This window comes from Caulobacter sp. GW821-FHT11E10, assembly GCF_058808375.1.
Map to the genome: position 1 here is coordinate 225,146 of NZ_JBXARP010000005.1, position 115,343 is coordinate 340,488.

Consider the following 115,343-nt stretch of genomic DNA (forward strand, 5'->3'; position numbering starts at 1 on the left):
GCCGATCGCTCGTTCGACCTGAAGGCCAGGGCCGACGGAACAACCAGCCGGGCCGCCTTCAAGGTCGTGGCGCGATCGGGGACCACGACGCCACTGCAGGCCGACGGCGCCTGGACGCCGGAAGGGGGCTCCGCGAAGGGGCGGCTGGACCTTGAGGCCTCGCAGCTCACGCAGCGCCTCGCCGACATGTTCGGGCCCGAAGCCAATTTCACGATCGACGGCAAGAAGGCGACCAAGGATGGGCTCTCGGCCTTGAACCTGGAGGTTCGAGCCCAGAACCTCGCCTTGCAGGGACGTGGCCTCGCCGACCTCGCGAAGAAACGAACCGGCTCCAACGGCATCGCCTTCACCGCCCAGATCGGCGCGTTGAGGCGGATCGTCTCGATCCCGCAGATGGGGCGCGGCCTGATCGACGGCGTTTTCCGGTTGGAGGAGGGTGGCTTCTCGCTCGAAGGAAACGCCGACGTCGCCGACCTGGAACTGCTGGGCTACCACCTGAAGCACGCCAGGGGACCGGCCAGGGTCCGCTGGGCCAAGGGCGAGCTGGAGATCAAGGCGCAGGCTACCTCCTCGGGCGGCGGCGGGACGGGCCTGCTGGCCGTGCTGGGCGCGGGCCCCAAGGCGACCTTCGAAGGCGCGCGGATCAAGGGGGGGCGGTTCCTGATCCGCTCGGCCCGCATCGATGCGCCGAACCTGATCGTCACCGGCAAGGGCGAGCGCGGCGTGCTGGGCGGGCTCTCGTTCGACGGCGAGATGAAGGTCGCCAGCCTGGGACCTGTGCGTCCCGGCGCCAAGGGCTCGGTAGCGGCGAAATGGTCAGCCTCCAGCTTCGCCGGCCGGCCCTGGAGCTTCACGGTCGACAGTCGCGCGGCGGGCTTCGCCACCGGCTATGCCGAGATCGATCGCCTGCTGGGCTCGACGCCTCGCCTGGAAGGCAAGGCGGGCTGGAACGACGGCGTGCTGACCGTCGCCGACGCCAAGCTCGATGGGGCGAACGCCAGCCTGAGGTCTTCAGGCAAGATGGTCGCCGAGGGTCTGGGCCTGGACTTCAAGTTGGATTGGACCGCCGCCGGTCCGTTCCGCGCCGGCCCCCTCGAGATCGCCGGCAAGGCGACGGGCGACGGCCATGTCGGCGGAACCCTCGCGGCGCCTAAGGCCGAGCTGAAGGCCGATTTCGACTCTATCGACCTGCCGCGCCTGCCGCTGACCAAGGCCCACCTGACCCTGAATTTCGCGCGCGGCCCCAACGCCACCGACGGCGCCGCAGCTTTGCAAGCTGACAGCGCCTATGGTCCCGCGCGCGGCCGAACCGTCTTCCGCTTCTCGCCAGGCGGGATCGAGCTCACCGAATTGGACATCGACGCCGGCGGCGCGAAAGCCCAGGGCGCGATGAGCCTGCGCAACGGCCTGCCGGCGACCGCTGACCTGGCAGTCGCCATCGGGCCCGGCGCATTCCTGCCCCGGGGCCAGGTGAAGGGCTCGGCCAAGCTGGTCGATGCGCCGGGCGGGGGCGTGGCCAACGCCACGCTCGACCTGACGGCCGAGGACGTCGCCAGCGGCGCTTGGAAGGTGCGCTCGGCCCGGATCCGCGCCGACGGCCCGCTGTCGCGCCTGCCCTTGGCCATCGACGCGCGCGGCGAGGCGCCCGGCGGTCGCTGGCGCTTGAACGGCTCTGGCGACCTGGCCCAGACCGGCAAACTCTACGACCTGACCCTGAACGCCGCCGGTCGCCTGGGCCGTACGGAGGTCAAGACCCGCGAGGCCGCGAAGATCCGCTTCGGCGACGGCCCGACCCAGGCTCGGTTGCGCCTGGCCATCGACCAGGGACGCGCGGATATCGACGCCGATTTCGGCGGCGCGACCGCCATGCTGAAGGCGCAGCTGACCGGCGTGACCCTGACCGCCTTCGATCCGGACCTGGACGGCGATATCGACGGCGCGTTCAACCTTCATGGCCAGGGCGAAACCCTGGGCGGCGACTTCACCATGCGCCTGTCCAACGCCCGAGAGCGCGGCGCCAAGGTCGAGCAGTCGATGGACGCCAAGATCCACGGCGACCTGACCGACAACCAGCTGACCATCGTCGCCGACGGCGACAACCGCCAGGGCCTGAAGGCCGAGGCCAATCTCGTGCTGCCGGTCGAGGCCTCGGCGCGGCCATTGCGCCTGATGGTCAACAAGAAGCGCCCGGTGCAGGGGCGCTTCATGGCCCAGGGCGAGATCAAGCCGCTGTGGGATCTGTTGCTGGGGCCCGAGCGGTCGCTGTCCGGCAAGATCGACCTGCAGGGATCGCTCGGCGGCACCCTGGCCGATCCGCGCCTGGTCGGTCGCGCGGGCCTGGACAGCGGCGGCTTCGAGGACGGCCAGAGCGGCCTGCGCCTGCGCAACGTCACCCTGCGCGCGGCCCTCTCGGACAACGCCATCGACGTCAGCCAGGCCACCGGCGAGGACGGGCAGGGCGGTTCGATCTCGGGCGCGGGACGGATCAGCCTCGCGCGCGACGGCGTCGGTAGTTTCAAGCTCGATCTGAAGGGCTTCCGCCTGATCGACAACGATCTGGCCTCGGCCGTGGCGACGGGGCAGACCAGCATCAACCGTTCGGCAGACGGCAAGATCAAGCTGACCGGCGCGGTGACCATCGACCGCGCGGACGTCTCGGCCCAGAGCAAGACGCCGATCGGGGTCGTGGCCATGGATGTGATCGAGCGCAATCGACCTCAGGATTTCGATCAGGGCCTGGAGCGGCGGCCGACCACCGGCGGCATGATCCTGGACCTGGACCTGAAGGCCGCTCGCCGAGTGTTCGTGCGCGGACGTGGCCTGGATGTCGAACTGTCGCTGGACGCCCATGTCGGCGGCACCTCATTGGCCCCGGCCTTGAGCGGCGTGGCCCGCGTGGTGCGCGGCGAGTACGACTTCGCCGGCAAGCGTTTCGAGTTCGACGACGATGGCGTGGTTTATCTGTCGAGCCAGCTGGACCGCATCCGTCTTGACCTGTCGGCCACCCGCGAGGACGCCGCCCTGACCGCCGTGGTCCGGATCCAGGGCACGGCCGCCAAGCCGGAGATCACCCTGACCTCCAAGCCCGAATTGCCCAGCGATGAGGTGCTCAGCCAGGTTCTGTTCGGCTCGTCCGCGGCTCAGCTGTCGCCGATCGAGGCCGCTCAACTGGCTTCGGCCCTGGCCTCGCTGGCGGGCGGCGGCGGGTTCGACGTGATCGGCAACCTGCGCAGCTTCGCGCGCCTCGACCGCTTGGCGTTCGCGGAAGGCGCCACCGGCATGACGGTGTCGGGCGGCAAATACGTGACTGACGACGTCTATGTCGAGATCATCGGCGGTGGCCGCGAAGGCCCGGCGGCGCAGGTCGAGTGGAGGATTCGCCGGACCTTGTCCCTGGTCTCCCGGATCGGTGGGCAAAACGACGCCAAGCTTTCGGTTCGGTGGCGAAAGGACTATTGAGAAGGCAAGGCTGTTGCGTGGGTGACCGGTTACCTCGACGGAGGTGAGCACGATTTACCCGCGGCCCTTGGTTATCATGACTGAGGGAGGACCAGCCTTTCATGCGTCTCAATTCAGAAGAACGCGCGGTTCTGGATCACATCGCGCGCGACGGCGGTCTCATCGTCGATCGCGCCGTGGACTGGTGCGCGGTGAACTCCGGCAGCCGGCACGTCGCCGGCCTGGAGCGTCAGAGGCAAATTCTGCGCGATGCGGCCGCACGCCTGCCGGCCGCGCCGATCGACGTGCCGCTTTCGCCCTCGCGCGAGATCAGCGCCGACGGTCGCGAGACCGAATTCCATCATCCGCCGTCCCTGGCCGTCGTCGTGCGGCCCGAAGCGCCGATCCAGGTCGTGCTGACCGGCCACTACGACACCGTCTATCCCGAGACGAGCCCGTTCCAGGTCGTCCGCACGCGGCCCGACGGCGCGCTGCACGGCCCCGGCATCGCCGACATGAAGGGCGGCATCTCGGTCATGCTCGCCGCGCTGGAAGCGTTCGAGCGGCACGCTGGTGCGGCCAATCTCGGCTACCGCGTGCTGCTGTCGCCCGACGAGGAGATCGGCTCGATCGCCTCGGGTCCGGCGCTGGCCGACTTCGCCAGACAAGGACACATCGGACTCACCTACGAGCCCGCCCTTGCTGACGGAGCCTTGGCCTCGGCGCGCAAGGGCTCGGGCAATTTTCACATCGTCATCCATGGCCGCGCCGCCCACGCGGGCCGTGACTTCGCCGCCGGTCGCAACGCGGTGATTGGCGCGGCCCGGATGGCCGAGAAGCTGCACGCCCTGAACGGCCAGCGCGACGGCGTCACCGTCAATGTCGCCCGCATCGACGGCGGCGCGCCGCTGAACATGGTGCCGGACGTGGCGGTGGTCCGTTTCAACGTCCGGTTTCCCGAGGCCGAGGCCGCCGCCTGGTTCCAGGCCGAGGTCGCCCGCATCGTCGGCGAGGTCGAGGACGACCTACACGCCCACCTCCATGGCCTGATCACCCGCGGCGCCAAGCCGTTCAACGCCGCTCAACAGCAGCTGTTCGGGGCGGTGAAGGCGGTCGGCGCGCTGCTGGGCCAGGACATTGCCTGGAAGCCCTCCGGCGGGGTCTGCGAGGGCAACAATCTGTTCGCCTCGGGCCTGCCCAATGTCGACACCCTGGGCGTGCGCGGCGGTGATATCCACAGCGAGGCCGAACACGCCTGGCCCGAAAGCTTCGTCGAGCGCGCCCAGCTCTCGGCCCTGATCCTGATGAAATTGGCCAACGGCGAGATCGACGCCAGGGCGATCCGTGCGGCGATGCCGTCCCTTGGGGGGAGTAACTGAATGCTCGTCGTCCGTCCCGCCGGCTCCGCCGACTTCGACGCCCTGATGGAGCTGGCCGTCCTGTCTGGGCGCGGCTTCACCAGCCTGCCTGAGGACGAGCCGACCCTGCGGTCGCGCCTGGCCTTGTCCGAAGCCAGCTTCCAGGCGGGCGTCGCGGCGCCGGAGGCTTGGTACACCTTGATGCTGGAGGATCTGGACGACGGCGAGGTGATCGGTGTGGCGGGGGTCAAGGCAGGGGTGGGGTTGAAGCGGCCGCACTTCTCGTTCCGCGTCGTGACCCTGGCCCAGTCATCGCCGACCCTGGAGAAGCGGTTCGACCATCGCGCCCTGGTGCTGGTCAATGAATGCGCCGGCTGGTCGGAGGTCGGCTCGCTGTTCCTGCGGCCCGAGCGGCGCAAGGGTGGGGCGGGGCGCCTGCTGGCCCAGTCGCGCTACATGCTGATCGGCCTCGAGCCGCAGCGCTTCGCCGAGATGGTGCTGGCCGAGCTGCGCGGCTGGTTCGACGAAGATGGCAGCTGCCCGTTCTGGGACCATGTCGCCGAGAAGTTCTTCCGCCTGGGCTTCGACGAGGCCGACATGATGAGCGCCTCGACCGACGGCCAGTTCATCCTCGACCTGGCGCCGCGTCATCCGATCTATGCCGAGTTGCTGCCCAAGGAGGCGCGCGAGGTCCTGGGCCGCGTCCATCGCGAAGGCGAGGCGGCGCGGGCCATGCTGGAGGCCGAGGGCTTCCGCTATGAGGGCCTGATCGACATCTTCGACGCCGGCCCCACGGTCGCGGCGCGTCGCGACGAGATCAAGACCGTTCGCGAGGCGCGTCGCCTGCGCCTGAGGCTCGGCGAGGATGCGTTCGGTGAAGAGGCGCTGATCTCCACCGGCGCGATCGGTGGATTCCGAGCCGTTCGGGCGCCCGTGCTGATCGATGGCGAGGCGGCGATCCTGAGCCGGGAGGCGGCCGAGGCGCTGCGGCTTTCGGATGGCGACATGGTGCGGGTGAAGGCATGAGCGACGGTCTCTACATCGACGGCAAATGGCGTTCGGGCCGAGGCGCGGAGCTGGTCTCGATCGACCCGGCCACCGGCGAGGTGGTCTGGCGCGAGGCGGCCGCCAGCGAGGCCGACGTCGCCGAGGCGGTGACCGCCGCCCGCAAGGCTTTCCCAGCCTGGGCGGACCGGCCCCGCGAAGAGCGGATCGCGATCCTGCGCCGCTACAAGGACATTCTGGTCGAGCGCACCGCCGCCTTCGCCGAAGCCCTGAGCCGCGAGACGGGCAAGGCGCTGTGGGAGACCAAGGCCGAGCTCGGCTCCATGGCCGGCAAGGTCGACCTGTCGATCAAGGCCTATGACGAGCGGACCGGGGTCACCGAGAACGCCATGCCATTCGGCCGCGCCGTGCTGCGTCATCGGGCTCATGGTGTCATGGCGGTGCTGGGGCCGTTCAACTTCCCTGGCCACCTGCCCAACGGCCATATCGTCCCGGCCCTGCTGGCGGGCGACACCGTCGTCTTCAAACCCTCGGAGGAGACGCCTCTGGCCGGCCAATGGATGGTCGAGGCGCTGGAGGCGGCCGGCGTACCGGCGGGCGTCGTCAATTTGGTCCAGGGGGGCCGCGAGGCCGGACAGGCTCTTATCTCTCAGGAGATTGATGGCCTGCTGTTCACCGGCTCCGCCGCTGCCGGGACCTTCTTCCGCCGCCACTTCGCCGACCGGCCCGACGTGATCCTGGCCCTGGAGTTGGGCGGCAACAATCCGCTGATCGTTTGGGACGCCGGCGAGCCCGAGGCTGTCGCGGCCCTGGTCGTTCAGTCGGCCTTCATCACCACCGGTCAGCGCTGCTCGTGCGCCAGGCGGCTGATCGTGCCGGATGACGCGGCCGGTCGCGCGGTGATCGAGGCGACGGCGGCCTTGGCCGACCGGCTGTCGATCGGTCCTTGGAACGGCGAGCTCGAGGCCTTCATGGGGCCGCTGATCTCGGCCCGCGCCGCGAACGCCGCGCGCGCCGCGGCCGCGACCATGGGCGGGGAGCGCATCCGGTCGCTGGGCTCGGTCGAGGGCTTGAGCGAAGCCTTCGTGACGCCGGGCCTAGTCGATGTCACCGGCGTCGACACCCCCGACGAGGAGTTGTTCGCGCCGTGGCTGCAGGTGCGCCGTGTCGCCAGTTTCGACGACGCGCTGAAGGCCGCCAATGCCACGCGCTATGGCCTTTCGGCGGGGCTTATCTCCAACGAGTCAAAGCGTTGGGAGCCGTTCTTGAACCGCATTCGCGCCGGCGTCGTGAACTGGAACCGACCCACCACGGGCGCGGCCGGTTCGATGCCGTTCGGCGGCCTTGGCGCGTCGGGCAATCACCGGCCCAGCGCCTACTACGCCGCCGACTACTGCGCCTATCCGGTGGCCAGTTTCGAAGCCGAGGCGGTGGCGGATACGCTCAAGGATATCAAGGGGCTGCGCGGATGAGCTTCGCCATCGAGGCCAATTGCGACGGCCTGGTCGGGCCGACCCACAGCTATGTCGGCCTCTCGCCGGGCAACTTGGCTAGCCAGAAGAACGCCGGCGAGGTGTCCAACCCGCGTGGCGCCGCCTTGGAGGGCCTCTCCAAGATGCGCCGGCTGGCGGACTGGGGCGTGCCTCAGTTCGTGCTGCCGCCGCATGAGCGGCCCGCCGTAGACCTATTGAAGCAGCTTGGTTTTTCGGGTTCGGAAGCCGCAGTGATCGAGCAGGCTTGGAAGGCCGCGCCGGCCCTGGCGGCGGCCGCCTGTTCCGCCTCGCCGATGTGGGCGGCCAACGCCGCCACGGTGACGCCGAGCGCGGACGCCGCTGATGGCCGGGTCCATTTCACGCCAGCCAACCTGCTAACCAACCTGCATCGCAGTCTCGAGGGACCGCAGACCACCCGGACGCTGCGACGCCTGTTTCGGGACGAAACCCGCTTCGCCGTCCACGACCCTCTGCCGGCGCAGCCTCACTTCGCCGACGAGGGCGCGGCCAATCACGTGCGGCTCTGCGCCGAGCACGGCGCGCCAGGGGTCAATCTGTTCGTCTGGGGGCGCGAGGCCTGGGAGCGCTGGGACGGCAAGTTCCCGGCCAGGCAGACGCGGGAAGCCTTCGAGGCGATCGAACGCCGTCACGGCGCCGCGCGCGCGGTGTTCCCGCGGCAGGGCAAGGCCGCCATCGACGGCGGGGCTTTCCACAACGATGTTGTCTGCGTCGGCACGCGTGAATGCCTGTTCTTCCACGAACGCGCCTTCGAGGATCGCGCCGGGATGGAGCGTGCGGTTCGCACCGTCGCCGGGGGGCTGTTCGAGCCGGTCTTCGTCGAGATCTCGGAAGCCGACCTGCCGATGGCTGATCTGGTCTCCAGCTACCTCTTCAATTCGCAACTTCTGGTGATCCCGGGCGAGGACCGGCTGGTCCTGCTGGCTCCGGCCGAAACGCGCGACAACCCACGGGCTCATGCGGTGGCCGAGGGGCTCGCCAGCTCGAACGGTCCGATTGGACGGGTCGAGTATGTCGACGTCCGGCAAAGCATGCGCAACGGCGGCGGTCCGGCCTGCCTGCGTCTGCGGGTGGTGCTGACCGACGATGAGCTCGCGGCGACGAACCCAGCGCAGCGGTTCGATGCGCGCCTGCACGAACGCCTGACCGACTGGATCACCCGTCACTATCGCGACCGTCTGGCGCCGGCCGACCTGGCCGACCCAAATCTTTTGACCGAAAGCCGGGAGGCGCTGGACGAACTGACCGGCATCCTCGACCTTGGCGGAGACTTCTATCCGTTCCAGAGGGCCGTTTGAGCTTCACGATCCGCTCCGCCACCCCCGCTGACCGCGACGCCATCGTCGCCGTGCACAAGACCGCAGCTGGCGTCACGCCCGGCGCCTTGGCGCGCGCCCCTGAGGAGGTGACGCCGGCCTATGCCGACTACGCCATCGCCAGCGACATCTGCTTTCTGGCGGTCGAGCCCGACGGGTTCGTGTGCGGTGAGATCCACGCAAGGCGCGAGACGATCGCCCTGTTCGCTCACGTGCTGGGCGGCCTGACCGTCGCGGTGCATCCGGGGCGCCAGGGGCGGGGAGTCGGCTCCGCGCTGTTCGAGGCCCTGTTCGCAAAGGCGCGCGTCATGGATCCGCCGATCCTGCGGATCGAATTGGCGGCCGGCGGTGGAAACCCCGGCGCGGTGCGGCTCTACGAGCGGCTGGGCTTCCAGCACGAGGGCCGTCAGGTGGCGCGGGGACGGTTGCCCGATGGCCGGTTCGAGGACGATATCCTGATGGGGATGCTGCTCTAGCCTTTCAGCGCCGCCAGCGCTTCCGGGAAGCGGCGGGACAGCGGAACCTCCAGCGCGCCCAGTTCGATCGCGTAATCGCCCGAGCCCTCAGGTTTCAGGCCTGTCACCCGGGCCTTGTTGACCAGCCAGGACTTGTGGCTGCGGACGAAGCCGTGGCCCGAGAGGCTGTCCTGGAGCGCCGTCAGGGACGAACGCATCAGCGGCCGGCGTTCGTCGGCCAGAACGAATTCGACATAGTTGCCGGCCGAGCGCACGGCCAGGATATCGGCGACGAGGACGCGAAGCAGGCGCGCGCCGTCCTGGATGTCGAAGGTTGCGGGCGGCGCGGGAGCGGGCGCCCCGACGGGCTTCTGGGCGCTGCGTCGCAACGCCAGCCAATAGATGATCGAGGCCAGGCCGTAGGCCATCATGTCCTTGCGGAACTCGTACGGGAACTCGGTCGACAGCGGACCGAACTCGTACCGCTCGTGCAACAGCAGGGCGTAGGCCGCCTTGCGCAACGCCACGAAGCCCGAGACATGCAGGGTCGAGTAGATGAAGACCGCCACGAGGTGGGCGGGCAGGGCGACCCACCAGCGGGGACGCGCGCGGATTATCCACAGCGCCATGCCGGCCGGCACCAGGAAGATGGCGAGGGTGACCAGAGCGCTGCTCGCTTCCCAGATCGAGGGCGGCAGGACGCCAAGTTCCGGCGCGTCGTGCTGGATGGTGAGGACGTTCACGAAGGCGATCGAGCCGATCAAGCCCGCGCCCAGCAGCCATGCGCGGCCCAGCCATAAGCGCTCCTCGCCGGTCATCCCGAAAAGCCCGCCGGTAGTCCCTGATGATTTTCCGGTCGTCCCAGGCAACGGCCGCTGATCCCCTGACGCTTGGCCGGTCGGCGCGGTGCGGGGCAGGTCTCCAGCATCGCTTTTCAAGCCGGACGCCTTCATGACCACGACCGCCTTACCCCTCGATCGGCGCTATGACCTCGACTGGATTCGGGTCGGCGCATTCTTCCTGCTGATCCTCTACCACACCGGAATGTTCTACGTGCCCTGGGATTGGCATGTGAAGACGCCCCACATCGTGGAGGGCTTGATGCCCTTCATGTTGATGACCAACCCGTGGCGGCTCACCTTGCTCTTCCTGGTCTCCGGCGCGGCGACGCGGTTCATGGCCGACAAGACGCCGGTCGGAAAGCTGACCGGCGCGCGGATCGCTCGTCTGCTGCCGCCGCTGCTGTTCGCCATGTTCGTGATCGTGCCGCCGCAGTCGTACTACGAGATCGTCGAGTACCTCGCCAAGCATCCGGGCGCGCCTGTCGGTGTGGAGAACTTCTGGATCCGCTACGTCACGGGCTCAGGTCACTGGTGCGAGGGCGGCGAATGCCTGATCACCCCGACCTGGAACCACATGTGGTTCGTGGCCTACCTGCTGTTCTACACCCTGGTCCTGGCCAGTCTGCTGCTGGTCTGGAAGAAGCTCGGCGCGCATCTGCAGGCCGGCGCCGAGCGGCTGCTGAAGGGCGTCGGTCTCTTCGCCTGGCCGGTGCTGTTCCTGGCCATGCTGCGCGCCACCCTGTACGCCAAGTACGGCGAGACCCACGCCCTGGTCGGCGATCACTATGTCCACGCCGTCTCGTTCAGCGCCTTTCTGCTGGGCTTCGGCCTGGCCAAGTCGGAGACCCTGCGCGACCGACTGATCGCCGTGCGCTGGCCGGCCCTGGTCCTGGCCGTCGCCGCCTGGGCGGCATGGTCGGTCTATGTCTGGACCTATCGCAGCGATACGGCCGTTCCGCCGGAGCCGCTGAAACTGGTCATGCGTTTCGTATTCGCGACCGACACCTGGTGCGCCATCGTCGCCATCCTGGGCTTTGGGGCCAAGCACCTGAGCCGCAAGGGCGGACCGGTCCTGCGCTACCTGACCCTCGGCGTCTTCCCGTTTTATCTGGTGCACCAGACCCTGATCGTGGTCATGGCCCATCACCTAGCCAAGCTGGGCCTGCCGCAGGGGCTGGAAGGTGCGATCCTGGTCGCGGCAACCTTCGCTGGCTGCTTCGCGACCTACGAGATCGTGCGGCGCATTCCGGGCGTGCGGATCCTGTTCGGCCTGAAGGGTCAGCCGGCCGAGAAGGCCGCCAGCCGTCCGCCGGCCTTCGCATAGGCCTGGGTTCCGCGCGTGATGACGGTGTCGCCGGGGATGATCTCGGCGACACCGATGTCGCTTGCGCCGGCCAATTGCGCGTAGAGGGCGCCGAAGTCGCGCAGCGTGACCTCCTGCAGGGTCTTGATCGAGTCGATCACGAAATAGACCTGTTGGAAGTCATCGATCCGGTAGAGCGTCCGCATCACGCGTTCCAGATCGAAGCCGATGCGGTTGGGCGAGGGATCGTCGAGGGCGAAGATCGACTCGGCGCGCGACGAGACGATGCCCGCCCCGTAGATGCGCAGGCCCGCGGGCGTGTTCATCAGGCCGAACTCCACCGTGTACCAGTAAAGGCGAGCAAGGTTGGCGAGACGGCCCAGGCCCATGGCCCGCTGGCCGCCCTGGCCATAGGCCTGCATGTAGTCGGCAAAGGTGGGATCGGTCAGCATCGGCACGTGGCCAAAGACATCGTGGAAGATGTCCGGCTCCTGCAGATAGTCCAGCTCGTGCGGCTTGCGGATGAACTGGCCAGCGGGGAATCGGCGATTGGCCAGGTGGTCGAAGAACACGTCGTCGGGCACCAGTCCCGGTACGGCGACGACGGTCCAGCCGGTCAGGCGCTGGAGTTCCTCGTTGATGCGCTTGAAGTCGGGGATGCCCGTCCGGTGCAGGTCCAGCGAGTCGAGGCCGCGCAGGAACTCGTCGCAGGCGCGGCCATGCAGCATGTCGGCCTGGCGTTCGTACAGGGTGATCCAGACGTCGTGCTCGGCCTGGGAATAGGTTTCCCAGCCTTGATCGATCGTCCAGTCGGGGCGCGCGCCTGGGGGCGGTCCGTTGCTAAAGCCATCTCCGCTCATGCAACGACGCTACGCCCCGATTTTGGCAAAAGCTGTTCGGAGTTTGCGCCAAATCGGCGGATCGGCGGACAGATGTTCTGTCTAGTGCGAAATCCGGGGGCGAAGCTTGTACAGGCCGTGATCGAAGGACTCGAAGATCACCGCAGTCTGCGGATGGCCGATCGGCTCGCCGGTGTCGTCCGGCAGCAGGTTCTGCTCGGAGACATAGGCCACGTAGCTGTTGTCCTCGTTCTCGGCCAGCAGGTGGTAGAACGGCTGGTCCTTGGTCGGCCGGATGTCCTCCGGGATCGACTCCCACCACTCCTCGGTATTGGCAAACACGGGGTCGACGTCGAACACCACGCCCCGGAACGGGAAGATGCGGTGCCGGACGACCTGGCCGATCGCGAATTTGGCGAGTCGAGAGTTCATGGCGTTAACGATAGCAGGCGCACCTGACTGAATCCTGAACGTAGAACTCAGACTGCGGATGACAAGCCGGCGCCTTTCGGCCAGCGAGCGACATGCTATGGTCGACTCGAAGTGAGGCGCCGCAGCGTTCGCGGCGCCTGCGAGACAGGTGGTTTGAACCATGTCGGAGGCGCCGCGCGCGCCCGGCGCCCCGCAAGGGCGGCGCCGGCGGTCGCTGGACGAGTCGCCGTGTTACGCGGCGCTCGATCTCGGGACCAACAACTGCCGCCTGTTGGTGGCTACGCCCACGCCACGCGGTTTCCGCGTCGTCGAGGCCTATTCCCGCATCGTGCGCCTGGGTGAAGGCCTGTCGCAAAGCGGCATGCTCTCCGACGCGGCCATGGAGCGCTCGCTGGCGGCGCTGCGGGTCTGCGCCGAGAAGATTCGTCGCCGCAAGGCGATCCGGGTGAAGGCCGTGGCGACCCAGGCCTGTCGGGGTGCGACCAATGGTCCGGACTTCGTGCGCCGGGTCCACGAGGAGACCGGGCTCAAGCTGCAGATCATCAGTCCGCGCGAGGAAGCTCAACTGTCGGTGGCGGGCTGCATGAGCCTGTTCGACCGTGAGCAGGACGCGGCCCTGGTGGTCGATGTCGGCGGCGGCTCGACCGAGCTGTCGTGGGTCGATCTCAAGGGCGGGGGCCTCGACGCCAAGCCGCGCCAGTTCGCGGCCTGGAAGCTGCCGATCAAGGCGTGGCTGTCGATCCCGGTCGGCGTCGTCACCTTGGCCGAGCGCTTCCCCGAGGGCGAGCGGGCCGAGGAGGCCTGGTTCCGGGCCATGGTCGATGACGTCAAGGCGCGCATCGAGGCCTTTCCGCACGCGGAGCCCATGCGGGAGATCTTCGCCGAGGGCAGGGCGCATCTGATTGGCACGTCCGGCGCGATCACCAGCCTGGCCGGGCTGCACCTGGGCCTGCCGCGCTACGACCGCAACGTCGTCGACGGCCTCTGGATGAACCGGACCGACTGTGACGCCGCCTCCGAGCGCTTGCAGAGCCTGACCGCCGCCGAGCGGGCCCTGGAGCCATGCATCGGCGCCGATCGGGCCGATCTGGTTCTGGCCGGCGCGGCCATCCTGCAGGCCGTGCAGGAGCTTTGGCCCTGTTCGCGCGTGCGTGTCGCCGACAGAGGGCTTAGAGAGGGACTCCTGATGTCCCTGATGTCCGACCAGCAGAAGCGCCCGCGACGGCGCCGTCGCGGCGGCGCCTCCAAGAAGTCTGAAGCCGCATGAGCGACGAAGAACCGCCCCGCAAGCGTATGGTCAAGCCGCCGGCCGGGGGCACCGAAGCCGGTCGCGCCAAGCCCGCGCGCCTGAAGACCGCCTATGGCCGCACGCCCAGCCAGCAGGCCTGGCTGGAGCGCCAGATCAACGACCCGTTCTCGGCCAAGGCTCGTGCGCTCGGCTATCGCAGCCGCGCGGCCTTCAAGATCAGCGAGATCGACGAGAAGTACCGCTTCTTCAAGAAGGGCGCGAAGGTCATCGACCTGGGCTGCGCGCCGGGTGGCTGGCTGCAGATCGCCGTCGAGCGCGGCGTGACCGACCTGGTGGGCGTCGACCTGCTGCCGGTGGATCCGGTCGCGCCGGCCCACATTCTGGAGATGGATTTCACGTCGGACGACTGCCCGCCCAAGCTGCTCGAGTTGCTGGGCGGCGCGCCGGACCTGGTGATGTCCGACATGGCGCCCAACACGGTGGGCCACCGCGAGACGGACCACCTGCGGATCGTCGGCCTGATCGAGATCGGCGCCGAGTTCGCCATCGACGTGCTGAAGCCCGGTGGCGCCTTCGTCGCCAAGGCCTTCCAGGGCGGCGAGACCGCCGAGGTGATCGGCAAGCTCAAGCGCCACTTCGACAAGGTTCAGCACTTCAAGCCCAAGGCCAGCCGCGCCGACAGTTCGGAAGTCTTCCTGGTCGCGACCGGGTTCAAGGGGCGATAACAGCGCCGCCGCTTGAGCGCGGCGGTGGTCGTCGGACCGGAACTTCCTTAGTCTTCGCCTATGTCTGATCAAAAACGCTCGGAGATGGATTGGGAGGACGTGCGCGTCTTCCTGGCGGTGGCCAAGACCGGTTCGCTGTCCGGCGCGGCGCGCGCCTTGGGCGTCAACCAGGCCACGATCTCCCGTCGGTTGGCCCGCCTGGAGGGCGAACTCGGCAGTCTGACCGAGAAGCGCCCCAGCGGCTATGTCCTTACCCCCGCCGGTCGCGCGGCGGTGGCCGAGGCCGAGGCGATGGATCAGGCGGCGATCGCTCTGCGACGCGGCGCGGACGGTGGCGAGGCGATCGCCGGCCAGGTGCGGATCAGCACGCTACCCAGCTTTGCCGTGCACCGGTTGGCCGAGCCCTTGGCGCGGCTGGCGATCCAGCATCCGCGGCTGCGTGTGGAGCTCCTGGGCGACGATCGCAGCGTCAGCGTCACCCGCGGCGACGCCGACATCGCCGTGCGTTTCGGCAAGCCGCCGGCGACGGGCGACATGCTGCTCCGCAAGCTGGGAACGATCCGACACGACCTGTACGCCGAGCGAAGCTACTTGGCGGCGACACCACCGGAGGCCTGGACCTTCGTCGGCTTCAGCGAGGATCTCGAGGCGATCGCGCCGGCGGTGCGGCTCTCGGAACTGGCGGCGGGGCGGCCCATCACCGTGCGTTCCAATGCACTCGGCGCGCAGCGCGAGGCGGCGGCGGTCGGCGCCGGCGTGGTTTTGTTGCCCGCCTATGTCGCCGAGCGCGATCCACGGCTGGAAATCGTTCCGGGTGGGGAGGGGGCCTGGGAACAGCCCGCCTGGCTGCTGCTGCGCCGCGATGTCGACCGTATCGCGCGGCTTCGTTTGACGGCCGACGTCGTGATCGACGCTTTTCCTGGCTAGTTGCCGCGAATGAGGTCTTCCGTTTAGCGGCCCCCTCGGATATATCCGCGCCGCAAAATGGAGACTCCGATGGAGATTCGCGAAGGGCTCACCTTCGACGACGTTTTGCTCGAACCCGGCCCGTCCGACGTCATGCCTACCCAGGTGACGACCGAGACTCGGTTCACGCGTGAAATCAGTCTGAACATTCCGCTTGTGTCCGCGGCCATGGACACGGTGACCGAAAGCCGCCTCGCCATCGCCATGGCGCAGGCCGGTGGCCTGGGCATCCTGCACCGCAACCTCACCAACGAGGAGCAGGCGGATCAGGTCCGCGAGGTCAAGCGCTACGAAAGCGGCATGGTCATCAATCCGCTGACCGTCCACCCCGACACCACCCTGGCCGAGATCCGCGAGATCACGGCCCGCCGCAAGATCTCGGGTTTCCCCGTGGTGGAACGCGGCACCGGCAAGCTGGTCGGCATCGTCACCAACCGCGACATGCGCTTCGAGGGCGACGCCAACGTCCCGGCCTCGGCGATCATGACCCGCGAGAACCTAATCACCGTCGCCGAAGGCGTCGACCAGGCCGAGGCTCGTGAGCTTCTCCGCAAGCACAAGATCGAACGCCTGATCGTCGTCGATGACGCCTATCGCGCCGTCGGCCTGATCACGGTCAAGGACATCGAGAAGGCCCAGGCTCACCCCCTGGCCGCCAAGGACGACAAGGGCCGCCTGCTGGTCGGCGCGGCCTCGACCGTCGGCGACGCCGGTTTCGAGCGTTCGATGGGCCTGGTGGACGCCGGTGTCGACGTCGTCGTCATCGACACCGCCCACGGCCACTCCAGCCAGGTCGCGCAAGCGGTCTCGCGCCTGAAGCGCGAAGCCAACCGCGTCCAGATCGTGGCCGGTAACATCGCCACCTACGACGCCGCTCGCGCTCTGATCGACGCCGGCGCCGACGCGGTGAAGGTGGGCATCGGTCCGGGTTCGATCTGCACCACCCGCATCGTCGCGGGCGTGGGCGTGCCGCAGCTGACCGCGATCATGGAAGCCGTTCGGGCGGGTCGCGAGAGCAGCGTGCCGGTCATCGCCGACGGTGGCATCAAGTACTCGGGCGACCTGGCCAAGGCCATCGCGGCTGGGGCCTCGACCGCCATGATGGGCTCGATGTTCGCCGGCACTGAAGAGGCGCCAGGCGAGGTGTTCCTGTACCAGGGGCGCTCGTACAAGAGCTATCGCGGCATGGGCTCGGTGGGCGCCATGGCCCGTGGCTCGGCCGACCGCTATTTCCAGAAGGACATCACCGACAGCTTCAAGCTGGTGCCGGAAGGCATCGAGGGCCAGACCCCGTTCAAGGGTCCGATCGCGCCGGTGCTGCACCAGCTGGTCGGCGGTCTTCGCGCGGCCATGGGCTATGTCGGCGCGCCGACCATCCCCGAGCTGCAGAAGCGCGCCAAGTTCGTCCGGATCACGGGCGCGGGCCTGCGTGAAAGCCACGTCCACGACGTGATGATCACGCGCGAAGCTCCCAACTATCCGAGCGCGGTCTAGCCGATGCGGATGGCCTTCGAGCTGCAGATGGTGGCGGTGGCGGTGATCATTGGGATCATTCACCTCCTGTGGGCGGCCGCGGCCGCCCAGCCCCAACGTGGCTTGAAGTGGAATACCGGCCCCCGCGACGAGCCTGTCGTTCTGACCGGCGTGGCTGGTCGGCTCGATCGGGCCTTCGCCAACTTCCGCGAGACGTTCCCGTTCTTCGCGGCGCTCGTGGTGATCGACTATCTGGGTGGCCGGCTCGGTGAGCCGACGGCCTATGGCGCGGCGATCTATGTGGTCGCTCGCGCCCTCTACATCCCCCTCTATGCCTTCGGCGTGCCCTATGTGCGCAGCTTGACCTGGGTCGCCTCGATGGTCGGGATCTTGATGCTGCTCGCGGCCCTGGTGGTCTGATGCGCGACGGTGGACGGGTTTCAGCGGCGATCGAGGTTCTGACCGAGATCGAGACGCGGCATTTTCCGGTCAAGATGGCGCTGAAGCGCTGGGGCGAGGCCGCGCGCTACGCTGGCTCTAAGGATCGGGCCTTCGTCTCGGGCCTGGTGCTGGACGCTCTGCGCCGCAAGCGGTCGCTGGGCTGGATGATGGGCGACACCGCCCCGCGTGGCGTTGTGCTGGGCGTACTGGCTTTCGTCTGGACGTGGACGCCGGACCGTATCGCCGAGGCGGCTTCGGAAGAACACGGCTTCGGCGCCTTGACCGACGTCGAGCGCGAGCGTCTGGCCAATCCGGTCTCACTGGACGACGCGCCGGTCCCGGTGATCGGCGACTATCCCGACTGGCTGGAAGAGCGCCTGGCCCGCGCCCTGGGCGCCGACCAAGCCGTCGAGATGCGCGCGTTGTCGGAACGGGCCCCGGTCGACCTCCGCGTCAACACCCTGAAGACCGACGCCGAGCGCGCCGCCAAGGCCCTGGCCCCGATTCATGCCGCGCCGGCCGGCGTCCTGCCCAACGCTTTCCGTATTCCCGCGCCCGCCGCCGCCGACCGCACGCCGTCGGTGGAAGCCGTGCCGGCCTTCTCCAAGGGCTGGTTCGAGGTGCAGGACCTTGGCTCCCAGATCGCCGCCGCCGTGGCCGGCGAGATCAAGGGCAAGCAGGTGCTGGACTTCTGCGCCGGCGGGGGCGGCAAGACGCTGGCCCTGGCCGCCGCCATGGGCAATACCGGCCAGATCTTCGCCCACGACAGCGACGCTCGCCGCCTGGCCGACACCATCCGGCGCGGCCAGAGGGCAGGGGTCCGCAACCTGCAGATCCGCTCGCCGATCGAGGCGACGCCGCTCAAGGGCCTGGAAGGCAAGATCGACGTCGTCTTCGTCGACGCCCCCTGCACCGGCTCAGGAACCTGGCGCCGCCACCCTGATGCGAAATGGCGTTTGTCGCCCGACCAGCTGGCGAAGCGCCAGATCGAGCAGGACAGTGTGCTGGAGGACGCCTCGACCTTCGTGAAGGCCGGCGGTCGCATGGTCTATGTGACCTGTTCGCTGCTGGTCGACGAGAACGAGGACCGCGTCGCCGGTTTCCTCGATCGCCACCCCGAGTTTTCCGTGAAGCCGATCGCCTTGCCGGGCGTCGAGCACGTCACGCCCGAAGGCTATCTGCGCCTGACCCCGCACCGCGCCGGGACGGACGGCTTCTTCGCCGCCGTGCTGGAGCGCGCCTCCTACACGCCCTGACCGAACTAACGACCGCTGGAGACCCGCCGATGACCACCGAAACCCACCACCAGCGCGTCCTGATCGTCGACTTCGGCAGCCAGGTGACCCAGCTGATCGCGCGCCGGGTGCGCGAGGCGGGCGTCTATTGCGAGATCCACCCGTTCGACAAGGCGGAAGCTCTCGTCGACGACTACAAGCCCTCGGCCATCATCCTGTCGGGTGGTCCGGCCAGCGTGCTGGAGGCCGACAGCCCCCGCATAGGCCGCAAGCTGTTTGATCTGGGCGTGCCGATGCTGGCCATCTGCTACGGCCAGCAGCTGCTGTGCGACGTCCTGGGCGGAAAGGTTGAGGGCGGTCACGCCGGCGAGTTCGGCCGCGCCGAGCTGACCATCGGCAAGCAGAGCCCGCTGTTCCAGGGCCTGGCCGGCGTCGGCGAGCTGGAAACCGTCTGGATGAGCCACGGCGACCGCGTCACCGCCATCCCCGAAGGCTTCGAGGTCGTCGCCACCTCGACCGGCGCGCCGTTCGCGGCCATCGCCAATGATGCGAAGAAGATCTACGCCGTCCAGTTCCACCCCGAGGTGGTCCACACGGTCAACGGCTCGAAGATCTACAAGAACTTCCTGGCCCTGGCCGGCCTGAAGGGCGACTGGACCATGGCGGCCTTCCGCCAGGAGATGGTCCAGAAGATCCGCGACCAGGTCGGGACCGGCAAGGTGATCTGCGGCCTGTCGGGCGGCGTCGACAGCTCGGTCGCCGCCGTCCTGATCCACGAGGCGATCGGCGACCAGCTGACCTGCGTGTTCGTCGACACCGGCCTTCTGCGCAAGAACGAGGCTGATCAGGTCGTCACCCTGTTCCGCGACCACTACAACATCCCCCTGGTCCACGTGGACGCTGGCGACATGTTCCTGGGCGAGCTGGCCGGCGTCAGCGACCCGGAGACCAAGCGCAAGACCATCGGCCGCCTGTTCATCGAGGTCTTCGACAAGGAGGCCGCCAAGATCGACGGCGCGTCGTTCCTGGCCCAGGGCACGCTGTATCCCGACGTCGTCGAGAGCGTCTCGGCCCGCGGCGGCCCCTCGGCGGTGATCAAGAGCCACCACAATGTCGGCGGCTTGCCGGACTATATGAAGCTGAAACTGGTCGAGCCGCTGCGCGAGCTCTTCAAGGACGAGGTCCGCGCCCTGGGCGTCGAGCTGGGCCTGGCCCCGGCCTTCGTCGGCCGCCACCCGTTCCCCGGTCCCGGCCTGGCCATCCGCATTCCGGGCGAGATCACGCCCGAGAAGGTCAAGGTCCTGCAGGACGCCGACGCCATCTATCTGGAAGAAATCCGCAATGCCGGCCTCTACGACCAGATCTGGCAGGCCTTCGCCGTGCTGCTGCCGGTCAAGACCGTCGGCGTCATGGGCGACGCTCGCACCTATGAGAACGTCCTAGCCCTGCGCGCGGTCACCTCGACCGACGGCATGACCGCCGACTTTTTCGAGTTCCCCTGGCCCATCCTCGGCAAGACCGCCACGCGGATCATCAATGAAGTCCGGGGCGTCAACCGGGTCGTCTATGACGTGACGTCCAAGCCGCCCGGCACGATCGAGTGGGAGTGAGGCGGGTTTAGGAGGCGCGATAAAGCACGCAACCCGCCTCAGAGCGTCCCGCCATGTCCGATCTTCCGCCGCCGGTGAGCCCAGACATCGAGGTCGTTGTCGTTCATCCACCTCGCCTGGCGCCGCTGGGCGGCGAGGGGGTCTTTAGTGCGGTGCGTATCGGCCCCGATAGCCTCAGGCAGGAGGCGCGGCTCGATGACGCTCTGAAGGCCTTGCCGGGAGTGTCGCTGTTCCGACGCACGGGAAGCGGGGCGGCCAATCCCACCACTCAGGGCCTGTCGCTGCGGGCGATCGCGCCCTCGGGGGCCGGGCGCGCCTTGGTGACCCTGGACGGTGAGCCGCAGAACGATCCGTTCGGTGGTTGGGTGATCTGGAGCGCTCTGCCGTCAGAAAGTCTCGAAGGCGCGACGATCGTGCGCGGCGCCGGCGCGGGTCCCTATGGCGCGGGCGCCCTGACCGGCGTGGTGGCGCTGCGGGAGCGAGAGACGCCGGACGGCCTGGCCGTAGCGGAGGTTTCGGCCGGGCAGCGCGGGAGCTATCGCGGCGTGGTGTTGGCCGGCGGAGCCGGCGTCCTGGCCAGCCTCTCGGCTTCGCGGACCGATGGCTACTACGCCGTGCGCGGCGCACGACGCGGGCGCGCCGATACCCGGCTGAGTCTCGATGACGCCGCCGCTTCGATGCGGGTGCAGCGCCAGCTTGGCCAGGTACAGGCCGCGTTGAGGGTTTCGGGCTACCAGGTCCACCAACAGGCGGGGCTGCTGGGCGCTCGCTCCAACGCTAAGGGGCTTGCCGCGAGCCTGACCCTGGCCAAGCCCGCGGCTCAGGGCGTCGGCGGGTGGCGGCTGCAAGGCTGGGTTCGCCGCAGCGATCTGGAGAACAGCTCGGTGGCCGTGGCCGCTGGCCGCGTGGCGACCACCCCGGCGAGCGAGCAGTACGACACGCCGGCCACCGGTTACGGCCTCAACGCCGCGCTGCAGGGGCGCCGGGGCCCGCTGGCCTGGGAGGTTGGGGCTGACCTGCGCCTGGCGGACGGGACCGAGCACGAGCGCTTCCGGTTCATGGGCGGGACCTTCACCCGAGACCGCGCGGCGGGCGGCAAGACGCTGGTGGCGGGGGCCTATGCCGAGGCGGTGTTCGACAAGGGGCCTTGGCTGGCCACCGGCGGCTTGCGGCTTGATCGCTCGCGGGCCTTTGACGCCCTGCGCCGCGAGCGGGATATCGGCACGGGCGGCCTGACCCTGGACCAGGCCTTCGCCAGCCGATCCGACACCACGCCGACGGGCCGACTTGGCCTGCGCCGGGCGCTAAGCCCCACGCTCTATTGGCGCAGCGCGGCCTATGCCGGGTTTCGGCCGCCCACGCTGAACGAACTGCATCGGCCGTTCCGGGTCGGCAACGACATCACCGAGGCCAATCCGGCGTTGAAGCCCGAAACCCTGCAGGGCCTGGAAGGCGGCCTTGACGGCGAGGGAACGGTCCGCTGGTCGGCCGGGCTGTTCTACAACCAGCTGACGGATCCGATCACCAACGTCACCATCGGCGTCGGACCTGGGAGTTTCCCCGTGGCCGGCTTCGTGCCCGCTGGCGGGACGCTGCGCCAGCGCCAGAACGCCGGGAAAATCAAAGCCTGGGGGCTGGAGGCCGAAGCATCCGGCCAGGTGGGGTCGCGCCTCGAATGGCGCGCGGCGGCGGCCTATACCGAGGCGCAAGTCGAGGGCGGCTCCGCCGCGCCCCAGCTCACCGGACTGCGGCCGGCTCAGACTCCCAGATGGACGCTGACCGGCGGCGCTCGCTTCAGACCCGCCGACGTCTTCAGCCTCTCGGCCGATCTGCGTTACGAAAGCGCGCGCTGGGAGGATGATCTCAACAGCCGCAAGCTCGCGGCGGGGCTGCAAGTCGATGGCCGGGCGACCTGGCGTCTGCGCCGCCAGGCCGAGATCTACCTGGCGGTCGAGAACGCCGCCGACGGCAAACTCGAGGTCGGCAAGACCGCCGACGACGTCGCCAGCTACTCGGCGCCGCGAACCTTGCGTGTTGGATTGACCATCCACCGTTAGCAGGGTCGCTAGGCCGTTCTCACCCCAGCCGGAAGCCGGGGTGGAAACGGTGGGCGGCTTCCTTCCATTCAAGCCGCCACATCTGGCCGCCAGCCGTTTTCCAGCAGGTCCAGCGCCATCAGGTGGGCCACCTCCAGGGTCAGGCCTTCCAGGGCGTCCACCAGCTCCAACCGCCGGTCCTGCGCCGGGGTATGGGCGTAGAGCGCGCAGATGGCGTGCAGTCGGCCGCGAATGTTCGGCGCCTCGAAGCTCGAGCCCAGCAGGCTGAACTCGGACGGGGGTGCGCCATTCTGGCAGGGCGGGCGACGATAGGACGACGTAGGCATTTCTGGAGCTTCCTTTCTGGAAACGGGGTCATTCTGAGGTAGAGGGGGTGTTCCTAGGTCGAAGAGTCAGGCCACCAGGGCGGCGTCCCGGCAGCGCAGACCGTTCATCCGTACGTCCGCCTGGCCCAGACGCACGCCGACCAGACCGGTCAGGCTGTTCAGCACGTCGTCCAGCGGCGCGGCGAGGGGAGAGAGCAGGGCGGCGACCGCGCTGGTCAGGGTCGATTCCCCCAGGCCCACTCCCAAGCCGAGGATGTTGGCCTTCAGGGTGACGTCGCCTAGCAGGGTCGAGACCGTGGCCTTGGCCAGGTCGGTGGTCGAGACGGTCTTGACCGCGCCACCGCGCACCTCGGCCTGGCTGAAGCGCACCGTCTGCCAGGCCTGGCCGCCGATCGACACCGAGGACTTGCCGGTGACGCTGAACAGCGGCGCCTTGGCGAAGGTGGCCGTGGCGGGAGTTAGGGCGGTCCTGAAGTCGTCCAGGTCCCCGGTGTCGATCTCGCCGATCGCGAGTTTCCCAAGGCCCGGCCGCACGTCCAAGGTCGCTTCGCCGGTGGCGCAGGCCATATCTTTGAGCTTGGCCTCGCCGGAAGCGGCCTCGACCAGGACGGGCAGCTTGACCTGGGCGGCCGACAGCAGGCCCGAGCCGCCGATCTTGGCTTCCAGATAGAGACGGGTCTGGGCGGTGCGGACGATGACGTCGCGGCTGTCGGTGATGGTCATCCAGGGCGCGTTGTTCGGCGGCTCGCCGATGGCGAGCCAGGCGGTTAGGCCCGCGACGCCGGGAACGGCCGTCCCGAGGTCCAGCTCGACCTGACGCGCGCCGTTCGACAGTTCCAGCACCGCCTTGGACAGGCTCATAGCGTCCAGGCTCACCTTAGCCCCGCTACCGCCGGTCACGCGGCTCTGGGCGCTGTAGGGGCCGACGTCGAACATCCGGCGAAGGTCGGCCGGCGTGCGGTTGGCGGCCGCCGTGGCCAGGGTCTGGGCCGCTGTCGAGGCCCGGGTCTGGCCGTTGTCGGCGAGGACGCGCGACAGGGCCTTCAACGCCTTGCCGGTGGTGAGGTTGGCGTCGAGCACGTCGTTGTAGGACGCGCCAGTCAGGTTCAGTTCGGTCTTCACGGCATCGAGGTAGCTGAACAGTTCGACGTCGGCGTCGGCCAGGGCGTCGTAGTCCATCACCGACAGGCTGACCTTCGACCCGGTCAGGCCGGAGAGCAAGGCGTTGGCGATGCCCCCGTCCAGGGCGGCCAGGCGCGTACCGATCGAGAAGCTGGCGAGGTCGGCGCGGGCGGCCGTGGCCTGGCGCTTGATGGTCAGGGTCGGCTTGCCGGTCAGGATCTGGCCGAAATAGAGCGGCGTCTCGCTGGAGAGGCGCACCCGCACGGCGTTGGGATCGCTGGCCCCCATCTGGAAGCGCGCCGAGGCGGCCAGGGCGCGATCTCCGGCATAGGCGCCCTTGTCGATCGTCACGGTCAGCGGGCCGGTCCAGCCGTTGTCACGCGCGGTGGCCAGGGCGGCGGCCTGGGCGTTGTCGAGGTCGCGCGCGGCGGCCATGGCGGCCAGGTCTGCAGTGCCCTGCAGGCGGCGGGTCTGAACGAACACCGAGCCGAGATCGACGGCGAGGGCGCAAATGCCGAACAGGGCGAACAGGCCGACCGCGCCCATCAGGCCGACGCCGCCGTCCTCGTTCGAGGCGAAATCGCGATGGGTCATGATCAATAGCCCCCCAGGCGCACGGTGGCTTGGCGCAGCACCGTCTTGGGCGGGGCAGGGATCAGGCCCGAGAAGGCCGTGAAGGTGGCGCCCGTCGTGTCATAGCTGACCGACACGGTCAGGCGGTCGGTATGGGCTTCGACGGTCATGGTCGCGGCGGCCGGGCGCAGGCTGGCGTAGTCGGTGACTTCGTTAGTCAGGGTCGTCCGGGCTAAGGACTCGCGCTCGGCGTTGTCCAGCCCCGCCAGGGCGGCGCGGGCCGAGTCATTGGCCAGCTGTTGCACCGCGTGGGCGGTCCAGAGGTATTGCCCCCAGACCATGGTCCCGATCATCAGGATCAGGAAGACCGGACCCAAGATCGCGAACTCCACCGCCACCGCGCCGCTTTCGGCCCCGCGGGCCGGGTGACGCCTTTTGCGTTCCGACATGCGACTTCTCCTCTTCTGGAAGAGCAGTGTGCGACGGCGCAGCTTTTGATTGGTAAGGGACGCGATCAGCGGATTACACGCGATTCATGCGACATCCTGCCACACGGCTCCATGCGCGCCTTGGGTGTTTTGGCGGTTGCGGCGCAACAATAACGCGACTATCGCATAGTCGCGGGAACACGGTTTCCGTCGGTTAGTCGACACTTTTACGCGTTTTACGGAATGGCGAGAGGTCGTCTTGAAGACACAGGTTCCAGAACCCCAATCGGTCACGGCCGGCGAGATCAGCCGCAACTTCGGGCACTGGCAGGACCGGGCGCTGGAAGCGCCAGTCATTGTCACCCACCACGGTCGCCCGCGTGTCGCGGTGGTCTCGGCGGCCCACTTTTACAATCTTTCGGGCGACATCACCGGCCGCCGGGTCGAGGGGCGGTCCGAAACCGCGCTTGCGGCGTTGCGCGAGGCGATGAGCGAGGCCTTCGTCGCCTTCGACGAGACGCTTAGGGTCGTTCAGGTCAACCACCCCTTCGAAGCGCTGGCGGGTCTCTGCGGTGGTCAGCTGGATGGCCTGGGCTGGAGTGAGCTTTTTCCCGCGCCTTGCCAGGCCCTGATCGGCGAGCATCTGCTGCGCGCCCTGAAGGCGGGCGAGATCACCGAATTCGAGGCCAACGCCTCGCCCAGCGGCGACCGGCGCTGCAGCATGAAGGCGTTTCCCTATCCGGGCGGGGTGGGGCTGCTGCTGCTGAACCGCAGCGAGGAGCGCGACCTGCGGCGACGTTTCGAGACGGCCAATGCGTTCCGGACCGCGACCTCCAACCTGCACGATGTGGGCGCGGCGCGGCTCAACATCCGTGGCGTCTTCGCCGAGCTGGACGAGCGGTTCGCGACCATGACCGGCTTCAAGGTCGAGGAATTGCTCGACTATCGCCTGACCGATGTCATTCGCCCTGCCGAGCGCCACGCCCTGGCGGCGCGGATCGAGACCGTACTGAGGACCAATGAGCCGGCGTCGGTCGGGGCGACCCTGCTGGTCAAGAACGGCGGCGAGCGGGAGATCGAGCTTAGTCTGGCGCCGTTGCTGGAAGAGGGGGCGCCCATGGGCCTGATCGTGGCGGCGCGGGTCGTCTGATTTTCACGCCCTAGACACGTTCAGGCCCGCGTTTGCCCAGGGGCGGTGGTTGTCGGCGGCGCCATTGACCACGCCGCCGCCCAGGGACCTGTTTGAGCCGAGCACGTGACCCGTATCCGCCGGGTCTCAATTGAGTGGCCCCCGTCGTGGCGCCGCTATCCAGACATAGAAGGTCGGCAGCACCAGCAGGGTCAGCACCGTCGAGGTCAGGAGGCCGCCGACCACCACCGTGGCCAAGGGCTTCTGGACCTCGGCCCCCGGACCTATAGCCAGGGCCATCGGTATGAAGCCCAGGATCGCTACAAGCGCCGTGGTCAGCACCGCCCGCAGGCGGCCGACCGTGCCGCCGATCACGGCGGCGGCGATGTCTGTCTCGCTGGCGACCCTCTGCCTTATGCTCTGCATCAGGACGAGCCCGTTCAGGGTGGCCACGCCGGAGACGGCGATGAAGCCGACCGCCGCCGATATCGAGAACGGCATCCCCCGTAGCAGCAGCGCCAGGGCGCCGCCGACCAGGGCCAGGGGCACGCACGCAAAGACCAGCGCCGCCTCTGTCGCCGAACCCAGGGCCAGGAACAGCAGGATGGCGATGACCAGGAACACCGCGGGCACGATGATCGCCAGCCGGGCGCTGGCCCGTTCGAGGTTCTCGAACTGGCCGCCCCAGGTGAGCCAGGAGCCTGGCGTCGGCCTGACCTCGCGGGCCACCGCGGCTTGAGCGTCGGCGACGAAGCCGCCCAAGTCGCGGCCCCGGACATTGGCCTGGACCACGATCCGTCGCTTGCCGTTCTCGCGACTGACCTGGTTGGGCCCCTCGGCGGTGTCGAAGCGGGCGATGCTGGACAGCGGGATGGCTGTTGGGCCGCCGCCGCCGTCGCTTTCCGAGACGACAGGCAACTGCCCCATGGCGGCCGGGTCGGTGCGACGGACATCGTCCAGGCGTACGACCACGTCGAAACGGCGGTCGCCTTCCAGGATATGGCCGGCCTCGCGCCCGCCCAGGCCGATCTCCAGGGCGTCGGCCGCGTCGCTGGCATGGACGCCGAGCGCGGCGGCGGCCGTTCGGTCGACGCTGGCGGTGATGGTAGGCTGGCCCGAGATCTGCTCGACCTTGACGTCGGCCGCGCCGGGGACCCCGCGCAAGGTCGCGGCCACCTGGTCGGCCGTCCGGCTCATGGCCGCGAAGTCGTCGCCATGGACCTTCACCGCCACATCGGAGCGAACGCCGGCGATCAGCTCGTTGAAGCGCATCTGGATCGGCTGGGTGAACTCGTAGGCGTTGCCGATCAGCTTGCCGAGATCGCTCTCCATCCGCTCGACCAGCTTGGCCTTTGGCAGGTTCGGATCCGGCCAGTCCTTGCGGGGCTTCAAGATCACGAAGGTGTCCGAGGCGCTGGGCGGCATCGGATCCGAGGCGATCTCGGCCGTGCCCGTGCGGGTAAAGACCAGGGCCACCTCGGGCTGGGCCGAGAGCACCTTTTCCACCTCGAACTGCATGGCCTGGCTCTCTTCCAAAGAGATCGAAGGCACACGGCTGGCCTGGACCAGCAGGTCGCCCTCATCCAGCGTCGGGGCGAACTCGCGGCCCAGAGCGAAGAAGACGACAAGGCCGATCAGAAGGGCCGCCGCCGCGCCGACCGCCACGGCCGCCGGCCGCGCCACGGCGGCGCGCAGGGCCGGCTCGAAGCGGGTGCGGACGGCCTTCATGGCGCGGGTCTCGCCATGGCCCTTGGGCTCGCGCACCGCCAGGGCGGTCAGCGCCGGGACCAGGGTCAGGGACAGCACGAAGGCGCCGGCCAGGGCGAACATCACCGTGGCCGCCATGGGCGTGAACATCTTGCCCTCGACGCCCTCGAAGGTCAGCAGCGGGGCGTAGACCAGCAGGATGATCGCCTGGCCGAAGGCGGCGGGGCGGGCCATCTCCTTGGCCGCTTCGACGGTGACCGACAGGCGCTCGCCGGCGGTCAGATCGCGGCCCTCGTTCCGGCGACGAAGCGCCAGGCGACCCAGGGTGTTCTCGATGACCACCACCGCGCCATCGACGATCAGACCGAAGTCCAGCGCGCCCAGGCTCATCAGGTTGCCGCTGATCCCGAACCGACGCATGGCGATGGCGGCGATCAGGAAGGAGAGGGGGATGACCAGGGCCGTGATCAGCGCGGCGCGGAAGTTCCCCAGGGCGAGGAACAGCACCGCGATGACCAGCAGGGCGCCGACCGTCAGGTTGTGCTCGACCGTGCGAATGGTCGCATCGACGAGCCGGGTGCGATCCAGCACCGGCTTGATGATCACCTCCGGCGGCAGGCTGGGCGCGATGGCCTTGAGGCGTTCGTCGACCCGTGCGGCCACCGTGCGGCTGTTCTCGCCCACCAGCATCAGGGCCGTGCCGATCACCACCTCGCGGCCGTTCTCGCTGGCCGAGCCCAGGCGCGGGGCGTGGCCGATCGCGACCGTCGCCACGTCCGAGACCTTGACGACGGCGCCGCCCCGACGGCCGATTGGCGTATCCGCCAGCTCGACCAGGCTTTTGACCCGCGCGTCGGTGCGGACGATATAGGCCTCGCCGCCGCGCTGGACATAGCCGGCTCCGGCGATGCGATTGGAATGCTCCAGCGCCTCGACCAGCTGGGGCAGGCTGATGCCACGCGCGGCCAGCTTGGCCGGATCGGGATGGACGGCGTATTCCTTGACGTAGCCGCCAAGCACATCGACGCCAGCGACGCCGTTCAGGGTTTTCAGCTGCGGCGCGACGATCCAGTCCTGCACGGTGCGTAGGTAGGTGGCCTTCTCGATGTCGGTCCGCAGCGTTTCACCCTCCGGCGTGACGTAGGGAGCGCCGGTGCGCGCGGCGGCGCCCTTGAACTCGACGGTCCAGATGTAGACCTCGCCGAGACCGGTGACCGGCGGCCCCATGCTGGGCTCCAGGCCATCGGGAAGGTTGGCGCGCGCCGCCTGAAGCCGCTCATTGATCAAGGTGCGAGCGAAATAGAGGTCGGTGCTGTCGGTGAAGACGGCGGTGATCTGCGAGAAGCCGTGTCGCGACAGCGAGCGGGTCTCGACCAGACCCGGCGTTCCGGCCAGGGCCGTCTCTAGCGGGAAGGTCACTTGTCGCTCGACCTCCTCGGGACCGAGCGCCGGCGCGATGGTGTTGATCTGCACCTGCCGGTTGGTGATGTCGGGCACGGCGTCGATCGGCAGGCGCGACAGCTGCAGCAGGCCGTAGCCGAACAGGGCGACGGCCAACAGGACGACAATCCAGCGGAAGCGGATCGACAGGTCGATGAGGCGGTTCAGCATGACTAGTCCTCGTGCCCCGCTTCGCCCTTGCCCAACTCGGCCTTCAGGCGGAAGGCGCCCTTGGCGGCGATGACCTCGCCGCCGGCCAGACCCTTGAGGACCTCGACCGAACCGGCGGCGGTGCGGCCGGTGACGACGGGCGTGGCGCGGAAACCCTTGGGCTCGACGACGAACACCACCGTCCGGCCTTCCAGGGTCTGGACGGCCTCGGCGGGGACGGTCAGGCCGCTTTGCCCCCTGGCCAGGACCACCCGGGCCGAGACGATCGAACCGATCTGCGGCGCCGGCGCGGTCGGCTTGGCGCGGACGATCGCCGCGCCGGCGCCCAGCGCGCTGGGGGCGACGGCGACGATGCGCGCGCTGGCCTCCCCGCCGTCGGGGCGCTGAACCATGATGGCGTCGCCGACCTGTATGGCGTTGGCCGAGGCCGGCGGGGCGTCGAAGACGTATTCCACCTGACCCTGGTCGGCGATCTCGGCGACGAGGCCGCCTTGGGTCAGGAAGCCGCCGACGCGCGCGTCCACGCGGGTGACGGTCCCGGCGAGCGGGGCGCGCAGGACCGCCACGCCGCTGGCGCTGGGCGCGCCCTGAGCGGCCGCCTGGGCGCGGGCGGCGCGCAGCTCGGCCTGCGCCTTGTCGGCGCCGGCTTGACTGGCCTCCCAGTCCTGGCGCGCGACGACACCGGCCTCGAACAGGCGACGGTCGCGGACGGCGGCCGCTTGCGCGGCGCGCGCGCCGGCCGCGGCGGTGTCAACGCTGGCGCGGGCTCCGGCGCCCTCGGCGCTGCGCAGGGTGGCGATCGCCGCATTGGTGGTCACACGGTCACCGGCCGCGACATGAACGCGCTCGACCGTTCCCGACACCGGCGCGCCCAGCGCGGCCGAAGCGTTGGCGGCCAAGGCGACCCGGCCAGGCAGGACCAGTTCGGAGCCGCCGCCGCGCCCGACCGTGGTGGTCAGAACGCCGGCCTTGGCCGCGTCGGCGGTCGAGAGGGCGACGAAATCTTGTTCGTGATGGTCCTCTTCCTCGGCGTGGGCTTCAACAGCGGCGGGCGCCTTGTCGATCAGGCGGCCCAAGCCGAAGCCGAGGCCGGCGGCGGCGACCAGTGCGACGGCCGTTCCGGCCAGGATCCATTTGCGGTCGGTCACGAGGCGTCTCCCAAAGCGATCTGTCCATTGGCTTGGGCGAGGTCCGCCTGGGCCTTGACGCGCGCCAGGCGCGCCTCGATGTGGCGTTGCCGCGCGGAGATCAGGTCGCGCCGGGCGGAAAGGACTTCGAGCAGGGGCAGCTTGCCGGCCTCATACCCCAGGCGCGCTAAGCGATAGGCTTCGCGGGCGGCGACTTCGCCCTCCCGGGCGGCGGCGAAGGATCGTTCCGCCGCGCGGGCCTCGCCCTCGGCGCTGCGGCGATCGGCGGTCGCGTCGGCCTGGACCATCAGGAGGCGGGCCCGCGCGGCGTCGGCTTCGGCCTGGGCCGATTTCACCGCGCCGCGGTTGCGGTCGAACAGCGGCAAGGGGAGCGAGAACCCCGCCACTGCGGCCATGGCGTCGTCGCCGGCGAGGCGGCGAACGCCGAAGCTGACCGTGACGTCGGGCGCAGCGCGCCGGCGCTCCAGATCGAGCCTGCGGCTGGCGACCGTCTGCTCGGCCGTCGCGACGGCGACCGCCGGGGGCGGAGCGCTGACGGGGGAGGTGGGCCAGGTACGGTCCAGCACGCCCGGCGTCACGGCGCTGAAGGTCCGCTCGCCGCCGGTCAGGGCTGAAAGGCGCTCCAGGGCGGCGCCGGAGTCGGCCTCGGCGCGGGCCTGCTCGGCCTGCGCCGTCGAGACCGCCGACCTGGCCTGGAGGGCGCGCAGTTCGGCCTCCTTGCCATTGTCGACCAGCAGTCGCGCGGCGCGGGCGTCCGCCTCGGCCAGGTCGACGGCGTCCCGGGCGACCACCAGCCGCTCGGCCGCCGCCTCGGCGGTCGCATAGGCCAGGGTCAGGTCGTGGGCGAAAGCCACGCGGCCCAGGCCGGCGCGCGAGCGGGCGGTGTCCAGCTCGGCTTGGGCGGTGGCGACGCGCGCGCCGCGCTTGCCGCCCAGCTCCAGGGTCTGGCCGACCGACAGTGTTGTCTCCGCGCTCTGGAAGTCGCGATAGGGGCCGTCGCCGCCGACATTCTCGACCTGCAAGTCCAGGGTCGGGTTGGGACGGGCGCGGGCCTGGAGGGCGCGGCCCTCGGCGGCGCGTGTCTCGGCCTCGCCGATCACTAGGCGCGGAGCCGTGGCCTCGCGCAGAAAGGTTTCCAGCGGTGGCGCGGTCTGGGCCTTGGCCGCGCTCCATAGCGCGCCGCAGGCGACGGACGCCAAGGCCGCGCGCAGCGGCCATCGGTTCGATGACATCAAAGTTCCTCGCAACAAAAGGACGACGGCGCGCGGGATGCGCGCGGATTGTCAGGCGCGAGGCGGGTGGTCGGGGGGCGAGGTTGGGCGCGACGCCAGCGCGCGGGCCGGGGTCGTCATATGTTTGGCGATCCTGGGCGACGGCGCGGCGACGGTCAGGGTTGGCGTGTCCAGCAGGGAGCCGGCATGGTGGCAGTGCCCGCCCAGGCAGCAAGCCGCCTCGCAGGGCGCGCTGTCGCCCGATTGGTCGGCCTCGGCCGTCTGGTAGGCGGAAGCGCTGGCCGGTGGCTCGCTACAGACACAAGCCGCCGAGGCGATCATCGGCGCGACGACAAGCATGGCAAGGACGCAGGCGGCCAGAAGACCCCCCAAGCTCCGCGACCATGTCGTCATCTTCAGCATGGCGCTCTAATAGCGTCAGCGCGCCAAGTTGAGAACGCGTTACATAATCACAGCCCAAGCGTCGGGAGCCCGCGATCGCCGTCTCTTGGGATCGAGGTCATCGACGGCTCTTGACTCATCACTGACCTTGGGTGGGGCTGCTTTCAAGAGGTGAACCTCTCGTCCAAATCGCCCCCGGTGCCGCAAGGACGCCAGCTGTAGACGCAAGCACGAGACGTGCTACGGTTGGATCGCGTTGCAGTTCAGGTTTTCGCGCGACCTTTAGTGGCCGGCTTGCTGTCCAGCTGGTCGCAGCATGCCAAGAGCCTTAGACCGTATGCAGTCGACGCTTCAGCCATGAAGGCGGGCGTTATGGTTATGATCCAGAACGCCAGAGCCGCGGCAAGCGCGACCTCAACGACAGCGGCGGCCGACACCTGAGGCGTCAGCGTCCGCCAGTGGAGGCCGATCAGCATGCCGTTGACCACCAGGGCGACGAGCAGAATCGGCACGGCCAATGGCTTTAGCGCCAGGAGGTTTCGCCGAAAGCCGTAGGCGGTATTCTCCTGCAGCAGGAGCTTGAACCGCTTCTCGTCCCGGGTGGCCTCGCGTAGCCAAGTAACGCAGGCGCGATAGCGGCTGTCGGCCTCGGCCGGATCGGCGCGCTCGTCGTCGGGCGACGGCAGCGGCAGACATTTGCCGCCCAGAAAGCTGTGGTAGCGCTGCTTCGTGTGGCGGTCGACGCGCGAGTCCTCGTGGCGCAGCAGCGCCGTCGACAGGGCGGGACCAAAATCGACCAGCTTGGTCTCGAGGCGCTTACCGGCGCCGCGCGCCACCTGGGCCAACACGTATGTGACGCCACAAAAGGTCAGCAGTCCCGTCAGCGCACCGAGCGCCGTCCAGGCTTCCGGCAGCCATATGGCGGCCAGGAGAAGCAGCGGCAGCAGGGTCAGGAGTGCCGGGTTCTGACGCGCCGTCCATTCATAGGCGCTCGGAATGGGCGTTCTCGGCAATGCCATGGTCAATCCGTCTCCTTGGAACTGGTGGCGGCGACCGCCGCAGCGCTGATGGCGCGCATGTCGTCCATGCCGCGGATCAGGAAAGCCTTGGGCTGAAGCTCGTTCTCGCCGACTACAGCCGCCGAACGCCGGTCCTTGCCCGACGGCGTCGCCGCGCCGAGGTGACTGTGCCAAGTGCCGGCGAAGATCAGCGCACCGCGGGTGCGTTCGGTGAGATCCATCCGAGCCTCGGTCAAGCCCTGGACGCCGAGCACGAACTCGGCGCGCGAACGGATGCTGTCGGGCGGCGCAGGGTGGATGTCCGTCACATAAATCCGCTTGGCAATCAGGGAATGGAAACCGACTAGGACGCCGCCGGTCTCAACCTTGGCGTAGCGTTGGACATCGGCCTCGATCGCGGCGAGCGCGCGCGGCGAGATTGACAGGCTCCAGCCTTCCAGACCTTCGAGGGGCATCCGCCGCCAGGCCGGCGCGGCGACTTGGCGATGCTGGACGCCAAGGTCCTGGCGAAGAAGCAGGTCGATGCGCCCTTCGGTGAGCGCCGGGTCGGCGTCGGCCAACAGCTGGCTCATCGTCGCGGCCATCATGCTCAACTTGGCGTCGCTGACCTTCATGGTCAGGGACCCGCAGCCCTGGCCGACATTGATCGTCGCCAACTGGCCGTCGGCTGGAAAGAGATGGCGTCCGACATCGGCGTCGCGGTGGGCCAGGGCATATAGTTCACCCATCAGCTCCACGCCGTCAGGGTTATGACCCAACCCCTCCGTGGCGAAATAGCCAAGGGCGCCGTGATCGAACAGGCCAGCTTCGATGACCCTGGGCTGCGCCTCGCTGACGCTGCCGGCGAGGTCTTCGCGCACGATCGTCGAAGCAGTCGAATTGACCAGCCAAGTCACGGCCTCGACCCCGTCCAAACCGTCAAGCAGAGCTCGGTGGTCGCCGTACACGGACACGATCGGCTGGCCGAAGCCGGTGATCGTCTCGGCCAGAAGGTCGGCCTTGCCACCCAACCACCCCAGCTTGCTGTTCGGATCCGGCGTCAGGGCATGGCGGGCGGCGTTGTGGGGCTTCATACTCGCGCGGTCACCGCAGATGCCCGGGGCGTGACCGTCGCGAGCGCGGTGCAGGGCAATCTTGCTTCCAAGGCTTCCGCAGCCCAGCAACGCCCAGGGCGCGCCCGCCGACGCATCCGTCAGGCGCCCGAGCAGGTCCGGGGTGATCTCGGCGTACACTGCCAAAGGCGTGACCTTCGCGTTGCCGATGCCCAGCCCAACCTTCTTGGCGTGGATCAGGTAGGGGATCAGTTCGATGTCACTCTCACCGCCGACCAGCGGATGGGGCCTGCGCACGGCCAGGACGATCGGTGCGGGGATCGTCTCGCCCTTGTCGAAATCGAACCGGCCGATGGTGGCCAAAGCCGCTGCGAGGCCGTCGCGCAGGTTCAGGCGCTGCGCCAGGGCCAGAAGGCTTTGAACGTCATCGACGCCATCCGGCTCATAGTGTTTGCAGATCGCGGGGCCACCACCCTTGGGGTCGCGGCCGGCCCAGACCAGGAAGCCCAGGCCCGTGCCGGCATGGAGGTCGCCCTTTCGCTCTGAGACACGCGAGGCATCTCGCGCGGTCTTCTCGCTGATCTCGCGCCGAAATTGTCCGATGAAGAGGTCCTGCTGCGCCTCGGTCGGTCGCCGCCAGCCGTACGACATGTCGAACAGTTTCCGCCCGCCCGCCGGGGTCACCAGGCGGCGCAAGTGATCCGGATCAAGGATCAGATAGTCCTTCAGCGCGTCGCGGCGCATGGGCTCCCACCCCTGGGCTGGATCGATCAGGCAGCCCTCGGCGGCCTTACGCAGCCAGATGACGAGCTGGTCGATGGTCCGCCAGGCACCGTTGGCGGCGAAGAACTCGTCCAGCGAACCGTCGACCAAGCAGGGGATCGGCCGGCCGTCCGGCGTCCTATAGGGCTGGACGTGTGGGTGGTCGCGACTGAAGTCCGGCCGCAGTGAGGGCACGGGCGCGCTCAGCGGGAACGAGGCCGCGAAGTCAATGCGTACTACCTCCTGCGGTCGCACTCCCTTGGGGCTTTCGCCTTCGGCGGCCCAGCGCGAGCCGAAGCCAAGATCCAGGGTAATGTCCAGCCGCGCGTCGTCGCCCGGATAGAACGGGCCCTGCACGCCGATCACCGCCGGATGGGCGATGATCTCGTGTACGGCCAGCGCGACGGCGGCTTGATCGACCGTCATGGCTCAGCCGTGCCCCACCGGCTTTGAGCCGATCAGCCCGTGGGGGAGGGGCTTGGCCCCGATCAGGCCGATCGAGGCGGCGGCCGCGGCCCTCGAGACGGCCTTGGACGAGACCGCCTTCAAGCCGCCAGCCTCGATCTCGAAGGTCAGCGGCTCGGGGCCGCCATCGCCCAGGCAGAGAAACTCGCCGCTGACGTCCTTGGCGATCGCCTCGTACTCGCGCTTGGCGCGGATGCAAGGCGGATCGGCGTCGTCGTTGCAGATCGGCTTGGAACTGGCGATGAACTTGGCGCCTTGCCGCGCCTGGCCGAGCGCGTCGCGCGCGTCCGGGCTGACCTTGGCGTCCTCGCCCTTCTGGTTCCAGCTGTCCCACGACAGGCTGTGCCAGCTGCAGTGGTGCGGCGTCAGCAGCAGGTCGTAGCTCAGGCGATCCTTGTCCGACTTGTTGCGATCCCAGACGCGCTCCCAGATCGCCACTTCGGCGTCGCCACCCACCAGCACGCGGCACGCGTCGCTGGTGTAGCCCGAGCCGATCTTGAAGCGGGCGATAATGCTGGAGTTGTTCTTGGACAGCGTCTCTTCGACCTCCTCGTCCTGCGGCTTGATCGGCGCCAGCAACAGACCCTCGAAGTTGTTCTCCACGAACCCGCCGATCGTGGTCCAGGTCGCGCCGCCACGCACCAGGATCGGGCCGAGATCGTCGGTCTTGCCGTCGATATCCTCGCCCATGATCAGGATACGGTCGCCCTCGCCCAACCAGAGGTTGGTCTTGTACTTGTTGACGCGGCGGCGTGCCTCGGTGGCCCACGCCTTGGCGTCGTCACACAAGTTGTGGGTCTTCTTGTCGGCCCGGCGGAACACCAGCGGCGAGGACCACATCTCGCGAATGACGATCTTGCCGCTGCCCTTGACGTAGTCGTCCAGCGGGCCGGTGTGGAAGTGTGTGATGAAGCCGCTGATGTGGTCCTTGTCTGGGTGGGACAGCATCATGACGTCGACGTAGGGGCGTCCCTCGCTGTCGGTCTTCAGCCTGTCCTTCAGCTGCTGGGCGACGTCGGGCGTGTCATCGTCGGCGTCGTCGGCGGCCTTACGGATGTTGCAGTCAATCAGCAGCGTCTTGCCGCTGTCGAGGGTGATCAGGGTCTGGTCGCCGCAGCCCACGCGAAAGTGCTCAATCTTCGCAGTCATCTTGTTTCCTTCAGCTATGCGCTGACGGTCCCGGCTGGCTCCCTAATCGCTCGAACGGGTGCCGGTGGCGGCGAGCGATTAGGGAGGCCCCGAGACAACCGTCCTAGCGCTTGTCCTTCGGCGGATTGGGGTCGTGGCCGTGGCTGTCGCTTTGGCCGATGCGGCCATCCAGGTTGTGGATGCGCAGTTCCGTCCCCTGGTTGCGACTGATGGTGCGCCCGCTGTCGACGGCCTCGCGCTTGGTGTCGAAGTGGCCGCTAGCGCGTTGGGCGCCGCTCCGCTTCACATCCCAACCACCCTCCGAATTGGGGACAATGTGATGGGCGTCCGGCCCAGCCTTCTTGTTCAACTTTTCTCTCCATCAAATTTGATGCCAACAAAAACGATGGCAACAAATTTGATGTAGCGCAGCGCTCGCGACTTGCCAACATTTTTGTTGGTGATACGACCCTGTTTGAACTCGTCTGGGTTCAACGATGGAAAGTGCGCATGCCGATCACGATGAAATTCAACCCAGGGTTCCAAACGGACGAGGAGGCCGTTGCTAACTTCATCGTTCGAAAGAACGAATTGGCGCGCGTGCTGGCCGCTTTTGAGTTGGGTGGCCGCGCAAGGGTCCTTGTCACTGCGCCTAGAGGGGCGGGCAAAACGACGCTCTGCCGTCGCGTGATGGCTGAGGCTCGTGAGGGCGGCGCACTTTTCGAACAGTGGCACCCGATCTTTCTCGGTGAGGAGAGTTACACGGTCACCACGCCTGGCGAGTTTTTCCTGGAGTGCCTGTTCCATCTGAAGGATGGGGACGATGCGCCAGGGCTGCGGATCAAGTATGAGGACGCCGCGGCGGCAAGGTCCGAGGCGGAGCTCCTGAGAAGCTCTTTGGGCGCCCTAAAAGGTCACGCGAATGCTATCGGAAAGCGTCTGCTTATTATCGTAGAGAACTTGCACATGATCCTTCGTGAGCAAGTTTCTAACAACGCAGACATTCTTATAAATGAGCTCAGTGATGCATCTGCATTTGGCGTCCTGGCAACCTCGGTTGCGCGCGCGAGGGGTGACAAAGTTTTAAACCTTGTTCAAAGCTTTGACGTTGTTCAGTTGAAGCCGCTGACACTTGAAGAGTGTCGCTTACTATGGTCGAATTATTCTCAGCAGGACGTTAGTCTCGAGAAAATTCGACCATTGCACATTTTGACCGGTGGAAGCCCGCGCCTGCTTCATATTCTTGCGGATTTCATGAAGACGCCATCTTTGCGCGATCTCATGGATAATCTGAACTTATTGATCGATCAGAACACTGAGTATTTCAAAAGTCAGCTGGACGCGCTGCCTGCCACTGAGCGAAAGGTATTTGCCGCTCTACTTGATTTATGGGACCCCAGCTCAGCGAAGCAAGTTTCGGAGGCGGCTCGCGTAGAAACAAATATAGCCTCCGCAATGCTATCCAGATTGAGCGATCGGGGATCCGTGGTTAAGGAGCCCGGGAAGGGTCGCCAGGCAATTTACTATGCATCTGAGCGACTCTTTAATATATACTATTTGATGAGGAGGAGAAATCACCCCTCTGCACGCGTTCATGCGCTCGTGTCATTTATGACGGAGTATTATGATCGTGACGAACTGGTTAACACTACGGCAATGCTTGTTCGTGAGGCCTGCTCTCTGGAGCCGGGGCGTCGCGAAGACTATCATTCGGCGTTTGGTGCAATCATCGCGCGGGTTTCGGATGCTGTGCGCCAAGCCATTCTTGATCAGACGCCTCAAGAGTTCATCCGACCGTTCCGAGAGGCGCAGCGGCTAGTTCAAGAAGTGCCTACGCGGGCTGAGGGGGGCGCGAGCAAGGCGACCGACGAACTGGCCGACCGCATCGAGGCTGCCGCTGACGCCGGCGACCTGAAGCTGGCTGAAAGTCTCATTCGAGAGGCGCTGGCGACCAATCCAAATTCAAGCAGCATGTGGCTACGCCTTGCCATTCTTCATCACCGTCAAAAACAACCAGAGCAAGCGCTGGAGGCGGCGAAAAAGGGGCGAGACCTCCGGCCCGAGGATGCATGGGCCCATACCATTGTTGGGCTGCTGCAAATCCGTTCGAGCGAAAAGGCAGAGGGTGAGGCGTCCCTTCTGCAGGCAATTGCTATAGATCCCAATAAAGCTATTCCGCTAACTGAATTGGCGCGATACTATTCAGAGATCAGTGCTGACGATAAAGCTATTGATTTCTTCGAGCGAGCGAGTTCTCAGGCACCGTTGCGGGATCCCGCGCTAGCTCAGTACGCGCTACTACTCATGAAATTGTCGCGAGCCGGTGAGGCGGAGAAAATTCTCGGCGGCCAAGCCGGTGAGCATGCTGACAGCTATCTAGCGCGACGCGTCTTGGCGGACATTTACGCTGATAGCGGTCGAAAGGATGAGGCCATTGCCCTGCTTCGCGATGCTGCGGAGCGGCACCGAAACTGGGAATCTTGGGCGGATCTCGGTGTGTTTCTCGCCCAGCAGACCGATGACGCCGCAGGGTCGCGCGCGGCGCTCGAGGCGGCGATCGCGGAAAAGAAGGACGAGCCTAGCCTATATCGCCTCTTGGCCCGAAAAATGTTGGATTGCGGTTCGACGGTTGAAGAGGTGAAGGTATTGGCCCGAAGCATGATCGACAATGCTCCAAAGCGGAAGTCGATACGTGCAGCCGCCGGGCAAATATATCGCGATGCCGGCGATGATTTAACTGCAGAGAAGACGTTCCGCGAAGCTATTGAAATGGGGTCAAATCTAGCGAAAATTCGCCTTGCTAGTCTAATTTTGTCAAACGGCGGGTCTGAAGGTGAGGCCGAGTCGCTCTACCGTGATGCTTCTGAAAAGGTCAAAGATAATTGCCGTCCGAAGAAAGAACTTGCTGAATTCCTTGTTCACAAAGGTGAGGATAGTGAAGCTGAGAGCATCCTCAATCAACTGTACGAGACGCACGCAGATTGCGTATGTGCGTTGACTTTGCATGGGCAAATTTGCGCTAGGCGCAAGGAGAAGGACGCTGCGCGCGAGAGGTTCAGGGCAGCGCTCACTGCAAGCGGCGATCAAGCAATAGCGGCCATGACAGGCTTGGCGTTGGTGGTCGAGCAAAGCGAAGCCGAGGAGCTTATCGCTCGCGCTATTAAAAGATGGCCGAATGATCCACGGCCATTTCTGACGCGCGCCCAGCTAAAAGATGGAATTATAACCGATAGAATAAGAGATGCTCAGCGGGCAATTGAAATCAAAGAGGACTATACCGAAGCTCATCTTATTTTGGCGAATTTCCATGCTGTTGCAGGTGGAGTCGACGAGGCGGTGGTCCATCTTGACCATGCATTGCGAGACTTGCCGAAGAAGCGGGAGCTTATTTCGGCCTTTGTGTCGAGCGCCATGGTCGTTGCCAGAGGCGGTGCCAGCTCTGAGGTAAGCTCGATGATTCATGCCAGAGGGGCCGAGAGAATGCTGGAGCCGTTGGTGGTGGCGCTTCAGATTATCCGTGGCGAAGAGCCGTTGGTGGCAAAGGAGGTATTAGACGTCGCGACAGACATCGCCAACGGTTTCGGCTGAATGGCGTCGATGCTGTGGCGTTGAAGATCCTCGAGTAGGCATGGCGTGGGGGCGGTTCGACGAAGGTCGGTTTTCTGGCACTGTGTCCAGGGCAGCTTCTGGCGCTCCATCCGCGCGAGGGTCTTGAGGTTGACGGCTAGCTTGGCGACCCGTTGGCCAAGGCCAGCATCGCGCGGCGCATCCGCGTCCCGTTCTGGTGGCCGGCGGCCGAACGGAAGACGTCCCTGGCCCTTTCCGACAAGTCTTGGGGAAGTCTGCTCAGCCAAGCCGAAAGGGCTGCCTGGCGCATCGTCACCCAATGACGTCCATCCATGCTGCTCAGCAACGGCGCCAAGACCTTCTCCAGAAAAGCCTCGCCGAACTCGACCGTCAGAAACGCCTCTAAGATCGTTTCATTGGCCATGCTCATGAAATGCTCCGGGGCGACGGGCGTGTCCTCCAGCACTTCCAACGCGAACCGGCGCACAAGATCGTCAGGACCATCGGGCAGCAGGCGCGCGGCGCTCTGCAGCCGGTGAAGAAGATCGGGATCATCCGTGCGCGCGGCCTGACGAACGAGCGCATCGATCGCCGGCCCCAGGGTCCCGCCAATCCTCACCCCTTCGAACCGCTCGGCGAGCTCATTGAGCTGATCATAGAACGGACCGCCCGCTTCCAGGGTCGCCGTCCAGTCACTGATCGGCAGCATCGCCAAGCTCTCGGCCAAGATTTCCGCCACTTGCATGCGGAGAGGTTGAGCGAGCGCCATGGGCAGAAGCTCGCTGGCGATCAGGTAACGAACGGCGGGCGTCATTCGCTTTAGAAGCCGAATGAATTGAGGGCGGTTAGCCGCCACTTGCCAAATCTCGTCGGTACTGTTGCGGCTGACCTCCAGATAGAGGACCGGCTTCTTCAAAATGTCGCTGATCCGAAGCTGGCCGGGCGTGCGACGAACCCGCGCCGTCACCAGGGCAGCATAGAGCGGAGCGGTGCTTGAGTCCTCGCCGATCCTGTCGACGAGCTTGGAGAGCGTTAGATCCCCGGCGATCCTGGCCAGCCGTAGCTCCATGGCCTCCACAGCCTGGGCGTTGGCGTCGACCCACACCCGAAGATCCCCGAACGGTTGCCTTAGCGGCTGTCCCGCAGCCGCGCCCAGAAGCAGAAGTGTCGGCAGGACGGAAGCCCCTTGCCGCATGCAAGTGCTGAGGTGCTCGCCAAAGCCCGCGCTCGAGGTGAGGTGCTCGATCGATGGCCGCGCGGCGGGGACGTTGCGCCAGGCCCGCAGGAGCCCTTCGAGAGCCGGCCGAGCGACGATATTGAAATCGTCAGCGCCGTCCCAGAGCGTCTTGACGAACTGCGACCAGTCGATGAACCGCTCCCACTGCGCGCTCGCGCGCCACAGGGACTGGTGCTCGCCTTCTTCGGTCCAGGGTTCCATAAGCTGGGCGAGCGCCAAGGCCAGGACCATGGGCGGGTTGGAGGGGTCGATCCCGCTCAGATCCCGGTCTGCGACACGCTCGGCGAAGTCCAGCTCCACCGCCGCCGTTCCATGGAGCTTCAGTTGCGGCGTTCGGACCCCGTCGCTCTTGGCCGTCTTGGTGATCAGCTCGACGACGTCGAGGATCGCCGATGAGGCCTCGGCCAACTGCTCAGACTGAATCTGACTGATCCTGGCGGGGATCGCCCAGATGATGCGCTCGCGCTTGGTCTTGGAGACATGGTCCAAGACGGCGGCGAGCGCCGATGCGTCCTGCGACTGCTGCGGCAACCAGGTTGCGGTGTTGATGACGCCGTCGGCCAGGCTGTTCCAGGCCGATTTCCAGTTCTGGTCGCCAGATCGCTCCAGCCGCGCTAGCATCAGCGCGGTCCTCGACAGGGGAACCTGCGTCGAGCCGTGACGGAAGCCATCGATCAGGCGGCGAAACACCACCATGAAACCGACATGCTGGGCGAGCCGCGAGAACTCGGCTTCATCGCCCTTGGCGATCGCGTCGCGCAGCGGTCCCTCGATTAGGATCTGTCCGGCGGTTTGCGGCGGCGCGCCATAGCGCAGCGCCGCCACGCCGCGCGTCCAATCATCGTCGAAATCGACCATCCATGGGGGCGGTTGGGCCAGATGGGCCCAGATGCTCTTTTCGATCTCTTGGCGGTGGGCGGCGTAATAGGCCATGGCCGCGAAGCTGACCTCCTCGCGCCACTGCATCCAGAGCGTGGCGATCTGGTTGACGAAGGCGTTGATCGAGCGCGGCGTTCGGCCATCCAGGCCGCGTTCTTCGAGGATGCGCGCGGCCGCATCGATCCAGGCCTGATCGACATCCTCGCCAAACGCCTCGCGCAGTCTACGCGCCAGATAGTCTTGCCACTGGGTCAGGACCGGGGTGGGAAGGCGGAAGACGACGTCGAAGGTCTTTTCGGCGAAGCCTTGGGCGACGTCGTGCTTGTCGCCATGCACCCGTGCGATGGCCACTTCATCTACCGGCAGCAGCACGGTCGGTGGGGGCGACGGGGTCATGGCGCCCGGATCGCCGTGGAACAGGCTGCGTATCGTGCTCCACAAGGTCAGAAGCTCGGCATCGGGCAGACGGTCGAGGTTGTCGATCACGAAGACAAGGCGATCCTGAGTACGCGCGCGGATATGGTCGAGCACCTCGCGCAGGAATTTCTGGAACTCCAGGGCGGTAGGATCGGGGTCCTTGGTCTTGCGGTCCGTGCGCGTCTCGCTGACCTTGTTGGCGAACAGCGCGCTGGCCTGGCCGCCCTTGTCCTTGGCACCCAGCAGTCTGGCCAGATTAATCAACATCAGCGTCACGAACGGCGCTGCGCATAGAAACAGCGCGCCAAGGAAGACGTAGCCGAAGCTGTGCTGGCCGATGACCAGCGCGCCGAACTGGGCCTCGTCCATCCAGTCGGCCTTCAGGAACTGGAGGGCCAAGGGGATCAGAAGCAGTAGGGCCAGGCAAAACCCGGCGCCGACGGACAGGGTGGGGGTCACTGTCGATTCGGTCTTCTCGGTCTTGCCCAAGAGCCTGTCGAGCTTGTCCTGAAGGGGTTTGATATCGCCCATGGCCTGTCGGCCAGTCCATCGCATCAGCTCCTCAAGGAAGGCGCGCCGAGGCGCATCGCTCTGATGCAGCCAGGCGTCGTAGAGGAAGAAGCGCACGGATTTGCCGCGCAGCTGGTTTTCCACGAGCTGGACGACGGTGGACTTGCCACTGCCCCAACCGCCCAGCAGCCCCACGACCTGAAGCGGCGGGTTGTCGATCAGGGCTTGGGCCAAGGCTTCAGCCAATCGCGAGTGCGCGCCAAACTCGTCTGTCGCCTCACCCCCCTCGCGGATGAAGCGCACGCCGCGCCCCGGCTTCTTGGCGGTCATAGTGCCCCCTGACCCGAAAGGCCTTCGGCGCCCACGCCGTCGCACCCTCCCGAGCGCGCGTCTAGCCCAAAGCCCTCTTCAATACCCCTGAGGGTGGCGAGCGCCGTCGAAACTGGCAATGGGAACAGGCGGCCGAAATCCTTCCGAGCGTCGCGCCGAAATCACCGCTGGGCCCCCACGCTGATCGATTTCGCCCCACGTCTAGCGACTTGAATGTCCAGTTCCTGGAGGGGCTCTAACGTCAGCAACTGGCGCGCTTTCGCCGACCGTGCGCCGTCAGCGCCGGGGTGCACTCTCGACGCAGCGGTCCGCACTTTGGCGCATTGAACAGCAACTTCCTCCACTTCCGATCTACAGCAGTCAGGAGATGGAATTTGAGCGCCTTGCCAGCCTCAGTTGTGTACTGGATTTAAGTCGCCAATAGGCTACGCTGTGCCTAAGCTCGCTTGAGGTTAGCATGTCGACGCCCAGGTCACCACAACACCGTCGGGAAGTCCGGATGGAGGTGTTGTCTATACTGGCGCTGATTGCAGCAGTCGTCGGCGTCATAGTGACCGCAAAGTCGGGAGGGACTACGAACCTACCGACCGCGCGCGCCGCAGCAATCACGACGGACGAAGTTCCGCCATACGGCGCGCCGGATAGTCGTACTGCAAGCTCTAGTGCCTATGAGGAGAGTCAGTCTCGCCATATGGCCCCAGCCGCTGCGGCGGCACCGGATGCAAGCCCGTCCGCATTAGACTCGGGCCGAAACGATTCCGGACATCGCGATGGAAGCGCCGCGGTCTCGGAGCTCAAGTTCTCGGAGCCACCGACCCGACGGGATCCGCCCGCACAGAAGCCGCAGGATCCTAATTTCCTCAGATACTCAGAAAGGCCTAGCAATTGATCTCAAGCTTACTGCGGGCCGCAACTGCCACGGCCTTGGCCGTTTCGAGCTACAGCGCTCCCCAGGGACCGCTCGACGTTCAGGCGACGCTACCGTTCAAGATCAAGGATTCTGGCGGAGAAAAGAATCTCTTCCGGATAGCCTTTCGTGCGACATCGACCATCAGTGCCGATGTCCCGGTCACGGCGATCCGATTTGGCCAACCCTACGGACCGATTGACCAGGCCTTTGGCTGGGAGGCCATGAGCCTGGCTGGGAACACATGTGTAGTGCGCGAATACCGGCTCAAGGGTTTGGAGGTCTGGGGACGTTACCCAAATCCAAAGGACTCCCTCCCTGAACTAAACTCGCTCTACAAGGAGACCCCTTGGATCATCGCGCCTGATCGCGCGTCGATTATTGTCGCCGATTTCGATTGCGAAGCTCCCATCGTCGATGGGGAAATCTTCGACATCCAAATCCGAATTTACGCAAAAATCGGCCAAACTTGGCGTCCCGTGTCCTTTACTTTTCAGGACAAGAAGGTAGCGCCCCAAAGGCCCTGAAGTCTCGTTCGCGCATGGGGCTTCAGGTCAAGGCCTGCACGCTCATTGTCGCCAACAACGGCGAAATCGACAGACTTGCAGCGATCCTACGGACGCCTGGCGGCGTAGATCCCAGTATCACAGCCGCTTTCCACTCCTAAATCGTAGCAAGCCGCAGGTTCCGCGGGCCCTCCGATCAGCAGCACCAAAAGTTGCAAATTTGGCGATACTCGATCAAGCTGAATGCTGAGAAGCTTCGGGGGGATGGGCATGGCCAAATTTTGCTCGGAATGCGGAGCCGCGCGTCTCGATGAAGGGATCAACTGCGGGACCTGCGGGCACAACTTTGACAGCCCGCTGTCGGATGAGGGCTCCTTGGAGAGCGAAGTCTCCGAACAGCCCGCCCCCTCTTCCGAGCTACCGGTCGATGGGCCGTCAGACGACGCAGGTCGCCGAAGGATCTATCTAGTTGGTGGGTTGGTCGCTCTGGCGGCGCTGTTCGCCCTGGTCGGCTGGTACGCGACACGAAGCGGCGGCACGGGCCAAAGCCCAGGGGGCAGCGCGGCCCCAGTTCAGCAGGCTCTCAACAAGGCGGCTTTGCCGGATGATGAACGTGCTCTGCTGAATTCGATCGGCTTCGACACACCTGTTACCCTCAACGTAAACCCCGGAGGCGTCGTAGATCTTGAGCCAGCGGGATTCCGCGCGGTCTTTTTCGAGCCGCATTCCATGGGCCTGGTTTCCCTACTGCACGCCAGCGACAAGCTTCCGGTGGTGTCGAACAGCCAAAGCAAACGGCGCTGGGATTTTGACCTGAGCCGTCTTTCCGGCGAGGGGAGCAGTCGGACGTTTGTCGCAGGCCAACGTGTCGTAACCGGCCGCTCGAATTTCGAGAGCTGGAAGGAGGGGCCCGTCCAGAACCGCGCAGCCACGATAAGCTACGTCATCGAAGTCTCGCCTGACCTGACGGGCGCAACGACGAAGCGGATTGAAGGCCTGGCATTTCGGCTGGTCTATCAGCGTGATCCGGCGGTTGGAGAATGGCGGGTGGTCAATCCCAGCCCGTTCCAAGAGGAGGTCTTGAAGGAGCGACTCGCTGAGGAAGGCGCGGCCAAGCTGGCGAGCTTGGCCGAGGCGGTCGAAAAGGCGCGCGCTCAAGCGACAGACGAGGAGGCCGAACGACTGAAGCGAGAGGGGCTGCTCGAACAGGACCCGGCTAACGAGGACGTGCTGCTAGTGAGGAGCGCCGGCCTTGCCTATTACAAGAAGGTCCACGCCTTCCCGTCTGTAACCACGCCGGAGTTGATTGCATATTGCGCGAATTTGAAAGTGAAGGGCTACGGCGAGTGGCGGGTCGCCAGCCTTGATGAGTTCGAGCAGGCAAAGGGTACCCAACATTTCTCCGAAGTTCCAAAATGGCGGGACACGACCGACGGGCGCCTCTGGGGAGACATGAATCGTCCTTCACACCCTGACGGTGCGGCCAGCATCCTGACGAGCACTGTCCAAGGCAATAGCGGGCGCGCATCGATCTACGAAATGCCAGCGCAAATGTACGCTCCGAGACTGGCGGCGATCACGGTCGACGGTAGTCGGAGAGGCTGTTGCGGAAGTCCAAATCTTGGATCTTTGAGCTATTCGAAGGATATGGAGCGGGTGCGCATAACCCCCTTCTTCGAAGAACATGAACTTCGCACCGTGTGCGTAGCAAGAATTCCATAGAAGCTCTGAGAGCCGTCCACGCAGCGCCCTTGGCGGCATAGATCGGAACTCCTGACAACGCCGCCACTTTCCAGGCATGCTCCCGCCTGGCCCGCGCGCCTGATGGCGTGCCGTGATGTGTCATGCCAAGCTAATGTCGGCTAGGCTCGGCCGTAAACACAGCATAGCGTTCAGGCGCATCCGAGAACGCCGCTCGCGCTAGGAAGGCCTCAAAGAGTGACGATCCGCGCGCCTGAAGCGTCTCGAAACTTTCATCCCCTCGCGCTGGGATGCGATCTGAAGAGCTCGATAGGGCAGGCGGACCGGTCCGTCATATTTTGAGGGCGCGACCTGCGTAGCCTCGGGGCGGGCGATATTGAGGTTGTCGACCAGCTTCTGGCAGGCCGCGTCCCAATCCGCGCAGCCCATCAACACCTTGCTGACCAGCCGGCCTAGACCGGCATAGCTCTTTCGGCCTCGATCTATGCGCCGGACCAGCGTCTCCTGGTACCCACGCGGCTTGGCACCCGAGGATTGCGATCCCACTATCGTGACAAGAAGAGCTGGCGACCTTCTTGTCTGGGCCGCGTGACGTCGCTTTCTTGGAGCCCTGCCAAGTTCCGCTTCTGGCGCACACGATCCCGCCGGCCGATGGCTTGACGACCAGGCGGGGAGGGGCCGCCCGAGCCGCCGCGCCTAGTGCTGCGGATCTTCGAACTTGCCCAGGATTCTCCGGCCCAATCCGCCAATGAGAAAACTGCGCTAGGGCGGGCTAGCTGCGCCGCCTGCGCTCCATCGGGCGTAGGAACGACAGATGCACCTGCCGGCCGTTCATCCCCAACGCGTGACGGGCACACAGCGCATCGGCAACAGTCATTTCGCGTATATGTGAAGGGGCGATCTCGTAGCCGAACGTCTGGGCCGCATCTGGCAACTGTCCATTGGGAAGTCCCAGAATCTTCCGGAGAATGCGCTCGTCTATGTAGTAGAACTTCTCAAAACTGAGTGGTGCCGGTTCCAGCGGCGGGCGTTCGCGAAAGCCGTGGGAGCGGTTTGTGGCGCGGTCGATCCGGGCCACCAGCGTGTACCAAACCCGCTTGTGCTTGGTGAGCTCTCGACCCAGCGCGTGATCGATGTCCAGCCCTCGGGCGCAGTGACCAAAGACCTTGCGCGCCGCGTAGCGATAGTTTGCGTAGTCGGGCGCAACATAGAGCAGTCGCAAATTGCCACGGATGATCACGAAGGCCTTTTGGGGCGAGATCTTGCCGATTTGGTAGAGCTTCCCGTTGAGCGAGAGAGCCATGGAGTGAAACTTGTGCCCGGCGATCGGGATCTCACCTAGGCTTAGACCGCCTAACCATCGCCTGGCCCTTTGGGTCTCGCTCCGCGCGGCCAAGGTTTGGCCCGTTGAAGCCTTAGCGCCAATCGCCGACATCAGCTGTCAATGTCCTCGAAGATGGCCTGGACCTCGACAGGCGCATCCGGGGGAGCTGGCGACGCCTTGGTCGAAGGCGTCTCCTCGGGGAGCTCACCGAGCCACTCGTCGATCATGGATCGGAAGGTGTCAAAATCGGGGGACGCGAAGGGGCGCGCCTTCAGGTAATTTTCCACGTAGCGCAGAGCGTCCTGAAGGTCATCGAGATAGTGTTCGCCATCCTTGCCGACCTGGTCGCGCCAGCGCTGCATCGTCGCGACCGGATCTTTGAGCCAAACCTCGTTGAGTTCAGCTTCGAATGCTGAGAGCTCCTCGGACGTGAAGAGGCTGGTGCCGCCCTTGGCTTCCAAGAAGCCGACCTCGAACATCCCGTAGGCGTTCTCCAGAAGGGTCTGTACGGCGAGCTTGCGGCCCTGCTCGGGCAAAAGCCCGAAGGCGTGTAGCCGCACGAGCAGGGCCAGGGTGGTGTCGTTGGCGAGCCATATCCCCAGGGTGTTGCCCAGCTGGCAAATCTCCGGTCGCATCGTCACGAAGATTTCGAGGAACGCGCGATCGCAGCGGTAAGCCAGGAAATACTCTAGGGCGTTGTCGAGCCTGGCGTCCTCAAGGCGCTCAGCCACTTCGCCATAAAGACTTGGCGGCACCTGAACGAGGTTGGGTTTGGTCGGTAAGCCGCAGGCTGCCTCCGTGACGAGCCGTGAGACCTTCACGCCGCGCACGTAGAGGGTGACCCGTTCAGGGGACTCAGCCACGATCGCGCCAAATGCGTCCGCGACGGTAGGGTGTCGGTATCTCCAGCGCGGTCCCTGCGGATGGAGGACAAGCTGGGTCAGGCTGTCGCGCAGGTGCTCCATCGCCCGTCGCAGAGCCGCAGGGGTCACGTCCAACAGATCACAGACCAGCGCCAGATCCTCGGTCGGCTTGATCGGCGACAAAACCTCGCCCTCAGCGTTGAGAAAGATCAAGGCGATTGCCGCCTGCGAGGCGTCATCAAGGGCTGAAAGGACCTCCTTGAGGAAGTCGATCGGCTCTTCGACGAACCGATTGAGGCTATAGGCGTCAAGCTTGAGGCTGCGGGTGAAGCGAGGATCGCCAAGCCGGCGCGCGATCTCCGGCAAGAAGCGCTTGTGAGCCGCGATGGCCGGCAGCATCGGCTTTAGCGCCGCAATCATCGCCTTGGGCTGCGCGCCGGTTTTGATGTGATTGTAGAGAATCTGCGCCCGCTCGGTGGTGGTGAGCTCTTGGACATCGATGATGACCTGGCTTTCTTCGAGCGGCTTGAAGCGGTCCACGCGCAGATGCTGCTTTGCCGCCGACCAGATGTAGTTGCGCGACGTAAAGACGATCTTGGTGCCGGCACGAACGGCGGTGTCCAGCATCGGCAGGGCGCTATTCCAGTCGCGCACGCGGGCGATGTCGAGTTGGTTGGGCCCGAATGCGTCATCGACCCAGAGAAACTGCCTTTCGTGCGGGTTCCAGTGATCGAGCTGATCGGGGCGCGAGATGAAAAGGGTCTGGACGCAGCCCCCGTCCAAGGCCCCGAGCGCGAGCGTCGCGGCGATCGTCGATTTGCCGGCCGCAGGATCGCCAAGCAGCAGCGCAAACCCCTTTTCCTGCAGCGCCGCGACGGCCAACTGGTGGGCTCTTGTTGGGACGAAGCACCTCAAGTCATCGCCCAAGGTGCTCAGCATGTGTCGAGCCTGGACCTGAGCGCGCTCGTCGAGGATCAGCGACAGGTCGCCAATTCCGTAGACGCGCGGCGCCATCATGCGCAGGGCGGGCCGGGTTCGCAGCTGATGTTCAATCCAGCCGCCATCGAACACGCGGCAGACCTTCGCACCGGCTGCTTGGAACGCGGCGGCGATCTGGGCCTCGGCCTCGCCGGACACGCCAGCATTCGTCATGACGATGTAGTCGTGCGCCAAGCCTTTCGCGGCTAGGGCCGATACCTTCGCCAGCTCCGGCTTCAGGTGCGAAAGGCTGAGCGTCGCGCCGGGCTTGCCGATGAATTTACACTGGATCGTCGATCGTCCGTCGGCGATCTCCTGTGACCCGCCCCAGGCGCCCAAAAACGCTGCGTCGCGACCACCGTCTCGCGAGTGCAGGAAGCTCTGGACGGGGCGCTGCAATACCTCGCTCGAAATCGCGACGCACAGGTCCTGAAAGGCTTTCCAGCCTAAAGCGCGAAGATCGAACAGGCGGCAGGCTCCAACCTTGACCGTTTCCCTTCGACACTATGTCGGAGTCGCGTCGATGCGCCACCTTGGCGTGCGCGCTAGGGTAGCGTAGGTGCAAGCTTGAGCTGCGATAACCCGCGCCTCCAAACGTCAAGCAGAACGGAACCATGTCGGTTCAAACACAGGAAACAAAGCGTCGGCGGCACGCGCACTGAACGTCGCGTTTCTGGAGGCGCGCCAAGGTCGGCTCCTGGCGCGCTGTCGCCAGGACACGGCGAGTTGGAGAGGCTCTCGTCGGTTTGAGCCCGTCAAGCCTTGGCTCGGTCAGGGGGCTTGGCGGACGATGGGCGCACGCGGGCCATGCCGCGCGCGCCCAGGTCCCTATTCGTACCGAAGCGCCTCGGCCGGATCGGCGCGCGCGACCTTGAAGGCCTGCCCGCAGACGGTCAGCAGGGCGACGAGCAAAGCCAGGAGCGACGCCAGGACAAAATAGGCCGGACTGAGCGAGATGCGCTGATCAAAGCCGTTCAACCATTCGCGCATCAGCCCATAGGCCAGAGGCCAGGCCATGAAGTTGGCGACCAGCACCGGTCGCAGGAACTGGCCTGCCAGGAGACGGAAGATGTCGGCGGTCGAAGCGCCCAGGACCTTGCGAATCCCGATCTCCTTGGTGCGGCGCTCGCTGTTGAACGCCGCCAGGCCATAGAGGCCGAGACAACCGATCAGGCAGGCGACGACGGCGCCAAGGGTGATGAGCCGCGCGCGGCGCTCGTCCGGCTGATAGAAGGGGTTGAGCGCGGCTTCCACGGTTTCGCCTTTGAACGGAGCGTTCGGCAGGGTTTGACGCCAGGCGCTCGCCAGGCGGTCCATCACGAGGCCGGGATCGCCATCGTAGCGCACGATCATCGTCTCGAAGCCGGTCAGCGAGGCGCCGGGGGTGCTGTTGAGGAAATAGACCAGGGGCGGCACCTTCTCGCGGGGCGAGCCATAGCGGGCGTCCTTCACGACCCCGACGATCCGCAGTTCATCGTCGCCGACCCGCAGCAACTGGCCGATCGCCGCTTGGGCGGTCGGAAATTCCAGCGCCTTGGCGGCCGCCTGGTTGATGACGACATTGACACCGTTGGCCGTGCGGCCCTTGTCGGCGGCGCCGACCCGGCCAAGGTCGTCGAGGGCGTTTGTCGTGTCGAGCGGACGGCCCGCCGCCACGCCCATGCCCAGCGTCTTGAAGTAGTCGGGCGCGACGAACTCCATCGATAGCGTCGGATCGGTCGTCGAGCCTGCGCGGGTGAACCTGGTGCTGCGCGCGACGCCGCCGTGGCCAGGATAGCGGCCCGAGATGGTCGCACTGGTCACGCCATCGGTTCTGCGAAACGCCGCCAACACCGTGTCACGTCGCGGCAGGATGTCAGGGCCATCCACGCCGGGGACCACGATCAGGCCCTGACGCTGGAACCCCAGTTCGGCGCGGCGAACGAACTCGGCTTGGGCGAAGACCACGGCGGTGGCGATGAGCAAGGCGATCGAGACGGAGAACTGCGCCACGACCAACACCTCGCGCACCAGCGCCGCGGCGCGGCCGCCGCCAGGCGCCTTGGCCGAGGCCAGGACGGCGGCAGGCTCGTAGCGTGACAGCACCAGGGCCGGATAGACGCCGGCCGCCAGCCCCACCAGCACCGCCACGGGGATAAGCAGGAGCAGGACGCCGTCGACGCCGAAGTAGTGCAATTGGAGCTTCCCACCCAAGGCGCTGTTGACCAGCGGCAGGCTGAGCTCGACCAAGGCCAAGGCGATTAGGGCCGAGACCAGGCAGACGATCACCGCCTCGACCAGGAACTGCGCCATCAGGGCGCCGCGTGTCGCGCCGAAGGCCTTTCGCAGCCCCACCTCTCGGGCCCGGAGCACCGCGCGGGCAGTGGAGAGGTTGACGTAGTTGATGATCGCCAGACCCAGGGTCAGGACGCCGATGATCTGCAGGGTGATGACGAAGCGCCGATCGACTCCAGGCTTGAACTGGCCCATCTGCTCGGCGTTGAAGTGCAGGTCGGCGAGCGGCTCCAGCTTCAGACCCAGCCACTCATGGACATCGCCGCCGCCACGGCGACGCATGACGTCGGGCAAGGCCGTGTTGATCGCTGGCGCGGTGGCGGCGCGCGGCAGGCGGACATAGGTCAGGTAGTTGGTGGCGTTCCACTGGTCGAGATATTCGGCCGACTCCGGCAAGACCGACCTGTCGAGCAGGGCCAGAAAGTCGATCTTCAGGTGAGTGTTTTCAGGCAGGTCCTTCAGCACGGCGGTGACGACATAGTCGCGGGGTTGGCCGTCCAAGGTCAGGGTCAGCCGCTCGCCCATGGCGTTGGCGTCTCCGAAGTACTTGCGCGCGGCGGTTTGGCTCAGGACCAGCTTGCCCGGCCCCGCGAGCGCCTGGGCCTTGTCGCCCGCCGCCAAGGGAAGATTGAAGACGTTGAAGAAGCTGGCGTCGGCGAAGATGATCTCCTCGTAGTCAGCCTGCTCGCCGCGACGCACCGCAAAGGAGCGGTTGAGAAGCCGCACGCCCGTCTCGATCTGATGGCCGAACTCCGCTTGCAGGTTGGGCAGGACCGGGCCTGGAATCGGCGCGATCGCTTCGCGCGGCCGTCCGGCCATGTCCATCACGCCGGTGACACGGAAGGTGCGCTCGGCATTGGGAATCCAGCGATCGTAGCTGAGCTCGAAGCGCGTCGCGATGGTCAGGGTCAGGAATACCGCCAAGCCCACGGCCAGGCCCAGGATGTTCAGGGCCGAGAAAAGCTTGTGGCGTAGCAGTGAGCGATAGAGCGTCAGGACGTAGCTCTTGAGCATAGCGTCCTCCCTCAGACCGCGCGGCGGGCGCTAGCGACGATGCGGCCGTCCAGCATGTTGACGACGCGCTTGGCTTGGTCGGCCTGGCTGGCCGAGTGGGTGACCATGACGATGGTCGCGCCCTCCTGGTTGAGGCTCTTGAGGATATCCATCACCTGCGCTCCGTTGGCCGTGTCGAGGTTGCCAGTCGGCTCGTCGGCGAGCAGCAGGGCAGGCTCGCCCACGATCGCGCGGGCGATGGCGGCGCGTTGCTGCTGGCCGCCCGACAGCTGGTGTGGATGGTGCTTGGCGCGATGGCCGACGCCAACCCGGTCCATGGCGTCCGCGACCAGCGCTTTGCGGTTCTTGGGCGAGTCCTTGCGATACGTCAGGCCCAGTTCGATGTTCTCGGCGACCGTCAGTTCGTCGATCAGGTTGAAGCTCTGGAAAATGAACCCGAGCTTGTCGCGACGCAGGGCGGCGCGGTCGCGCTCGGACATGTCGCTGACCTTGTGGCTCAGGAAGAGATGCTGACCGTCGGTGGGGCGATCGATCAGGCCCAGCACATTCAGCAGGGTCGACTTGCCCGAGCCGGAGGGGCCCATGACGGCTACGAACTCGCCAGCATTGACGTTCAGCTCGATATCGCGGAGCGCGGTCGTCTCCACCTCGTCGGATTGGTACAGGCGATTGACGCCGGCCAGGGTGATCATCGGATCGTCCTTCAGCGGAGGATGAGGCGGGTTTCTTGTGCGAACCCGTCATAGGAAGAGGTCAGGACGCGTTCGCCGGGCTGTAGGCCCGAGAGCACTTCGACTTGTTGTGGATTGCGCCGGCCGACGCGGATGCCGCGACGCGCTGCGCGCCGACCGTCCGCGCCGACGACGAAGACCCAGCTGCCGCCGCCCGCCTGCATGAAAGGACCGTTCGGCAGGACAAGCGCCTGTCGCGTGGCGCCGAGCGTCAGCTCGAGGTCCAGGCTTTGGCCGCGACGCAGGGACGGTGGCCTCGCGCCCTGGAACGCCAGATCGATCTGGAAGCGGCCCTGGCGCACTTGCGGCAGGATGCGACTGACGGTCAGCCGATAGGCCTTGCCCTCGTATTGCGCTGTGGCGACCTGGCCCGGATTGACGCGGCCCAGATAGTACTCGTCGACGTCGGCGGTGAGCTTGTAGTCGTTCTCGCTATCGATCTGGCCCACGCGCTGGCCAGCGGTCACGGTCTGGCCCAACTGCAGGTCGAAGGCGGTCAGTCGTCCGGCCACGGGCGCGCGCAGCTTCAGCGCCTCCAGGCTGCCGCGCACCGAGGCCATGTTGTCGTGCAGCTGGGACTGCATCTGCTGGATTTCTTGGGCCTGGCCTCGCATCATGCCGACTTCGGGCTTGATCGAGGCCTCTAGCGCGGCGACCCTGGCGCGATGGTGGGCGGCCTCGGCGGTGACGGTCTTCAGCTCGGCATCTGAGACGATGTCCTGATCGTGCAGCCGCTGGCGAACGCCCAGCTTCTGTTCGGCCTGGAGAAGGTCGAAGCGCGCCTGGGCCAGTTCGCGGTCGCGGTCGACGCGGCTGCGCTCGATTTGCAGCAACTGGCCGCGAGCATCGCCCAGGCGGGCGGAGATGTCCGCTTCGCGCGAGCCGACCTCGAGCGCCAGCTGCGGATTTGTCAGCGTCGCGAGCAGCTCGCCCGCGCCGACCAGGGCGCCGTCGGCGGCAATGAGACGCTCGACCCGACCGCCCTCCACGGCGTCCAGATACACCGTAACCCGGGGCGTGACCTGGGCCCGGGCTGGCACGAAGTCGTGGAAGGCCGCCGGTTTCACCACGGTGATTTCTGCGCTGTCAGTCTCGATCGCCCGCGCGCCGGGGGGGGCGAGGATGAGGTAGGCGGCCATGGCGATGACCAGCGCGCCGCCCCCGACCAGGGCAGGGAGCCAGCGACGTCGGGGCTTGCGTGCGACCGCACGGTCCATGGCCGCGCCGGGGGAGGGGGAGGGGGGGGAGCGTGTCGGATCCATGCTCCATTAGGTCGGCGAACGGGCGTGATCGCCAAACCTGCAGAGTTTACTTGCACTTCCGCTCTCGGCGGGCGAAGCAAGTGTCCGAAAACGAACACCTGTCCGGTCAAGCATTGTGATTGCAGACGCGTCCGTCCGCCCCGTGATTCTGATCGTCGACGACGATCCTGATGTCGTGCAGTCGGTACTTGTGCTGCTCTCACGCGAAGGCATGGAGCCCCACGGCGCCAACGGTCCCGCCAGCGCGCTGAAGCTGCTGGGCGAGCGCAGTTTCGACGCCATCCTGCTCGACCTGAATTTCAGTCGCGGCGCCACGTCTGGCGATGAGGGTCTGAGCTGCCTGCAGGACATTCTGGCCCACGACCCCGACGCGGCGGTAGTAGTGATCACCGGGCATAGCGGGGTCAATATCGCCGTCAGCGCGATGCGGGCTGGCGCCAGCGACTTCGTCACCAAACCCTGGAGCAACGAGCGCCTGGCCGCGACCGTTGCGACGGCCGTGGAGCTTCGCCGCCGTCGTCGGCAAGCGCGGGCCTTCCAGGCCGAGAACACCGCCCTGGTCCGCGACGCCTATCACGAAGCAGTGCTGCTGGGGTCGTGCCCCGCCATGTCTCGGCTGCGCGACTTGATCGCCCGCGCCGGACCGACGGAGGCCAATGTGCTGGTCCTGGGCGAGCACGGCTCGGGCAAAGAACTGGTCGCGCGGGCCCTGCACCAGGCCTCGCCGCGCGGTCCAGGTCCCTTCATCCCGGTCGACCTCGCGGCCCTGGCCGAGGCCAATTTCGAGGCCGAGCTGTTTGGCCAGCGCGGCGTCGGCGAGGACAGGCCCGGACGTCTGGCGGCCGCGCATGGCGGGACCTTGTTCCTGGACGAAGTCGGGCACCTGCCGCTCACCCTGCAGGTCAAGCTATTGTCGGCCATCGAGCGGCGCCAGGTGACGCCCGTCGGCGGCGACAAGCCCGTCCCACTGAACGCGCGGATCATCGCCTCGACCAATCTGCCGCGCCCTCACCTCTATTCCGAAAGCGTGTTCCGCGCCGATCTGCTCTATCGGCTCAACACCGTGGAGTTGCTTGTCCCGCCGCTGCGTGAGCGGGGCGAGGACATCGTCGAACTGGCCAAGCACTATTTGAAGCTCTACGCCCGGCGGTATGGCCGTCCGGAAAGGAAGCCGCTGTCAGACGCGGCCGCGGCCGCGCTGAAGGCCGACGCCTGGCCCGGCAACGTCCGGGCTCTGCGCCATGCCATGGAGCGGGCGGTGATCTTGAGCGAGGGGGCGACATACGTCGCCGAGGATTTCGTGCTCAGTCGAGCGCCCGCGCCGCCTCGCCGATCGGTGTCGGCGGCTCCAATGGGCGATCTGAACCTGGAACGGACCGAGAAGGCTAAGATCGTCCAGGCGCTGCAGAAGCATCACTACAACGTCAGCCACGCGGCCCGTGATCTGGGCCTGACTCGGGCGGCGCTATACCGGCGGATGGAGAAGCATGGTCTCTAGAGCCGCTTTGCGCCTGGCCATCCGCCTCGGGGTCCTGTTCCTGGCCGGAGCGGGGGCTCAGGCGGCCTGGAATGCCGGCTACTTCGCCAGCCTGACGATTTGCGCCGGGATCGGCGTCTGGGCGATCAGTCGGATCGCCGCGGAGGCGCTTGAGGCGCGGACGGGGCTAGAGGCCACGGAAGAACGTCTGCACGGCGCCCTGCTCGATAGAGAGCGGCAGGCAAAGACCCTGACGGCCTTTCTCGACCACGCACCAGCGCCGCTGCTGGCCATGCGCGCACGAGACCGTATCGAAGCGATCAACCTGGCCGCCCGGCGGATGTTCGCCACGGACGATGTGATCGTTGATCCGCCCGAGGCGCTGGTCGCGGCGATGCTGGGCCTGGAGCCAGGCGTGCGTGGGGCGCTCACCTTAGACATCACCGGCTCCCCCCGCGCCTACGCCCTGACCATGGCCGAGGTCGTCAGCGAAGGCGACTTCGTGCGCATCGCGGTCCTGCTGGATGTCCAGGCCGAGATGCAGGTCGCCGAAGCCGCCGCGCATCGAGAGCTGATGCTTGTGCTCTCGCACGAGATCATGAACTCGATGACGCCGGTAACCTCCCTGGCCCAGTCGGCGGCGGCGTTGCTCCGTGACATCGATCGGCAGGACGAGGCTCTGCGGCAAGCGCGGCAGTCGGTGGAAAGTCTCTCGCGCCGTTCAGCCGAGCTTCTCAGGTTCGTCGACAGCTATCGCACACTGGCCAGGCTGCCAGAGCCTCAGAAGACGCCGACCGATCTCACTGGACTGTTAGAAGACATGGCTCATCTGTTCCGAGGGCGATGGAGCGAACAGGGCGTGGTGCTCCGCGCCGACGTCGCACCGGGATTACGCGGACGCCTGGATGGAGCGCTACTCTCGCAGGCGGTGTTGAACGTCTTGACCAACGCCGCCGAAGCCGCGTTGGCGGGAGCGGAGGAGCCCTGGGTCGTCCTGACGGCGCGAGACCATGGCGAGCACCTCCGGATCACGGTCGAGGATAGCGGCCCAGGCTTTGGCGAGCTCGATCCGGTCCTGGCGTTTCGTCCGTTCTTGAGCAGCAAGCCGGGCGGCAGCGGCATCGGTCTAACCATCACACGTCAGATCGTACTGGCTCACGGCGGCGAGGTCGCAGCAGAACGCGCGCCCGGAGGAGGCGCCTGCCTCACATTCACAATCTGAGCCATCGGACCTCGAATGGCTGGTTCCTGCCCGTAGGCCAAGGTCCGCTTCTGGCGCTGTCTGCGGATCCACTAGGTTGTTTCGATAGCAACGCCCGCGGCTGCGGCGATTGTTCAACCCGACTAGCCGGCGAGCCCTCATCGTAAGGCGGGAACCGATGGCCAAGCTCGGCGTTGTTTCATGCTCAAGCTTGCCTCGACTTCGGTCTAGCTTGCCTTGGCGCGCCTTTGAGCGTCTTCGTTGGACGGATATTGGTGCTGCGACCGCCTGACGATCGCATTGGTGAATTTGCGTGACACGGCCGCTCGTGGGGCCGCGCTTGGGGGCGGATAGATGGCTCTGGTAAAAACGACGACGCTGGCTTCGCGCGCGAAGCCGCGAAAAAAGCCACTCGCCGAAGCGGCTGAACCCGCCGTCTCGAAACGCACACCGGTCCCAAGGGCCTTGTCGAGGCGACAAAACGCCAGCGAACGCATCGGCGCCGCAACGCTGGAGCTCGCTGGAGGTATCACCGAGGCGTCGAGCGCTGTGGAAGAGCTGCGACGCGCCCTGGCTCAGATCGCCAGCGGCGCTGAGGAGGCGGCCGGCGCGGCGCATGAATCCCTCGCCGCCGTCACGGCCATGAGCGCCAGCTTTGGCCAAGCCCGCGAACGGGCCGAGGCGTCGAGGCAGCGCACCGAAGTCTTGCGCACCCTGCTGGCGGAGTCCGGCGCGGCGATCGACGCATCGGTGAAGGCCGTCGGCGCCAACGCCAAGCGGCAGTTGGCCAGTGTCGGCGTGATCGAAGCCCTGGAACGCCACGCCGCCCGGATCGGCGAGATCACCAAGAGTGTCGCCGACATCGCCGACCAGACCAACCTGTTGGCGCTGAACGCCGCCATCGAGGCGGCGCGGGCCGGGGACGAGGGGCGTGGCTTCGCGGTGGTCGCCGACGAGGTTCGCGCCTTGGCCGAAGGATCCGAAAAACGATCCCAGGACATCCAGGTCCTCGCCGAGCGCATCGCCAAGACCGTGCGGGAGGCCGCAGACCGTCTGCGCGCGGCGGCGGCCACCGCCGAGGCGGAAGCCGCTGCGGGGGCGCTGGTCGGCGAGACCTTGGCCGCGGTGCGCCGCGAGATGGCGATCCTGGGCGAAGACAGCCAGGTGATCCTGATTTCGGCCGTCGAGGCGGCCGGCGCCGCCCACGAGACTCAGCGTGGCGCCGAGAGTGTCTCCAGCGCCGCCGAAGAGCAGGCCTCGGCCGCCGCCGAGGCGCAGCGCGCCGTGCAGCAACAAGGCCAGTCACTGGAGCAGAGCCAGACGGCGTCCGACTCCCTGGCCGAGATGATCGAAATACTGGTCGGCGGCGAAGCGGATGCCGAGGCGGCCCAGGAGGCCGCCGCCGCCGCCGAGGAGCTGTCGGCGACCGTGCAAGAATTGTCGGGCGCGGCGGGCGAGATCTTGGTGGCGATCGACCAGATCAGCCGTGGCGCTCAGATCCAGGCGGCGGCGACCCAGCAGGCCAGTTCGGCCATGGAAGAGATCGAGAAGGCCGCTCGCGCGTCGAGCGCCAACGCCATCGCGAGCGCCGAGCGGGTGTCGACCATGCAAGACATGCTGCTCGCCAGTCAGCAGGCCGTGGGTCGACTGGCCGGGGGCGTCGCCACCTCCGTCGACGAGAATGGCGCGGTTCTGGCGACCATCGAGGATCTGGAAGATCTGGCGGGTTCGATCGGCAAGATCGTCGACGGACTGGGCCTGGTCGCCGTGCAGACGACAATGTTGGCCACCAGCGGCGCGGTCGAGGCTGCGCGAGCAGGCGAGTCGGGACGCGGGTTCGCCGTGGTATCGGGCGACATCCGCACCCTGGCGCGCGACGCCTCTCACAATGCCGATGCGGTCAAGGACCTGGTCGCCAACATTGTCGTCCAGATCGCCAAGGTCCGGCGCGAGGTGGACCAGATCAACGCCCTGGCCGCTGTCGAACTCGACAAGAACCGGGCGATCGAGGATCGACTGGACTTGGTCGTGGCCGAGACCGTCATCCTGAAAGGCGGAGCCGACGATATCGCCAAGGGCGCCGAGGAAATCCTGTCCGCCAGCGCCCAGGTGCTGTCCGGCATCGGCCAGATCGCCGCGGCGGCCGAGCAGGCCAGCAGCGCCGCCGCCGAAGCGGCCGCCGCGGCGCGGCAACAGTCCCAGAGCGCGGAGGATCTCGCCGCCGCGATCGAGGAAATCGCCCTTCTGGCCAACGAGCTGCAGCAAGCCTCGGAAGGCTGAGATGGCCGCCGCCGAGACCAGCCAGCGCCTAACGGTTCGCGCCGGCGCCGCGCGCGTGGCCATGGCCGCCGAAGGCGTCGCCGAGGTGATCCGCGCCCCGCGCATCACGCGGATGCCGCACGGGCCGCCGGGTCTGCTCGGCGTCACCCATCTTCGCGGCGTCGTGCTGCCGGTGGTGTCGCTCGGCGCGCTGTTGGGCGATGAACGACAGGCGGACGCGACACGCGTGGTGGTATTGCGGCGCGATCCGCCGATCGGATTGGCCGTGGATTCCATCGAGGCCCTGCAGGCCGCAGCTGCGGACGACGCGACGCCCGAGCACGGCCGGTTGATGCTGGGCGACGACAGCGGCGCGCGTTGGTTCGATCTCGACGCCGCCCTGCGGGATCGTTTTTCCGCCTTTCGCGAAGCGCGGCGGAGTGTTGGACGCCAGGCCGCCGCCAGCCCGTCCGTCGCCGTCGTCCAAGACCTAGCGTTCCTCGGCTTTACTCTGGCGGAGCAGGACTACGCTCTGCCGCTCGAAGCGGTGGCGGAGGTCATGTCGGTTCCCAGCGCCATCGTCGCCTTGCCGAGGACCGAGGACGTCTTGATTGGCGTCTTCGATCTGCGCGACTCGGTCCTGCCGGTCGTGTCCCTGCGGGCGTTGCTGGGGTTGGCGCCGCGCGTGATCCAGCCGGACGACCGTATCGTCGTCGTGCGGATCGGCGAGCATCGCCTGGCGCTGCTGGTCGACCGCGTCAGCGTTATCTTGCGCGCGTCCCGCGACAGCATCGGACCCGCGCCCAGCCTGTTCAATCGCGGCGCGGGAGAGGCGCGCATCGACGCGGTGCTGCGCCTGCCCGAGGGGCGCGGCCTGATCTCGATTCTCGCGCCCGAACGGGTTCTGGCCGACGAACGTGTTTCCAGACTGCTCGCCGAGACGATCGACCGGAAGGAAGAGACCATGGCCACCGGGATTTCGACGACTGGCCGCGAACGCTTCCTAGTCATCCGGCTGGGGGACGAAACCTACGGCCTGCCCATCGCGGCCGTCGACGAAGTGGTGCGCTTGCCCGAGACGCTGACACGCCTGCCCAAGGCGCCGGTCTACGTCCAGGGCGTGATGAGCCTGAGGGGCAAGGTCATCCCCGTAATCGACCAGCGACGCCGGTTCTCGGTGGCGGGCGAGGCGGGCGGAGGAGCGCGTCGCGTGGTTGTCGTCACCTTGGGCAAGCTGCAGGCCGGCTTCGCGGTCGACGCCGTCTCCCGCATTCTCGAGATCGCTGACGAAGACCTGATGCCGACGCCGGAACTGTCGGATGACGGCGGTCGTTTGTTCGATCGCGCGGCCCGGTTGGAGCGCGAGGGGGACGTCATCTTGCTCATCGATCCGCGAGCCTTGCTCGACCGCGCCGAGACCGATCTGCTGCGTGATCTGACGGCGAAGTCGCACGCCTCGTGACACGATTGCTGGTTGTCGACGACTCCGCCTTGATGCGCCGCGTGCTGGGCGATGTCTTCCAGAACGAACCCGGATTCGAGGTCGCTTTCGCGCGTGACGGCGTGGAGGCGCTCGAGAAGCTACACGCGTTCAAGCCGGACGTGGTCACGCTCGATGTCCAGATGCCGCGCATGGGCGGGCTGGATTGCCTGGACCGGATCATGGTGGAGCGCCCTTGCCCGGTGGTGATGGTCTCGGCGCTGACGGCGGAAGGCGCGGACGCCACACTGGAGGCGCTGGAACTCGGCGCGGTGGACTTCATCGCCAAGCCGGACGGCGCCGTTTCCCTCTCACTCGACGATTTCGCGCCTGTCCTGGTCGAGAGGGTCACGATGGCCGCCGCCTCGCGCCTGCGCCGGTCGCATCGACTGACCGAGCGGGTGAGGGCGCTGCACAGCGGGGCCGCCCGGCCATCGCCGCCACAAGTCCCGCCCAAGCTCCCGATGAAACGCGCACCCCGACTACCGTCTCCGGCCGGAACGCCGCCGGGTCTGGTGGTCATCGGTACGTCGACGGGCGGTCCGCCGGCCCTGGATGCGGTGCTGTCTGAAATACCGGCCGATTTCCCGTGGCCGATCTTGGTGGCGCAGCACATGCCGGCCGCTTTCACGGCCTCCCTGGCTCGCCGCCTTGACGGTCTTTGCGCGCTGCGGGTGATCGAGGTCACCCGACCCACGCCGCTGGTTCCCGGCTGCATCTATGTCGCGCGGGGCGACGCCGACATGACCGTCAGCAAGCGTAGCGCTGGGCCGGTCGCTTTGCCCACGCCCTCCAGCGCCGAGTATCGCTGGCATCCCAGCGTCGATCGCCTGGTCGCCAGCGCGGCCGCGGCCATGCCGCCCGAGCGTCTCGTCGGCGTGCTGATGACCGGCATGGGCAATGACGGCGCTCGCGCCATGGCGCAGTTGCGCGCGGCGGGCGGGCGCACGATCGCCGAGTCCGAGGACACGGCGGTGATCTGGGGCATGCCCGGCGAACTCGTGAGGGCTGGCGGCGCCGATGTCGTGGCGCCGCTGGGCCAGATCGCCGAACAGATCGTCGACATGGTCGGCGTCGGGTGACGCCGCCGGCGACGCCCGAGCAGGCGCATCTCAGCGCCGAAGATCTGCGCAAGGTCTGCGAGTTTCTGTATCGCCTGACCGGCATGCAGTTCGGAGAGACCAAGCGGTACTACATCGAGCGCCGGCTCACCGATCGTATCGTCAGCACCGGTTGTCCCAATTTCGCGACCTATTTCAATCAACTGCGCGCCGATCCCGGCGAGCGTGAGACCTTGGTCAACGCGTTCACAATCAACGAGACCTATTTTTATCGCGAAGAACACCAGTTGGCCTGCCTCAGCCGCTCGCTGCTTCCAGACCTGATCACCTCGCGTCGTCCCGGCGACAAGATCAGGATATGGTCCTCACCGTGCTCGACCGGCGAGGAAGCCTATTCGATTGCGATCTGGCTGCTTGAGAACTGGCGGATGGTCGACGCGTACAATGTCGAGATCGTGGGCTCCGACATCGATACGCGGGCGCTGACGGCCGCGCGGGACGGCTTGTACGGCGAGCGCGCCCTGTCACGGTTGCCGCGCGACGTCGTGGAATCCTATTTCGAACCGACCCGTCGCCATCGCCGCAAGCTGATCAACGACCTTCGGGAGTCGGTGACTTTCACGCAGGCCAATCTGGTGGACGGAGCCAGCCTGGCCAGCCAGGGAACGTTCGATGTCATCTTTTGCCGCAACGTATTGATCTATTTCGACGACGCTTCGCGACTGGTGGCGGCCAACAACCTCTACGACCGGCTCGCGCCCGGCGGCTATCTCTGCCTGGGCCACACCGAGTCCATGAGCCGGATCAGCGACCGTTTCCTGGTGCGCCGGTTCGATGACGCCATCGTCTTTCAGCGACCGGCGAGCGCCGCATGAACGACGACCTGATGAGCCAGTTCCTCAGCGAGGGCCGCGAACTGGTCGCCAGCGCCGAGCGCGACCTGGCCACGCTGGCGCGGCGGCCCGATGACGCCACCGCGCTGGACAGCTGCTTTCGGGCGATCCACACCCTGAAGGGCTCCACGGGTTTGTTCGATCTGGTCCCCATGGGCGTGATGCTCCACGCCGCCGAGGACCTGCTGAGTTTCCTGCGCGCCGAACGGACCGGCGTCGCCGCCGACTTCGAGGCGCTGTTCAGCGTGGTCGACCATGTCGATCGCTGGCTGGAGGCCTTGGATCGCACCGGACAGTTGCCAGCCGACGCTTCGCAGATAGGCGAGGTGGAGGGGCGCCGCCTGCGCGAACTGGTGGCGTCGGTCAGCGCCTCGGCGGGCGTCGCGACCCAGGCCGCGTCCACGACCTGGCGGCCGCCGGCGGACTTCGGCGCGAAGGGTTCGGTCGCCATTCGCTACACCCCACGCGCCGACAGCTACTTCTCGGGCGACGATCCCGTCGCGATCCTGGCTGCGGTTCCGGGCCTTGCCGCGCTGACGATCGCGGCGCGCGAGCCTTGGGGCGCGCTCGGCGACTACGATCCGTATGCCTGCAACCTGGTGCTCGAGGCCGTGTCCGCCGCCGGACGGGCGGACGTCGAGGCGGCGCTGCGGTTCGTGTCCGATCAAGTCGAGCTCGTGGACCTCGTCGCCAGCGCGCCGGTCGTCCGGCCAGAGGTCGACAACGCGCGCAGGACGCTGCGCATCGACGCCGAGCGGGTAGACCGCCTGGCGGACCTGGCCGACGATCTGGTTATCGCCAAGAACGGCCTGGCGGAGTTGGCGGAGCAGGCCGAGCGCCTGCCCGGCGGCCAAGCTCTGGGCCAGGCCTTGCGTGGACGCCAGGTCCAGCTGGATCGGCTGGTCGGTGACCTGCATGCGACCGTGGGCAAGGTGCGCCTGGTCGCGCTGGGCCCCCTATTCGGCCGTTTCCATCGCCTGACGCGGGAGATCGCCCGGTCTCTGAACAAGGACGTAACGCTGGAAGTCGTGGGCGGCGAGGTCGAGGTCGACAAGGCGATCGTCGATGGCCTTTTCGAACCGCTTCTGCACGTGCTGCGCAACGCCATCGATCATGGCGTCGAGGCTGCGGAAGAGCGCGCCCGATCAGGAAAGCCGGCCGTCGCCGTCATTCGACTGTCGGCCAGCACGGTGTCCGATCAGGTGGTGATCGAGGTGCGTGACGACGGGGCCGGGATCGACCCGGCCAAGATCCGGATGCTGGCGGTCGATCGGGGATTGCTGACCCGGGAAGCGGCCGATGGCATGGACGATCGCGCGTCGATCGACCTCATCTTCACGCCAGGCTTTTCGACAGCGGCGGAGGTCAGCGCGGTTTCCGGGCGAGGGGTCGGCATGGATGTCGTCCGCGACGCGGCCGCCAAGCTCGGTGGAAAGGTTGTTGTCGACAGCCAGCCGGGTCAGGGCGCGGGCGTGAAATTCTTGCTGCCCGTCACCATGGTGCTGACCAAGGTGATGATCGTGACGTGCGGCGCGGAGCGATACGGCTTGGCCCTCGACACGGTCGTCGAGACGGTTCGAGTGCCGGCCGACCGCATCGCGGCGATCCGGGCCGGCAGGGCGTTTCAACTTCGCGACGACGTCATTCCCCTGGTGGCGCTGGGTTCTCTGGTTGGCGCGCCGCAACCCGACCCCCGTCCAGCCGAACGGGTGATCGTCGCGCGCGTCGGGGATGAACTCGTAGGGTTCGCCGTCGACGCCATCGTCGATCGCATGGACGCCGCCGTGCGGCCGATGACCGGCCTGCTCGCCGGCGCGCCAGGCGTCCTGGGCACGAGCCTTCTGGCGGACGGGTCCGTTCTGATGGTTCTCGATCTGGCGGAACTGGTCCTGTGACGGTGTCTCGCGACGGTTCTACCATCCGGCTGGAAGGGATTTGTCGGGTAGAGGACGCCGAGCCTCTGACAGCTCTGCTACAAATCATTTCCGACTCCACCTTGGACCTGTCGGCGTGCGAAGGTCTGCATGCGGCGGTCGTCCAGGCGCTCTTGGCCTTCCACCCGAAGATTATCGCATTTCCCGACAACGCCTTCCTGCGAGATTGGCTCTTGCCCGCGGTGATCGCCGAGCGGGCTTCCGGCAATTCGAGCTTGTAGTTTCAAGCCGCGCGAGACGCGGCGTCTGTAGGAGAAGCAGTTCATGGGGACGACAGTTCTCATCGTCGACGACAGCAAGCTTGCCCGCATCGTCTTGGGAAAGACGATCGCGGCGCTGCAGCCGGATTGGGTGCGCCTCGAAGCCGGCAACGCCGACGAAGCGATGGCCGCCTTCGACGCCAACGCCATCGATCTCGCGATCCTCGACTACAACATGCCCGGACGGGACGGCCTGGCCTTGGCTGAGGACCTTCGCGCCCGCTTCCCGAACATGCCGATCGCGCTGGCCACCGCCAATGTCCAGGACGAGATCATCGCCCGCGCCCGCGCCGCCAACGCGACGTTCATCGCCAAACCGGTGACCGAAGAGGGCATGCGCGGCTTTCTTTCGGGCGCGGCCTTGCGGCTGAAATCGGCCACGCAATGACGGCTAACACCAGCCTGCTCGACGATCTGGAACGGGACGCCCTGACCGAATTGGTCAATATCGGCGTCAGCCGCGCCGCCGCCAATCTGCGCAAGATGGTCGGCGAGCAGGTTCTGTTGTCTGTGCCGTCGGTCGAGGTGGTCACCCGCGAGGGCGCCACCACCCTGATCCGCGAACGCGAAAGCGGCGAACTGATCGCGGTCCGTCAGGATTTCGAAGGCGTGTTCTCGGGGCGGGCCCTGCTGATCTTTCCGCAATCCAACAGCATGGCGCTGGTTCATGCGGTGACCGGCGGCGGGCTGTCGCTGGAAGACGCCGCCGACATGGAGCACGAGGCCCTGGCCGAGACCGGGAACGTGGTGCTCAACAGCTGCCTGGCGACCATGGCCAACATGCTGCAGCGCCCGCTGGCGATGTCCCTCCCCGAGGTGATCCGTGGCGACGGTTCGACGTTGTTCAATCTTTCGCCAGGAACTCCGGACGGCGGTGTCGTCCTGTTTCTGTATATCAACTTCGCCATCAATGACCGCGACATCCGCGGCTACATCGCGATGCTGATGGACCTGCCTTCGTTGCAAGCCCTGAAGGGTCTGATCGCCGACTTCATCGAACGAGTCGTCGGCGATGTCGCCTGACCATGATTGAACCTATTGCCAAGCTTGGAGTTACCCTTCGGTGATGACCGAAGTCGCAGACGCCGCGATGCGCCAGGATGATCCGGAGGCGGTCCATGCGCTTGAGGCGCTGCGGGCCCTCGCCGGGCCTCTGTTCGACGCTCTCGCGCATTCCGGCGTCGCCGTGGCGGTCAGCGATCCGCGGCGCCCCGACGATCCCATCGTCTATGTGAACGCCGCGTTCGAGGCGCTTACGGGCTATTCGGCCGGTGAGGCCGTCGGCCGCAACTGTCGTTTTCTGCAGGACGTGACGACTGACCCAGCCACGACCTTGCACATCGCCGAAACGCTGAAAACGGACGGCGCCGTTACCGCCGATATCCTCAACCGGCGCAAGGACGGCGTTCCGTTCTGGAACCGCGTCAACGTCACCACGCTGCGCGACGCGTATGGCGCCGCGGCCTACCGGTTCGCGACCCAGACCGACGTGACCGGGGAGTATGCCGACGAGGTCGTGGTCGAGCAGTTGCGGGTCAGCCGCCAAAAACTCGCCGAGGCGCAGGAGCGTCTTCGTGTCGCCCAGGCCATCGCGGGTGCGGCCGGAGCCTGGGAGTGGGACATCGCCAGCGGCGTGTTGGTCGCCGACGTGCGCTTCGCCAACCTCTATGGACTGGACCCCGTCGCGGCGGCTCGCGGCCTGCCGACATCGACGTTCTTCGCGCCCGTCCATGCCGACGATCAGTTACGCCTGAAGATCGCGGTGGCCGGCGCCCTCAACGGGGCCGAGGTCTTCGCCCGCGACTATCGCATCGTTCTAGACGGCGCTGTCCACTGGGTTTCGGCCCGGGGTCGCACCTATCTCGACGCCGACGACAAGCCCATTCGGTTCTCTGGCGTGCTCGCCGACATCACCGATCAAAAGCGCGTTGAGGAACGCCTGCTCATCGCCCAGACCGCAGGCGGGGTCGGCTCCTTCGAGTATCTGAGCGGTTTCGGCACGGCCGAGGTGTCGGCGCAGTTCTGCCGTTTGCTGGGCCTTCAACCGGCGAGCAGCCTTCCCGTGCGGACCATCAACGCTGTGGTTCATCCCGACGACCCGCCGATCATCCAAGGGCGGGACGGCCAGCACCCGTTCGGTCCGGCCTTCCACGAGTTTCGCATCCTGCGCGCCGACACCGGCGAGGAGCGCTGGCTAGCCTCGCGCGGCGAGTACCGGCAACATGGTCCCAGCGGGGTCAGCTTCATTGGCGTGATCTACGACATCACCTCGACCAAGCGATCGGAAGAACAGCTTCGGATGCTGACCGAGACGCTGGAGGTTCGGGTGGCGGCGCGCACCGAGGAGCGCGACCGGGTCTGGAATCTGTCGCGTGACCTGTTGCACGTGATCGGTCCCGATGGCCTGTACCGCGCGGCCAACCCCGCGTGGAAATCGCTGTTGGGCTATGACGAGGCCGATCTGATCGGCAAGCGCGCGGGCAGTCTCGTGCACCCCGACGACCGGGATGGCGCGATGGACCGTTTTCGGACCTTGTCGCGCGGCGAGCCGCTCAGCGATTTCGACTGTCGCATGGTCGCCAAGGATGGGACTTATCTTTGGGTGAACTGGTCGGCCATGCCGGAAGGCGAAGCGATCTATGGCGTCGGTCGGGACGTCACCCAGCGCAAGCTGTTGGAAGACCAATTGCGCCAGAGCCAGAAGATGGAGGCCGTCGGCCAGCTGACCGGCGGTCTGGCTCACGACTTCAACAACATGCTGACCGGCATCCTGGGCGGCATCGACATGGTTCGTCGACGGCTCGGCGAAGGGCGTATGAGCGATGTCGACCGGTTCCTGGACGCGGCGATGCAATCCGGCCAGCGTGCGGCGGCCCTGACCCACCGCTTGCTAGCCTTTTCCCGTCGTCAGACCCTGGACAACCGGCCGCTGGACGTCGGGACGCTGGTGGCGTCGATGGACGATCTGCTGACGCGCACCCTAGGCGAACAGGTTTCTCTGCGCATCGACGCGAAATCCGATCTGTGGCCGGCGGTGGCGGACGACAACCAGCTGGAAAGCGCCATTCTGAACCTGGCCATCAATGCGCGGGACGCCATGCCCGACGGCGGCGAACTGATTATCGCCACGCGCAATGTCCATCTTTCCGATCTGGAGCTCGCCGACAGCGACCATGCCGAGGCTGGCGACTATGTCGAGACCAGCGTAACCGACACCGGCACGGGCATGCCCGCCGAGGTCTTGGAGAAGGTGTTCGACCCCTTTTACACCACCAAGCCGCTGGGCCAGGGAACAGGCCTAGGTCTGTCAATGATCTATGGCTTCGTGCAGCAGTCACGCGGCCATGTCGTCATCGACAGCAAGGAAGGGCGAGGTACAACCATCCGACTGTTCCTGCCCAGGCATGTGGGCTTGGTCGAGGACGAGGTCTTGGCCAGCGACGAGGCCGCGCCGACCGGCGCGGGCGAAACGGTCCTGGTCATCGAGGACGATCCGGCCGTCCGTCTTTTGGTGATGCAGGTGCTGGAAGAGCTAGGCTATCGCGGCGTTGAAACCGCCGATGGGCGCCAGGCCGTGCCCATCCTCGAATCCTCGCGGAAGATCGACCTGATGATTAGCGACGTCGGGCTTCCCGGCCTCAATGGTCGGCAGTTGGCCGAGATCGCCCGCGAGACCCGGCCCGACCTGCCAATCCTGTTTATGACCGGCTACGCCAAGCAGGCGGCCGACCAAGCGGCGTTCCTCGGCGGGGGCATGGAGATCATCACCAAGCCGTTCGCGATTGAGCAGCTCGGGCGCCGAATTGGCGAGATTTTGCAGCGCAACGCTCCCTAGTCGGCGAACCACTCGCAATCCAAGCGGGCATCGCTCTTTGAAATTTGATAGGGGAGATCGGTCGCGCATGGGTCCTGGAGGGTAGCCGACGAAGGTCCAATTTCTGGAAGTGGGCCAATGTCAGCTCATGGCGCTGGCCTCCCGCTCCTGCGCGCATGAGCACCAGCAGGGACACTAGCCGACTGCAGATATCGCTCAGCAATGCAACGCCATCCATGCGCGTATTGGTTTGGCATTCCCCTTTACGCGCGAGTGCGATTGGTTAAGGTCAAGTTAGGCCGGAGCATTTTGACGGTCATGTGCCGGGGGGTACTTTGACTTCTGTTGACGCCTATCGCGCTCTGGATCTTTCCGAGGGATCGCCAGCCCGCAAACAGCTATTGTCACGCCTCGAAGGCGAAGCCGCGAGCTCGACGGCGATCGACCTGACGCGCGCGAGATTGCGCCACAACGCCCAGACGCCTGGGGGGCTTACGCCAGCTATGTCGGCATGGTACGCGGCTTGGGTGGCGGGACCTCGCGGAAAGGCCATCAGCGAACTGCAAAGCAGCTTTCACGCTGAGAAGATGCCGCCAGGCGTACCCAATAGCTCGTTCCTGGAAGTGCGTCGCGACGAGGTGCGCTCCCAAAGCTTGTCGGATCGTATCGAGCAGACCACGCAATTCCTCGACCACAATCGCTCGCTGATCGATGGATTTTACCGCGCCCGGCTCGAGTTCAATACCCTGAAGGCCCGGCATGGTCGCGAGCCCGTGGCGCCACGGCCGCTGCTATACATTTTCGCCTTGTTTTTGCTGGTAGCCCTCGAAGCTTTCATCAATTTCGAGAGCTTCCTGAAGGTGCCGTACATCACCAGCCCATTTCTCGCCACGGGCGCGACCATGGCCGTGGCGGCGGCGATCGCCGCCGCATCGCATTTCCATGGCGTTGTCCTGCGGCAATGGAACTATCTCTTTTCGCCGCAAGATCCGGGCGACAAGTCCCATCCCGCTCGCCATAGCGATGCGACGCGGCGGCTGGCGATCGGGGCAGTTCTGCTGGCGGTGGCCTTGGCGATGGTCGCCGGCTCGCGCTACTATTACCTTCGGGAATACATCGTACAGGCCCGCATTCTGGGATCGTCGCCGCCTTCCATGTTCGGCGGGATATCCTTCATGCTGTTTGGCAATATCGTCGCCTATCTGGTGGCGATCTTAGTAGCCTACGGTCTGCACGATCCCGATCCGAATTACGCCGAAAAGGACCGCGAGTTTAAACGCGCGACCAAGGCCATGGAGAGGATCAAGGCCAAGCGTCGTTTGCAGCAGGACGCCCAGCGCCAAGGCTTGGACAATGCCATCGCTCAAGAGGCCAACCAGGCCTCAAATACGCGTGGCCCCAACCACGCCGCCCTCCGCGGCGCTGTCGAACAGATCGTCGAGAAGGACCAAGAGGTGATTGCGGCGCTGCTCGACTACCGCAACGGACTAATCCAGGCCCAGCGCGAAGCGGGTGCGGACGAAGAGCCGCGGTTCCGTCTTCCAGAAGGTGCTTATGAAGAGATCGTGCCGGTCACGCTCGATCGCTTGCTGACGCCGCGGGAGTTCGCGTCGGAGTCAGTGACGCTGGGCTTCTCGTCAGGTGAGCGTTGATGCGATCAAAGGGGATCTTCGGCGTCGCCGCAATCGGCGCTATGTCGCTCTTGCTGGCTGGCTGCGATCCGGCCTCCGACGACTTGGGCGCCAGCGGGCCGATTAAGTTCGAAGGTTTTTGTTCCGTGCCGGGCCTGGCGCCAGCACTGCGGCAAACCACGATTGTGGTGGACCTCAGCGCCATCAAGCCGTCACCTCCCGAGACGTTTCGCGAGACCAATCCTGAATTCTTCAAGCTCGCGGTCGGGCTGGCAGATCCCGCTCGTGCGTTGGAGTCTGGCGCGACCGCGCCACGCGAGCGCATCACTATCCTGGCCGGATCGGTCAAGACAGGCGCCTTGACGCCGGTTTTTGTAGGCTGTCTGCCTGGCGCCTCGTCGGCGGAGTTGGTCAACACCCAAGGCGGCGCCACCCAGAAATACTTTGGATCGGATCTCAAATCGCAGATCTCCAAGCAGCAGGACGCTTTTCAGAAAAAGCTTCTGATGTCGTTGGTCACGCTCAGTCCGCTTAGCGAACCGGCCACCAGCGGTGAAGATCTTCGCGGGTCGCCATTGATCAAACTCTTGCGGGCTCTGGGGCCGCCGGTTAGCGCCGATCAAGCCGTTCGCCGGGTATTTGTCTTTACAGAGCTTGGCCGGAGCCTTCCAGCTCTGGGAGGCGATGTCGGTGAGGCGCGCCGCCGTGGTTTCGGCGCCGCCGCTGATGTCGGCCTCAAGCTGGGCCAGGCTGAACTCTATTTGGTCTCGCCGGGCACCCCGCCCCAGGAAGCCGGAGAGCAATTTCTGTCGGCGTTCATGCTGGGCTCGCAGGCCGAGCTGGGACGTGTCGGCGGTTTCTCGCCCAACGGGTTGTCGCCGGCGCCGACGCAGGTCGTCCGCTATCAGGGCTTGTTGGAGGCCACGCCGCAGATCCGCATGCCCATGACCCTGCGCCTCGCCAGCACCGCTGATGGGCAGTTGGTCAATAGCTGGCTTAGCTACACCGCCTCACACGGCCAGCGCGCTACGCCTGTACGCGGCGAGTGGCGATGCATCGACGCGGCCGATTGTCAGCTGCGCAGCGATCCAGCAGGCGGTTTGGGACAACTTTGGCGCATCCAACCGGGCCAAGCCCCAGAGGTGCGCGAAGACGCCCCACTCGCCGGCCTGCGGTTCATGGAGGCCACCGACCGCGGCGGTCGGCTTAAGGGGCGGATCTATGATCCGGTGATCTCTATCGGGCGCCCTGGCGGCGCGATGACATTGGAAGGGCAGCGGAACGGCGGTTAGCGCCCCGCGCTGCGGAGGAAAAGATCATGACCCGACAGGCCCGTTTACTGACTGCCTTGACCGCACTGTCGATCAGCTGCGCGCCGATCGTCCAAGTCCACGCTCAAGCGGTGACGACCGCCGCCTTCGCGGGTCGAGCGATAGATGGTAAGACGGAGGTCGAGAAGGCCATGGGGCGCTGCGCCCTTGCGCTGATCGCCGGCGCTTTGGTCGGCGCGGCCGTGGCCGATGGGCGACGACGCGGGGAGGGCGCGGCGCTCGGAGCCGCCGCTGGCGGCCTCGTTTGCGCGGCTATGCTGTCGGTCGCCAACAAAAAGGACAAAGAATACGTCCGTGCGCTCCAGCTGACCGCGCTCAATTCCGGTGAACAGCAGACTCAGCAATGGCAAACGGCCGATAACAAGGCCGCCAGCGCGACCATTAGCGCATCGAACGTGGTGCAGGTGACGTCACCCAAGACCGCCGACGTTCTCAATTGTCGGCGACTGAGCACCGATCTGAAGATCGAGGATCAAGAAAGCTCCTCCAGCGATGTCGTCTGTCTCAAAGGGGACAGTTGGGTGACCTTGGACAAACTCAAAGCTGACGGAATTCGCGCGCAGGACGTAACCGTCTGATGGCGTTCCGTGTGCTGGGCGACAGCGGTTGCGGGCGCGACCCAGTCTGTGCCTTCGGAATTTAGGGCCATGCGAGGTTTGGGGCGCCGGGACCTGCTGGGCGGGCTATGTGGTGTCGCGACAGCCGCGCCGACCATGGCCCAGACCATTCGTATGATGGGTCCGGAGGAAGCGATCGCGCTTGAGCATCAGACCCGCTCGCGTCGGTTGCGTCGGCTGGTGCGAGAACTGAGCTTGGCGCCTGAGCCAGAATTCTACGAATACATAATCCCGGCTGCAGCCATGCCCGAGGGCAGCCAGCGCGACACCCCCGTGCTGCGTGTGGTGTTTCCCGAGAGCACCTTTTTCTCGACCGACGAGGCCAAGGTTCTGCCAAGCGCCTACGGGATCATCGCCGCCATGGCCGGGATGCTGCAAGGCGACGTCCCCGACGTTGCCACGTTTGTCGCCGGACATGCCGACAATCGCGGTAGCGAGCCTTACAACTACGCTCTGTCGATGGACCGGGCCCGATCGGTCGCGGAAGCCCTTCGCGATGCCGGGGCGAACCTGCCGGATATCTGGAGCGTCGGCTTTGGCGAAAGCTTGCCGCTCTACGAGAACAGCTCGCCGCTCAACATGGGCTATAATCGTCGAGTCGAGTTTCTGTTTGGCGCCAGACCGGAGGCTTTGGCCAATTGGCTGAAGGATCAGAAGGATTTGGCCTGCACGGGAGGCGGCGAGATGGCCAAGCATCGCTGCCTGGTCGCCCTGCGAGTGCGCAAGGCCTATGTCGTACAGGCCGTCGAACGCAGGACGGTCATCTCAGCCCCTCGCGCCGAACCCGGCCAGGTCGTCAGGCCAAATGCGGCGAAGGCCGTCGTTCGCCCGAAGCCCCGCCAGATCGTCATCAATTTGGCCGAGCGGACCTATGTTGTCTCGCGCCCAGAATTTTAGACCGACCTCCTTCGCGGTAGCGTTTGCAATTGGGGCCTACTGCTTGGCGACCGTTCCTACGCCATCCAGCGCGGCGGGGCAGGGGGCAGAGCTGGATATCCGACGACTGCTGATCCAGCGATCTTTGGCCAACTATCCAGGCAACTGTCCTTGCCTCTACAGCATCATGCGCAACGGCGCGCCGTGCGCTGGACGAAGCGCCTATAGTCGTCTTGGCGGATACTGGCGCAACTCTGTCGGTCGGACGGAGCGTCGGCCAGCCAGAGCAAGCGCTAGGTGAGTTTGACATCTCTCGACGACAGAGCAAGTTGATCCCCGGATCGGGGGAAATCATGCCGAAAAATCTGGGATCGGACCGTCGCGCGGTCCTGACCGGCGCACCGCTTACCGCCGTGCCGCTCGCCGCCGCCCCAGCGCAGCCGCGCGGCCGGGGTAAACCCACGACGTTTCTGCTCGTGCATGGCGCCTGGCACGGCGGATGGTGCTGGGATCAGGTGGGCGCCCGGCTGACGGCCCGGGGCCACGTCGTTATTGCTCCCACCCTGACGGGCTTGTGTGAACGCTCTCACCTGCTCAGCCCGAGCGTCAATCTTACGACCCACATCGACGACATCGCCGGCGAGATTCGGTTCAAGGACCTCTCGAACATCGTCCTCTGCGGCCATTCCTATGGCGGGATGGTCATCACCGGCGTGGCCGAGCGCTACGCCGACCGGATCGCCTCGATCGTCTATCTGGACGCCTTCTGGCCGCGCGACGGGGAGTCGCTGGCGGACATTACGAGTCGAAGACGAGATGGCGGCCATGATGGCCGAAACCATGCTGACGGGTCTGGGGCACGAGGTGGTGGGGCCGGCGATGCGCCTGGAAGACGCCCTGGGCCCGGCGCGTTCAGCCGACTTCGACGTGGCGATGCTCGACGTCAACCTCGGGCGAGACAAGGCTTTCCCCGCCGCCGACATCCTGCGGGAGCGTGGGATCCCCTTCTTCTTCGCCACCGGCTACGGCCGCGAGGGGATCATCCCCGAGTACCAGGACAGTTTGGTGCTTCACAAACCATTCCAGACGCCCGATCTGGAGCGCGCTCTGGCCGAACTGACCGGCGTTGAGGACGAGACCGAATAGTTTGCCGGGAGGGCGCTCTGGCGCGCTGGACGGAAGATCGTGGGCTGGGAGCTGGCCGAGCGCCTGAAAATAACGCTCGGCGACAGTGGTGGGACATGCGCTTGCCCATCCGCCTCGCGCTGCACGGCATGCAGCGCGAGGCGGACCTATTGCACTCAGGTCGCTTCGTGCGGGCTAGGCATGATGCCGGCTGAAATCGCCGCGCCATAGGCCTCGGAGACGAAGTCCATGAGCGCGTTTCCCGAGTTGGACATGGCGGCGAACGCGGGCTGCTCGTTGGCTTCACGCGCCACGGCCTTCATCTTTCTGGTCAAGGCGGGATCGCCGCCCGTTGCTTCGAACACCTTGCCCATCCAGCGGCGCGCGAGATCCATCGCCGCCGGCGAGCCAGGGGCGCCTGCCTGCATCAGCCGCGTTGCTTCCTCGTGCAACTTGGTCCAATCGGCGTCCGGTTTGTCCATGCCCTGGTAGCCATTGGCGGCTAGCCTGGCTTGGTCATCTGGCGTGAAATGCCTGTTCGCGATCGCCTGGTAGACGGCGGCCAGATCCTCTTTGCGTTCTTCGGTCATCGCTATTTCCTTGGTGAGGTTCATCAGGTCATCCGAGGAAAGGTCGCCATGCCGCGCGAGCTTGAGCCGCGCCGCTGACAGAAGGCTAAGCGCCACCTCGACCCGCCTTGCTTCCTGTCGCAGCACCTCTTCGTGCAACGACAAGAACGTCGCCAGGTCGGGGAGGCCGCCCGACAGCAGTTCGGCGATCCGACTGAGCGGAAAGCCGAAGCTCTTGAGCGCAATGATCTGATGCAGGCGCGCGATCTGCTCAGGGCCATAGACCCGCCAGCCGGCGAGGGTCCGTTCGGCCTGGAGCAACCCATGGGCCTCGTAAAGCCGCAACGCCTTCCCGCTGACGCCGAAGCGGCGAGCAGCTTCAGCAGAGCGGAGATACGCACCAGTCTTGGTCATGTGACAACTTCCTCGAACGCTTGGCTGTATCGGGCCGGCCCCTGGGGCCGGTGCAAGCGGAAAAGCGCCGTTCGTGATCCCGGGCGGCGGCGGTTGGTCACCAGCGGTTTCCGCGCATCCCAAGCGGGCTGAACGTCTAGTTTCTGCAGCCAAGTCAACGGCAGCTCAATGGCGCCAGTCAGGCGCGCAGCCTGCACGCAATTGTCGTTCTAGGGCGTCCGAGGTGTTCAATCCCTAAGCGGACAGCCATCTCAGCACTAGTCACCCCGTTTTCCAGCAATTGACGCCGGATATGTGGCGCTACAACCTTACGGTTGTAACATTTGTGTTGGGGAGTGTCGGGTATGTCTCAAGTGGGTGTGTTGAAGAATCTCCGGTGGCGCCTTTTTACGGGTGTCGCCATCGCGGCGGGTTCCGCCTTGAGTCTTGCGGCCAACCCGGCCGCCGCCCAGGCGGCGAGTGCGCCGCCCCTCCAGCAAAGCTCGACCGCGTCGGAAGCCAGCCAGGTTGAAGAGGTCGTCGTCACCGGTTCGCGCATCGTGCGCAACGGCAATGAGGCTCCGACCCCGACCACCGTCCTGTCGGCGGCGGACATTCAGGAGCGTAACCCCACCAACATCGCCGATTACATCACCCAGTTGCCTTCGATGGGCACGGGCAACACGCCGCGCACGACGACGCTGTTCGCCAACGCCACCGGCGGCGCGAACCAGTTGAGCGCCCGTGACCTGGGCGTCACTCGTACGCTGGTATTGCTGGACGGCCGCCGCGTGGTGGGCTCCGGCATGTCTCCGGCCGTTGACGTAAACCTGCTGCCGCAGAACCTGGTGCAGCGGGTCGATGTCGTGACCGGCGGCGCCTCGGCCGCCTATGGCTCCGACGCGGTCGCGGGCGTCGTCAACTTCATCCTCGACACCGGCTTCACCGGCCTCAAGGGCGGCGTCAACTTCAGCCAGACCGATCGCAGCGACGGCCGGATCGTCTCGGGCGATCTGGCCTATGGCCGCAAGTTCGGGGGGGGCAAGGGCCACCTCCTGCTGAGCGGAAACTACTACAAGGGCGATCGGATCGATTTCTACGACAACCCTCGCGACTGGTTCCAGCCCGGGCTTCGGCTCATGAACAACCCGACCTGGACGGCCACGAACGGCCAGGCCGGTCAGATCGTCCGCACGGACGCGGGCTACAACAGCACCCCCGGCGGCGTGATCGCGTCCGGTCCCCTGGCGGGCATGTCCTTTGGTCCCGGCGGAACGGTGGGAACCTTCGTCCTCGGCCCGATCCAGCAAGGTCAGGTGCAGGCCGGCGGCTCCATCGAGTCGATGCCCATTCGCGGCGCTCTCCTGCCGGACGACGAGCACTGGAGCATCTATGGCCGGGGCAGCTACGAGCTGACCGACAAGATCACGGCGATCTTCGAGGCCAGCTACGCCGGCAACGACACCGTCAACTGGTCGGCGGTCTACAACCGCCAAGGCGCCACCGCGCTCACGATCAACAGGGCCAACCCGTTCCTACCAGTGGTGACGCAGCAGGCCATGGACCAGGCCGGCGTCACGTCGTTCCAGATGGCTCGACTCTTCTATGATATGATCAACAAGCCGGGGACGCATATCGGCGAGGCCGGCTACAATCGCCGGCAGGACCGGATCCTGGCGGCGCTGGAAGGCCGTTTCCTGGATAGCGGCCGGTGGCGGGCCTACTATCAGCGTGGCCACAGCGATGTCTGGTATACCCGCGACAACAACATCATCCTTGGTCGGTTCAATCAGGCGATCGACGTCATCGCCAATCCGGTGACCGGTGGCGTGGCCGGTGTCGCGGCCGGCGCCGCGATCTGCCGCTCCACCCTGACCAACCCGACCAACGGCTGCGTGCCGATGAATGTGTTTGGCGAGGGCTCGCTGGGCGCGGCGTCCATCGCGTGGGTCACGGGCGCCGCTGAGGGGCTGCGGACGCGCCAGGATATCGATTTCAAACAGGATGTCTGGTCGATCGATGGCCAGTACAGCCCCTTCTCCACCTGGGCCGGGCCGGTCTCGGTCGCGGCGGGCTTCGAGTATCGCAAGGAGTCGTTCTCATCGACGGCGGACTCATACTCGCTTCAGTCACTGTGGAACGTCGGCAACTTCAAGGGCGGCGCCAACGGCTACAACGTCAAGGAAACCTTCGGCGAAATCCTGGTCCCGCTGCTGAAGGACACCGCCGTCGCCAAGAGCCTTGAGTTCAACGGCGCGATCCGTCGGACCGACTATTCGACCAGCGGGAAGGTCACCACTTGGAAGGCGGGCCTGACCTGGGACATCAATGACGATCTGCGGCTGCGCGGCACCCGCTCGCGCGACATCCGCGCGCCCAACCTGAACGACCTGTTCGCCCCGAGCAGCCAGTTCGTGAACGCCTATCTGGACCGGAGCCAGGCCGGCAGCCCGCAGGTGCCCAACATCACCTTGAGCGGCGGCAATCCGAACCTGAAGCCTGAGATCGCCGACACCTGGACCGCCGGCGGCGTCTACCAGCCTCACTGGGCGCCCGGCCTCAGCCTGTCGGTGGACTGGTACAAGATCGACATCGCCGACGCCATCACGGCCGTCGGCGCACAGCAGATCATCGACATGTGCTACGGCTTCAATCGGCCGCAGAACCCGGCGGCCTGCGACTCGATCGTCAAGGCGGCGGGCGCGACCAACCTGGTCAACGCCACCATCTACACCAGCGGCATCAACGCCCAGACCGTCGCTGTCGAGGGGGTGGACTACGAGCTGGGCTACCGCACCACGCTCGACAAGTTCAGCGACAAGCTGCCGGGCGCGATCAACCTGCGCCTGCTGATCTCCCAGCGGCTCAAGGATGAGACCGTCCTGCCGGGCGACGTCGCGCCGCCGACCCTGGGCACCTTCGGGAGCCTGAAGTGGCGCGGCCTGTTCACGGCCACCTATGTCGCCGGTCCGAGCCGCACGACCTTGACCACGCGCTACCTGGGCAAGGGCAAGATCACCAACCAGCCCGAAACCAGCCGCACCGGTATCCCCGAGGCGTTCAACAAGGTGGACCCGGTCTTGTACGTCGAGCTCGCCGAGAATTACGACGTCACCATCGGCGGCCGTCGGATCACGCTGTTCGGCGCGGTCGAGAACCTGTTCGACCGTGATCCCGAACCGATCCCCAGCAGCGGCACCTCGTTTGGGACCAGCGCGCCCTACGACCTGCTGGGCCGCTCCTACCGCGCCGGGATGCGCTTCCGGTTCTAAGGGTTTCGTCGCCACCCGGCCTTGTCGGGCGGCGACGAGCTTTCCAACTGAAACGAAAGAACCCGCGCCGGCTGACCGGCGCGGGTTCAATCTTTTTTCTATCCGGGGACTTGCTAGCGCGTGGGGCGCGGCGCGCGTCCGCCGAAGGTGACGATGCTGTCGGCGCCGCTGGACGACAGCGCGGACACGCCGAAGAAGGTGTCGTCGACGTTCACGTCCTTGAGCGTGGTCTCCGTCGCGCCGGCCGGAATGTCGCGATGGTCGGTCCAGTCCTGCCTGTCGTTACGGCGCCAGTGGACCCGGTAGCCCGTCGCGCCGGGCACGGCGGTCCAGGAGACGGTCGTGTCGCTGCCCAAGGCGCCCCGCAGCAACACCTGCTCGGGCGCGGCCGGCGCGGCCGCCAGGCGCGCGATGGTCGCCACGTTGATCGCCGTCACCTTGGCCAGGTACGGGAAGTCCATCTTGTCGACCGTGTCGCCATACTCGACTCCGTTCGCGGTGCGCAGGTCTTGGTGCTGCTGATTGTAGTTCTCGATACCCACCGAGAAGCGGATCGCGGGATAGCCCAGCCTGAGGAAGGGCTCATGGTCGCCACCACGGCCGAAGCGGTCGGGCCGCCTGTCCACGAACACGTCCAGGCCGCCTGGAATACCTTGCGCCACATGGTCGATGGCCTTGGCGAGCGCGCGGCTGGGACCGTCGTCCTCGCCGCCGTTGCCGCGGCGAACCAGCTGTTCAGGGGCGCCTTCGATTGCCCGGATGCCCTCGGAGAACACCCGCACCCGATCGGCGACGCGCGCGCCGTTCTGGCCCACCGTATTGCCGACGATGTCGTTGTTCAGCACGGCGGTGACCGTCCAACCCCGTTCCTTCGCCGTCTCGGCCAACAGAGTTCCGCCCAGCAGCCCTTGTTCCTCGCCCGAGAGCGCCGCGTAGACGATCGTGGCGTCGAACTTCTTGCCCGACAGCAGCCGCGCGGCTTCCAGCACGAGCGCCACGCCCGAAGCGTCGTCGTTCGCGCCAGGCGCGTCGCTGGTGAAGTTCATGACGTCCGTCACGCGGCTGTCGATGTGGCCCTGCACGATCACCACACGGTTCGGATCGCGACCGGGCTGGATGGCCAGGACGTCCACCACGTTCACCCCCTTGGGCGCGCGGTCATTCGTGAACACGCGCTCGACGGTGGAGACCTGGAGACAGTCACCACAGCGCGCGCCGATCCGCTTCATCTCTTCCGCATACCAGCGCCGCGCCGCGCCGATCCCGCGCGTCGGGTGATCGGGGTCGGACAGCGTGTGCCGCGTCCCGAAACTCACCAGCTTGGCGACGTCGGCCTTGAGCCGGGTCGGATCAGGCGTGGTCTGGGCGGAGGCGGCCGTAGGCAACAACAACGCTGCGAGGACCAAAGACGACAATCGCACGACATCCCTTTCGTTTTCTGCTGAACCGGTCTGATCGTCCAAAGAACATCAACTCGGCGCCGGCGTCACGCTACCAGCGGCGTCAACTGCGACGCACCTGGAATGGTAACCTGTGCTTGCTAGGCGAGGCGATCCTACGTCCTGATCGTCGACAGGCACACGCTCGATGCCGTCCTGGCGCCAGGAAGGTGGTGGCCCCAAGCCAAGGGCGCCCTGGATCGCGCTGACCACGCCCAAATTTCGCTCTGACAATGCGAGACGCGACTTGCGTCAGATGTCGATGCGCGGCTTTGGCGCGACAGTCGGGTTACCGGTCCTCAAGGCCACTGGTGGTGCGAATTGGTCGCCCAGTAGTCGCTCTCGGCCAAAGTGGCCAGGACATTTTATGGGGCAACGCCCTGTTTTTCCTCGGATTTCAAAATTGGCCAGGGGACTTCGCGAATTTCGCTTTGACAGCGCTGCCAGCTGTGTGGCTATTTCCGTGCTCATCGGGGCGTCGTAATGCGACGTTTCTCCGGTTACCGGTAACTTTCCGGGACATTTTTTGGGTGAACGGCGTTCGCTGCGCGCAGCGTGCGAAGGGCGCCGTACTGCCACCGGTCAAGCTAAACTGGCCAGGTGACTTTGAACAAAACGGCGGGTTAGCCGCCGAAGATGCAGGGGGAGACAAGATGTCCGTGTCGACGAAGAACCGCCTTGAGGCTGTCCGCAAACCGCGCCTCCAACTGAGCGCCTCGATGATCGTGCTCGGCGTCCTGCTGGGGGCGCCGCAAGCCATTGCTCAGGCCGCCGCAACGCCGGCGCCGCAGACGAGCGAGCCGGAGATCGTCAGCGAGGTCGTCGTCACGGGGCTGCGCGCCAGCATCCAGAGCGCTCGCGATCTCAAGCGCGACGCCGACGTCGTCGTCGACAGCGTCTCGGCCCAGGACATCGGCGCGCTGCCCGACCGCTCGGTGACGGAAGCCATCCAGCGCATCCCCGGCGTCTCGATCACGCGCTTCACCGCCGGCAACAATCCGGACCGCTTCTCGGTCGAAGGCAGCGGCGTCGTCGTGCGCGGCCTGACCTATACGCGCAGCCAGCTGAACGGCCGCGACACCTTCACCGCCAACAACGGCCGGGGCCTCAGCTTCGCCGACGTGCCGGCCGAGCTGCTGTCGGGTGTCGACGTCTATAAGAGCCCCAGCGCCGACATGATCGAAGGCGGCATCTCGGGCACGGTCAATCTGCGCACCCGCACTCCGTTCGACGCCAAGCGCCGCCTGTTGGCCGCGACGGTCGAGCTGAACAACAGCGATTTCGCCAAGCGCAGCTCGCCCAACGTCTCGCTGCTGGCCAGCGACCGGACGATGACGGGCATCGGCGAGATCGGCGCCATGGTCAGCCTCGTGCGCTCCGAGCTGCACTCGCGCGCCGATGGCATCCAGATCGCCAATTTCGGCCTGCGGGGCCTGGACGCCTCCGGCAATCTCGTCGCCCCGACCACCGCGGGCGCCCGGCAGGTCTGGGTGCCGCGCGGCGGTGGTCAGCGGACCCAAGAGTATGACCGTCTGCGGTACGGCTACGCCGGCGCGCTGCAATGGAAGAGCCTGGACGGCCGCGCGACGGCGACGGCGCAGTTCCTGCGCTCCGACGCGCGGGAGAAGTCCGACGAGCACACCGCCGAGATCGCCACCGACAACGTCACCTCGGCCGGTGACGCCCGCGCCTTGACGGGGACAAGCCTGACCTTCGACGACGATGGCGTCTTCACCAGCGGGACCCTGACGGTGCCGGTCGGCTATCGCGACGACCAGTACAACTCCCGCGCCCGGGTGCCGCTGGCCGGCATGAAGAGCAACAACACCGTCCGCTATGTCGACCGCCACCTGGTGACCGACGATTTCGGAGCCAACCTCAAATACGAGATCAACGACCGTCTGGCGCTGACGGCCGACTACCAGCACGTCCGCTCTAAGGTCGATGTCTACGACATGAGCGTGCGCGCGGTGACCTATCAGAACACCGTGCTGCAGCTGAACGGCGGCGACCTGCCGACGGTGAAGTTCCTGCCGGTGGAGCCCTGCACGACCGCGGCCGCGTGTCCCGGCATCACCTTCCGCCCGACCTATCTGGCGGCCCCGAACGACAGCTATCTGAGCCCGTACAACAGCTTCTACGGCGCGGCGATGGACCACGTCGAGAACAGCACCGGCGACGAGGACGCCGCGCGCCTGGACCTGCGCTACACCGCGCCCGATGGCTGGCTGAAGTCGGTCGACGTCGGCTACCGCTGGGCCGACCGCAAGAACACCGCCCGCTTCTCGGCCTATAACTACGGTGTGCTCAGCGACATCTATGCCGGCGCCGGGCCCGTCTGGTTCGATGACCCGATCAACGGCAAGCCCGACAATGTCGGGACCGATCCCGCGCGTCTCGGCGGTCCGGTCGGGCCGCAGGAAGGCTTCCTGTTCGACAACTTCCTGCGCGGTCGCGTGGACAGCCCGGCCGGCGCCGGCCGTCTCTACTTCCCCGCTGACAAGCTGCGCGACTATGCGGCCCTGGGCTCGACCCTGCTGCAGATCGGCGACGAATGGCGCGCCCGCCTGCTCAACGGCTGCCCGCAGAACTGGGTCCCGCTGGCGCAGCGCTGCGGGGTCATCGCGGGGACGGACTACCTGCCCAGCGAGATCAATCCGGTCGAGGAGAAGGTCAACGCCGCCTACGCCGTCGCCCGCTTCAGCGGCGTGCTCAGCAATGGCTGGTCGCTGAGCGGCAATGCCGGCCTGCGCTACACCAAGACCACCCGCGAGGCCTCGGGCTACTATGCCTATCCGTCGCGGGTCTACACCTGCACCCAGCCGACCTCGCTGTTCTGCGCCTTCGTGCCGGACGCCAACAAGTTCGCCAATGGCGCGATGACGCCGATCACCACCAAGCTGGACTACGACTACTGGCTGCCGTCGTTCAATGCGAAGCTGAATGTCGGCGGCGGGCTGCTGTTCCGCGCCGCCCTGAACCGGTCGATCTCGCTGCCCGAGTTCGGCCTCACCCGGGCCTACTACAGCGTGGTCCTGAACACAGCCGACCAGGCGATCATCACCAACGGCAAGCCCGTCGCCGTGTTTAACGTCGGCAACCCGCACCTGAAGCCGGTGACGGCGACCAACCTGGACCTGACCGCCGAGTACTACTTCTCCAAGGTCGGGCAGGTGTCGCTGGCCATGTTCGCGAAGGACCTGAAGGGCGTTGTCACCAACGGCACCGAGCGCCTGACCTTCACCAACAACGGCGTCAGCTTCGACGGCATCGTCACCACGCCGCTGAACTCCAAGGACACCGGCAAGGTGCGCGGCTTCGAGGTCGGCTACTCCCAGGCCTACGACTTCCTGCCGGGGGCGCTGTCGGGCCTGGGCCTGACCGCCAACTACACCTATGTCCAGGCGGACGGCGTGCGGCAGAGCACGCTCAGCAGCACCGACCCCGACGTCGCGGCGGGCACCGTGGCCACCGTCGACACCAGCAAGCTGCCGTTGCAGGGCCTGTCCAAGCACACCTTCAACATCCAGCCCTTCTACCAGAAGGGCCGCGTCGAACTGCGCGCCGCCTATTCCTGGCGTTCGAAGTTCCTGCTGACGACGCGTGACGTGATCGTGCCGTTCGCGCCGATCTTCTCGGAAGCGACCGGCCAGCTGGACGCCTCCGTCTTCGTCACCGTCTCGCCGAACGTTCGCCTGGGCGTGCAGGGCTACAACCTGACGGCCGAGACGACGCGCACCTCGCAGGTCATCAACAACAGCCTGGTGACAGCGCCGCGCTCATGGTTCGTGGCCGACCGGCGCCTGACCGTGTCGTTGCGCGCCCGGTTCGGCGGCTAGGGGTAGCGGATATGAAGTCCTGGTGGATGGCGGCGGCCCTTGTGGCCGCCGCGGTGTTCGTCTCGCCGTCGGCGCGCGCCAAGGAGGCTCCCGCGCTGGTCGCGGCCGACCTGCGCCCGGGCGAAAGCCTATCTGGCCTGTGGCGCTATTCGATCGATCCCTATCGCTCGGGCGTGACGGACTTCCACGGCCAGCCGGCCAACGCCAGCGAGCGGCGCTATGCCGAGACCGACGTCGATGCGGCGATGCGCGAGGGCGGCGGACCGTTCGAGTACAACATGCAGGCCGCGCCGCTGACGACCCTGCCGGGCAGCTGGCTGACCCACTCGGCCGAGATGCGCCACTATCAGGGCCTGGTCTGGTACCAGCGCAAGTTCACGGCCAAGATCGAGGCCGGCCAGCGCCAATTCCTGCGGTTCGGCGCCGCCAACTACAAGGCTCGGGTCTATCTCAACGGCGCGTTCGTCGGCGAGCACGAGGGCGGCTTCACGCCGTTCGCCTTCGAGGTCACCCAGCGCCTCCGCGCCGGCGAGAACCAGGTGACCGTGGCGGTGGATTCGGCCGCCAGCGCGTCCAGCGTGCCGCCGCCCGTCACCGACTGGGAGAACTATGGCGGGATCACCCGCGATATCCGCCTGATCGCCACGCCCGAGACCTTTGTCGACGACGCCTGGGTGCGCCTGGGCGCCGACAACCGGATCCTGGTCGATGTCCGGCTGAATGGTCCGCAAGCGGCCGGGCGAACGGTGACCCTTCGGGCCTCGGCCCTGGGCGTGACCCTGTCCGGCGTGACCGATGCGACCGGCCGGTGGCAAGCCAGCGTCGCCGCGCCGAAGGCCTTGGTGCGCTGGTCGCCGGAGCGGCCCCAGCTCTACGACGTCGCGATCGACGCGGGCGACGACCACTGGCGCGACCGTGTCGGCTTCCGCACGATCCAGGCCAAGGGCAGCGAAATCCTGCTCAACGGCAAGCCGCTGTTCCTGCGCGGCATCAGCCTGCACGAGGAGGAGTTCGGCGCCGCCCCGTCGCGGACCATCACCCCGGCCGCCGCCCGCGCCCTGCTGACCGAGGCCAAGCAGGGGCTCCACGCCAACTTCGTGCGGCTGGCCCACTATCCGCACTCGGAAGTGACCACCCGCATGGCCGACGAATTGGGGCTGCTGGTGTGGAGCGAGATCCCCGTCTACTGGCTGATCGACTGGCCCAATCCGGCCACCCTGACCGCCGCCCGCAAGATGCTGGCCGAGAACATCGTGCGTGACCGCAACCGCGCCTCGATCGCGATCTGGAGCATCGCCAACGAGACCCCCAATTCGCCCGCTCGCAACGCCTTCCTTCAGACCCTCGCCGCCGACGTTCGATCGCTCGACGACAGCCGTCTGGTCGGCGCGGCGCTACTGACCGAGCGGAGCGAGGAGGGCGGTATGCCGGTCATGACCATGAACGATCCGCTCGCGGCCTCGCTCGATGTGATGGGCATCAACACCTACAATGGCTGGTACACCGCCGACCGGCTGTCGGTGGTGCCCTCGATCCAATGGCGCGTGCCGGTCGACAAGCCGCTGCTGTTCTCGGAATTCGGGGCCGATGCCAAGGCCGGCTTCCATGACGAGCGACCGGGTCCTCAGAAGTTTTCCGAGGAATTCCAGCGCGACTACTATCGGGCGACCCTGGCGATGGCGGCCAAGATCCCGACCCTGCGTGGCGTCTCGCCCTGGATCCTCAAGGACTTCCGCTCGCCGCGCCGCCAGAACCCGTATCAACAGGGCTGGAACCGCAAGGGCCTTGTCTCCGAAACGGGCCAGCGCAAGTTGGCGTTCGACGTGCTGGCCGACTTCTATGCCGACCATGCCCGGAAGGACGCCCAGAAGGACAGCAAGTGATGCAGGTCGATCGACGCAAGGTGATGCTGGGCGCGGCCACCGCCTTCGTCCCGGTGGGCGCGGCCCGAGCGGCCGAGGGTGACACCCTGGCCGCCGCCGCGGCGCGGTGTGGCCTGCGCTTCGGGACCGCCGTCGGCGCGAGGGGCTTCGCCAACGCCGACTATCGGGCCCTGGTCGAGCGCGAGTGCGCCGTCATCACGCCCGAGAACGCCATGAAGTGGCCGGCGCTCAGCCCCGGTCCTGACCGGTTCACGTTCGAGGAAGCCGACCGCTACGCGGCCTGGGCGGGAAAGGCCGGCAAGGACCTCCGGGGCCACACCCTGCTGTGGCCCCGCCAGGATCGGCTGCCCGATTGGGTCAAGACCTACGACTTTGGCCAGAAGCCCATCGAGGCGTGCGATCGCATCGTCGGCCGCCACGTCGCCACGGTGGCCAAGCGCTACGCCAAGCGCGTCAGCAGCTTCGACGTCGTCAACGAGGCGATCGACCCCAATACCGGCGGCATGCGCGAGAGCGTCCTGGCGCAAGCATCTGGGGGCCTTGGCCGCCTCATCGCCCTGTCGTTCCAACTCGCCCGCGAGGCCGCGCCCCAGGCCCAGCTGGTCTATAACGATTACATGGACTGGGGCACGGGCTCCGAGAAGCACCGTCTGGGCGTGCTGCGCCTGCTGGAGTCGCTGCGCAAGGGCGACATCCCCGTCGACGCCCTGGGGATCCAGGCCCACATCACCGCGCCGGCCGACAAGGGCTCGGCGCAGCGGCGCGAGCGCGACTGGCGGGTCTTTCTCGATGCCGTGACAGGCTTGGGCTACAAGCTGCTGGTCACCGAGTTCGACGTCGACGACCGCGATATCGCCGGCGACGCGGCCGAGCGCGACAAGCAGGTGGCAGCCTACGGCAAGGCCTGGACCGAGATCGTCCTGTCCTATCCGCAGACCACGACCTTCGTGACCTGGGGACTCTCGGACCGCTTCAGCTGGCTCGACAGTTTCCGGCCGCGCGCTGACGGCCAGCACAAGCGCGGTTGCCTGTACGACGACGACTTCAAGCCCAAGCCGCTACGGACGGCGCTGGTGGAGGCGTTCTCGGCGGCGCCTCCGCGATCGGCGGCCTAGGCTTCGTCGATCCGCTAGGCTCGCTCCATTCCGCTGCGGATCGCCGCCTTGTGGGCCAGCTTTGCTGCTTCGCGCGGTGAAGGTTCGAGCATGGCGGCTGGCGCAGCGTCCGCAATTGGCGCGTCTCAGCCGACTATGCGGACCAATGGAATGGCCGGGGAGGGGCGGACACATGAGGTCCTCCCCCTTTTTGGGGGAGGTGGCCCAGAGGGCCGGGGGGGGGAAGCGGGGCATATGCCGCAGGAGCCCCCTCAGTCGCTCCGCGACAGCTGGAGCATCTGAACTTCCGCTCAGTCCTGGCCCGCCATCGGTTCGCCATAGGGCGTGCCGCCCAGCGCGGGATCGCCCTTGCCCGAATAGAAGTTCATCGCCACCCGCTGGAACAAGCCGCTCGGACCCGTATTGATCGGCGGATGCATCAGCTGGGTCGGGAAGATCGGGTGGCGGCGGAACACCGGCCGGGCCTTGGAGAGCTCGCGGAAGCCCTCGACGCCGTGATAGCCGCCGAACCCTGAATTGCCGACCCCGCCAAAGGGCGCCGCGGCGTTGACCACGTGCCAGCCCCAGTCGTTGATCGTGACCCCGCCCGAGCGGGTTTCGCCCAGCACCTTGTCGGCCACCGCGCGCCGCCCGCTGAACAGGTAGAGCGCCAACGGGTCCGGCCTGTCCGCCACATAGGCGATCGCCTCGTCGAGCGTGCGATAGCCGATCACCGGCAGGATCGGGCCGAACACCTCCTCCTCGGCGATCCGCATGGCCGGGGTGATCCCGGTCACGACATGGAGCGGGATGCGACTGCCGCCGGTCCATGGGGCGCAAGGCAGGACCACAGCGCCCTTGGCCTTCGCGTCGTCGAGCAGCGCCCTGATCCGCGCGGCCTGGCGATCATCCACCATGCTGCAATATTCGGGACGGCCCTGGTCGCTGTCCGGATAGAACCGGGTGAAGGCGCGCTTCACCTCGGCCACGAAACGTCCGACCTCGGCTTCGGGGACGAGCGCATAGTCCGGCGCGACGCAGACCTGGCCCGACAGGACGACCTTGCCGTGGGTGACGCGCAGCGCGGCGTCGGCGATCGAATAGTCCTCGGCGACGATCGCGGGGGACTTGCCGCCCAGTTCCAGCGTCACCGGCACAAGGTTTTTCGCCGCCGCTTCCATCACCAGCCGGCCGACGCGTGGACTGCCGGTAAAGACCAGGTGGTCGAAAGGCCGGGCGGTGAAATCCGCCGGGTCGGCGACATCGTCGGAGAAGACCGCGACCTCGTCCTCGCCAAAGACCTCGCCCAGCAGCCGCTTGATCACCGCATTGGCGCGCGGCGTTTCCTCAGGCAGTCGGATCATCGCCCGGTTGCCGGCCGCCAGGGCGGTGATGAGCGGCCCGACGGACAGGTACAGGGGCATGTTCCAAGGCGCGACGATCCCGACCACGCCCTTGGGCTGGTAGGTGACCTTGAGCGTGTTCGGCCCGGCGAACAGTAGTTGCGGCATGCGGCTTTCGGGCTTCATCCAGCGCCGGAGATTGCGCCGGGCGTGGTCGAGCACCCAGATCGCGCCGATCACCTCGATCAACCGGCTCTCGAAGTGCGGGCGTCCGCCGAAATCGGCGCTGGCGGCGTCGGCGAACACGTCCTGGTAGCGCACCAACTGCCGGCGCAGCGCCTTGAGCTTCGAGATGCGCTCGCCCGCGCGGCGCGGCGCGGCGCGCGACGCGGCCTTCTGCGCCGCCAGCGTTTCAACGAGTCTGTTCATCGCGTCATCCCGCCGTTTTCGCGGCCTTGGCGGCCCTCTGGGCGCCGACCATGGCGATCATCTGCGCGGTGAAATTGCCGACCAGGGCGCGGCTCTCGCGCATCCGGGCGATGTCGTCCTCGGCGTAGCCCAACTCGCGGCAGACCTCCTCGTTCTGCTCGCCCTGTTCGGACGGGGCGCCGGGCAGGGGCAGGTCGCCGCCGGAGAACTTCCAGGGGCGGCCGGGCAGCCGGAACTCACCGCCCTGTCGGTCGGGCACGCGATGGGTCGCGCCCCAATAGTCGGCCCACGCGCTGTCGGCCAGATGCGCCGCGCCGCGAACCTCGCCGATCGCGATCTTGGCCTCGTCGAACTGGGCGTCGAGCGTCGCCATGTCGGGGAAGGTCCAGATCCACGCCTGGACCACCGCCTCCAACGCCTCGCGATTGGCGCGGCGCAGCGCCGACGTGGCGAAGCGCGGATCGTCGAGCAGGTCGGGCCGGCGCATCGCCGCCGCGAACCAGTTGAACGTGATCGCATTGACCGGGCTCATCGCGGTGAGGAATTGCTCGCCGTTCGGTCCGGTGAAGAACGAGCCGTCGGTCGCCCCCAGGATCGCCGGTTCGTCGCCGGGATCGAGGCCGTTGAGGTCCATGTGGGAATGCTCGTTCACCGAAAGCAGCGTCGCCGCCATCGCGACGTCGATGTGTTGACCCTCGCCGGTGCGTTCGCGCTGGTGGAGCGCGGCCAGCACGGCGATCGTCGCCTGCAGGCCGGCATAGACGTCCGCGTGGCTCAGCGCGTCGGTCCGCGGCGCCGTCAGGTTGGCGCCGAAGTGGCGCAGCATATGGTGGGTGAAGCCGGTCTCGGCCTGGACGGTCGGCGCATAGGCCATGCGCCCGCGCCATGGGCCGCCCTGACCGTAGCCCGAGATCGAGACATAGATCAGGCGCGGATTGCGCAGCTTCACGCTCTCATAGTCGAAGCCGAACGCGGCGAGCGTGCCGGGCCGAAAATTCTCGACCAGGATGTCCGCCTGCTCCACTAGCCGCCAGGCGATCTCCCTGGCTTCGGCCTTGTTGAGGTCGATGGAGATGTTGCGCTTGCCCGCATTCTGCTGGGCGTAATAGCCGGTCACGCCATTGGGGTTCATCGGCGCGGCAAGCCGCGAAACGTCGCCGCGCGGCGGCTCGATCTTGGTCACCTGGGCGCCGAGATCCTGCAAGGTGCGGCCGCACAGGGGCCCCGCCAGCACGCGCGAGAAGTCGACGACCTTCACTCCATCGAGAGGCGCGCTCATGGCTCAGCGTCCCTTGAACACGGCCAGGCCGGGGCCCTGTTTCATCAGGCTCTCAAGCCCGATCCTGAGGTCTTCCGAGGCCCACAGCGGCAGCTGCAACTCCTCCATCACCGCGTCCGCCGCCTCGACACCCTGGTCGGCGGCGAGGTTGGCGATCTGCTTGGTGATGCGGTGCGCCAGCGTCGGCCCGTTCGCCAGTTCCAGCGCGACGACCATCGCCGCGTCCTCAAGCTTCTCGTCGTCGACCACGCGGTTGATGATGTTCCACGTCTCCATCGTCTCGGCGTCGTAGCGGCGGCCGAGCATCGCCATTTCCTTGGCCCGGACGATCCCGGCGCGCTGGACCTGGCGCTGGATCGCGCCCATCAGCGGACTGAGCCCGACCGTCGCCTCGACCGAGCCGATCTTGGCCGACCGCGCGGCGATGATGAAATCGCAGGCCAGCGCGAGTTCCAGCCCGCCGCCGACGCAGACCCCTTGCACGGCCGCGACGATGGGCAGGGGGAAGGATTCAAGCTCGCGCAGGAAGGCGAGTGGGGACGTGGGGAGCCTGCCCGCCTCTCCCAGCGCCTCGGCCAACAGGGAGGTGTCGGCCCCCGCCGAGAAGTTCCTGAGGCCGCTCTTCAGCAGCACGGCTCTGGATCCCGCGTGCGTTGCGGCGGCGAGGCCGGCGCGGATTCCCGCCATCAGGTCGAGTCCGATGAGGTTGTGCGGGGCCAGCTCCATCGAAAGGACGGCGACCGGCCCTTCGTGCGAGACTTTGACGCCGATGGCTGCGGACATGCTGGCTCTCCGTGTTCTCGGACGTTCTTGCGACGGATGGCCTTGCCTGGGCAGGTGAATTCGTGTCACGGAGCAGGTGATATGATGCCAGGGCGCCCATCACTCGATTCCGCGATCGGACACGGGCTCCGGGCGTTGATCGACGAGCTCGAAGCGCAAGGCGTGGGCGCCGAGAGCCTGAGGCGCCGGGCGGGGCTGCGCGTGCTGGGCGGAAGCCTTACCCAGGCGCAGCGGCTAGCCGTGCTGCGCGCGGCCCATGAGCTGGCGCCTGATCCGCTCACCGCGCTGAGGGCCGGCGCGCGCCAGCGTGTGCATCACTTCGGCGTCTATGGCTTCGCGCTGGCCACCAGCCCGACCTTCGGCGACGCCTTCGCCTTCGGCCGCCAGCACCTTGAACTCGCCGGCGCGGTGTTGCGGATCACCTTCCGGCGCGAAGGCGAACACGGGCTCCTGCAGAGCGACAATCCTCGCGCGCTGGGCAGCCTGCTGCCGTTCGCGGCCGAGTTCTGGCGCGCCTCGATGGCGACCCTGATGGGCGAGATTCTTGAAGACCGCTTCCCCTCGAACCGGATGCGCTTTCCCTACTCGAGGCCTCGGCACTGGCGCGCCTATGCCGACCTTTTCGGCTGTCCGTTGGAATTCGAGGCCGACACGATGGAATGGCGTTTCGACGCCGGCGTGCTCGAACGGCCATGCCCCAACGCCAGCTCGCTCACCGCCAACATCTGTCAGGAGTTTTGCGAAGCGGTGATCGCCGGGGACAGCGGAGAAACCCCGCTGCTGCGCGAACTGCGCAGCTACTTCCTCGGCAACAGCGGTCGGCGCTGCACGGCCGGCGAGGCGGCGAGCGCCCTTGGCCTATCGCGTCGCACGCTGTTTCGCCGCCTGGACGATGAAGGCGCCGGCTTCCAGGACCTCCTCGACCAGACCCGGGCCACGCTCGCTTGCGAGTATCTCGAAAACACGCGCCTGGGCGTGGGCGACATCGCCGAACGCTGCGGCTTCGGCGACGAGGCCAATTTCCGCAAAGCCTTCCGCCGCTGGAGGCATCTCACGCCCAGTCAGTGGCGTGGGGCGGCTTGTCGCGCACTTGCCGAAGGTCCTCGCGGCGACGCTGCCGGCGGCTAGCGTGCCGATCATCGTGTTTGCAGCGCCGCTTTGAAGGTCGTGTCTCTGGCGCGATCGCGGAGTCCGCACCTGGCGCAAATCGGGCTTTCGCATGCGCCAATGCGCGGAGCTACAAGCCGCGCGCCTTCAGGATCGCATCCAGGCGGGGAAAGACGCGGCGGGCGTTGCCTTCGAAGATCGCATGCCGGTCGTCCTCGGGGATGTCGAGCGCGTCGACATAGCGCTTGGTGTCGTCGAAGTGGAAACCGGTCATCGGGTCGATCCCGCGTACGGCGCCGACCATCTCCGAGCCGAACAGGATGTTCTTGCTCTCGATGACTTCGGCCAGAAGCTTCACGCCGGGCTGGTGATAGACGCAGGTGTCGAAGAAGACGTTGTTCATCAGGTGGGTGTCGAGCCCGGGCTTCTTGAGCATGTCGGCCAGGCCCCGATAGCGGCCCCAGTGGTAGGGAACCGCGCCGCCGCCGTGCGGGATGATGAACCTCAGGTTCGGGAAGTCGGCGAAGAGGTCGCCTTCGATCAGCTGCATAAAGGCGATGGTGTCGGCGGCGATGTAGTAGGCGCCGGTGGCGTGGAGCGCGTGGTTGCAGGATCCCGACACATGGATCATGGCCGGCACGTCCAGCTCGCTCATCTTCTCATAGAGCGGATACCAGTAGCGGTTCGTCAGGGGCGGGTGACGGAAGTGGCCGCCGCCGGGGTCGGGATTGAGGTTGCAGCCGATGAAGCCCAGTTGGCTTACGCACCGTTCCAGTTCGGCGATCGAGCCGGCGAGCCCCGCGTCGGGCGACTGGGGCAGCATGCACACGCCCGCGAAGGTCTCCGGATAGAGATCGACCACCCGCTTGATCAGGTCGTTGCAGCGCTCGGACCAGGCGCGGCTGACGGCCTCATCGCCGACGTGATGGGCCATGGTCGAGGCGCGGGGGCTGAAGATAGTCATGTCGGCGCCGCGCTCGCGGATCAGCCGCAGCTGGTTGGCCTCGACTGAGTCCCGGATCTGGTCGTCGGAAATATCGGGATAGGGCGGCGGCGACGCCTTGGCCTCGAAGGCGCGCACCTGGGCCTCGCGCCAGGCGCTGTGTGCCTCCGGCGCTGTCGTGTAGTGGCCGTGGCAGTCGATAACGAGGCTCATGAAGCGATATCCTTGGGCGGCATGAACAGCCGATGGCGCAAAATGCCGCCTTGAAGGGCCGCTGTCGTATCGGATGACCGGAAGGGCTATGCGGTTCGGTTATAGGTCCCGCTCAGGGCTTCGCGGGCTGCTGCGCCAGGCGGTTCTCGATCTCGCCGACATAGCCGCGGGCGGCGTCGACGAAGGCCTGGGCGTTGCGGAGCAGAGGCGTGTCGCCTCGGCGGATAAGGCCTGCCGGCCGCGCGCGCGCCTCGGCCTCGAGCGGCAACAGACGCATCGCGCCGCGCAACAGATCGCCGGCCAGCAGCATGTGCGGCATCACCGCGATGCTGTCGGTGGCGTAGAGAATTTCGCGGATCATCGCCGCGGAGCTCGATCGCAACGGCTGGCGGGGCGAGACTCCCAGTTCGCCGAGCAGGACATCGATCTCGCGCCCGACGCGCTGGGACACGGTCGGCAGGACGAGCGAGTAGTCGGCCAGCGCGCGCGTCGCGTTCAGCCCTTGTGCGAACAACGGGTGGTCACTGCGCGCCAGCACCGAGATCGGCTCGGAATAGAAGGGCGTACGCACCAGGCCGTCGTCCTCTTCGATCGGATAGAGCTGGCCGATGATCAGGTCGATCTCGCGCAGGGTCAGCAGCGAGATCAGCTCTTCGGTGCGACCTTGGGTGACCCGCACCTCGATGTCCGGGCGGGCGATCTTCAGGCGCGCAAGGGCGCCGGGGAGCACGCCGGCCGCCGCGACGGGCAGGGCGCCGACCACCACCGGACCCCCGTCGCCGCCGTCCAGCCTGTCGAGCTCGTCCTCCAGCCGGCCGATCTCGGCGAGCAGACGTCGCGCCGAGGCCGCGACCGTCAGGCCGAAGGGCGTGGGATCGGCCCCGCGCGCGTGGCGGTCGAAGAGGCGCGCGCCGACGATCTCCTCGACTTCCTGCAGGCTCTTGGTCAGGGCCGGCTGCGAGAGACCCAGCGCCTTGGCCGCCTGCAGAATGCTTTCGTGCGTGACGATGGCGTCGATCACCCGCAGGTGCCGGAACTTCAAGCGCTGCTGCAGATAGCGTTGCACTAGCCGTCCTTCCGGTCTGAAGGCGCGCGAACACGGTCGGCGACGGCGTCTAGCAGATCGACCAGATCCTGCGTCGTCTCGGCCATCTCCGCGAGCCCCAGTCCGCCCTGGCGCGCATGAACCTCGACCATGGCGGAGGTCATCGAGGCGTCAAGGCCGGCGGCGGTCAGCATCTTGGCCGCCTCGACCATTTCCTCGCTGCGACGTCGACCATGCACCAAGGGCCGCGACAGCAGGTAGCGCGCAAGCCCGGGCCAATCGGGATGGGGGATGGTGTTGCCCAGCGAGGCCAGCACCTCGTCCTCGACGCCATAATGGCGAGCGCTGGCGAGGCTTTCGGTGACGATCGCTTCCAACCCCTTGACGAAGATGCTGCGCGACAGCTTGACGGCGGAGACCCGCCCGATCGTGTCGCTAGCGGCCTGGGCGGAAAAGCCGAGCTGGCTCAACAGCGGCGCGATGTCGGCGGCGTCCGGCCCCCCGAGCAGGATCGGCGTCTTCAGGCGCTTGGGCGCGATCGGCGCCATGACCGCCCCCTCGACATAGCGGCCTGACCCGGCGCCCAACACCTGGGCCTGGACCTGGCGTGTCTGGGGCGACACCGAGTTGAGATCGAGGAGGAAGGCTCGGCCCAGGTGCGGCGTGGCCGCGCGGGCGACGTTGAGGGCCTCTGCGGCGGTAACCGCGCTGATCACCAGGTCGCGGTCGATGCAGGCCTGGGCCAGGTCGGCGACGGTGCGCGCCCCGGACTCGGCGGCCGCCAGGGAAGGCGGCGAGCGTGGGTCGGCGAACAGCCGGTCATGCACCAGGATGTCGTCGACGCCCTGGGCCGCGAGATCGGCGAGGAGGACCTGGCCGACCTCGCCGTAGCCGATCAGGGTCAGGCGCGGGCTCATCCGCGACCATCCCATACCGAGGTCGGTACGAACACCTGGCCGGCCATCAAAAGCCGCGCCGTCCGCAGCAAGGCCGCCGAAACCACCTCGCCGTCTGGGGACAGGGTGAGGAGGGTGGTGAACTCGCCGGTCGGATGTTCGACCGAGATCGCCAAGGGGGCGGATGGGGGCGCCAGGGGGCGGACGGCGACGCTGGCGGCCACCGATCCCTCGAGGCAGGCCGCCGTGGCGACGCTGACCGCGCCGAACACCCCGATGGCCTTGTGCACCGTATGGGGAATGAAGCTTCGCGTGGACAGCGCGCCGCCGGCCGTCGGCGGCGAGACCAGGGTGACCTTGGGCACGGTGGTGGCGGTGACATCGCCCAGGTTCATCCGCCGGCCGGCTTCGAGGCGGATGGCCTCGACCTTGGCGCGCAGTTCGGCGTTCGCCTCCAGCCCGGCCGGATCTTCGTCCCCGCGCACCCCAAGGTCGGCGGCGCGGACGATGACAACGGGCATGCCGTTGTCGATGCAGGTGACCTCAACGCCCTCGATGACGTCGACGACATGGCCGGTTGGCAGCAGGGCGCCGCAGGTCGACCCGGCGACGTCGGCGAAGGTAATGGGAATGGGTGCGGCTGAGCCGGGGACGCCGTCGATGCGGCAATCGCCGTCATAGCTCACGCGTCCGCCGGGGGTCTGGATCCGGGCCGTGGCCAGGCCGTCGGTGTTTCGCATGAAGATGCGAACGTCGGTGTGTCCTTCGGCGCCGGCGACCATCCCAGTCTCAAGGGCATAGGGCCCTACGCCCGCCAGAAGGTTGCCGCAGTTCTGGCGGTCGGAGACCAGCGCCTCGGCCACCGAGACCTGCAGGAACAGGTAGTCAATGTCGGCGTCTGGACGCGACGGCGGCGAGAGGATCGCCACCTTGCTGGTCAAGGAGTCAGCCCCGCCCATGCCATCGATCTGGCGCGCGTCGGGCGAACCCATCGCCGCCAACAACACGCGGTCGCGCAGGTCCCTGTCGGCGGGCAGGTCCTCGGCGCGGAAATAGAGGCCCTTGGACGTCCCGCCTCGCAGCACCAGGCAAGGGATAGCGGTCTGCATCCTCAGGCGTCCTGGCCGTCGACATAGACAAGGCCGGCCGCCTCGAGCGATCCGCGCATCTTGTAGAGATCAAGGCCCAGCACGCCGGATGCCAACTGGGCGCGCTTGCCGGCCTCATTGGCTTCGCGAGCGGCCGAGGCGGCGCGGACGACATCCGCGGCCTGCCGTTCGACCACGACGACGCCGTCGTCGTCGGCCACGATCACATCGCCCGGTCGGACGAGGGCCCCGCCGCAGACGATCGGCACGTTGACACTGCCCAGGGTGGCCTTGACCGTGCCTTGGGCCGAGACGGCGCTGGACCAGACAGGAAAACCCATCTCCCTCAGCGCGGCCACGTCGCGCACGCCGGCGTCGATCACCAGGCCCCGCACGCCGCGCGCCATAAGCGAAGTGGCCAGCAGGTCGCCGAAATATCCGGCGTCGCAGCCCGAGGTCGGGGCGACCACGAGGATGTCACCCGGCTGGCACTGCTCGACGGCGACATGCAGCATCCAGTTGTCGGCCGGCGGAACCGAGACCGTGACCGCCGTTCCGGCGATGTGGGCGCCGGGCCAGATCGGGCGCAGCCTTGGGGACAACAGGCCGGTCCGTCCTTGGGCTTCATGCACCGACGCCACGCCGAAGGCGCCAAGACCTTCGACGGCCGTGGCCGCGGCGCGGGGAGGATTCTGGACGACCTTGTTCAATGCTCTGCCTCCTGAAAGCTCAGGGGAGCGGGTATCGATCCAAGCGGCGCGAGTTGGGCGTCGAGCGCACGGATGATCATGGGTCAGGCCCCTCCCAGAGTGTCTCCTTGCGGCGATCCAGGCGCGAGCGGCGCGCCGGACAGGCCGAGGTCGGATCTGGCTAACATCGCACTGGGGCAGCCACGTATGCATTTTGGGAGAGAGGTATAACCAAATCGGAGGTCATTGGCGTTTGGCCGCCAGCGACGGACGGTCCGTTATAGCCCGTTCGGATTTGTTATACCCGCTTGGCCCCCCGGCCTTGATAACGCCATGGGTTCGAAAGCCGAAACAGGCGGGAGGATCTGGTGGCGTCCATGCGATTTTCGAGCAGGGTTCTTCAAGGCGCGGGGCGTCTGGCGGCTTCGGTCGCGTTGCTGGCGTTCGGTGCTTGCAACCAGGTCCAGGCCCAGTCGCCCGGTCTGGCCGCGCTCGAAGCGCTGAAACCCGCCGCGACATGCGAGGCCCTGGCCAGCGCCGACGTCAGCGCCGAGGTCGGGGCCAAGACCACGATCACGTCAGCCAAGCTGGCCGGCGGGGGCGACAAGGCGTTCTGCGCCGTCCAGGGCGTGATCGCGCCGAAGATCCGGTTCGAGCTGCGCCTGCCGGTCAACGGCTGGACCCAGCGCTACCTTCAGGTCGGCTGCGGCGGGCTCTGCGGCGTCCTCAACATCCGCACCGAACATGCCGACGGCTGCACGCCGATCAAGGACGGCGCCATCGCCCTGGCCTCGACCGACATGGGCCATGAAGGCAAGGGCGGCATGGCGGCCATGGGCGACGGGACGTTCGGCGCCGATCCGCAGGCCCGGGTCGACTTCGCCTATCGCGGCGTCCATCTGACCGCGGTCGCCTCCAAGGCGCTGATCGCCAAGTTCTACGGCCAGGCGCCGAAGTTCTCGTATTTTTCCGGCTGTTCGGACGGCGGGCGCGAGGCGCTGATGGAGGCTCAGCGCTTTCCTGGCGACTTCGACGGCGTCACCGCTGGCGCGCCGGCCATGTTCTTCACCACCCAGAATACCTTCTACCACGCCTGGCAGGCGGCCTCGAACACGGGCGCCGACGGCAAGTCGGTTCTGATCGCCTCGCGCCTGCCGATCCTGCACGCCGCGGCCCTTGCCTCGTGCGACGCGGTCGATGGCCTGAAGGACGGCCAGATCAGCGATCCGCGCGCCTGCCGCTTCGATCCTGTCGTGGCCCAATGCAAGGAGGGTCAGTCGACGGACAGCTGCCTGACCGCCGCCGAGGTCGCCACAGCGCGTAAGCTCTACGACGGCCCGGTCGACGACAAGGGCCGCCACTTCACCTTCGGCCAGCCCCAGGTCGGCTCGGAAATGTCGTGGGCCGGCGTCTTCGTGCCGCGCTCTGTCGATGATCGTCCCAATAGCTACAACATGGCCGAACAGCCGCTGAAATACCTGATGGCGCCGACCAATCCGTCGGCAGCCTACAGCATGGCGAGCGATTTCAAGTTCACCGGCGAGCAGTTCCAGGCGCTGCAATGGGCCCATAAGCTCTACGACGCCACCGAGACCGACCTCTCGCCGTTCGCGGCCAAGGGCGGCAAGCTGATCATCTGGCACGGCTGGTCGGACCCGCACATCTCGCCGCTCGGAACCATCGCCTACCGCAACGCCGTCGTGAGCCAGATGGGGCAGGGCGCCGCCGACAAGACGATGCGTCTCTTCCTGTTCCCGGGGCTCTATCACTGCTTTGGCGGCGATGGCCTGTCGCAGTTCGACGTGATCACCCCGCTGATGGCCTGGGTGGAAGCGGGCCAGGCCCCCAGCCAAATCCTCGCCGGCAAGGTCGAGGCGCGGGACTTTGGTCCGCCGCCGGCCGGCGCCGACGTTCGCGCCATGGGGCCGCCCGGCGCGGGCCGCGGCGGACCGCCGATGGCTGATCTGCCGCCCTTGACCCCAAGCCGCGTGCGCCCGATTTTCGCCTATCCGCAGGTCGCCAGCTACACGGGCTCAGGTTCGATCGACGCCCCGGAGAACTTCGTGGCCAAAACGCCCGCCTCCGAACCGGCCTCGCGAGACGCCTATGCCGGCGCCTGGCTGACGCCGCGCTTCCACAATGACTGCGTGGTCGACGGCGCCGGCCTGACCTGCAAGCCGACCGCCAAGCCGTAAGGACGATCCATGGCCAAGCTCATCGGCGCGATCGGGGTCTCCCATACGCCTACCATCGGCTACGCCCGTGACCGCGACCTCTCGCGCGATCCCGTCTGGGCGCCGATCTTCGAGGCCTTCGCGCCGCTGAAGGACTGGCTGGCGGAGAAGAAGCCCGACGCGCTGGTGATGATCTACAACGACCACGTCACCGCCTTCTCGTTCGACCACTATTCGGCGTTCGCCTTGGGGGTCGGAGACAGCTACGAGGTCGCCGACGAGGGCGGCGGGCCGCGCGATCTGCCGCCGGTGCCGGGCCATGCGCCGCTGGCCCGTTGGCTGACCCGGGCGATCATGGCCCAGGACTTCGACCTGTCGGTCTTCCAGCACAAGGCGCTGGACCACGGCTGCCTGTCGCCCCTGTCGCTGCTGACCCCGCCGGGCGAGACCTGGCCGATCCCGATCGTGCCGTTGCAATGCGGCGTGCTGCAGTTTCCCGCGCCTTCGGCTCGGCGCTGCCTGAACCTGGGCAAGGCGCTGCGCAAGGCGATCGACGCATGGCCGGAGGACGCGCGCGTCGTGGTGGTCGCCACCGGCGGCCTTTCCCACCAGGTCCATGGCGAGCGGGCCGGCTTCAACAACACCGCCTGGGACGAGGAATTCCTCGACCTCCTGGCCGCAGATCCCGATCGCCTCGCCGACCTCACCCACGCCGACTACGCGCGGCTGGGCGGGTTCGAGAGCGCCGAGATCATCATGTGGCTGATCATGCGGGGGGCGTTGTCCAAGGACATCGCCTGCCGACATCGCACCTACTACCTGCCGTCCATGACCGCGATCGCCACGGTGCTGTACGAGGACGAGGGCCAGGACACGCCCGAACCGGAAGCCGGCGAGGTGCGCCTGGAGGCCGGACGGCAGCTGGCGGGCGCCGAAGCCCTGGAGGGCACCTATCCGTTCACCTTGGAGACCAGCGCCAAGGCCTATCGCATCAACCGCTTCCTGCAAGGGTTGGTCGCGCCCGCCGCGCGCGAGGCGTTCCTGTCAGATCCCGAAGCGGCGTTCGAAGCCGCCGAGCTTAGCGACGAGGAACGGCGGTTAATCCGAGAGCGCGATTGGCGCGGCCTGATCCATTACGGCGCCATCTTCTTCGTCCTCGAGAAGCTGGGCGCCGTCGTCGGCGTTTCCAATCCGCAGATCTATGCGGCCATGAAGGGCATGACGCTCGACGACTTCCTGGCGACGCGAAACGCCAAGATCACCTATTCGGTCGCGCGAACCTAGCCGCGCGCAAGGCGATTACATCCGGTTATAGGTCGGCCTTTTTATCTATACCGGTCCCGCTTTCCCCGCCTGCTAGCCAAGCAGGGCTCAACGAGAGCTTTTCGAAGCGGTCCAACGACGCTCCTCCAGGGCGATCAACAAGACGGCCGCCGTCTCGCATGATCCGGAGGGAACAATGACTCGACACCTAGCCCTGAAGCTGGCCCTGCTCACCACAGCCCTGGCGCCGATCGGCCTCGCCTCGCAGGCCCTCGCCCAGGACACCGCCGCCGCCGCGCCGACCACGACGATCGAGGAAGTCGTCGTCACCGCGCAGAAGAAGACCGAGCTGGCGTCCAAAACCCCGATCGCTCTGACGGCCTATACGGGCGAGACCCTCAAGGCGCAGGGCGTCGTCAGTGTTTCGGACCTGCAGAACCTGGCCCCCTCGGTGAACATCGGCCGTGACGGCTTTGGCGTGAACGTCAACATCCGCGGGGTCACGACCACCGACACCACCAGCAAGGGCGAGCAGGGCATCGCCTTCAACGTGGACGGCGTCGCCATTGGCCGCCCGACCATCCAGGGCCTGTCCTTCTTCGACGTCGAGCGGGTCGAGGTCCTGCGCGGTCCGCAAGGCACGCTCTACGGCAAGAGCAGCACCGGCGGGGCGATCAACGTCATCACCAACGGGCCCAAGGACCACTTCGAGGCCTCGGCCAATCTCGAATACGGGAACTTCAACACCCGTCGCGCCGACGCCGTGGTCAACCTGCCGGTCGGCGAGAAGGTCGCCCTGCGCGCGGCGGTGAACACCAACAAGCGCGACGGCTACATCATTCCCAGCGATGGCTCGACCGCGCGCAGCGACCAGGACGACGTCTCCGCGCGCCTCGCGGCCCTGTTCACCGTCAACGACGACACCAGCCTGCTGGTCAGCACGACGTTCGGCAGCGTCCGCGGCGTCGGCCCTGCGGCGGCGATCTACAACAACGTCATCACCAAGTCCGGCGCGGCCGCGCGCACGGTGCTCGGCAATCCGTTCGGCAGCAAGACCAACGAGGACTTCCACAACTACAACGTCGCGTTCAAGACCGCCTTCAGCGGCATCGCTTTCGACTATGTCGGGGCCCGTCACCTGTTCTCGGCCCACGACCGCACCTCCTCGACCAACGATCCGCTGGGCAACTACCAGGGGCCGCCGCCGGCCGCCCCGACCTATACGTGGCGTCAATATCGCGGCGACGTGGAGACCACCTCGCACGAAGCCCGCCTTTCCAACGCCGAGCCGGGGCGGTTGGATTGGGTCGCCGGCGTCAACTACACCAAGGAAGACATCCACGAGAGCGACCACAACTGGTCGGCGCGGGTCAGCAACCCGACCCTGGCCGGAAGCTCGAACGGCATCGATCCGCTCAACAACACCGTCCACACCTCCAAGGGCGCGTTCGCCCAAGGGACGTTCCACCTCAACGACCGCTTCAACCTGACGGCCGGCGTACGCCGCTCGTCGGACGAGGTCGACCGCAAGGGCACCTTCGCGGCCGGGCCGGGGCCGTGGAAGAACCCACAAGGGGGTGTCTGCGTCGCGCCGGACGACTGCGTGGGCGGCCCGAACAACGGCTATCAGAAGGCCCAGAAGACGACCTATCGTCTGGCCGCCGACTACCAGGTCGCCGAGGGGCAGATGCTCTTCGCCTCGATCGCCACCGGCTACAAGGCCGGCGGCTTCAACGACTTCGACCCCAAGACGGGCGGGGTCGGCGCCTATGAGCCGGAATCGCTGACGGCCTACGAGGTGGGCTACAAGGGCCGGCCGCTGCCCAACCTGCAAATCAACACGACGGGCTTCTACTACGACTACGCCAAGTCGCAGGTCTCCAGCCTGGTGAACATCTCCGGCAACTTCGTGATCTATACGCGCTCGGTGCCGGTGACGATCTACGGCCTGGAGACCGAGCTGAAGTTCAAGCCGACGCCCAACGACACGATCGACCTGGCCGCCACGCTCATGCACTCGGAGTTCAAGACGTTCATGGCCGGCCTGTTCCAGAACGTCGACTGGTCCGGCTACCGTCTCGACAAGACGCCCAAGCTGGCCCTGACGGGGGGCTACTCGCATGTGTTCGAGCTGGCCAACGGCGGCACGATCACGGCGCGGGCCTCGACCAAGTATAGCGCCGGCTACCTCGTGAGCGCCTTCACCACGCCGCAGCAGTTCAAGCAGGGCTCGTTCACCCGCTCGGACGCCACGATCACCTATGCGGACACCGAGGGGCGCTTCACGCTGACGGGCTTCGTCAAGAACATCGAGAACGACCTGCAAATCATCAATTCGCCCGGCAGCTATTCGGCCACGCTTCCCAATGCCGGGTCGGTGGGGATCAGCGAGCCGCGGATGTACGGCGTTCGCATCGGCGTCCGCTACTAGGCGATCGATCCCCGAGAGGAGGGCCCAACGCCTCCTCGGCTAACTGGACCCGGCGCTCGCGCCGGGTCTTTTTGTGTCCGGCGGCGGGCGGGCCTTTTGGTAATACCTCGCCGGAAAAAGGAATAACCCCGGTATCCAAGTCCTCCCCCATGCTCCCTTCCAACGGCGAAAACATGCCGAAATCAAAAGGGGGAAATAATGGGAGCTATGCGACAGGGCGGACTGCGCGCATTGCTGTGCGCCACCGCCGTCTCGAGCCTGATACCGGCTCTGGCCTATGCCCAAGCCAACACCGCGCCGGCCAACCAGCCGATCATGCTCGATGACGTCATCGTCACGGCCAACAAGCGCGAAGAGAAGCTGCACGACGTTCCCGCCAGCGTCAGCGTGGTGACCGCGGCGCTGATGGAAAAGCACCAAATCAACGACGCCAAGGACTTCCCGCAGTTCGCGCCGACCCTGAACTTCCAGGCCGCCGACGAGGCGCGGCTGTTCAACTTCTCGATCCGCGGCATCGGCACCGAGGCCTTTTCGGTCGCCGCCGAACCGAGCGTGGCGGTGATCGTCGACGGCGTCGTCTACACTCGCCCGGGCGCGGCCTTCGACGGCCTGACCGACCTGGAGCGCGTCGAGGTGCTCAGCGGCCCACAGGGTACCCTGCAGGGTAAGAACGCCTCGGCGGGCGCCGTCGTCATCGTCACCAAGAACCCCAACCGTGACCACTGGGAACGTCGCGCCGAGCTGACGGTCGCCGAGGACAACGAGCGCAAGGCCAGTCTGATGTTCACGGGGCCGCTAAGCGACCAGCTGGCGATCCGCGCCTACGGCTACTACGGCAAGCGCGACGGCAAGGTGATCAACGTCGCCAACAGCAAGACCGTCAACAATGTCGAGGGCTACGGCTTCCGCGGCAAGGTCGACTGGCGGCCAGCCGATAGCGTGCGGTTCCTGCTCTCCGGGGACATTACCCGCCGCGACGCCGACTGCTGCGGCGAGCCGATCCGCGTCGCCGCCGCATCGGGCAACGTCACGGCGGCCTTCACCAAGACGCCGGTCGGCCCGGACAATCGCTACGTCAACTTCGATACGGTCCAGGAGGGCCTGCAGAAGAACGAGGGCGTCTCGCTGCAAGGCGAATTCGATATCGGCGAGTTCACCCTGACCTCGCTGACCGCCTATCGTCACTACAGCGACTTCGCCATCCGCGACCGCGACGGCACCAACGCCAACTTCACGGGCGTCACGCCCCAGCAGTTGTTCAACGCCACGGTCCCAGGGATCAGCGCCGCCGACGCCCTGGCGCGGCTGGATGCCCTGATGATCAATGACGTTAGCTTCGCCACCCGCGACGGCAAGGTTGGCGAGAGCAACAGCCTGGAGCAGAACGGCACCTTCTCGCAGGAAATCCGGCTGACCTCGCCCGTCGGCGAAAAGGTCGATTACCTGGTCGGCGCCTACTTCTATGACGGGATCATCCGCCGCGACCTGACGATCGCGGGTGTGCGAACCAACATCGCGGGCAATGTCACCTTCACCAGCCCGACGACCTATGTGGTCAACCGCGATACGGCCTATGTCCTGGCCGATATGCGCACTCGGGTTCATACGACCAACAAGGCCCTCTTCGGCAACCTGAACTACCGGCCGGTCGACAAGCTGACCCTGACCGCCGGCTTCCGCTATCTGGGCGAAACCCTGAAGTGGCGGCATCAGAAGGTCACCGGCCCCAACGGCGACCACATCGGCGCGGCCAATCCCGCCCGACCCGGCGCCAATGTCGGCACCCCGGCCTTCGACGTGAACCGCGCGTTCAGCGACAACGCCACCATCGGCAAGCTGATCGCTAAGTACGAGTTCACGCCAGACATCCTGGTCTTCGGCTCCTGGGCCAAGGGCTACAAGGGTCAGGCCGTGGACGCCGATATCTTCGTCACCCAGGCCGGCTACGACAATTCGCCCGTCGCGCCCGAGCGGTCGCGCTCCTGGGAAGGCGGCGTCAAGGCGCGCTTCTTGGATCGCAGGGTCGAGCTCAACCTCACCTACTACGACACCCTGTTCAACGGCTTCCAGACCTCCTCGGCGGGCCTGGACGGCTCGGGGGCTCCGGTTCTGCGCTCGGCCGGCAAGCTCTACACGTCCGGTGTCGAAGGGGACTTCACCCTGCGACCGATCGACGGCTTGACCCTGTCGGGCAACTTCCTGTTCGCCGACAACAAGTTCGGAGACCTCTTCGTCGATGCGGTAACGAACGTGAAGGGCGGTACGCCGCTCAACGCGCCCAAGAACAAGTACGGTTTCGCGGCGTCCTACGACACCGAGGTCAGCGACTGGAAGGTGTCCTTCAACGCCAACTACACCCACACCGCCAGGACCTTGTTCAGCAACCTGGCCGACGCCAACAAGCCAGCCTCGGTTTGGTGGCGCCCGGCCTATGGCGTGGCGAACGCCAGCATCACGGTGCGTGAGCCCGAGGACCACTATCGCGTGACGGTCTTCGTCAAGAACCTGGGCGACACCCACTACGTCGATGGTCTGCGCCGGATCTCCGGTTCGGTCGGCGGGGCGGGGGCGGTGGCTCAGTCGCTGCCTCGCGACTTCGATCGCTATGTCGGCGCGACCTTCGTGGCTTCGTTCTGATGACGGCGACGAGCGTGAGAAAAGCGACTTTGTCCAAAACCCTCCAGGTCGGCGTGTTCGCCGGCCTGGTCGGCGGGGTTGTGATCTGGATCTACGAGGCGGCGGTGTGGGTCGGCGTGCAGCACCTTTTGCCGCTCAAGGGCATCCCCGCCAACGCCGTCGGCTTGGTGTTCGGCAAACCGGTCCAGGCCGGTCTTGGTCCGCTGGCCTACTTGGTGGGCACGGGAATCCATTTCGCCTTCGCCGCTGCCTGGGGCGTGCTGTTCGCCCTGATCTGGCCGTTCTTCAGGCGTCGCCGTGTCGAGGCGACCCTGGTGGCTCTGGGCTATGCGGTTGTCGCCTGGATCGTGATGCACGTGGCCATCGCCGTGGTCGGCGACGACCACCCGAACTACCTGGACCCCGTGGTCGTGATCGGCGGGTTCATGTCGCACTTCTTCTTCACGATACCGATGGCGCTGCTCGTCAAGGCGCGGACCGCACCGCCAGGAGACGGCTGAATGTCCGGTTCCTGGAGGCGAGCCAAGGTCCGTTCATGGCGCTATACGGACGTTCGCCACCAAACACGGACATGATCCTCAATCTTTGAAAAGAAGGGCCGCTCCGATGGAGCGGCCCTCGTGGCTCAGGGCTCGACGCCGCCGTCGCCCGTACGGCCTGGCTGGAGGTCGCTGGTGTTCACGCTCGTCGAGTCATTGTCGACGCTGTCCTCGTCCACGCCTTTCACGCCTTCCGCCTGGCGGCGATCACGATCGGCCTGCTGATTTTGCTGTCCCGGCTGGGCCTGCTGCGGGTTGGACTCTTGTTGCTGGGGCGTTCGGCTTTCGCCCTGCTGGTTCTGCTGACCGGCTTGCTGACGCTGGGCGTCGTTCGGTTGCTGTTCCAGACCTTGGTTGTCGCGGTTCTCGTTCATGGTCGTCTGCGTCCCTGATGGTTGGCCGCCCGCCGGAGAGCGGTGGCGAGGAGGCAAACGACGAAGCGCACAAGCCGTTCCTGTGTCGGAAACTCGACGTCGATTTCCGACTAAGGGGCTGACTTTGTTATGGAACCGCGTGGGTAGAGGCGATTTAGGTCACCGGCTCGCCGACGGCTGTTAGGGCGGAGCCGCCGCCACCGAGGCCAGGGCGCGGCCGATGTCCGCCATGGAGTAGGGCTTGGCGATGGTGTGGACGCTGCGATGTTCCGGCGCCAGGCCCTCGACGCCGTAGCCGGTCGCGAAGAAGAACGGGATCCCTCGGGCGCGCAGTATGTTGGCGACGGGAAAGGACTTCGCCTCGCCCAGGTTGATGTCGAGCATCGCCGCGTCCAGCGCCTCGTCTCGGGCCAGGACCAGGGCGTCCTCGAGGCGGAAGGCGGGACCGACGGGGCAGTGCCCCAAGTCCTCGACCAGGGCTTCGGCGAGCAGAGCGACCATCATTTCGTCTTCGACGATCAAAATCCGCATGCCCGTCCTCATGCGCCGCCTCGCATGGCCGAAAGTGGGGCGTTGAAACGGAAGATCAGGCCCACGCCGGGATATTCGGTGACCGTCTGGCCGCCCAGCTCTCCCGCCAGACCTTGCTGGATCAGGCGGAAGCCAAAACCCTTCTTCTGGGGCGGGCTGATCTCCGGCCCTCCGCGTTCGCGCCATTGAAAGGCGAAGCGCTCGTCGGTGACCGACCAGTCGATCTCGACCACGCCGTCGGCCGTGCTCAGCGCGCCATACTTGGCCGCATTGGTCGCCAGTTCGAACAGCGCCGTGGCGAACGCCAGCCCGGCTTTCGGCGAGAGGTCCAGTTGTGGCCCCGCGACGTTGAAACGATCGATCTCGGCGTCGGCGAACGAGGCGGTGACCGCACCGACGATGTCGTGCAGCGCCGCGCCTTGCCAGTTGCGGCGCGTCAGGACGTCGTGGGCGCGGGCCAGGGCGACGAGGCGCGCGATGAAGGCGGCCTTGGCGGCTTCGGGATCGGCCTGGCTCGACAGCGTGAACTGGGCGATGGCCTGGACGGTGGCCAAGGAGTTCTTGACCCGATGGTTCAGCTCGTTGACCAGCAGGTCGCGGTGGAGGTCGGCCTGCTTGCGCGCCGTCACGTCCATGGCGGCCCCGATCACGCGCACGGCCTTGCCGTTCTCGAAGAAGGTCCGGCCGACGCCATAGGTCCACCGCTCCTCGCCGCCGCGCATGACCCGGTGCTCGGTTTCGTAAAGCCCCGGTCCCTCGGGGTCCAGAGCCGCCATCTTGCGTTGGCGGACCGCGGCCCGGTCCTCCGGATGAACGCCCTCCAACCACAGCTCGTAGTCCACGGGCTCGGCCATCCGCCGGCCCGCCATCGTGGTGACGCGCCCGTCGCCGGTCAGGGTGTGGGCGATGGCGTCATATTCCCATGCGCCAATATTGGCGACCTCCATCGCCAACTGGCGGCGCTGTTCGCTTTCCCGCAGCTTGTCTTCGGCTAGGCGGCGTTCTGAGATGTCGATCAGGGTGCCGATGAGCCTGGAAGAGCCGTCTCCCCGCGTCAGCACGCGTCCCGTCGCGGCGATCCAGCCGACCTTGCCGTGGGCGTCCACCAGCCGATGCTCGAGCTCGAAGGCGCCGCCCTTGGCCAGGGTCTCGCCGACGGCGGCAATCACCCTGTCACGGTCATCTGGATAGATCGCCCGTCGCCAGGTGCGAAAATCGATCTCGGTCTCGTCGGGGTGTCCGAACAGGGCCATCGAGCGCGGATCGCCCCGGAAGGTGCGCGTGGCCGGATCGCTTTCCCAGGCGCCGATGTGGGCGAGTTCCATCGCCAGGGCGCGCCGGGCCTCGCTTTCGCCGAGCGCGGCCTCGGCCGTGTTGCGCTGAGTGACGTCGAGGATGGTCCCGATCAGGCGTACGGCGACGCCGTCCTCGATCAGGGCGCGGCCGCGCGAGGCGATCCAGCGCTCGGCCCCATCGCTCGGGCGCACGATCCGGTACTCGGCCTGGATGATCGTCGAGCCCTCGGGAGTCAGGGCCCCGCGAAACTGGGCGTCCATCCGCGCGCGATCGAGGGGGGAGAGCAGGGCGAGGAAGGCGCGATAGTCGAGCGCGGCGGTCGGGGGCGCCCCCAGCATGGCCAGGGCGCGGGCGTCCCACACCAGGGCGCGTGTGCGAGGGTCGAAGTCCCAAGCGCCGATGTCGGCGGCCTCCATCGCCAGGTTCTGCCGGGTCTGGCTCAGTTCCCGGTCGACGAGCGCCTGGCGGAACAGCTCCAGGGCCTGCGCCATTTCACCGATGTCATCCGAACGGTCGACATGTTCGATCTCGTCGGAACGATCGCCTTCGCTGAGACGACGCATCCGCGCGGCCAGGTGCTGGATCGGAGCGGCTAGGCGGCGGCCGTACCAGAGACCGAAGGCCAGCATGACGATCGCGGTGACAAGCAGCGTGGCGACCACGATCCGGCGGATGGCCAAGACCGGCGCGAAGGCGACCGCCGCGTCCTCGCGAACCAGCGCCGTCCAGCCGAGACCGGCGAAGCCGAACTTGGCCGGCGCGACGGCGGCGGCCACCGTTTCTCCGTTCAGTACGCCCGAGATGGTGGGCCGGGAAGCCGGGCGGCTGGCGAGCAGGTCTCGGACGCCGGCGTTGAGCGCGGGCGAGGAGGGGCGCGTGTCGTAGATCAGCTGGCCGTCCGCGCCCAGGATCTGGAATCTCTGGCGGGATCGCTGAAGGTGTTGGCGCTGATCGGCCATGTCCTTGGTGATCACGCCGACCTTAGAGAGGTCGAAGAAGTTGATCCAGATCGCCAGCACGCGTCCGTTGTCGCCTCGAACGGGCGCCGCGAGCGGCGCCACATCCCCGTCGTCGCCGAAGACCTGGCCGACGATCGGCGTCTTGCGCGCCGGTAATACGGTCGCCGCCCAGCCTGTGCGCGGTCGCCCTTGCCAGTCGGGCAGGGCGGTGAACCAGCTTTCGCCCGCCACCGAGCGCCCGACGAGGCCGCGCGTGTCGATCGGGCGGCCCGCGGCGTCAACGTTGTTGATCGCCAGGATCTCGCCCTTGGGCGACACCAGGAGCATCAGGCGGTACATGCCATAAAGGCGGACATAGCCATTCATCGTCGTCACGAGCGCGCCCTGGCCGGGGGTTCGCCACTGCGTCTGGTCGCGGGCGACCGGGTTGAGCGCGAAGGCCTCGACGTCGCCCTTGCGCTCGAACAGGTTCCTGTTCAGCACCGCGCCCACCTCGAGCGCCAGTTGCTCCTGCTCCTTGAGGACGCTCGCCTTCAGGCGAGGCTCCAGCGCGACGACGTAAAGGGCCAGGACGATCGCCAAGGGGGCGAGGCCGGCGAGCAGCAAGGTCGTCGCGATCGCCGCCCTCAGACTTCGGGCGCCAAGACCCGCCTTGCGCCTTTCACCGTCTTCACCTGGAGCGTCCTGCGCGAGCTCCGTTTCGGTCGTCATTGCGTTGTGCCCCTCGGCGGAGGCTGCCACGTCGAGCATCGCCTTCCAAGCCGTAGGACCGAGAATGAGGTTGTCGGCGCCGGGCTTGCCCGAAAGCTGGCTCAGCGCGCGCCGCGGCGAGGACCGCTTGCGCGAAAGTCTCAGGGTGCAATGCTCGCCTCCTCTCGCGGATAACGCGCGCAGGCGGGTATCCGCCGCGATTCTGTGCATCAGTGTGCTGACGCATAACCCGGTAGACAGAGGTCCTAACGCGCCAAGATGCTCCTGCTCACCGAAGCCGAACGGCTCGACCTATTGCGATCCTATCGGATCCTGGACACCCCGGCGGATCCGGCCTTCGATCGCTTGATCGCGCTCGCGAGCGATCTGTTCGACACACCGATCGCCCTGATCTCGTTCATCGACGCTGACCGACAGTGGTTCAAGGCGCGGCGCGGCATGGCGCAAAGTCAGACGCCGCGCACCTGGTCCTTTTGCGATCACGCCATCCGTCTCGAACCCGCCGCGGTAATGGTCGTCGAGGACGCGCTCGCCGACCCTCGGTTCGCGAACAACCCTCTCGTGACCGGCGCCCCGAGCATTCGCTTCTACGCCGGGGCGGTCATGACGGACTCGGCGGGATGCAACCTCGGCACGCTTTGCGTCATCGACACCAAGCCCAGGCCCCAACCCGCGCCGCGTGAGCTCCAGCGACTGAAGCAACTGGCGGCCATGGCGGTCGCCGAAATCGAGCGTCCGCATGAGGCCCGCTTGGCGGCGGAGCGGCAGCGCCTACTCGAACTGGCGGAAACCCTGGCCAAGGTCGGCCACTGGCGCATCGATGTCGCCACCGGAAGGGTGACCTGGTCGGATCTGATCTACGAGATCCACGGTGTCGACCCGGGAGCCTTCGATCCCAATCTCGACGAGGCGATCGCCTTCTACCATCCGGACGATCGCGACACGGTCGCTCGCCACATCGCCGCGGCGATCGAGAGCCGAGGCGTCTATGAATTTCAGCTTCGACTGATCCGTTCGGATGGCGAGGTTCGTGACGTCGTCTCGCGCGCCGGCTGTCAGCTGGACGAGCAGGGTGAGGTCGTCGCGCTCGTTGGTCTGTTTCAGGATGTCACCGAGCAGAAACGCGCCCGCACCGATCTCGAGGAGAGCGAGGCGCGCTATCGCCTGATCGCCGAAAACACCTCGGACGTGATCGTGAAAGCCGGCCAGGACGGCAAGCTGAAGTTCGTGTCGGCCAGCGTGCGCGCTCTGGGCCATGACCCGGAAGCGTTGCTCGGAACCTCGGCCTACGCCCTGGTTCATCCCGATGATCTCGAACGCTTCACCGCCAATTCCGCCGCGCTCTTCGCTGGCGAACCCATCGACCCCGCCGTCGATCGCCAACATCGCTATCGGACGGGATCGGGCGAGTGGGTCTGGATGGAGGGCGGTCCACAGGTCATACGCGACGAGGCGGGCCGGCCGATCGAGATCGTCAACGTCCTGCGCGACGTCACCGAGCGACGTGCCCTGCGCGAGGAGACCGAGCGTCTCACCGAGCTGATGGCGCTTGGCGAGGAAGTCGCCGACGTCGCCTACTACCAATTCGATGTCGCCACGCGGGAGCTCACGGGCACCCGGCAGCTGGCCCGGATCTATGGCCTGGAGCAGGAACATCCATTTGACCTGGCCCAGCTCGTGGCGGCCGTCCATCCGGACGACCAGCCGATGCTACGGGAACGGATCGCCCAAGCCTTGGAGCACGGCGTCGACTGGCGGCGCGCGAGTTCGCGGATCATCCGGCCCGGAGGCGAAGTGCGGCATCTGGAGGGATCGGGCGTCTGTCAGCGCGATCACGAAGGTGTCGTACGAACCGTGTTCGGCACGGTGATGGACGTTACCGAGCGCGTCCTCGAAGACGCCGCGCGCGTCGGGGCTCAAGAAGAGCTCCAACGGCTTTCCGAGCGCGCCCTGCTGGCCGCCCAGGCCGGCAAGGTCGGAATCTGGGAGCACGATCTGGCCACGGGCGACCTGCTCTGGGACGCGCGGATGTTCGAGCTCTATGGGCTGGCTCCCGACATCGCGCCAAGCTTTTCAGCGTTCATGCAAGCGGTTCATCCCGACGATAGAGACCGGTTGGCGGAGGTCTTCCGCGCCGAACTCGAAAACGACGCGCCCCTGGATACGGAATTTCGGGTCTGCCGTCCGGACGGATCGATCGCCGCGATCCGCGCCATTGGGCGTGTAATGCGCGATGCGACGGGCGCGCCGGTCCGCGTGGTCGGCACCAATTGGGACGTCACCGCTGTCCGGGACTTGGAAAGCTCGCTCAGGGCCAGCGAGGCGCGCTATCGCCTGATGGCCGAAAACAGCAGCGACGTCATCGTCACGACTGGCCTGGATGGGCGCGTGGTCTTCGTCAGTCCGTCCTGCGAAGCCGCGACCGGCTATACCCCCGACGAGATCCGAAGCCTCGACGTCGCGGGTCGCACCCATGCCGAGGACGTGCCGGAGGTGCTGAGAATCTATAGGGGGTTGCTCGCGGGGGAACCCGGTCAGCGCGTGCGGTGGCGGTTGCGCCACAAGGTCACCGGCGAGCTCAACTGGTTTGAGTCCAATCCCACCTTGATGAAAGATCCCCAGACCGGCGCGCCCGTCGGGTTCCTTGACGTGGTCCGCGACGTGAGCGCCCAGGTCGCCCAGGAAGACGCGTTGGCCCGGGCGCGCGCCGAGGCCGAGGCGGCCGCCGCGGTGAAGGCCGAATTCCTCTCGAACATGAGTCACGAGATCCGCACGCCCCTGACCGCGGTTATCGGCTTCTCCAATCTGCTCGCCCAACAGTCGGAGCTCGCCGAGACCTCGCGAGGTTATGTGCGCCGTGTGTCGACGGCGGGGCGGGCCCTGATGTCGATCGTCAACGACATCCTGGACTTTTCCAAGCTGGAAGCCGGACAGGTTGAGGTCACGGCGCGGCCCTTCTCGCCTCGCGACCTGGTGCGCGACGCCCTGGCGATGTTCGAACCGCAAGCCAGCACCAAGGGTCTCGAACTGGAGTTCGAGACCGACCCCAACGTGCCGGACTTCGTGCTCATCGATGGCGAGCGCCTCACCCAGATCCTGCTCAATCTCATCGGCAACGCCGTCAAGTTCACGCAAGCCGGCTGGGTGCGGGTTCGACTGGCGCATGGAGGCGCGGACGGCAGGCTGCGCCTGGACGTGGCGGATACGGGGCCGGGGATGTCCGATGACCAGACAGCGGGCCTGTTCCAAAGGTTCGCTCAGGTCGACGCCTCGGGAACGCGGCAGCACGGCGGCACGGGTCTGGGCCTTGCGATCTGCAAGGGCCTTTGCGAAGCCATGGGCGGCTCGATCGGCGTCACGAGCACGCCAGGACACGGGGCGGTCTTCTCCTTCGACGTCTTCGCGCCCATCGCGACGGCGCCTGAAGCGGTCGAGGAGGACGAGGGTGTTGACGTCTCGATTCTGGAGGGCGCGAGGGTTCTGGTCGTCGACGACAACCCGATGAACCGCGAACTGGCCGCGGCGGTGCTTGAACAGGTCGGCGTGGTGGTCGCCAAGGCTTCCGACGGTCCAGCCTGCCTGGACCTGATGACGCGGGAAAGGTTCGATGCGGTCCTGCTGGATCTGCGCATGCCTGGCTTGTCGGGTTGGGAGGTGCTCACGCGCATCCGCCAGTCGCCAAGCGGAGACACCCTGGTCCTCGCCTTCACGGCCGACGATGCGTTGGATCGTATCGGCCATCATGGCCGCTTCGACGGCCTCGTGCGCAAGCCGATGGATGGCGTTTCGCTGATCGTAGCGCTGGCGGACGCGGTTGGCGCAGGGCGCCAAGGCGACACCTGACGGACTGTCGGGGCGGGTTGAATGTCAGGGTCCTGGGGGCGGGCCAATGTCCGCTCCTGGCGCAGCTGAGCTTTTGAGCACAGGAGTTGTCTTTACCGCCGGGCCCTGCAAACCTCGGGGCGCTTGGTGGGGAACACAACATGCCAACGATCGACGTTGTTCTCAAAGAGGGTGAAGCCAAGGACGTCTTGGTCGTCGAGGCGCCCGTAGACACGCGTTACACCTGGTCCAGGAATGCTGGCGGTACGGCCACGACCGGTGAGGACTTCGTCATCACGCCCGACGGCGGGAGTGTCACCAACCCGCCGATCGGATGGAAGTTCACCTTCTCCGCAACGCAAGACAACAAGGCGGAGAAAGCAGAAACGGTCACCTACACCGTCGTCGAGGTCGATGATGGTGAGACGACGACCTACACCGTGAACTTCAAGATTCTCGATCGTTCGAGCCGCGACGCATACATCCGCGCCGCCTTCGAGAGCGCAACGAAGGTCTACAATCCCAACACCGAGACCACCCAGTTTCTACAGCAAGCCAAGGGCACGGTGGTCGTGGATTTCCGGGGGGAATACAACGATCCCCAGTCGGACAATCTCGAGGCCCGCGATGCCGAGCGCTACATCATCGGAGTCCAGTCCCAGCTGATCGATTTCAGCAGCTGGGACAACTTCATGCTGAGCTTGGATGCAGCGCGAGCGGCGGGCGTGGCGCTACCTTACGAAACCCTCAAGCTGTTTCCTCCCGCTCGGGAGTGGTTGAGTACGGATGGCGCGCCCACCACCCCGCCCGGAGGGCTGGCGGCCCTACTGGCCGGGGAGATTGCCGCGTTGAACAGCGGTTGGCGACAGTATTTGCCGCCAGGATACGCGCCTCTGAGCGCTTCGGCGATCCCGAGCGGCGCCAGCGCGGCGCCTGCGGAAATCGCCTTCTATGACTTGCGGCAAACGAGCTTTCAGAAAACGATTCTGATCGACGGCGACAGCTACGTTGTTCAAGGCGTTACGCAGCTACCCACCGTGACGGGCCCGGCGATCATCTTCGAGAGCAAGGGGGGCGCTGTTCAGCTCGATGACGCCAAGCAGATCATCTACAGCTACGACAGTCGTGACCTGCGCCTCGGCGGCGGAGACGATGTCGCCCTAGCGTTCGCCGCTGGCGCGACCGTCGATGGCGGTGATGGAAACGATCTGATCATCCTGGGTGATGGGGGCGGAACGGCGCGTGGCGGCGCGGGGCGCGACCTCATCGTTGGCGGAACCGCCGCGGACATCCTGGTCGGTGGCGCCGGCGATGATTTTCTGGACGGGGGCGCTGGCGTCGACGTCGCCGCCTTTACGGGCGCGTCGAGTGGGTATGAGTGGTGGCGCCAGTCTGATGGCGCCTGGAGGGTGCGCGCGCTGTCCGGAACCGAAGGGACGGATGTCCTGACGGCCGTGGAGAAGCTCCAATTCGTTGACCGCATCGTCGAGCTGACGGTGACTGGC

General features: G+C 66.7%; 80 protein-coding genes and 2 pseudogenes (2 of these 82 running past the window's edge). 49 read left to right on the plus strand and 33 right to left on the minus strand.

Annotation, left to right across the window (positions count from 1 at the left end; all coding sequences use genetic code 11):
* The 6 genes from AC1RRV_RS12145 to AC1RRV_RS12170 form a co-directional block, all read left to right on the plus strand.
* Positions 1–3,459, plus strand: the 3' portion of a protein-coding gene (locus tag AC1RRV_RS12145; protein WP_492860104.1) for a translocation/assembly module TamB domain-containing protein. Its footprint begins 666 nt before the window's first position; the window shows 3,459 of its 4,125 coding nt (coding positions 667–4,125); the start codon falls outside the window, past its left edge; it ends in the stop codon at positions 3,457–3,459.
* A 101-nt stretch (positions 3,460–3,560) separates the two neighbouring features.
* Positions 3,561–4,817 carry a hydrolase gene (locus tag AC1RRV_RS12150; RefSeq protein ID WP_492859892.1) on the plus strand — a complete coding sequence of 419 codons (1,257 nt, stop codon included), beginning with the start codon at positions 3,561–3,563 and terminating at the stop codon, positions 4,815–4,817.
* Positions 4,818–5,822 (plus strand): arginine N-succinyltransferase, encoded by a 1,005-nt coding sequence (locus AC1RRV_RS12155; RefSeq protein WP_492859893.1) that lies wholly within the window; start codon positions 4,818–4,820, stop codon positions 5,820–5,822.
* Positions 5,819–7,273: a succinylglutamate-semialdehyde dehydrogenase gene (gene astD, locus AC1RRV_RS12160; RefSeq protein ID WP_492859894.1), complete on the plus strand. Its 1,455-nt coding sequence runs from the start codon at positions 5,819–5,821 to the stop codon at positions 7,271–7,273. Before AC1RRV_RS12155 ends, astD begins: the two co-directional genes overlap by 4 nt.
* Complete coding sequence (astB, locus tag AC1RRV_RS12165; RefSeq protein WP_492859895.1) at positions 7,270–8,610, plus strand: N-succinylarginine dihydrolase; 1,341 nt, start codon at positions 7,270–7,272, stop codon at positions 8,608–8,610. Before astD ends, astB begins: the two co-directional genes overlap by 4 nt.
* Positions 8,607–9,104, plus strand: coding sequence for a GNAT family N-acetyltransferase (locus AC1RRV_RS12170; RefSeq protein ID WP_492859896.1), 498 nt, complete (start codon positions 8,607–8,609; stop codon positions 9,102–9,104). The genes astB and AC1RRV_RS12170 overlap by 4 nt, the downstream gene beginning before the upstream one ends.
* Here the strand turns inward: AC1RRV_RS12170 and AC1RRV_RS12175 are convergent.
* A complete protein-coding gene (locus AC1RRV_RS12175) occupies positions 9,101–9,901 on the minus strand; it encodes a LytTR family DNA-binding domain-containing protein (protein ID WP_492859897.1) in 801 nt (266 codons plus the stop codon). The two genes, AC1RRV_RS12170 and AC1RRV_RS12175, sit on opposite strands and share 4 nt — an antisense overlap.
* A 133-nt stretch (positions 9,902–10,034) precedes the next feature.
* On the opposite strand from AC1RRV_RS12175, the gene AC1RRV_RS12180 reads away from it, so the two are divergent.
* Positions 10,035–11,249, plus strand: coding sequence for an acyltransferase family protein (locus tag AC1RRV_RS12180; RefSeq protein ID WP_492859898.1), 1,215 nt, complete (start codon positions 10,035–10,037; stop codon positions 11,247–11,249).
* On the opposite strand, the gene phhA is transcribed toward AC1RRV_RS12180, so the two are convergent.
* Both phhA and hspQ read right to left on the minus strand, forming a co-directional pair.
* On the minus strand, positions 11,204–12,088 hold the full coding sequence (gene phhA / locus AC1RRV_RS12185) for a phenylalanine 4-monooxygenase (protein WP_492859899.1): 885 nt from the start codon (positions 12,086–12,088) through the stop codon (positions 11,204–11,206). The two genes, AC1RRV_RS12180 and phhA, sit on opposite strands and share 46 nt — an antisense overlap.
* An 81-nt stretch (positions 12,089–12,169) precedes the next feature.
* Positions 12,170–12,499, minus strand: coding sequence for a heat shock protein HspQ (hspQ, locus tag AC1RRV_RS12190; protein WP_492859900.1), 330 nt, complete (start codon positions 12,497–12,499; stop codon positions 12,170–12,172).
* A 160-nt stretch (positions 12,500–12,659) separates the two neighbouring features.
* Between hspQ and AC1RRV_RS12195 the strand changes: the two genes are divergently transcribed.
* From AC1RRV_RS12195 to AC1RRV_RS12230, 8 genes are all read left to right on the plus strand, one after another.
* Entirely contained in the window at positions 12,660–13,766 is a 1,107-nt protein-coding gene (locus AC1RRV_RS12195) for a Ppx/GppA phosphatase family protein (RefSeq protein ID WP_492859901.1), read from the plus strand.
* The gene (locus AC1RRV_RS12200) at positions 13,763–14,473 is read left to right on the plus strand and encodes an RlmE family RNA methyltransferase (protein ID WP_492859902.1); all 711 of its coding nucleotides are present in this window, start codon (positions 13,763–13,765) and stop codon (positions 14,471–14,473) included. Before AC1RRV_RS12195 ends, AC1RRV_RS12200 begins: the two co-directional genes overlap by 4 nt.
* Before the next feature lie 99 nt (positions 14,474–14,572).
* Complete coding sequence (locus AC1RRV_RS12205) at positions 14,573–15,400, plus strand: LysR family transcriptional regulator (RefSeq protein WP_492859903.1); 828 nt, start codon at positions 14,573–14,575, stop codon at positions 15,398–15,400.
* A 69-nt stretch (positions 15,401–15,469) separates the two neighbouring features.
* Positions 15,470–16,933, plus strand: coding sequence for an IMP dehydrogenase (gene guaB / locus AC1RRV_RS12210; RefSeq protein WP_492859904.1), 1,464 nt, complete (start codon positions 15,470–15,472; stop codon positions 16,931–16,933).
* Between the two features lie 3 nt (positions 16,934–16,936).
* Positions 16,937–17,332 (plus strand): MAPEG family protein, encoded by a 396-nt coding sequence (locus AC1RRV_RS12215; protein WP_492859905.1) that lies wholly within the window; start codon positions 16,937–16,939, stop codon positions 17,330–17,332.
* On the plus strand, positions 17,332–18,609 hold the full coding sequence (locus AC1RRV_RS12220; RefSeq protein WP_492859906.1) for an RsmB/NOP family class I SAM-dependent RNA methyltransferase: 1,278 nt from the start codon (positions 17,332–17,334) through the stop codon (positions 18,607–18,609). Before AC1RRV_RS12215 ends, AC1RRV_RS12220 begins: the two co-directional genes overlap by 1 nt.
* Positions 18,610–18,638: 29 nt before the next feature.
* The gene (gene guaA, locus AC1RRV_RS12225; RefSeq protein ID WP_492859907.1) at positions 18,639–20,198 is read left to right on the plus strand and encodes a glutamine-hydrolyzing GMP synthase; all 1,560 of its coding nucleotides are present in this window, start codon (positions 18,639–18,641) and stop codon (positions 20,196–20,198) included.
* A 53-nt stretch (positions 20,199–20,251) separates the two neighbouring features.
* Positions 20,252–22,255, plus strand: a complete 2,004-nt coding sequence (locus AC1RRV_RS12230) for a TonB-dependent receptor (protein ID WP_492859908.1) — start codon at positions 20,252–20,254, stop codon at positions 22,253–22,255.
* 68 nt (positions 22,256–22,323) lie between these two features.
* On the opposite strand, the gene AC1RRV_RS12235 is transcribed toward AC1RRV_RS12230, so the two are convergent.
* From AC1RRV_RS12235 to AC1RRV_RS12245, 3 genes are all read right to left on the minus strand, one after another.
* Positions 22,324–22,581, minus strand: coding sequence for a hypothetical protein (locus AC1RRV_RS12235; RefSeq protein ID WP_492859909.1), 258 nt, complete (start codon positions 22,579–22,581; stop codon positions 22,324–22,326).
* A 66-nt stretch (positions 22,582–22,647) separates the two neighbouring features.
* A complete protein-coding gene (locus AC1RRV_RS12240; protein ID WP_492859910.1) occupies positions 22,648–24,297 on the minus strand; it encodes a TadG family pilus assembly protein in 1,650 nt (549 codons plus the stop codon).
* Between the two features lie 2 nt (positions 24,298–24,299).
* Positions 24,300–24,725, minus strand: coding sequence for a TadE/TadG family type IV pilus assembly protein (locus AC1RRV_RS12245; protein ID WP_492859911.1), 426 nt, complete (start codon positions 24,723–24,725; stop codon positions 24,300–24,302).
* A gap of 238 nt (positions 24,726–24,963) precedes the next feature.
* Here AC1RRV_RS12245 and AC1RRV_RS12250 point away from each other — a divergent pair, with 238 nt between their 5' ends.
* Positions 24,964–25,854: a type II toxin-antitoxin system prevent-host-death family antitoxin gene (locus AC1RRV_RS12250; protein ID WP_492859912.1), complete on the plus strand. Its 891-nt coding sequence runs from the start codon at positions 24,964–24,966 to the stop codon at positions 25,852–25,854.
* A gap of 126 nt (positions 25,855–25,980) precedes the next feature.
* On the opposite strand, the gene AC1RRV_RS12255 is transcribed toward AC1RRV_RS12250, so the two are convergent.
* The 8 genes from AC1RRV_RS12255 to AC1RRV_RS12290 form a co-directional block, all read right to left on the minus strand.
* Complete coding sequence (locus AC1RRV_RS12255) at positions 25,981–29,151, minus strand: efflux RND transporter permease subunit (RefSeq protein WP_492859913.1); 3,171 nt, start codon at positions 29,149–29,151, stop codon at positions 25,981–25,983.
* 2 nt (positions 29,152–29,153) lie between these two features.
* On the minus strand, positions 29,154–30,299 hold the full coding sequence (locus AC1RRV_RS12260) for an efflux RND transporter periplasmic adaptor subunit (RefSeq protein ID WP_492859914.1): 1,146 nt from the start codon (positions 30,297–30,299) through the stop codon (positions 29,154–29,156).
* Complete coding sequence (locus AC1RRV_RS12265) at positions 30,296–31,531, minus strand: TolC family protein (protein WP_492859915.1); 1,236 nt, start codon at positions 31,529–31,531, stop codon at positions 30,296–30,298. The genes AC1RRV_RS12260 and AC1RRV_RS12265 overlap by 4 nt, the downstream gene beginning before the upstream one ends.
* A gap of 51 nt (positions 31,532–31,582) precedes the next feature.
* Positions 31,583–31,870, minus strand: coding sequence for a hypothetical protein (locus tag AC1RRV_RS12270; protein ID WP_492859916.1), 288 nt, complete (start codon positions 31,868–31,870; stop codon positions 31,583–31,585).
* A gap of 305 nt (positions 31,871–32,175) precedes the next feature.
* Positions 32,176–32,937 (minus strand): hypothetical protein, encoded by a 762-nt coding sequence (locus AC1RRV_RS12275; RefSeq protein ID WP_492859917.1) that lies wholly within the window; start codon positions 32,935–32,937, stop codon positions 32,176–32,178.
* Positions 32,934–35,171: an anti-phage 6A-MBL system cap2_3 protein gene (gene cap2-3 / locus AC1RRV_RS12280; protein WP_492859919.1), complete on the minus strand. Its 2,238-nt coding sequence runs from the start codon at positions 35,169–35,171 to the stop codon at positions 32,934–32,936. Before cap2-3 ends, AC1RRV_RS12275 begins: the two co-directional genes overlap by 4 nt.
* Positions 35,172–35,174: 3 nt before the next feature.
* Positions 35,175–36,359: an anti-phage 6A-MBL system MBL-fold protein gene (gene mblB, locus AC1RRV_RS12285; protein WP_492859920.1), complete on the minus strand. Its 1,185-nt coding sequence runs from the start codon at positions 36,357–36,359 to the stop codon at positions 35,175–35,177.
* Positions 36,360–36,462: 103 nt separating this feature from the next.
* Positions 36,463–36,708, minus strand: coding sequence for a DUF2188 domain-containing protein (locus AC1RRV_RS12290; protein ID WP_492859921.1), 246 nt, complete (start codon positions 36,706–36,708; stop codon positions 36,463–36,465).
* A 140-nt stretch (positions 36,709–36,848) separates the two neighbouring features.
* Between AC1RRV_RS12290 and AC1RRV_RS12295 the strand changes: the two genes are divergently transcribed.
* Entirely contained in the window at positions 36,849–39,926 is a 3,078-nt protein-coding gene (locus AC1RRV_RS12295) for a tetratricopeptide repeat protein (RefSeq protein WP_492859922.1), read from the plus strand.
* Between the two features lie 136 nt (positions 39,927–40,062).
* On the opposite strand, the gene AC1RRV_RS12300 is transcribed toward AC1RRV_RS12295, so the two are convergent.
* Positions 40,063–43,278, minus strand: coding sequence for a P-loop NTPase fold protein (locus AC1RRV_RS12300; protein WP_492859923.1), 3,216 nt, complete (start codon positions 43,276–43,278; stop codon positions 40,063–40,065).
* A gap of 924 nt (positions 43,279–44,202) precedes the next feature.
* Between AC1RRV_RS12300 and AC1RRV_RS12305 the strand changes: the two genes are divergently transcribed.
* Together AC1RRV_RS12305 and AC1RRV_RS12310 are read left to right on the plus strand one after the other, a co-directional pair.
* Complete coding sequence (locus AC1RRV_RS12305) at positions 44,203–44,712, plus strand: hypothetical protein (protein WP_492859924.1); 510 nt, start codon at positions 44,203–44,205, stop codon at positions 44,710–44,712.
* Between the two features lie 243 nt (positions 44,713–44,955).
* Positions 44,956–46,413: a hypothetical protein gene (locus AC1RRV_RS12310; protein ID WP_492859925.1), complete on the plus strand. Its 1,458-nt coding sequence runs from the start codon at positions 44,956–44,958 to the stop codon at positions 46,411–46,413.
* A gap of 751 nt (positions 46,414–47,164) precedes the next feature.
* Here the strand turns inward: AC1RRV_RS12310 and AC1RRV_RS12315 are convergent.
* The 5 genes from AC1RRV_RS12315 to AC1RRV_RS12335 form a co-directional block, all read right to left on the minus strand.
* Positions 47,165–47,695 carry a hypothetical protein gene (locus AC1RRV_RS12315; RefSeq protein ID WP_492859926.1) on the minus strand — a complete coding sequence of 177 codons (531 nt, stop codon included), beginning with the start codon at positions 47,693–47,695 and terminating at the stop codon, positions 47,165–47,167.
* A gap of 131 nt (positions 47,696–47,826) precedes the next feature.
* On the minus strand, positions 47,827–49,956 hold the full coding sequence (locus tag AC1RRV_RS12320; protein ID WP_492859927.1) for an nSTAND3 domain-containing NTPase: 2,130 nt from the start codon (positions 49,954–49,956) through the stop codon (positions 47,827–47,829).
* A 429-nt stretch (positions 49,957–50,385) separates the two neighbouring features.
* Positions 50,386–52,845 carry an ABC transporter permease gene (locus AC1RRV_RS12325; RefSeq protein WP_492859928.1) on the minus strand — a complete coding sequence of 820 codons (2,460 nt, stop codon included), beginning with the start codon at positions 52,843–52,845 and terminating at the stop codon, positions 50,386–50,388.
* A gap of 11 nt (positions 52,846–52,856) precedes the next feature.
* Complete coding sequence (locus AC1RRV_RS12330; RefSeq protein ID WP_492859929.1) at positions 52,857–53,537, minus strand: ABC transporter ATP-binding protein; 681 nt, start codon at positions 53,535–53,537, stop codon at positions 52,857–52,859.
* Positions 53,538–53,548: 11 nt separating this feature from the next.
* Positions 53,549–54,793: an efflux RND transporter periplasmic adaptor subunit gene (locus tag AC1RRV_RS12335; RefSeq protein WP_492859930.1), complete on the minus strand. Its 1,245-nt coding sequence runs from the start codon at positions 54,791–54,793 to the stop codon at positions 53,549–53,551.
* Positions 54,794–54,980: 187 nt separating this feature from the next.
* On the opposite strand from AC1RRV_RS12335, the gene AC1RRV_RS12340 reads away from it, so the two are divergent.
* From AC1RRV_RS12340 to AC1RRV_RS12425, 18 genes and pseudogenes are all read left to right on the plus strand, one after another.
* Positions 54,981–56,336, plus strand: coding sequence for a sigma-54-dependent transcriptional regulator (locus tag AC1RRV_RS12340; protein ID WP_492859931.1), 1,356 nt, complete (start codon positions 54,981–54,983; stop codon positions 56,334–56,336).
* Between the two features lie 7 nt (positions 56,337–56,343).
* Complete coding sequence (locus AC1RRV_RS12345; RefSeq protein WP_492859932.1) at positions 56,344–57,537, plus strand: sensor histidine kinase; 1,194 nt, start codon at positions 56,344–56,346, stop codon at positions 57,535–57,537.
* Positions 57,538–58,158: 621 nt separating this feature from the next.
* Positions 58,159–58,689: pseudogene (locus AC1RRV_RS12350) on the plus strand (methyl-accepting chemotaxis protein); the annotation flags it as partial.
* Positions 58,681–59,796, plus strand: coding sequence for a methyl-accepting chemotaxis protein (locus AC1RRV_RS12355; protein ID WP_492860106.1), 1,116 nt, complete (start codon positions 58,681–58,683; stop codon positions 59,794–59,796). The pseudogene AC1RRV_RS12350 and the gene AC1RRV_RS12355, both read left to right, overlap by 9 nt.
* 1 nt (position 59,797) lies before the next feature.
* Positions 59,798–61,237 (plus strand): chemotaxis protein CheW, encoded by a 1,440-nt coding sequence (locus AC1RRV_RS12360; protein ID WP_492859933.1) that lies wholly within the window; start codon positions 59,798–59,800, stop codon positions 61,235–61,237.
* A complete protein-coding gene (locus tag AC1RRV_RS12365) occupies positions 61,234–62,337 on the plus strand; it encodes a protein-glutamate methylesterase/protein-glutamine glutaminase (RefSeq protein ID WP_492859935.1) in 1,104 nt (367 codons plus the stop codon). Before AC1RRV_RS12360 ends, AC1RRV_RS12365 begins: the two co-directional genes overlap by 4 nt.
* Positions 62,334–63,191 carry a CheR family methyltransferase gene (locus tag AC1RRV_RS12370; RefSeq protein ID WP_492859936.1) on the plus strand — a complete coding sequence of 286 codons (858 nt, stop codon included), beginning with the start codon at positions 62,334–62,336 and terminating at the stop codon, positions 63,189–63,191. The genes AC1RRV_RS12365 and AC1RRV_RS12370 overlap by 4 nt, the downstream gene beginning before the upstream one ends.
* The gene (locus AC1RRV_RS12375; RefSeq protein WP_492859937.1) at positions 63,188–65,104 is read left to right on the plus strand and encodes a chemotaxis protein CheA; all 1,917 of its coding nucleotides are present in this window, start codon (positions 63,188–63,190) and stop codon (positions 65,102–65,104) included. Before AC1RRV_RS12370 ends, AC1RRV_RS12375 begins: the two co-directional genes overlap by 4 nt.
* Positions 65,101–65,364, plus strand: a complete 264-nt coding sequence (locus tag AC1RRV_RS12380; RefSeq protein WP_492859938.1) for a hypothetical protein — start codon at positions 65,101–65,103, stop codon at positions 65,362–65,364. Before AC1RRV_RS12375 ends, AC1RRV_RS12380 begins: the two co-directional genes overlap by 4 nt.
* 43 nt (positions 65,365–65,407) lie before the next feature.
* Positions 65,408–65,791 (plus strand): response regulator transcription factor, encoded by a 384-nt coding sequence (locus AC1RRV_RS12385; protein ID WP_492859939.1) that lies wholly within the window; start codon positions 65,408–65,410, stop codon positions 65,789–65,791.
* Positions 65,788–66,426, plus strand: coding sequence for a chemotaxis protein CheX (locus AC1RRV_RS12390; RefSeq protein WP_492859940.1), 639 nt, complete (start codon positions 65,788–65,790; stop codon positions 66,424–66,426). The genes AC1RRV_RS12385 and AC1RRV_RS12390 overlap by 4 nt, the downstream gene beginning before the upstream one ends.
* Positions 66,427–66,469: 43 nt before the next feature.
* Complete coding sequence (locus AC1RRV_RS12395; protein WP_492860107.1) at positions 66,470–69,238, plus strand: PAS domain-containing protein; 2,769 nt, start codon at positions 66,470–66,472, stop codon at positions 69,236–69,238.
* A gap of 314 nt (positions 69,239–69,552) precedes the next feature.
* Positions 69,553–70,869 carry a hypothetical protein gene (locus AC1RRV_RS12400; protein ID WP_492859941.1) on the plus strand — a complete coding sequence of 439 codons (1,317 nt, stop codon included), beginning with the start codon at positions 69,553–69,555 and terminating at the stop codon, positions 70,867–70,869.
* 41 nt (positions 70,870–70,910) lie between these two features.
* Complete coding sequence (locus AC1RRV_RS12405) at positions 70,911–72,140, plus strand: hypothetical protein (RefSeq protein ID WP_492859942.1); 1,230 nt, start codon at positions 70,911–70,913, stop codon at positions 72,138–72,140.
* 26 nt (positions 72,141–72,166) lie between these two features.
* Positions 72,167–72,757 carry a hypothetical protein gene (locus tag AC1RRV_RS12410; protein ID WP_492859943.1) on the plus strand — a complete coding sequence of 197 codons (591 nt, stop codon included), beginning with the start codon at positions 72,167–72,169 and terminating at the stop codon, positions 72,755–72,757.
* Between the two features lie 135 nt (positions 72,758–72,892).
* Complete coding sequence (locus tag AC1RRV_RS12415) at positions 72,893–73,693, plus strand: OmpA family protein (RefSeq protein WP_492859944.1); 801 nt, start codon at positions 72,893–72,895, stop codon at positions 73,691–73,693.
* Between the two features lie 332 nt (positions 73,694–74,025).
* Positions 74,026–74,622, plus strand: a pseudogene (locus AC1RRV_RS12420) (alpha/beta fold hydrolase); the annotation flags it as partial.
* Positions 74,552–74,818, plus strand: coding sequence for a response regulator (locus tag AC1RRV_RS12425; protein WP_492860108.1), 267 nt, complete (start codon positions 74,552–74,554; stop codon positions 74,816–74,818). The pseudogene AC1RRV_RS12420 and the gene AC1RRV_RS12425, both read left to right, overlap by 71 nt.
* Positions 74,819–74,973: 155 nt before the next feature.
* Here the strand turns inward: AC1RRV_RS12425 and AC1RRV_RS12430 are convergent, their stop codons facing one another.
* A complete protein-coding gene (locus tag AC1RRV_RS12430; RefSeq protein WP_492859945.1) occupies positions 74,974–75,780 on the minus strand; it encodes a MerR family transcriptional regulator in 807 nt (268 codons plus the stop codon).
* Positions 75,781–76,199: 419 nt separating this feature from the next.
* On the opposite strand from AC1RRV_RS12430, the gene AC1RRV_RS12435 reads away from it, so the two are divergent.
* Entirely contained in the window at positions 76,200–79,031 is a 2,832-nt protein-coding gene (locus AC1RRV_RS12435; RefSeq protein ID WP_492859946.1) for a TonB-dependent receptor plug domain-containing protein, read from the plus strand.
* A 113-nt stretch (positions 79,032–79,144) separates the two neighbouring features.
* On the opposite strand, the gene AC1RRV_RS12440 is transcribed toward AC1RRV_RS12435, so the two are convergent.
* A complete protein-coding gene (locus AC1RRV_RS12440; protein WP_492859948.1) occupies positions 79,145–80,416 on the minus strand; it encodes a M28 family metallopeptidase in 1,272 nt (423 codons plus the stop codon).
* Positions 80,417–81,123: 707 nt separating this feature from the next.
* Here AC1RRV_RS12440 and AC1RRV_RS12445 point away from each other — a divergent pair.
* Genes AC1RRV_RS12445 through AC1RRV_RS12455 form a run of 3 tightly spaced genes read left to right on the plus strand, consistent with a single transcriptional unit; the run spans position 81,124 to position 87,307 of the window.
* On the plus strand, positions 81,124–84,309 hold the full coding sequence (locus AC1RRV_RS12445; RefSeq protein WP_492859949.1) for a TonB-dependent receptor: 3,186 nt from the start codon (positions 81,124–81,126) through the stop codon (positions 84,307–84,309).
* A 26-nt stretch (positions 84,310–84,335) separates the two neighbouring features.
* The gene (locus AC1RRV_RS12450; protein ID WP_492859950.1) at positions 84,336–86,192 is read left to right on the plus strand and encodes a glycoside hydrolase family 2 protein; all 1,857 of its coding nucleotides are present in this window, start codon (positions 84,336–84,338) and stop codon (positions 86,190–86,192) included.
* Complete coding sequence (locus AC1RRV_RS12455; RefSeq protein WP_492859951.1) at positions 86,192–87,307, plus strand: endo-1,4-beta-xylanase; 1,116 nt, start codon at positions 86,192–86,194, stop codon at positions 87,305–87,307. The genes AC1RRV_RS12450 and AC1RRV_RS12455 overlap by 1 nt, the downstream gene beginning before the upstream one ends.
* 290 nt (positions 87,308–87,597) lie before the next feature.
* Here AC1RRV_RS12455 and AC1RRV_RS12460 read toward each other — a convergent pair whose 3' ends face one another.
* The 3 genes from AC1RRV_RS12460 to AC1RRV_RS12470 are packed head-to-tail and all read right to left on the minus strand — an operon-like array spanning position 87,598 to position 91,120.
* On the minus strand, positions 87,598–89,058 hold the full coding sequence (locus AC1RRV_RS12460; protein ID WP_492859952.1) for an aldehyde dehydrogenase family protein: 1,461 nt from the start codon (positions 89,056–89,058) through the stop codon (positions 87,598–87,600).
* Between the two features lie 4 nt (positions 89,059–89,062).
* Entirely contained in the window at positions 89,063–90,337 is a 1,275-nt protein-coding gene (locus AC1RRV_RS12465; RefSeq protein WP_492859953.1) for a CaiB/BaiF CoA transferase family protein, read from the minus strand.
* Between the two features lie 3 nt (positions 90,338–90,340).
* A complete protein-coding gene (locus AC1RRV_RS12470) occupies positions 90,341–91,120 on the minus strand; it encodes an enoyl-CoA hydratase/isomerase family protein (RefSeq protein WP_492859954.1) in 780 nt (259 codons plus the stop codon).
* A 135-nt stretch (positions 91,121–91,255) separates the two neighbouring features.
* Here AC1RRV_RS12470 and AC1RRV_RS12475 point away from each other — a divergent pair, with 135 nt between their 5' ends.
* Complete coding sequence (locus AC1RRV_RS12475; protein WP_492859955.1) at positions 91,256–92,248, plus strand: AraC family transcriptional regulator; 993 nt, start codon at positions 91,256–91,258, stop codon at positions 92,246–92,248.
* Positions 92,249–92,357: 109 nt separating this feature from the next.
* Here the strand turns inward: AC1RRV_RS12475 and AC1RRV_RS12480 are convergent, their stop codons facing one another.
* The 5 genes from AC1RRV_RS12480 to AC1RRV_RS12500 form a co-directional block, all read right to left on the minus strand.
* Positions 92,358–93,383, minus strand: coding sequence for an amidohydrolase family protein (locus tag AC1RRV_RS12480; protein ID WP_492859956.1), 1,026 nt, complete (start codon positions 93,381–93,383; stop codon positions 92,358–92,360).
* A 112-nt stretch (positions 93,384–93,495) separates the two neighbouring features.
* Complete coding sequence (locus AC1RRV_RS12485) at positions 93,496–94,449, minus strand: LysR substrate-binding domain-containing protein (protein WP_492859957.1); 954 nt, start codon at positions 94,447–94,449, stop codon at positions 93,496–93,498.
* Positions 94,449–95,345, minus strand: a complete 897-nt coding sequence (locus AC1RRV_RS12490; protein WP_492859958.1) for an NAD(P)-dependent oxidoreductase — start codon at positions 95,343–95,345, stop codon at positions 94,449–94,451. The genes AC1RRV_RS12485 and AC1RRV_RS12490 overlap by 1 nt, the downstream gene beginning before the upstream one ends.
* Complete coding sequence (locus AC1RRV_RS12495; RefSeq protein ID WP_492859959.1) at positions 95,342–96,433, minus strand: 4-oxalomesaconate tautomerase; 1,092 nt, start codon at positions 96,431–96,433, stop codon at positions 95,342–95,344. The genes AC1RRV_RS12490 and AC1RRV_RS12495 overlap by 4 nt, the downstream gene beginning before the upstream one ends.
* A 2-nt stretch (positions 96,434–96,435) precedes the next feature.
* Complete coding sequence (locus AC1RRV_RS12500) at positions 96,436–97,122, minus strand: 4-carboxy-4-hydroxy-2-oxoadipate aldolase/oxaloacetate decarboxylase (protein ID WP_492859960.1); 687 nt, start codon at positions 97,120–97,122, stop codon at positions 96,436–96,438.
* A gap of 356 nt (positions 97,123–97,478) precedes the next feature.
* Here AC1RRV_RS12500 and AC1RRV_RS12505 point away from each other — a divergent pair, with 356 nt between their 5' ends.
* The 5 genes from AC1RRV_RS12505 (at position 97,479) to AC1RRV_RS12525 (ending at position 106,106) form a co-directional block, all read left to right on the plus strand.
* Positions 97,479–99,296: a tannase/feruloyl esterase family alpha/beta hydrolase gene (locus tag AC1RRV_RS12505; RefSeq protein WP_492859961.1), complete on the plus strand. Its 1,818-nt coding sequence runs from the start codon at positions 97,479–97,481 to the stop codon at positions 99,294–99,296.
* A 9-nt stretch (positions 99,297–99,305) separates the two neighbouring features.
* The gene (locus tag AC1RRV_RS12510) at positions 99,306–100,559 is read left to right on the plus strand and encodes a gallate dioxygenase (RefSeq protein WP_492859962.1); all 1,254 of its coding nucleotides are present in this window, start codon (positions 99,306–99,308) and stop codon (positions 100,557–100,559) included.
* A gap of 175 nt (positions 100,560–100,734) precedes the next feature.
* Positions 100,735–102,969, plus strand: coding sequence for a TonB-dependent receptor (locus AC1RRV_RS12515; RefSeq protein WP_492859963.1), 2,235 nt, complete (start codon positions 100,735–100,737; stop codon positions 102,967–102,969).
* A gap of 198 nt (positions 102,970–103,167) precedes the next feature.
* Positions 103,168–105,606: a TonB-dependent receptor gene (locus tag AC1RRV_RS12520; protein ID WP_492859964.1), complete on the plus strand. Its 2,439-nt coding sequence runs from the start codon at positions 103,168–103,170 to the stop codon at positions 105,604–105,606.
* A gap of 29 nt (positions 105,607–105,635) precedes the next feature.
* Positions 105,636–106,106, plus strand: a complete 471-nt coding sequence (locus tag AC1RRV_RS12525) for a hypothetical protein (RefSeq protein WP_492859965.1) — start codon at positions 105,636–105,638, stop codon at positions 106,104–106,106.
* A gap of 125 nt (positions 106,107–106,231) precedes the next feature.
* On the opposite strand, the gene AC1RRV_RS12530 is transcribed toward AC1RRV_RS12525, so the two are convergent.
* From AC1RRV_RS12530 to AC1RRV_RS12540, 3 genes are all read right to left on the minus strand, one after another.
* Positions 106,232–106,519, minus strand: coding sequence for a hypothetical protein (locus AC1RRV_RS12530; protein ID WP_492859966.1), 288 nt, complete (start codon positions 106,517–106,519; stop codon positions 106,232–106,234).
* Positions 106,520–106,699: 180 nt separating this feature from the next.
* Positions 106,700–107,050 carry a response regulator gene (locus AC1RRV_RS12535; protein WP_492859967.1) on the minus strand — a complete coding sequence of 117 codons (351 nt, stop codon included), beginning with the start codon at positions 107,048–107,050 and terminating at the stop codon, positions 106,700–106,702.
* 8 nt (positions 107,051–107,058) lie between these two features.
* Entirely contained in the window at positions 107,059–110,016 is a 2,958-nt protein-coding gene (locus AC1RRV_RS12540) for a sensor histidine kinase (protein ID WP_492859968.1), read from the minus strand.
* 258 nt (positions 110,017–110,274) lie between these two features.
* Here AC1RRV_RS12540 and AC1RRV_RS12545 point away from each other — a divergent pair, with 258 nt between their 5' ends.
* Positions 110,275–113,859, plus strand: coding sequence for a PAS domain-containing protein (locus AC1RRV_RS12545; RefSeq protein ID WP_492859969.1), 3,585 nt, complete (start codon positions 110,275–110,277; stop codon positions 113,857–113,859).
* A gap of 140 nt (positions 113,860–113,999) precedes the next feature.
* Positions 114,000–115,343: the 5' portion of a hypothetical protein gene (locus AC1RRV_RS12550; protein ID WP_492859970.1), read on the plus strand. 684 nt of this gene lie beyond the right edge of the window; the window shows 1,344 of its 2,028 coding nt (coding positions 1–1,344); the start codon lies at positions 114,000–114,002; the stop codon falls past the right edge of the window.

Bases quoted from the DNA above. Each gene is read 5' to 3' on its own strand.
- AC1RRV_RS12150 (WP_492859892.1), top strand. From the start codon at position 3,561: ATGCGTCTCAATTCAGAAGAACGCGCGGTTCTGGATCACATCGCGCGC.
- AC1RRV_RS12155 (WP_492859893.1), top strand. From the start codon at position 4,818: ATGCTCGTCGTCCGTCCCGCCGGCTCCGCCGACTTCGACGCCCTGATG.
- astD (WP_492859894.1), top strand. From the start codon at position 5,819: ATGAGCGACGGTCTCTACATCGACGGCAAATGGCGTTCGGGCCGAGGC.
- astB (WP_492859895.1), top strand. From the start codon at position 7,270: ATGAGCTTCGCCATCGAGGCCAATTGCGACGGCCTGGTCGGGCCGACC.
- AC1RRV_RS12175 (WP_492859897.1), bottom strand. From the start codon at position 9,901: ATGACCGGCGAGGAGCGCTTATGGCTGGGCCGCGCATGGCTGCTGGGC.
- AC1RRV_RS12180 (WP_492859898.1), top strand. From the start codon at position 10,035: ATGACCACGACCGCCTTACCCCTCGATCGGCGCTATGACCTCGACTGG.
- phhA (WP_492859899.1), bottom strand. From the start codon at position 12,088: ATGAGCGGAGATGGCTTTAGCAACGGACCGCCCCCAGGCGCGCGCCCC.
- hspQ (WP_492859900.1), bottom strand. From the start codon at position 12,499: ATGAACTCTCGACTCGCCAAATTCGCGATCGGCCAGGTCGTCCGGCAC.
- AC1RRV_RS12195 (WP_492859901.1), top strand. From the start codon at position 12,660: ATGTCGGAGGCGCCGCGCGCGCCCGGCGCCCCGCAAGGGCGGCGCCGG.
- AC1RRV_RS12200 (WP_492859902.1), top strand. From the start codon at position 13,763: ATGAGCGACGAAGAACCGCCCCGCAAGCGTATGGTCAAGCCGCCGGCC.
- guaB (WP_492859904.1), top strand. From the start codon at position 15,470: ATGGAGATTCGCGAAGGGCTCACCTTCGACGACGTTTTGCTCGAACCC.
- AC1RRV_RS12215 (WP_492859905.1), top strand. From the start codon at position 16,937: ATGCGGATGGCCTTCGAGCTGCAGATGGTGGCGGTGGCGGTGATCATT.
- AC1RRV_RS12220 (WP_492859906.1), top strand. From the start codon at position 17,332: ATGCGCGACGGTGGACGGGTTTCAGCGGCGATCGAGGTTCTGACCGAG.
- guaA (WP_492859907.1), top strand. From the start codon at position 18,639: ATGACCACCGAAACCCACCACCAGCGCGTCCTGATCGTCGACTTCGGC.
- AC1RRV_RS12230 (WP_492859908.1), top strand. From the start codon at position 20,252: ATGTCCGATCTTCCGCCGCCGGTGAGCCCAGACATCGAGGTCGTTGTC.
- AC1RRV_RS12235 (WP_492859909.1), bottom strand. From the start codon at position 22,581: ATGCCTACGTCGTCCTATCGTCGCCCGCCCTGCCAGAATGGCGCACCC.
- AC1RRV_RS12240 (WP_492859910.1), bottom strand. From the start codon at position 24,297: ATGACCCATCGCGATTTCGCCTCGAACGAGGACGGCGGCGTCGGCCTG.
- AC1RRV_RS12245 (WP_492859911.1), bottom strand. From the start codon at position 24,725: ATGTCGGAACGCAAAAGGCGTCACCCGGCCCGCGGGGCCGAAAGCGGC.
- AC1RRV_RS12255 (WP_492859913.1), bottom strand. From the start codon at position 29,151: ATGCTGAACCGCCTCATCGACCTGTCGATCCGCTTCCGCTGGATTGTC.
- AC1RRV_RS12265 (WP_492859915.1), bottom strand. From the start codon at position 31,531: ATGTCATCGAACCGATGGCCGCTGCGCGCGGCCTTGGCGTCCGTCGCC.
- AC1RRV_RS12270 (WP_492859916.1), bottom strand. From the start codon at position 31,870: ATGCTTGTCGTCGCGCCGATGATCGCCTCGGCGGCTTGTGTCTGTAGC.
- cap2-3 (WP_492859919.1), bottom strand. From the start codon at position 35,171: ATGACGGTCGATCAAGCCGCCGTCGCGCTGGCCGTACACGAGATCATC.
- mblB (WP_492859920.1), bottom strand. From the start codon at position 36,359: ATGACTGCGAAGATTGAGCACTTTCGCGTGGGCTGCGGCGACCAGACC.
- AC1RRV_RS12295 (WP_492859922.1), top strand. From the start codon at position 36,849: ATGCCGATCACGATGAAATTCAACCCAGGGTTCCAAACGGACGAGGAG.
- AC1RRV_RS12300 (WP_492859923.1), bottom strand. From the start codon at position 43,278: ATGACCGCCAAGAAGCCGGGGCGCGGCGTGCGCTTCATCCGCGAGGGG.
- AC1RRV_RS12310 (WP_492859925.1), top strand. From the start codon at position 44,956: ATGGGCATGGCCAAATTTTGCTCGGAATGCGGAGCCGCGCGTCTCGAT.
- AC1RRV_RS12315 (WP_492859926.1), bottom strand. From the start codon at position 47,695: ATGGCTCTCTCGCTCAACGGGAAGCTCTACCAAATCGGCAAGATCTCG.
- AC1RRV_RS12325 (WP_492859928.1), bottom strand. From the start codon at position 52,845: ATGCTCAAGAGCTACGTCCTGACGCTCTATCGCTCACTGCTACGCCAC.
- AC1RRV_RS12330 (WP_492859929.1), bottom strand. From the start codon at position 53,537: ATGATCACCCTGGCCGGCGTCAATCGCCTGTACCAATCCGACGAGGTG.
- AC1RRV_RS12335 (WP_492859930.1), bottom strand. From the start codon at position 54,793: ATGGACCGTGCGGTCGCACGCAAGCCCCGACGTCGCTGGCTCCCTGCC.
- AC1RRV_RS12360 (WP_492859933.1), top strand. From the start codon at position 59,798: ATGGCCGCCGCCGAGACCAGCCAGCGCCTAACGGTTCGCGCCGGCGCC.
- AC1RRV_RS12375 (WP_492859937.1), top strand. From the start codon at position 63,188: ATGAACGACGACCTGATGAGCCAGTTCCTCAGCGAGGGCCGCGAACTG.
- AC1RRV_RS12385 (WP_492859939.1), top strand. From the start codon at position 65,408: ATGGGGACGACAGTTCTCATCGTCGACGACAGCAAGCTTGCCCGCATC.
- AC1RRV_RS12390 (WP_492859940.1), top strand. From the start codon at position 65,788: ATGACGGCTAACACCAGCCTGCTCGACGATCTGGAACGGGACGCCCTG.
- AC1RRV_RS12395 (WP_492860107.1), top strand. From the start codon at position 66,470: ATGACCGAAGTCGCAGACGCCGCGATGCGCCAGGATGATCCGGAGGCG.
- AC1RRV_RS12405 (WP_492859942.1), top strand. From the start codon at position 70,911: ATGTCGCTCTTGCTGGCTGGCTGCGATCCGGCCTCCGACGACTTGGGC.
- AC1RRV_RS12410 (WP_492859943.1), top strand. From the start codon at position 72,167: ATGACCCGACAGGCCCGTTTACTGACTGCCTTGACCGCACTGTCGATC.
- AC1RRV_RS12415 (WP_492859944.1), top strand. From the start codon at position 72,893: ATGGCCCAGACCATTCGTATGATGGGTCCGGAGGAAGCGATCGCGCTT.
- AC1RRV_RS12425 (WP_492860108.1), top strand. From the start codon at position 74,552: ATGCGCCTGGAAGACGCCCTGGGCCCGGCGCGTTCAGCCGACTTCGAC.
- AC1RRV_RS12430 (WP_492859945.1), bottom strand. From the start codon at position 75,780: ATGACCAAGACTGGTGCGTATCTCCGCTCTGCTGAAGCTGCTCGCCGC.
- AC1RRV_RS12445 (WP_492859949.1), top strand. From the start codon at position 81,124: ATGTCCGTGTCGACGAAGAACCGCCTTGAGGCTGTCCGCAAACCGCGC.
- AC1RRV_RS12450 (WP_492859950.1), top strand. From the start codon at position 84,336: ATGGCGGCGGCCCTTGTGGCCGCCGCGGTGTTCGTCTCGCCGTCGGCG.
- AC1RRV_RS12455 (WP_492859951.1), top strand. From the start codon at position 86,192: ATGCAGGTCGATCGACGCAAGGTGATGCTGGGCGCGGCCACCGCCTTC.
- AC1RRV_RS12460 (WP_492859952.1), bottom strand. From the start codon at position 89,058: ATGAACAGACTCGTTGAAACGCTGGCGGCGCAGAAGGCCGCGTCGCGC.
- AC1RRV_RS12465 (WP_492859953.1), bottom strand. From the start codon at position 90,337: ATGAGCGCGCCTCTCGATGGAGTGAAGGTCGTCGACTTCTCGCGCGTG.
- AC1RRV_RS12470 (WP_492859954.1), bottom strand. From the start codon at position 91,120: ATGTCCGCAGCCATCGGCGTCAAAGTCTCGCACGAAGGGCCGGTCGCC.
- AC1RRV_RS12480 (WP_492859956.1), bottom strand. From the start codon at position 93,383: ATGAGCCTCGTTATCGACTGCCACGGCCACTACACGACAGCGCCGGAG.
- AC1RRV_RS12490 (WP_492859958.1), bottom strand. From the start codon at position 95,345: ATGAGCCCGCGCCTGACCCTGATCGGCTACGGCGAGGTCGGCCAGGTC.
- AC1RRV_RS12495 (WP_492859959.1), bottom strand. From the start codon at position 96,433: ATGCAGACCGCTATCCCTTGCCTGGTGCTGCGAGGCGGGACGTCCAAG.
- AC1RRV_RS12505 (WP_492859961.1), top strand. From the start codon at position 97,479: ATGCGATTTTCGAGCAGGGTTCTTCAAGGCGCGGGGCGTCTGGCGGCT.
- AC1RRV_RS12510 (WP_492859962.1), top strand. From the start codon at position 99,306: ATGGCCAAGCTCATCGGCGCGATCGGGGTCTCCCATACGCCTACCATC.
- AC1RRV_RS12515 (WP_492859963.1), top strand. From the start codon at position 100,735: ATGACTCGACACCTAGCCCTGAAGCTGGCCCTGCTCACCACAGCCCTG.
- AC1RRV_RS12520 (WP_492859964.1), top strand. From the start codon at position 103,168: ATGGGAGCTATGCGACAGGGCGGACTGCGCGCATTGCTGTGCGCCACC.
- AC1RRV_RS12530 (WP_492859966.1), bottom strand. From the start codon at position 106,519: ATGAACGAGAACCGCGACAACCAAGGTCTGGAACAGCAACCGAACGAC.
- AC1RRV_RS12535 (WP_492859967.1), bottom strand. From the start codon at position 107,050: ATGCGGATTTTGATCGTCGAAGACGAAATGATGGTCGCTCTGCTCGCC.
- AC1RRV_RS12540 (WP_492859968.1), bottom strand. From the start codon at position 110,016: ATGACGACCGAAACGGAGCTCGCGCAGGACGCTCCAGGTGAAGACGGT.
- AC1RRV_RS12545 (WP_492859969.1), top strand. From the start codon at position 110,275: ATGCTCCTGCTCACCGAAGCCGAACGGCTCGACCTATTGCGATCCTAT.